Annotated in this window: 83 protein-coding genes, 1 tRNA gene and 6 pseudogenes (1 of these 90 running past the window's edge); 28 read left to right on the top strand and 62 right to left on the bottom strand. The window is 57.8% G+C overall.

The genetic code is table 11. The annotated features are described in order from the left end of the window. From ACYZUA_RS16750 to ACYZUA_RS16730, 5 genes and pseudogenes are all read right to left on the bottom strand, one after another. Positions 1-361: the 5' end (the start) of an ABC transporter substrate-binding protein gene (locus tag ACYZUA_RS16750; protein ID WP_461959745.1), read on the bottom strand. 458 nt of this gene lie to the left of the window's left edge; 361 of the gene's 819 nt are visible here — the first part of the coding sequence; the start codon lies at positions 359-361; its stop codon lies off the left edge, out of view. Between the two features lie 487 nt (positions 362-848). Then, positions 849-1,427 carry a plasmid pRiA4b ORF-3 family protein gene (locus ACYZUA_RS16745; protein ID WP_461959744.1) on the bottom strand — a complete coding sequence of 193 codons (579 nt, stop codon included), beginning with the start codon at positions 1,425-1,427 and terminating at the stop codon, positions 849-851. Positions 1,428-1,430: 3 nt separating this feature from the next. Beyond that, positions 1,431-2,345, bottom strand: a pseudogene (gene tnpC, locus ACYZUA_RS16740) (IS66 family transposase); the annotation flags it as partial. Between the two features lie 54 nt (positions 2,346-2,399). Continuing rightward, a pseudogene (locus tag ACYZUA_RS16735) lies at positions 2,400-2,459 on the bottom strand (hypothetical protein); the annotation flags it as partial. 33 nt (positions 2,460-2,492) lie between these two features. After that, positions 2,493-3,182: pseudogene (locus tag ACYZUA_RS16730) on the bottom strand (reverse transcriptase domain-containing protein); the annotation flags it as partial. A 322-nt stretch (positions 3,183-3,504) separates the two neighbouring features. Here ACYZUA_RS16730 and ACYZUA_RS16725 point away from each other — a divergent pair. Continuing rightward, positions 3,505-4,599, top strand: a pseudogene (locus tag ACYZUA_RS16725) (recombinase family protein); the annotation flags it as partial. Positions 4,600-4,981: 382 nt separating this feature from the next. Next, a complete protein-coding gene (locus ACYZUA_RS16720) occupies positions 4,982-5,872 on the top strand; it encodes a reverse transcriptase domain-containing protein (RefSeq protein ID WP_461964016.1) in 891 nt (296 codons plus the stop codon). Between the two features lie 217 nt (positions 5,873-6,089). Here the strand turns inward: ACYZUA_RS16720 and ACYZUA_RS16715 are convergent, their stop codons facing one another. Together ACYZUA_RS16715 and ACYZUA_RS16710 are read right to left on the bottom strand one after the other, a co-directional pair. Continuing rightward, on the bottom strand, positions 6,090-6,455 hold the full coding sequence (locus ACYZUA_RS16715; protein ID WP_461959743.1) for a histone-like nucleoid-structuring protein, MvaT/MvaU family: 366 nt from the start codon (positions 6,453-6,455) through the stop codon (positions 6,090-6,092). 56 nt (positions 6,456-6,511) lie between these two features. After that, positions 6,512-6,868, bottom strand: a complete 357-nt coding sequence (locus ACYZUA_RS16710; protein ID WP_461959742.1) for a hypothetical protein — start codon at positions 6,866-6,868, stop codon at positions 6,512-6,514. Between the two features lie 556 nt (positions 6,869-7,424). Here ACYZUA_RS16710 and ACYZUA_RS16705 point away from each other — a divergent pair. Next, on the top strand, positions 7,425-7,829 hold the full coding sequence (locus tag ACYZUA_RS16705; protein WP_461959741.1) for a hypothetical protein: 405 nt from the start codon (positions 7,425-7,427) through the stop codon (positions 7,827-7,829). A gap of 839 nt (positions 7,830-8,668) precedes the next feature. Here ACYZUA_RS16705 and ACYZUA_RS16700 read toward each other — a convergent pair. The 4 genes from ACYZUA_RS16700 to ACYZUA_RS16685 all read right to left on the bottom strand — a co-directional run bounded on the left by ACYZUA_RS16700 (position 8,669) and on the right by ACYZUA_RS16685 (position 11,276). Further along, positions 8,669-9,079, bottom strand: a complete 411-nt coding sequence (locus tag ACYZUA_RS16700) for an antitoxin Xre/MbcA/ParS toxin-binding domain-containing protein (RefSeq protein ID WP_461959740.1) — start codon at positions 9,077-9,079, stop codon at positions 8,669-8,671. Positions 9,080-9,106: 27 nt separating this feature from the next. Further along, positions 9,107-9,484: a hypothetical protein gene (locus tag ACYZUA_RS16695; RefSeq protein ID WP_461959739.1), complete on the bottom strand. Its 378-nt coding sequence runs from the start codon at positions 9,482-9,484 to the stop codon at positions 9,107-9,109. 19 nt (positions 9,485-9,503) lie between these two features. Next, positions 9,504-9,917, bottom strand: coding sequence for a DUF6957 family protein (locus ACYZUA_RS16690; protein ID WP_461959738.1), 414 nt, complete (start codon positions 9,915-9,917; stop codon positions 9,504-9,506). A 627-nt stretch (positions 9,918-10,544) separates the two neighbouring features. After that, positions 10,545-11,276 carry a metallophosphoesterase gene (locus ACYZUA_RS16685; RefSeq protein ID WP_461964014.1) on the bottom strand — a complete coding sequence of 244 codons (732 nt, stop codon included), beginning with the start codon at positions 11,274-11,276 and terminating at the stop codon, positions 10,545-10,547. A 244-nt stretch (positions 11,277-11,520) separates the two neighbouring features. On the opposite strand from ACYZUA_RS16685, the gene ACYZUA_RS16680 reads away from it, so the two are divergent. After that, positions 11,521-11,997: an XRE family transcriptional regulator gene (locus ACYZUA_RS16680; RefSeq protein WP_461959737.1), complete on the top strand. Its 477-nt coding sequence runs from the start codon at positions 11,521-11,523 to the stop codon at positions 11,995-11,997. Positions 11,998-12,162: 165 nt separating this feature from the next. Here ACYZUA_RS16680 and ACYZUA_RS16675 read toward each other — a convergent pair whose 3' ends face one another. Further along, entirely contained in the window at positions 12,163-12,681 is a 519-nt protein-coding gene (locus ACYZUA_RS16675; RefSeq protein ID WP_461959736.1) for a hypothetical protein, read from the bottom strand. A 319-nt stretch (positions 12,682-13,000) separates the two neighbouring features. Beyond that, positions 13,001-14,008 carry a DNA-binding protein gene (locus ACYZUA_RS16670; RefSeq protein WP_461959735.1) on the bottom strand — a complete coding sequence of 336 codons (1,008 nt, stop codon included), beginning with the start codon at positions 14,006-14,008 and terminating at the stop codon, positions 13,001-13,003. Between the two features lie 181 nt (positions 14,009-14,189). Here ACYZUA_RS16670 and ACYZUA_RS16665 point away from each other — a divergent pair, with 181 nt between their 5' ends. Together ACYZUA_RS16665 and ACYZUA_RS16660 are read left to right on the top strand one after the other, a co-directional pair. Then, entirely contained in the window at positions 14,190-15,140 is a 951-nt protein-coding gene (locus ACYZUA_RS16665; RefSeq protein WP_461959734.1) for a site-specific integrase, read from the top strand. A 255-nt stretch (positions 15,141-15,395) separates the two neighbouring features. Next, entirely contained in the window at positions 15,396-16,094 is a 699-nt protein-coding gene (locus tag ACYZUA_RS16660; protein ID WP_461959733.1) for a M15 family metallopeptidase, read from the top strand. A gap of 826 nt (positions 16,095-16,920) precedes the next feature. On the opposite strand, the gene ACYZUA_RS16655 is transcribed toward ACYZUA_RS16660, so the two are convergent. From ACYZUA_RS16655 to ACYZUA_RS16635, 5 genes are all read right to left on the bottom strand, one after another. Continuing rightward, positions 16,921-17,925, bottom strand: a complete 1,005-nt coding sequence (locus ACYZUA_RS16655; protein ID WP_461959732.1) for a hypothetical protein — start codon at positions 17,923-17,925, stop codon at positions 16,921-16,923. A gap of 2 nt (positions 17,926-17,927) precedes the next feature. After that, complete coding sequence (locus tag ACYZUA_RS16650; RefSeq protein ID WP_461959731.1) at positions 17,928-18,434, bottom strand: hypothetical protein; 507 nt, start codon at positions 18,432-18,434, stop codon at positions 17,928-17,930. A gap of 218 nt (positions 18,435-18,652) precedes the next feature. Continuing rightward, entirely contained in the window at positions 18,653-19,546 is an 894-nt protein-coding gene (locus ACYZUA_RS16645) for a TniB family NTP-binding protein (RefSeq protein ID WP_461959730.1), read from the bottom strand. Between the two features lie 183 nt (positions 19,547-19,729). After that, complete coding sequence (locus tag ACYZUA_RS16640) at positions 19,730-21,613, bottom strand: transposase (RefSeq protein WP_461959729.1); 1,884 nt, start codon at positions 21,611-21,613, stop codon at positions 19,730-19,732. Positions 21,614-22,515: 902 nt separating this feature from the next. After that, the gene (locus ACYZUA_RS16635) at positions 22,516-23,148 is read right to left on the bottom strand and encodes a dTMP kinase (protein WP_461959728.1); all 633 of its coding nucleotides are present in this window, start codon (positions 23,146-23,148) and stop codon (positions 22,516-22,518) included. A 393-nt stretch (positions 23,149-23,541) separates the two neighbouring features. Between ACYZUA_RS16635 and ACYZUA_RS16630 the strand changes: the two genes are divergently transcribed. Both ACYZUA_RS16630 and ACYZUA_RS16625 read left to right on the top strand, forming a co-directional pair. After that, positions 23,542-23,811, top strand: coding sequence for a DUF1652 domain-containing protein (locus tag ACYZUA_RS16630; protein ID WP_461959727.1), 270 nt, complete (start codon positions 23,542-23,544; stop codon positions 23,809-23,811). Between the two features lie 300 nt (positions 23,812-24,111). After that, positions 24,112-28,938, top strand: coding sequence for a M10 family metallopeptidase C-terminal domain-containing protein (locus ACYZUA_RS16625; RefSeq protein ID WP_461959726.1), 4,827 nt, complete (start codon positions 24,112-24,114; stop codon positions 28,936-28,938). A gap of 97 nt (positions 28,939-29,035) precedes the next feature. On the opposite strand, the gene ACYZUA_RS16620 is transcribed toward ACYZUA_RS16625, so the two are convergent. From ACYZUA_RS16620 to nspC, 4 genes are all read right to left on the bottom strand, one after another. Beyond that, entirely contained in the window at positions 29,036-30,400 is a 1,365-nt protein-coding gene (locus ACYZUA_RS16620) for an HlyD family type I secretion periplasmic adaptor subunit (RefSeq protein ID WP_461959725.1), read from the bottom strand. Beyond that, complete coding sequence (locus ACYZUA_RS16615; protein ID WP_461959724.1) at positions 30,393-32,114, bottom strand: type I secretion system permease/ATPase; 1,722 nt, start codon at positions 32,112-32,114, stop codon at positions 30,393-30,395. Before ACYZUA_RS16615 ends, ACYZUA_RS16620 begins: the two co-directional genes overlap by 8 nt. 318 nt (positions 32,115-32,432) lie before the next feature. Continuing rightward, positions 32,433-33,668, bottom strand: coding sequence for a saccharopine dehydrogenase family protein (locus tag ACYZUA_RS16610; RefSeq protein ID WP_461959723.1), 1,236 nt, complete (start codon positions 33,666-33,668; stop codon positions 32,433-32,435). A 28-nt stretch (positions 33,669-33,696) separates the two neighbouring features. After that, positions 33,697-34,794, bottom strand: coding sequence for a carboxynorspermidine decarboxylase (gene nspC / locus ACYZUA_RS16605; protein WP_223430983.1), 1,098 nt, complete (start codon positions 34,792-34,794; stop codon positions 33,697-33,699). Positions 34,795-35,097: 303 nt separating this feature from the next. Between nspC and ACYZUA_RS16600 the strand changes: the two genes are divergently transcribed. After that, on the top strand, positions 35,098-35,745 hold the full coding sequence (locus ACYZUA_RS16600; protein WP_461959722.1) for an MliC family protein: 648 nt from the start codon (positions 35,098-35,100) through the stop codon (positions 35,743-35,745). A gap of 271 nt (positions 35,746-36,016) precedes the next feature. On the opposite strand, the gene ACYZUA_RS16595 is transcribed toward ACYZUA_RS16600, so the two are convergent. The 6 genes from ACYZUA_RS16595 to ACYZUA_RS16570 all read right to left on the bottom strand — a co-directional run bounded on the left by ACYZUA_RS16595 (position 36,017) and on the right by ACYZUA_RS16570 (position 42,899). Next, entirely contained in the window at positions 36,017-37,201 is a 1,185-nt protein-coding gene (locus ACYZUA_RS16595; RefSeq protein ID WP_461959721.1) for a patatin-like phospholipase family protein, read from the bottom strand. 100 nt (positions 37,202-37,301) lie between these two features. Next, a complete protein-coding gene (locus ACYZUA_RS16590; protein WP_461959720.1) occupies positions 37,302-37,766 on the bottom strand; it encodes a MaoC family dehydratase in 465 nt (154 codons plus the stop codon). Positions 37,767-37,779: 13 nt separating this feature from the next. After that, entirely contained in the window at positions 37,780-38,511 is a 732-nt protein-coding gene (locus tag ACYZUA_RS16585; protein WP_461959719.1) for a hypothetical protein, read from the bottom strand. 66 nt (positions 38,512-38,577) lie between these two features. Continuing rightward, a complete protein-coding gene (locus tag ACYZUA_RS16580) occupies positions 38,578-39,678 on the bottom strand; it encodes an AI-2E family transporter (RefSeq protein WP_461959718.1) in 1,101 nt (366 codons plus the stop codon). Positions 39,679-39,982: 304 nt separating this feature from the next. Then, positions 39,983-40,618, bottom strand: coding sequence for a response regulator transcription factor (locus tag ACYZUA_RS16575; RefSeq protein ID WP_461959717.1), 636 nt, complete (start codon positions 40,616-40,618; stop codon positions 39,983-39,985). Positions 40,619-40,622: 4 nt separating this feature from the next. Further along, complete coding sequence (locus tag ACYZUA_RS16570) at positions 40,623-42,899, bottom strand: PAS domain-containing sensor histidine kinase (protein WP_461959716.1); 2,277 nt, start codon at positions 42,897-42,899, stop codon at positions 40,623-40,625. Between the two features lie 231 nt (positions 42,900-43,130). Between ACYZUA_RS16570 and ACYZUA_RS16565 the strand changes: the two genes are divergently transcribed. The 6 genes from ACYZUA_RS16565 (at position 43,131) to phaR (ending at position 50,884) form a co-directional block, all read left to right on the top strand. Next, entirely contained in the window at positions 43,131-44,753 is a 1,623-nt protein-coding gene (locus ACYZUA_RS16565) for an acyl-CoA synthetase (protein WP_461959715.1), read from the top strand. A 131-nt stretch (positions 44,754-44,884) separates the two neighbouring features. Next, on the top strand, positions 44,885-45,211 hold the full coding sequence (locus tag ACYZUA_RS16560; protein ID WP_008146418.1) for a DUF485 domain-containing protein: 327 nt from the start codon (positions 44,885-44,887) through the stop codon (positions 45,209-45,211). Beyond that, positions 45,211-46,881: a cation acetate symporter gene (locus ACYZUA_RS16555; protein WP_461959714.1), complete on the top strand. Its 1,671-nt coding sequence runs from the start codon at positions 45,211-45,213 to the stop codon at positions 46,879-46,881. The genes ACYZUA_RS16560 and ACYZUA_RS16555 overlap by 1 nt, the downstream gene beginning before the upstream one ends. A gap of 64 nt (positions 46,882-46,945) precedes the next feature. Further along, positions 46,946-48,718 (top strand): acyl-CoA dehydrogenase C-terminal domain-containing protein, encoded by a 1,773-nt coding sequence (locus tag ACYZUA_RS16550; RefSeq protein WP_461959713.1) that lies wholly within the window; start codon positions 46,946-46,948, stop codon positions 48,716-48,718. A 128-nt stretch (positions 48,719-48,846) separates the two neighbouring features. Beyond that, complete coding sequence (locus ACYZUA_RS16545; protein ID WP_461959712.1) at positions 48,847-50,115, top strand: OprD family porin; 1,269 nt, start codon at positions 48,847-48,849, stop codon at positions 50,113-50,115. 220 nt (positions 50,116-50,335) lie between these two features. After that, positions 50,336-50,884, top strand: a complete 549-nt coding sequence (gene phaR, locus ACYZUA_RS16540) for a polyhydroxyalkanoate synthesis repressor PhaR (RefSeq protein ID WP_461959711.1) — start codon at positions 50,336-50,338, stop codon at positions 50,882-50,884. A 35-nt stretch (positions 50,885-50,919) separates the two neighbouring features. Here phaR and phaP read toward each other — a convergent pair whose 3' ends face one another. Beyond that, positions 50,920-51,489: a TIGR01841 family phasin gene (phaP, locus tag ACYZUA_RS16535; RefSeq protein WP_461959710.1), complete on the bottom strand. Its 570-nt coding sequence runs from the start codon at positions 51,487-51,489 to the stop codon at positions 50,920-50,922. A 254-nt stretch (positions 51,490-51,743) separates the two neighbouring features. Here phaP and ACYZUA_RS16530 point away from each other — a divergent pair, with 254 nt between their 5' ends. Further along, positions 51,744-54,173: a DUF3141 domain-containing protein gene (locus tag ACYZUA_RS16530; RefSeq protein WP_461959709.1), complete on the top strand. Its 2,430-nt coding sequence runs from the start codon at positions 51,744-51,746 to the stop codon at positions 54,171-54,173. A 154-nt stretch (positions 54,174-54,327) separates the two neighbouring features. Here ACYZUA_RS16530 and ACYZUA_RS16525 read toward each other — a convergent pair whose 3' ends face one another. Continuing rightward, on the bottom strand, positions 54,328-55,365 hold the full coding sequence (locus tag ACYZUA_RS16525) for an AraC family transcriptional regulator (protein WP_461959708.1): 1,038 nt from the start codon (positions 55,363-55,365) through the stop codon (positions 54,328-54,330). A gap of 450 nt (positions 55,366-55,815) precedes the next feature. Between ACYZUA_RS16525 and phbB the strand changes: the two genes are divergently transcribed. From phbB to phaC, 3 genes are all read left to right on the top strand, one after another. After that, positions 55,816-56,562, top strand: a complete 747-nt coding sequence (phbB, locus tag ACYZUA_RS16520; protein WP_461959707.1) for an acetoacetyl-CoA reductase — start codon at positions 55,816-55,818, stop codon at positions 56,560-56,562. A 57-nt stretch (positions 56,563-56,619) separates the two neighbouring features. Beyond that, entirely contained in the window at positions 56,620-57,798 is a 1,179-nt protein-coding gene (locus tag ACYZUA_RS16515) for an acetyl-CoA C-acetyltransferase (protein WP_201181314.1), read from the top strand. 96 nt (positions 57,799-57,894) lie between these two features. After that, the gene (gene phaC / locus ACYZUA_RS16510; protein ID WP_461959706.1) at positions 57,895-59,598 is read left to right on the top strand and encodes a class I poly(R)-hydroxyalkanoic acid synthase; all 1,704 of its coding nucleotides are present in this window, start codon (positions 57,895-57,897) and stop codon (positions 59,596-59,598) included. A gap of 285 nt (positions 59,599-59,883) precedes the next feature. Here phaC and ACYZUA_RS16505 read toward each other — a convergent pair. The 7 genes from ACYZUA_RS16505 to fdnG form a co-directional block, all read right to left on the bottom strand. Further along, a tRNA-Sec gene (locus tag ACYZUA_RS16505) sits at positions 59,884-59,979 on the bottom strand. 6 nt (positions 59,980-59,985) lie between these two features. Then, positions 59,986-61,893 (bottom strand): selenocysteine-specific translation elongation factor, encoded by a 1,908-nt coding sequence (selB, locus tag ACYZUA_RS16500; RefSeq protein ID WP_461959705.1) that lies wholly within the window; start codon positions 61,891-61,893, stop codon positions 59,986-59,988. Further along, a complete protein-coding gene (selA, locus tag ACYZUA_RS16495; protein ID WP_461959704.1) occupies positions 61,890-63,314 on the bottom strand; it encodes an L-seryl-tRNA(Sec) selenium transferase in 1,425 nt (474 codons plus the stop codon). The genes selB and selA overlap by 4 nt, the downstream gene beginning before the upstream one ends. Positions 63,315-63,575: 261 nt before the next feature. Further along, complete coding sequence (fdhE, locus tag ACYZUA_RS16490) at positions 63,576-64,502, bottom strand: formate dehydrogenase accessory protein FdhE (protein WP_461959703.1); 927 nt, start codon at positions 64,500-64,502, stop codon at positions 63,576-63,578. A gap of 4 nt (positions 64,503-64,506) precedes the next feature. After that, complete coding sequence (locus ACYZUA_RS16485; protein WP_461959702.1) at positions 64,507-65,160, bottom strand: formate dehydrogenase subunit gamma; 654 nt, start codon at positions 65,158-65,160, stop codon at positions 64,507-64,509. Continuing rightward, positions 65,157-66,101 carry a formate dehydrogenase subunit beta gene (gene fdxH, locus ACYZUA_RS16480; RefSeq protein ID WP_461959701.1) on the bottom strand — a complete coding sequence of 315 codons (945 nt, stop codon included), beginning with the start codon at positions 66,099-66,101 and terminating at the stop codon, positions 65,157-65,159. The genes ACYZUA_RS16485 and fdxH overlap by 4 nt, the downstream gene beginning before the upstream one ends. After that, positions 66,102-69,167: a formate dehydrogenase-N subunit alpha gene (gene fdnG, locus ACYZUA_RS16475; RefSeq protein WP_461959700.1), complete on the bottom strand. Its 3,066-nt coding sequence runs from the start codon at positions 69,165-69,167 to the stop codon at positions 66,102-66,104. 388 nt (positions 69,168-69,555) lie between these two features. Here fdnG and ACYZUA_RS16470 point away from each other — a divergent pair, with 388 nt between their 5' ends. Together ACYZUA_RS16470 and ACYZUA_RS16465 are read left to right on the top strand one after the other, a co-directional pair. Continuing rightward, a complete protein-coding gene (locus tag ACYZUA_RS16470) occupies positions 69,556-70,710 on the top strand; it encodes a MalY/PatB family protein (protein ID WP_461959699.1) in 1,155 nt (384 codons plus the stop codon). Positions 70,711-70,824: 114 nt separating this feature from the next. Further along, on the top strand, positions 70,825-71,682 hold the full coding sequence (locus ACYZUA_RS16465) for an SDR family oxidoreductase (RefSeq protein WP_461959698.1): 858 nt from the start codon (positions 70,825-70,827) through the stop codon (positions 71,680-71,682). Positions 71,683-71,871: 189 nt separating this feature from the next. On the opposite strand, the gene ACYZUA_RS16460 is transcribed toward ACYZUA_RS16465, so the two are convergent. From ACYZUA_RS16460 to ACYZUA_RS16450, 3 genes are read right to left on the bottom strand one after another with little or no spacing between them, the layout of a single operon-like run. Next, the gene (locus ACYZUA_RS16460; protein WP_461959697.1) at positions 71,872-72,321 is read right to left on the bottom strand and encodes a DUF421 domain-containing protein; all 450 of its coding nucleotides are present in this window, start codon (positions 72,319-72,321) and stop codon (positions 71,872-71,874) included. Positions 72,322-72,328: 7 nt separating this feature from the next. Continuing rightward, a complete protein-coding gene (locus ACYZUA_RS16455) occupies positions 72,329-72,847 on the bottom strand; it encodes a hypothetical protein (protein WP_461959696.1) in 519 nt (172 codons plus the stop codon). Beyond that, positions 72,837-73,358, bottom strand: coding sequence for a CinA family protein (locus tag ACYZUA_RS16450; protein WP_461959695.1), 522 nt, complete (start codon positions 73,356-73,358; stop codon positions 72,837-72,839). The genes ACYZUA_RS16455 and ACYZUA_RS16450 overlap by 11 nt, the downstream gene beginning before the upstream one ends. A 195-nt stretch (positions 73,359-73,553) precedes the next feature. Between ACYZUA_RS16450 and ACYZUA_RS16445 the strand changes: the two are divergent. The 4 genes and pseudogenes from ACYZUA_RS16445 to ACYZUA_RS16430 all read left to right on the top strand — a co-directional run. Continuing rightward, positions 73,554-73,745, top strand: a pseudogene (locus ACYZUA_RS16445) (hypothetical protein); the annotation flags it as partial. A 46-nt stretch (positions 73,746-73,791) separates the two neighbouring features. Continuing rightward, the gene (locus ACYZUA_RS16440; protein ID WP_461959694.1) at positions 73,792-75,135 is read left to right on the top strand and encodes a cation:proton antiporter; all 1,344 of its coding nucleotides are present in this window, start codon (positions 73,792-73,794) and stop codon (positions 75,133-75,135) included. Between the two features lie 186 nt (positions 75,136-75,321). Next, the gene (locus ACYZUA_RS16435; RefSeq protein ID WP_461959693.1) at positions 75,322-75,618 is read left to right on the top strand and encodes a hypothetical protein; all 297 of its coding nucleotides are present in this window, start codon (positions 75,322-75,324) and stop codon (positions 75,616-75,618) included. A 255-nt stretch (positions 75,619-75,873) separates the two neighbouring features. After that, entirely contained in the window at positions 75,874-76,350 is a 477-nt protein-coding gene (locus tag ACYZUA_RS16430; protein ID WP_461959692.1) for a hemerythrin domain-containing protein, read from the top strand. Positions 76,351-77,094: 744 nt separating this feature from the next. On the opposite strand, the gene ACYZUA_RS16425 is transcribed toward ACYZUA_RS16430, so the two are convergent. The 4 genes from ACYZUA_RS16425 to ACYZUA_RS16410 all read right to left on the bottom strand — a co-directional run bounded on the left by ACYZUA_RS16425 (position 77,095) and on the right by ACYZUA_RS16410 (position 84,022). Then, positions 77,095-79,017: a hybrid sensor histidine kinase/response regulator gene (locus tag ACYZUA_RS16425; protein WP_461959691.1), complete on the bottom strand. Its 1,923-nt coding sequence runs from the start codon at positions 79,015-79,017 to the stop codon at positions 77,095-77,097. Between the two features lie 87 nt (positions 79,018-79,104). Further along, on the bottom strand, positions 79,105-80,013 hold the full coding sequence (locus ACYZUA_RS16420; RefSeq protein WP_461959690.1) for a zeta toxin family protein: 909 nt from the start codon (positions 80,011-80,013) through the stop codon (positions 79,105-79,107). 128 nt (positions 80,014-80,141) lie between these two features. Then, the gene (locus ACYZUA_RS16415; protein WP_461959689.1) at positions 80,142-82,421 is read right to left on the bottom strand and encodes an ATP-dependent DNA helicase; all 2,280 of its coding nucleotides are present in this window, start codon (positions 82,419-82,421) and stop codon (positions 80,142-80,144) included. Further along, entirely contained in the window at positions 82,418-84,022 is a 1,605-nt protein-coding gene (locus ACYZUA_RS16410) for a VRR-NUC domain-containing protein (RefSeq protein WP_461964012.1), read from the bottom strand. The genes ACYZUA_RS16415 and ACYZUA_RS16410 overlap by 4 nt, the downstream gene beginning before the upstream one ends. A gap of 270 nt (positions 84,023-84,292) precedes the next feature. On the opposite strand from ACYZUA_RS16410, the gene ACYZUA_RS16405 reads away from it, so the two are divergent. Beyond that, a complete protein-coding gene (locus tag ACYZUA_RS16405; protein ID WP_461959688.1) occupies positions 84,293-84,517 on the top strand; it encodes a YgdI/YgdR family lipoprotein in 225 nt (74 codons plus the stop codon). A gap of 119 nt (positions 84,518-84,636) precedes the next feature. On the opposite strand, the gene ACYZUA_RS16400 is transcribed toward ACYZUA_RS16405, so the two are convergent. From ACYZUA_RS16400 to ACYZUA_RS16335, 14 genes are all read right to left on the bottom strand, one after another. Continuing rightward, entirely contained in the window at positions 84,637-86,490 is a 1,854-nt protein-coding gene (locus tag ACYZUA_RS16400) for a polyurethane esterase (protein WP_461959687.1), read from the bottom strand. A gap of 96 nt (positions 86,491-86,586) precedes the next feature. Continuing rightward, positions 86,587-88,281 (bottom strand): polyurethane esterase, encoded by a 1,695-nt coding sequence (locus tag ACYZUA_RS16395; RefSeq protein WP_461959686.1) that lies wholly within the window; start codon positions 88,279-88,281, stop codon positions 86,587-86,589. Between the two features lie 24 nt (positions 88,282-88,305). Then, positions 88,306-91,353, bottom strand: a complete 3,048-nt coding sequence (locus tag ACYZUA_RS16390; RefSeq protein WP_461959685.1) for an autotransporter domain-containing protein — start codon at positions 91,351-91,353, stop codon at positions 88,306-88,308. Between the two features lie 180 nt (positions 91,354-91,533). Continuing rightward, entirely contained in the window at positions 91,534-94,491 is a 2,958-nt protein-coding gene (gene eprS, locus ACYZUA_RS16385) for an autotransporter serine peptidase EprS (protein ID WP_461964010.1), read from the bottom strand. A 229-nt stretch (positions 94,492-94,720) separates the two neighbouring features. Continuing rightward, a complete protein-coding gene (locus ACYZUA_RS16380) occupies positions 94,721-96,085 on the bottom strand; it encodes a TolC family outer membrane protein (protein ID WP_461959684.1) in 1,365 nt (454 codons plus the stop codon). 2 nt (positions 96,086-96,087) lie between these two features. Then, positions 96,088-97,422: an HlyD family type I secretion periplasmic adaptor subunit gene (locus tag ACYZUA_RS16375; RefSeq protein WP_461959683.1), complete on the bottom strand. Its 1,335-nt coding sequence runs from the start codon at positions 97,420-97,422 to the stop codon at positions 96,088-96,090. Further along, entirely contained in the window at positions 97,419-99,194 is a 1,776-nt protein-coding gene (locus ACYZUA_RS16370) for a type I secretion system permease/ATPase (protein ID WP_461959682.1), read from the bottom strand. Before ACYZUA_RS16370 ends, ACYZUA_RS16375 begins: the two co-directional genes overlap by 4 nt. A gap of 187 nt (positions 99,195-99,381) precedes the next feature. After that, positions 99,382-99,807, bottom strand: a complete 426-nt coding sequence (locus ACYZUA_RS16365) for an AprI/Inh family metalloprotease inhibitor (RefSeq protein WP_461959681.1) — start codon at positions 99,805-99,807, stop codon at positions 99,382-99,384. 67 nt (positions 99,808-99,874) lie between these two features. Beyond that, on the bottom strand, positions 99,875-101,332 hold the full coding sequence (locus ACYZUA_RS16360; protein ID WP_461959680.1) for a serralysin family metalloprotease: 1,458 nt from the start codon (positions 101,330-101,332) through the stop codon (positions 99,875-99,877). 387 nt (positions 101,333-101,719) lie between these two features. Then, on the bottom strand, positions 101,720-102,178 hold the full coding sequence (locus ACYZUA_RS16355) for an REP-associated tyrosine transposase (RefSeq protein WP_461959679.1): 459 nt from the start codon (positions 102,176-102,178) through the stop codon (positions 101,720-101,722). Between the two features lie 339 nt (positions 102,179-102,517). Further along, on the bottom strand, positions 102,518-103,603 hold the full coding sequence (locus tag ACYZUA_RS16350; protein ID WP_461959678.1) for a polyamine ABC transporter substrate-binding protein: 1,086 nt from the start codon (positions 103,601-103,603) through the stop codon (positions 102,518-102,520). A 47-nt stretch (positions 103,604-103,650) separates the two neighbouring features. Continuing rightward, positions 103,651-103,992 carry a cupin domain-containing protein gene (locus ACYZUA_RS16345; protein WP_056743722.1) on the bottom strand — a complete coding sequence of 114 codons (342 nt, stop codon included), beginning with the start codon at positions 103,990-103,992 and terminating at the stop codon, positions 103,651-103,653. A gap of 43 nt (positions 103,993-104,035) precedes the next feature. Next, positions 104,036-105,439: an NAD(P)/FAD-dependent oxidoreductase gene (locus tag ACYZUA_RS16340; RefSeq protein WP_461959677.1), complete on the bottom strand. Its 1,404-nt coding sequence runs from the start codon at positions 105,437-105,439 to the stop codon at positions 104,036-104,038. 50 nt (positions 105,440-105,489) lie between these two features. Further along, positions 105,490-106,305, bottom strand: a complete 816-nt coding sequence (locus tag ACYZUA_RS16335) for a helix-turn-helix transcriptional regulator (protein ID WP_461959676.1) — start codon at positions 106,303-106,305, stop codon at positions 105,490-105,492. A gap of 263 nt (positions 106,306-106,568) precedes the next feature. Here ACYZUA_RS16335 and ACYZUA_RS16330 point away from each other — a divergent pair, with 263 nt between their 5' ends. Then, entirely contained in the window at positions 106,569-106,841 is a 273-nt protein-coding gene (locus ACYZUA_RS16330; protein WP_008156356.1) for a DUF1652 domain-containing protein, read from the top strand. Between the two features lie 65 nt (positions 106,842-106,906). Here ACYZUA_RS16330 and ACYZUA_RS16325 read toward each other — a convergent pair whose 3' ends face one another. Continuing rightward, the gene (locus ACYZUA_RS16325) at positions 106,907-109,381 is read right to left on the bottom strand and encodes a UvrD-helicase domain-containing protein (protein WP_461959675.1); all 2,475 of its coding nucleotides are present in this window, start codon (positions 109,379-109,381) and stop codon (positions 106,907-106,909) included. Between the two features lie 280 nt (positions 109,382-109,661). Between ACYZUA_RS16325 and ACYZUA_RS16320 the strand changes: the two genes are divergently transcribed. Next, the gene (locus ACYZUA_RS16320) at positions 109,662-110,357 is read left to right on the top strand and encodes a pirin family protein (protein ID WP_461959674.1); all 696 of its coding nucleotides are present in this window, start codon (positions 109,662-109,664) and stop codon (positions 110,355-110,357) included. Between the two features lie 62 nt (positions 110,358-110,419). Here the strand turns inward: ACYZUA_RS16320 and pgm are convergent, their stop codons facing one another. From pgm to ACYZUA_RS16305, 3 genes and pseudogenes are all read right to left on the bottom strand, one after another. Next, entirely contained in the window at positions 110,420-112,066 is a 1,647-nt protein-coding gene (gene pgm / locus ACYZUA_RS16315; RefSeq protein ID WP_283180371.1) for a phosphoglucomutase (alpha-D-glucose-1,6-bisphosphate-dependent), read from the bottom strand. A 111-nt stretch (positions 112,067-112,177) separates the two neighbouring features. Then, a complete protein-coding gene (locus ACYZUA_RS16310; RefSeq protein WP_461959673.1) occupies positions 112,178-113,578 on the bottom strand; it encodes an aminotransferase-like domain-containing protein in 1,401 nt (466 codons plus the stop codon). A gap of 67 nt (positions 113,579-113,645) precedes the next feature. Next, positions 113,646-115,136, bottom strand: a pseudogene (locus tag ACYZUA_RS16305) (hypothetical protein). Positions 115,137-115,343 lie beyond the last annotated feature (207 nt).

The raw sequence follows: 115,343 nt of genomic DNA, 5'->3' as shown, positions 1-115,343 counted from the left end.
GGAAGGCAAAGTATGGAATCGACATGCCGATGGTTTTTGCTCGCTCAAGCGTATCGGAGGTGGAAGCCACAATGACATCTGCACGATCAGACATCAGCGCTGGAATACGATCGGGGAAAGGCGTTTCTACAATCTCGGCTTCTACGCCCAGCACCTTCGCCAAGTCATTGCAGTAATCTACGTCAAAGCCTGCAGGCTTGTTCGCTTCGTCCCTAAACCCCATTGGCGGAAAGTCCAGTGTTACGGCGCAGCGAAGCTTGCCCGAATCGATAATGCTATCCAGCTTGTCTGCCTGGACGGTGCCGGCATAGGTGCCGCCGATCATGGCTGTGAAAAGAACCGCATGAGCCAATTTTTTCATAAAAACCCCTAAATAATCTGTAGCGCCGGATAATTTGTTTCGTATACGAAAGTTTATTTAGCAAACGACGTGCCATTTCGTCAGCGGGATCACTTTCGTTGCCTAAATTGGCGCGACAGAGCGGGTTCAGGCCTGATTGGCGTTTGCTAAATAGGGTGGGCTCGTTTTCGATTGATGGCGAAGTGTTACAAATTGGAGCACTCCTCGTACCAGGCGCTCCGAACGAGGTCGGTTCAGTAACATTTTTATCGGCTAATGATATGTGGAGACCGTAGACCAAAAAGCGTGCCTTGATGTGAAGCATTAGTGCCGCGCGGCTGGGTTGAAAGAGTCGTTTACTCCCTGAGCTAGGCCACCAGCTATCGGTCGCGGTAGGGATGGCAGTCACCTGCCTCCCCCCGCACAATCCGCACGTACGGTATTACCGCATACGGCTCCTGCTTGCTGTGGTCGAGGCGTAACCGTCCGAGCTACACCGCCTTGCATCTCAGACCCTAATCTCCTTTAACAATTGGTTGACACGTTCCCATTCAAAAACTGCTGGATCGAAGGTACTGCCATGCCACTCCAGCATGTCTTCATGCTCTGGGTGGTTGGGGTCAGCCATCACTTCAAGAAAGTCGGCAAAACCCGGCCCACCGCCAATATCCTCCGGTGGGCAAGCATTGGCGCCGTCGATGCAATACGGCACTTGAGGACAGGTTCCAGCGGGCAATTTCTTCTCGACTTTGATCCGGTGATCCCAGCCGTCGCCAAAGTCGTAGAGGTAGCGGAACGTCTTTTTCCCGTTCAACGCTTTGATCAGAGTCTTGCGGGTTTCCGAGTTCACGGGTGGGCCCCACCCATCTGAGTCGGGAGTACCGTAATTTTCACCGGCAATTTCAAACTCATGCATATGTCCGCCCTCCCAGCCCATCGCGAACTGGATCACCGTGTGCAATTTGCCCAAGGTGATATTCTCGGGCACCGCCACACGGCGCCAGATGGCAGGTTCGATCCACTTCAATTCAATGTGCAGTAGCAACAAATCAGGTTCGGGTTTTGGCAAGCGAACAGTTTTGACCATGGATCAGGCGGCCTCGCAGAGTTCCGTAGGGGTGAGAGAAACGTTCCAGGGCAGCAGTTCGTCGACCCGATTGATCGGGTGTTCGGCGATGCGCTCCAGCACGTGTGTCAAATAGGCTTGCGGGTTCAGGTCGTTGAGTTTGGACGAACCCACCAGGCTGTAAATCGCAGCCGCTCGTTCTCCGCCGGCATCGGAACCGACAAACAGGTAATTTTTGCGACCCAACGCCAAGGCGCGCAGCGCCCGTTCGGCGGCGTTGTTGTCGATCTCGACTCGGCCGTCATCACAGTAGCGCGTCAACGCCTGCCACCGATTGAGGGCATAGAGGATCGCACCGCCTAATGCCGATTTTTTCGACAGTTGAGTCAGCGTCTGGTTAAGCTAAGTGTGTAGTTGTTCCAGCAGCGGACTTGCTCGGCTTTGCCGAACCGCTTTTCGCAGATTGGGCGGTTGTCCTCGAATCTCACTTTCGATGACATACAAAGCCGCAATCCGTTGCAGCGCCTCGGCGGCAAGTGGTGAAGCCAGGTCTTTGTAGACATCGTAAAACTTGCGGCGGGCGTGATCCCAGCACGCGGCTTCCTCAATAGTGCCCGTGGCATACAGCTGAGCAAAACCGGCGTAGCCGTCAGCCTGCAAGATACCGCTGAAGCTCTTGAGATGAGCGCGGGGATGTTGCCCCATGCGATCCGGCGATTAGGCAAACCATACCGCCGCCGGTGTCGTGTCACCGGCAGGTCGGTCGTCCCGCACGTAAGTCCACAGACGAGCCGTTTTGGTCTTGCCGTTGCCCGGCGCGAGCACGCCAATCGGCGTGTCGTCGGCATGGACTTTATGGCCGCTCATGACATGGCGCTCAAGGGCGTTGATCAGTGGTCGCAGCAACTGACTGCTCTGGCCGACCCAGTCGGCCAGGGTCGTCAGTGACGCACTGCCGCTGGTTGCTTGCGGCCAGACAAAGCGTCCTTGCTCCAATCGTTTGCAAAACAGGCACAAACCGTCGCCATGGTGAGTAGGCCATAGGAATTTCACCTTCAGCCTCTCGCAGAACCGTACGTGAGTCTCTCAACTCATACGGCTCCCGTTGCCCGGTCGAACCTCATTTCCATAAACATGCCAGTGCACGAATAACGATGGACAGGCCTTCTTCATCCGGTTGAGCCAATCAGCACTGCGGCGCTTGTGCCCCGCCAGTGGTTTGTACTTCTGACGGGCCCAGCGTTGCAGCTTCAAATCAAAGTGATTGAAGACCTTGTGCATCACCGTTTTGTAGAAAGCTCCATAGTAGTTCCACCACCCACGCAGGGTGGCGTTGTACTGCTTTGACAACTCCAGAAGGCTGGCTGGTGTTTGCCGCTGGATATTCCATCTGCGAGTTTGTTGACGCATCCGTTTCAGAGCCTCGTTACTGGCACCGGGCAGGAAGCTGGTAAACCGGCGTCCATGATTGCCCCATGCCTCCCGTGGCCGGAAGGTGAATCCCAGAAACGTAAACTGCGTCGTTGGGTAAGCTGCTTTACGGTTACTGTCCTTGTAATAAACGATCTTCGACTTGTCCGGGTGCAGGTTCAGCAGGCACGCCTCCAAGCGCGCTTTGATTGCCGCCATGACCTCGCATGCCTGCTTTTCGCTGCGACAATGAACCACCGCATCGTCGGCATAGCGTGCAAATGGACAGCCCGGAAACGTCCGTTGTATCCAGGCATCGAACGCATAGTGCATAAACAGATTCATCAGCAAAGGACTGATAGCGCCGGCAACAATAGAGCAAACTCTCGGATAAAATGGGGGCTGCGCATTGCCAGGGAGTGTTTTGCTCCGAGGTATGCGGGATGCCCCGACGTCGAGATTGTTCTCGTCATTGAGGTCATCGCCCCCACTGACGGGAGACTTCAGTCATGAGCCGAAAACCGCGGATCTGGCGTATTCGTTTGGCTTTTGAACCAAATCGATTCTCTTGTGAACAGCTCGAGAGGGTCTACGAGCAGCTAAAACCGACAGAAACGCGGACTTCCTTAGAGTTGTCGCAATCCCGGCCCAATGTGAAAAAACATCGTAACGCCACGCGAGGTGAGCAATGAGCCAGGCTTTGATGGTGGCGTTCTATGCCCGGGTATCCTCTGATCAACAGGCTAAACGCGGCACGATTGAAAGCCAGATTGCCGCGTTGGCAGAGCGGATCGTAGCTGATGGAGTTCACGTTGCTGAGGACATGCGCTTTGTCGACGCCGGCGTCAGCGGCGCGACGCTGATTCGCCCTCAACTGGAACGGCTCAGAGACCGCGCTGCACTTGGCCTGGTAGATCGTCTTTACGTCCTCTCCCCAGACCGGCTGTCGCGAAAATATGCTCACCAGGCATTGCTGATGGAAGAACTATCGGCGTGCGGCGTACAGGTCGTGTTCCTCAATCATGCCATTGGCGTCACGCCAGAGGAGTCGTTGCTGCTGCAGATGCAGGGCATGATCGCGGAATATGAGCGTGCCAAAATCATGGAGCGCAATCGTCGCGGAAAGCTTCATGGCGCCAGACGCGGCAGCATCAATGTACTGTCGACTGCGCCGTACGGTTATCGCTACATTCGTAAGCAGCTTGATGGCGCACCCGCACAGTACGTTATCGACTTGGCGCAAGCGGCAACGGTCAGAGCCATCTTTCAATGGATTGGGGTGGAGCGACTGAGCATTGGCGAAGTGGTGCGTCGTCTTACCGCAACAGGCACCGTAACCGCCTCAGGTAAACCGTATTGGGATCGCAGTACCGTGTGGGGGATATTACAAAATCCAGCCTACAGGGGACGAGCTGCTTTCGGAAAAACACAGGCGCGTGATCGTTTACCTCGGATACGCGCACAACGCCACAGTGCCGAGGTGCCCAGGAAGGGGTATTCAACCGTGCGTACGGATCCAAGTGAGTGGATCGAGATATCCGTACCGGCAATCGTCAGTGACGGGTTATTTCAGTCGGTTCAAGAGCAACTTGCTGAGAATCGCAGAGCGCGCCAGAGTCGTCATGGTGCTGTTTACCTGCTTCAGGGCTTGACCGTTTGCGGCCATTGTCACTACGCCTATTACGGTAAAAAGATCAGCAAGACCGCGGCCAAAGGCCAACGTCGGGACTATGCCTATTATCGTTGCATTGGAACCGATGCCTACCGCTTTGGTGGCGAGCGCGTCTGTGACAATCAGCAAATACGAACGGACCGTCTCGATGAACTGGTGTGGCAGCAGGTTGTTGAGCTGCTCGCTCACCCTGGAAGACTAAAGAATGAATATGAACGTCGGCTGGGAATCCTTGAAGAAAAAGAAAAAACAAACCCTGATACTGCCGCGCTGGAACGACAACGACTGCAATTCGAGAAAGGCAAGTCGCGGCTCATCGATAGTTATGCCGAAGGTATGATCGACAAAATGGACTTTGATCCAAAGATGCGAAATTTGAAGAGTCGTCTGGAACAGCTTGATCAGCAGATTCAGGGCTCACGGCGCCATCAGGTGGGTCAACGCGAGCTGTTTCTCGTAATTAATCGTCTCGAAGAGTTTGCCGCTGCTGTCCATGACCGATTGGGTACTGTCGATTTCGTCACGAAACGCGAGATTATCCGTGGCCTGGTCAAACGTGTCGAAATTCATAAGGACGAAATTTTGGTGGTGTTCCGGGTTGATCCGGATCCCGGGTTCAACGCCAGCGAGACGTCGACTGGCTCAGGCACCGGAGAGAAAAGTATGCAAGATTGTACGCGGCGTAATCTCGCCGCTGCTGGCGAATATCTATCTTCACTACGTGCTGGATCTGTGGACAAGGCAGTGGCGCCAGCGGCATGCCCGTGGCGATGTTATTGTTGTGCGCTATGCGGACGACAGCGTGGTGGGTTTCAGGGCGCAATGGCAGGCTCAGCAGTTTTTGGTGCAGTTGCAGGAGCGCTTGGCCAGGTTCGGTTTATCCCTCAATGCCTCGAAGACACGGCTGATTGAGTTTGGTCGTTTTGCTGCGAGAAATCGTAGGAAGCGAGGCTTAGGTAAACCGGAGACTTTTGACTTCCTGGGCTTCACACACTGTTGTAGTACCAACAGAAGCGGTGGGTTTCAAATTCTGCGACTGACGGTCAAGAAGCGAATGCGTGCGACGCTGCTGGCTATTCGGGATGAGCTGAAACGTCGACGCCACGAATCTGTTCAAGTCGTGGGTCAGTGGCTTACCCGGGTGGTCACGGGATACTTCAACTACCACTCGGTGCCGGGGAACCTGATACGTCTTGGTGGTTTTCGTCTGGCGGTATGCCGTCTATGGCGGCAAGCCCTAAAACGTCGCAGCCAGCGTAATCGGCTTCAATGGTCACGCTACGGACGCCTTGTCGACCTCTACATGCCTAGACCCAGAAATGCACATCCTTACCCTGAGGATCGCTTCGCGTCACGTACCCAAGGCAGGAGCCGTATGCGGTAGTTCCGCACGTACGGATCTGTGCGGGGGGTGGCAGGTAACTGCCATCCCTACCGCGACCGTCGAGGCAGGCATGATCGAGGATGGTCACTACAGTCTCCACGTCGCCAGTTGCAGGTAGCACTTTTGCCGCGAGCGAACGGAGTCCGCTGTGCAATGACCCCTGCTTGATACCAGACTGCTGGCCCTCCACGGGCACTTTGTTAGCATTAAAATAGGATTACGTGGTCAACCAGGACTCTACGGTGTCCGAACCAAATTTTGCTTTCCACTCTTTCAGCGTTTTGTGGTTGCCGCCTTTAGTTTCCACGACTTCGCCAGAATCCGGATTTTTGTATACCTTCACTTGACGAGGCTTACGGGTGCCCGCTTTGGATTCGATGGCCGGAGCGCGACGGCGAGCTTGAGGATCAAGCAAGCTGATCACGTTCGGCAGGCTGTAGCCGTACTCACCCAGCAAAACGCGCAGTTTGCTCTCAAATTCCATTTCCTTCTTCAGGCCGGAATCACTTTTCATCGACTCGAGCTCCGCCAACTGGGCGGCCAGTTGTTGTTCAAGTTTACGGTATTCAGCCAGACGAAACATTGGTAATTTCCTTCAATTTGGATAACACGTAGTGTCGGGACACATAATAGATCGTTTTACAGCCCCAAATCTCTTTGGAGTTGCTCCTCTTGAATCTCCTCAGTTGCATGCCCACCCTTCACCAGATACCACTGGAGCTGAGAGCGTAGGTGGTCTTTGAGTCGAGACCGCAGTTCAAGGTAACCAGGAACATCAATACAGGATTCAGGATCAAGCCCTCGTTGCCGCAGCACTGCACGCAGTACCTGAACACCTAGCGGGCCAATGTCGGAAGCATGTAATCGCACTAGAGGATCATATCCCGGATGCCTCTTGAAACTATCCACGGCCCGCTGAATTAATGCTTCAAACGTTAAGGCGTCACACGCTTGCTGTGCCGATAGCCACACTTCAGATTCGAGTTCACTGTTCATTCACATATCACTCCTCGCTTACTAGGAGCTCCCACCCAGATGTTGTCCGACACGGGTATTTTTTAGAAAAATTACTCGTTGTTTGAAATCAAACTGGAAAGCAGCGGCTCACGCCGCGAAGTGGCGATTTTGCTATGCCCACAGGGCAGTCACACATCAGCGTCAACAGGATAAATCGCAAGAAAAGGCCAGAAGCAGGAGCACTGCAAAAGCAAAAATCACATCGTTTTGCCAGAAGGGTCGGTGAAAGGTGGAGCGCCGAGATCGCTGCTTTTTTGTTGGTCTCAAATAATAAAGATCCGTCGCTGAAAAAAAATTTCAAGGGGCCTTCTGAAAAAATATTTTTGTTGACACTGCCCAGCAAGAAATAATGACGGCCCAATACGCTGGCTTTCAGAGGTGTGCGATGGGTGCATTCAAATCTAAACGTCCAGCAGCGTACAATTGCGTATCCTGTTGGAACGCATGGGTCGTCCAGGAAGGTGGTGGCTTAAATTGAATCCGCCCCTGCAGATACACGCTAGCGCAGAATGTAAATGTATTAAGGGAAATCTTGATGGCGGTCGATTTGAAAAGCCTGTGGCAGCGCGAGCGTGCGAGACGGGCGGCTTTGTGGGATCTGGAGGGATTGCGACCCGGTGATGAACGCGCAATACCCCACCTGAGCATTCTCGATGAGATTGATCGGCAAGATCTCGAACAATCTCATGGGGAAGCTCAGCTCATGACGATTGAGGAGTTGCGAGATTCTGTGCCAGAAACGCCGTTCGAAAGCTGCGATGGCCACCATTTCGTGATCGTTCTAGACCAACACATACCTGAAGTTTGGCGAACGAGATTCGAAGCAGCCAATGCGCTCTCCGAACGTTTTTCTGAAGGAAGTTATGCCCACGACTGGCGCCAATTTCTGAGGGGCTGGATTCGAGACATGGAGCATTTAGCGGCTCACCGTCTCTCCTAATTTCCCCTGGTTTGCGACGGCGACTATCCCCTCCTCGCCAGCGGCCCGTCGCACAAAAAAAAGTCCTGAAAGCCGACATGGTTTTGACGCGCAAGACTGCTTAACCCGAGCCACGAGGTGCGGGCTGAAGTAAATGACGCGCATGGAAAAGTTTGGATCGAAGGTGTGGCGGCACATCAGCAATGTGGCCCGGTTACATACCTAAATCTATGCCCAATTGATCCTCCTTCATTTCGTCAGTTGCCAGGTCATTGACCACGAGATGCCATTGCAGCTGCTGACCCAGATGATTTGTCAGACGGGATCCGATCTCGATGTAATCCTCTGAGATGCTGGCATATAAACCTCGACTGCTCACTACACCTTGCAAAACCTGAACGCACGGTAACCCGAGTTCGGATACGTGAACTCGAGTCGGCCAATCATATATAGGTACACGCTTGTAGCTGGTGAGCGCCTCTTCAACCAGCCGCACAAATTCAGTGACACCACATGTCTCATATACTGAACACCAAATGGCTAAATCACGTTCCCTATACATCACTCTCCCTTATTACGAGGTTTTGCGTGGCATGAGCCGGTGAAACCCGAATTGGACGAGGATCAGAAAGCGAGCCTGCATCGTTTATCATCGAGCACGAGCGGTGCGTCCAGGTCAATGTCCCCATCACGACTAGCAAGGTGATGCGTGCGACCAACTCCAGTGGCAAAGGCCGCACTGTTCGGGCTGATGAAAAATGCCGGTGCTCAATAAAGTCAGCATCTGGGCTACTGCGCGTATTCATTCAAGAAACTCCCCGTTTGGCGTCCTGTTTGTCAGCGCGTAAACAGGAAAGCATTCAAGTGAGTACGCCGTGTTCGAGCTTTCCGATTAGATCGATCACGGCGCTCGCGCCCTCCTCCGTAATGAGCATTTCCAAAGGTGGCTTTGAGTTAAAACAACGCAGCGGCGAGCGTAAGAAAGCCCTGGCTGCCTGAACGTCGCCTTCGAACAGTTCGCAGGAAGCCTGTAGAGCAACAATCAATCCATACAGACGTCTGCTCTCGCACAAAGAAAAAAAACCTACCTTCGCCGCGCTCGACATGAGTTCGGAAGAAATACCGATGTGCTTACCAAGCAGCTCTTCATCGATACACAACATCTCGGCTAGAAACTGAAATGAGGGAAAAGGCATACGGCGCCGAACGACATCGTGAAGTTCAATGCCTGGCGAAGGCAAATTCACAGTGACCCAAATGTCTGTTTTCATGAATTCAACAAGGAGCTTTCCGTGAGTTCATGCGCAATCGCCTGAGGGTGACCAGTTGACGTGATCGAGGCATCGTACGCTGATCCAACGCTCCCCTCCCAAAGTCCCGGCTTGCCCACAAACCTCGCAGGTCGACATTGACCGCTGCTCTGCAGAAGTAACCATTTCACGGCACGCCGCATCACCACCGGAATAGTAGAAGCGTAACCCCCCGAATTTTTCCTTGACCTGACGCACCTGAATCGACGGCAGCTCAGGGTGAGCATCCATGTAAATTTTTAGCGTGCGGCAAAGCTCATCGATTAAATCCAGCCAACCTGGCAGGCATCCGATTTCGCGAAGAGGCGCGCTACAGAAAAACGCTGGGTAACGATCACGCAGGACAGGCAGTAGATCTTCAATCATTGGATTTTGTGCTCGCTTACTAATACGCAGATAGTGCCTGGACAGCGGGAAAGCTCGCATGCTTGCGCGCGCCTTGGCCTGCCAGGATGAAGATCGTGTCGTCACTTTCAAAAAAGCAGCCATCAAAATCACGTTGATATCCGCTTACGATCCTATCGCCAGGCTGGTACTTGTTCTGGCTGTCGAATACCGCTGCATGGGCATACAAAAGTGTTGCCTCAAGCCCCTGCGCTTTGATTTCTCGCTCCTGAAACTCTGGGAGCATCACATCCAAAACCATCCAATGTCTGACGATGCAAAAAGGCCTTTCTCTGAAGGTATCGGCGGCCAGTACGATCAACTCATCGTCGCCAAGTTTTGAGCCTCCTAGAGGGCGTGCTGAGCCGAACAGTAAATCGCCCAGCAGGTCTGCATCCGTAACTCTTGTATTCATAATCTCGCTTCAACTCTTGCCGCGGGTACCAGCCCAAGAATCATTTTCCCGATCCCCGTTACCACCTGGATAACCCGAAGCTTTTTTGCGACGCGTATCCGCATTTGCAGATCGCTCAGTGATAAATCCGATTCATATAGAGGTTGTTGCCACCCGGCGCCCAGCTGACTACCAGGTACCGACTTCCTGCAACGGTTTGAAATATTGAATAGCCATTGACGAAGTCGACGCTTGTAATCCTGGACGTTCGTATGCTGGCGCCTTCGCGAAAACGCCCCGTTGTATCGCCATAAACTGTCCCCATCAGTATTGGAGGGCTATCGACAGCTGCGAGCAAATACGCGGAGATGGGCGTACCGAAATCCATTTCCATTGCCATGGCGACTGCTGGCGGAATCGATGGGCCACGCTCTACCTCGCTCATACCGCTGCAACTAAGAAGTGCATCTGGGTCACCAAGGGTCGTATTTGGTCTTTTCTATGCATCATTCGAAATCCGCATATCATGAAAAATCGGACACCGACCTGCGCGCTGACAGCATTGGAATGTAGACACGGTCGATATGTGCCAGAACCGTTTCACAGGTTTGAAGGCGCACTTAGTGGGCGCATGACGTCTGACCGCACTCACGAAAGGTTGATCATCAGGTTGGGATCAAAGCCAGTGTCTTCATATGGGTAGCCGCGAGGGTTGGAGACCACGCGACACCGGCCCAGTGTGATGTCGATGGCCCGGTGTGTATGTCCGAAAATCCAAAGATCCGCTTTATCCAGAAGCTCGTGCCAACGGTTTGAGTAAGCAGCACTCAAATGGCCCTCATGCTTGTCACCCATTACCTCGGCAATTGGTGCGTGATGCGTCACGACCACAGTTTTGCCATCGAATGGCTCATCGAGCTCCTTGAACAGCCAAGCGAACGACGCGTGGTTTCGACTGATGAGGTCGGACGGGCGCAGCCGGCGATAGTTTTCTCCAGTGCGAATGACACGAAAATCATTCATCCAATCCCATGCTGTTTGGGTCGCTGCAACCACGTTTCCGGTCGACGAAAAATCTGTCCAGCCGGTGGCGCAAAGGAACCGTGTTTGATTCCAAACAAACACCTCGTTTTCCAAGACGTGGACGTGTGGTAAGGCGGCTTCCTTCATTTTTTGGAGCGTGTAGTCGATGTGGCCACCATAGAATTCGTGGTTACCGCAGATGTAAATCACTGGGCAGGAAAAGGTCTCACCAGCCCAAGCAACGCCTCTAGCCTTCGTGTGGATATCGCCCGCGAGAATGACCACATCCGCGGCGACGGCTGGTGCCTCGAAGACAGCAAATTCGTTGTGCAGGTCTGAGTAAATTCGGAGCTTCATGGTGAACAGGCAACTTCGATTAAGGGATATATTGAAAGCCGTCATACCGCTCATACATGTCGGGCTAACCGATCAGAGGCGCAGGAAAATGATCAGCATGGATTCATGAATCTGGATCAGATACATCCCGGCGAACGCCGATTCACGCAAGGGCCATAGCTGAGCACAAATCCCAGTACAGGGACTATATTCCATGGAATGGGATTGATCAATATGGCTTTATCCTCAGCTTTGGGGATTTATAATGCCGTTGAGAGATCCGTTGGCAGCCGTCATCCGTCTCGTTCGGTCGGCCCGTGGCCTGGCGAAAGAGGATTTCCATGGCCAATTGGATGCCAAGCATGTTTATAACTTGGAGCATGCCAAGGCCAGCGTGACCCTCGACACCCTGGAAATTCTCGCTGAGCGGCTAGATATAGAGCCGCTGGCTCTCCTCGCCGTTGCGGCCAGTTATGAAAAGCAGCAGTCCCCCGAAGACTTTCTTAAGTACCTCAACGAGGAGATCAAGACACTCAAGGATCTGGGGGTTTTGGAAGGATTGCCGACGCAGTTCTTGGATGGCGCCCTGAAACCCCGGCTACCGGGTCAGCGGACTCCTCCTGAGAAGGTCGACGCGGTGCTCCGCTGCCGAGCGCACGGGCTGACTCAAAAACAAGCTGCGGACATTCTGGGCATGCCGACATCCACGGTGGGCCGGATCTGGAAGCGTATTGAAGAGTGAATGATCGCACCGGGTGACGCCGCGCCAGGTGCGATCAAAAAAAAGCAAAAAGCCTGTTGGGCCGCGGACGTTTTGCCTTGTTTCGCTATCCGCAGTGAGAGGCTGCGTCGGGCTGGCACGAGGTGTCACTCCCTGTCTTCCGGCGCAGCATCACTGAGAAACGAATTACGCGTTGCTGGATAACAACGCTCGTGCTCGTTTCTGGCGCGTCACAAAAGGAAAGGTGACCAGCAGAAATAACGACATGCCGAAGACGTCAGCCACGAAGTTTTCGTAAGCCAGGGTAAATGGGATTCCATTAGTGGCTGGATCGATAAACACTTCGTTGCCAATCGAGCCTGCGAGCACGTAGGCAACGCCGACAAGGGGGATCCAGCAGATCCCTTCGTTAAAGTCGCGCACAATCGATCGCCCCAACACGCGCACGAACGCTAACGGCCAGGAGTACCAAGGGATGCTAAGGATCTGCTTCATCACCGGGCGCAGCGGCGTCCTTTGTACTTTGCTGAACTCGAATGAGAGATAGCTCATCACGAAAGGAAAGGTGAAGCCGTACAGCGCATGGCAGAAGTTGTAATTCCACCCAATCAGATTGAACAACCGGCTTTGCACGATCAGGAACATCAGACTGATGCCGAAGCCGATGAGGGCGGGGATTAAGATGTAACCTTTCTTTAGCTGCATAAAAGCTCCTTGGTATGGATGAAAGCGACCCGTTATCTAGGCTACCGACCCACTCAAAGGCCACAAGTCAAAACAACCCCTAGAAATTCGCGGCGACTTTCGTTAAGCCCTTTACGCATCGAAACCCTCCCTGTTCATTTTGGGCATCAACTTCTTCGCACTTGATGCGACTCGCCCAATCCGCTTCAGTGGCCCAGAACAATCATTCGAAGAAACCATCTGGTTCAGGCGCTCATGCGCATGTTTCAGGCCAAGAGTACTTGCAACAGATCCGCTGCACACCGCGTTAAATTTGCTCAATCTAACTCTCCTTGGGGTGTTATTTAGTGGAGCTTTCATTGTTGATATCAGGATGCCCCGGGGCTTTTCGAAGCTGAGTGAGCTCCGCTGAATAGTGCAACGACAACCTCGTGGCTTCGGCCAGTTGCGAGCTCGCCTGCGCCAAACCCTCCTCTAGCCGCTTGGATTCGGCACGCAACATGCCTAGCTGTTCCTGAAGCGCTTCTTTCGCACCGTCAGCCTTGGCAACTGTTGTCTTCATGGCGGCAATCTCACCGGTCAATCGAACCGCCGCATCTTCATGCGTCGCCGCAGCTTTTGCCTGCTGTCGAGCCTCACTCAGCAAGCGCTCGTTATCTCTGTTGAGTCGAGTCAGTTCGTCCTGCTTGACCATCAACGTCTGCTGAAGTTGGCGCAGCTCAACCTGAACTTGCTGCACCTGTCCTTCGTGCCGTTGCTGTTCCTGATCTCGCTGCTCCTTGACTGCATTGCGGTAATGCTCAAGGGCATCTCGAGAGTGCAGGTGCTTTTCTTCCAGGGAGCGGATTTGCTCGTCCTTCTCCTGCACGCGAATTTCCAAGTCACTGCAATTTTGGCTCAGGCGGGCATTGCGGGTGAGCTCGGTTTGCAGGCTTGTCTGACAAATCTGCAACTCATCCGCTTGGAGCGCTAACGCTCCTTTTTGACTATCCACCTCACGCTGCAATGAGGTGACTTCGGCATTCAAGCCGTCGAGTTTTTGCTCCAGCTCGCTGCGCTGCTGGTCGAAGCGCGCCTGGGCGTACACAAGAGCTTCGCCTCCCTCCTCCGTCATTCGCTCTAACAGGCCGGCAACGAGCTCGGTCAATTCATCACTCAGCCGCTCTCTAGAAGCTCGCGGCCGGGGGTCAAAATCTTCTATTTCCTTCAAATAGCGGTGAATTGTTGTCTTTGAGCCGGTATTTCCCAACTCGATGCGCACGGCGTCGATGCTCGGATTCTCTCCCCGAGCAAGCAGCGATTCCCGGGCTTTTTGGACAATCGCCTTGTTAATTCCGCCGCGTGCCATTTTCCTCTCCTACGATTTCGTACTGTTTTACATACCACGTATATACATAGCACTTTACTACTATAAAAAGAACAATATCAGAGTGATTCTTTGATAAAATAATGGAGCGTTATCGCATCATAGAGTTGGTTTTGGCTTTTTCCGCCGCCGGAAAAGGTACGTTTCGCGCAGAAGGGTCGAGATGAACAAGGTTGATCGTTACCTGCAGGCTGGCACCCGGGAAAACACCCGGCGCAGCTACCGCGCCGCGGTGGAGCATTTCGAAGTGACCTGGGGTGGTTTTTTGCCGGCAACTGGCGATGGCATCGTGCGTTACCTCGCCGAGTACGCGGACAAGCACTCCATCAACACGCTGAAGCAACGCCTGGCGGCGCTGGCGCAGTGGCACGTCACCCAAGGATTCCCTGACCCCACGAAAACTCCCACCGTTAAGCAGATGATCAAGGGGATCCGGACACTACATCCGACCCAAGAGAAACAGGCCGCCCCTCTCCTTCTACTTCACCTTGAACAAGCGGTGAGTTGGCTTGAGCGAGAGGCGGCCCTGGCGGCTGAGCGCGATGACTACAAAAGCGTTATGAGGCATCGACGAGACATTGCTCTTGTGCTGATTGGGTTCTGGCGGGGTTTCCGGGGTGACGAGCTGGCTCGCCTGCAGGTCGAGCACACCAAGGCGGAGTCAGGGGTTGGAATTACCTTCTATCTGCCCCACACAAAGGGTGATCGACAGCACTTGGGGACGACATTCCACACCCCTGCGCTCAAGAAGCTCTGCCCTGTCCAGGCTTACATCAACTGGATCACTGTCGCTGGCATTGCGCGCGGCCCCGTATTCAGAAAAGTCGATCGGTGGGGCAATCTTGCTGAGGGCGGCATCAACTCAAATAGCCTGATACCTCTGCTTCGCCGAATCTTCGAACAGACAGGCGTCTCGGCTGACCTTTATAGCAGTCACTCCATGCGCCGCGGATTCGCGACCTGGGCATCGGCGAGTGGCTGGGACATTAAGAATTTGATGAGTTATGTGGGCTGGAAGGATGTGAAGTCGGCGCTGCGATATGTAGATGCCAGCTCATCGTTTGGGGAGCTAGCTGTTCAGGTTGCAGCACCAAAACCGGAACTGCTGAGGTAACCAGGATCGACCGGGGCGTAGAAAAAATTTAGTGGTCGCAGAAGACTAGTTTCATTCGATTAGCCCCGGTCAAGATTCATGATCGCGAGCTCAACTTGAGATGACATTTTTCTAGATCCGCGTCGGCAGTGCTAATTATCAACTGTTCGATAGTCTTGGACGGAGCAAGTCGCGGCCGCTACGCTCAGCCTTTGCTTAGGCCCGATTGACAGCGTGTTCGGCGCCTCACTCGCCACACCAATGAGCGTGCAAACTATGCTTAACGATTTGGAACTGACAGGTCGATCCAGGACACATATCGCGCAATATTACGAACCGCGTTTTGCCGCACAACCGGAGGCCGCGACTGCATTTCTGGACATGCGATCAGATGCGCTGCGAGCTGGTATTGATTTACTGCCGTATAGCAGCTTCCGAGACTTTCGGACACAGCTGCGCATCTGGAACTCTAAATTCAGCGGTGCCAAACCGCTGTTTGACATCAACGGAAAGGCGCGTGACTTTACTCGACTCTCTGCCTCGGAAGTCATCGGTTGCATACTCAATTGGTCTGCGCTCCCGGGAGGCAGTCGTCACCATTGGGGCACAGAAATTGATGTCGTCGACGGTGCCGTGATGCCTCCTGGTTATCAGCCGAAATTGCTCCCGGAAGAGGTAGCTCACGACGGATTGTTTTTGCCACTGCACCAGTGGCTGGATCACCACATGACTGAATACGGCTTTTTCGGGCCTTACCTACGTGATAGCGGGGGGATGTATCCGGAACCTTGGCATCTCAGCTACGCCCCGCTCTCAATCAAAGCGCTGGATCAGGTAACTGTTGAACTACTCATAGACGCCGTTCAAAACGCGGATATCCTTGAGAAAGACTTGGTGTTGGAGAAAATCCCGGAGATCTATCGGGATCACATCCTCAACGTTTCATTGCCTGAAGCGTCACGTCCAGGTAATTGAGTGAGACTTCCACCAAGGTTGCAAGGAACACAAGTCTGGCTTGGCTGACCATTAATGACCCAGAGGCAACTTGTGTAGTTGGGAGCGGTTACGCCCTTAACGACCTAAGACAACCCCATCACGCCATAAAGCAGAAGCAGTTGGTCATGAACAACCATTGGATAGCTGCTAACGCACTCACTGGCGCTGACGCCGTAAGGCCTGCTTGTCGAGGTGATGACTCACTTTCTGACTATATATGTCCTGCATACCTTGGGGGTCATTATACAGTACCACCCCTCGCGCCAATTTATCTCAATAGCCAGTGGGCACTGCCAAGGTAACTTCACAAAATTTCCCGGGACTCGATGAAAATGACGACCCGTTTACCGAGCAATGGTAGGCGTGGGCAGTAAATTTTAGGATGTCAATCAACTGTCGCGTAGATGCCCTGAATAAAGTTGCTCTTACCCCATGGACACCTACTGGCCAATCGTAGAAGATAGCCAAAAACCGATCTTGAAACATTTGGTAAAAAGTCTTGGTCGCTGAATCAGGGAGATTCACGACTACAGGAAGGCCCTGCCCCAAAACTCTGTAAAAATCATGATGGAAAGTGACGACGGGGCGTAAGCCATAGAGCGCAGAATCACCAACTCTGTGTATTAATATGGCTGACGAGGCAGATTTAGCGGATGGGTAGCCAGCCCACAATTCATAACCGAGTATTTGATTATTAGATGACAAAGTACAGCGTAACCAAGATGGCTGAGAATGCACGTACTCACCGGGTTGCTCAATGGCAACATGCAAGTCAAATTGTAAATGGTGAATTTTGAAAAGGCGATCAGTAGCCATATGATTTTTTCGACGACAAACTATAAAAACCGCTGGCAAACTCCACAAGTGGTTCAGAGTAAAATTTCGCAGCAATAGACTTTAACTCATCATGTAGACCAGGTGCCAAAGAGCTTATAAATACATTCGAGAGGGATCCGAGCTGTTGCATGCTGGATATTGGAATATGCGCCGGAAAAAGATCGTTGATTACGCCAAGTAATTGACTGGAAAGCTTACGATCATAAATGCCCAAGATTATTGCTGTAAGTACAGTTGCTAACCGCCTTTGAAAAACATTGGCCGTAAGCGCGCCATAATGCAGCAATTGCCGGAAGCTTTGCACAGCTGGGTATTTCATGCGCACAACGTACCGCTGTGACACCAGACCATATCTAGGATAAAGCAGCAATCGCATTAACAGCTTCACGGTATCGGATTGGTAGCTTCGAGATATATCATCCCACTCCAGAAAACGTGACTGTGCTAGTGAGGCTGCATCAATTAGGATGGGAGGACAATGGTTTGGGGCAAAAAGATTTGATCCGCGCTGATATGACAATCGGAACATATGCATGGCGCGATCCAGTGCCTTGGGATTAGGAGATGGAGCTTCACACAATGCATTTTTATGCAGATCGCAAACCGTGTAATACACAACACCCCATTTCGTTAAGCATCCTGGATACTTTTGAGCCTGGATTTGCTCACAAAAACATTGGTGACAATAAGCTCGCCGAAAATGAAAAGGCATGACCCACTTACTGCCCGACGAAAACATAGCGGCGAAAAATTCAACCCGAAAATCAAGCGATTCACAGCATTCGATAAAAAATCCGCTATCAAAAGAATAGTCTGGGTCGAAATTTTCTACTAGAGACCAACGAGTATACAACCCCGCAATCTCGTCATCTTGCATTGCTGATATTTCTTCGAATAACGAAAATCTGAAGACCCAAGTGGAAAAAGTCTCACCATCGAAAGGGGTATAAACACCGTCATATGCATGTTGCATAATCAATTCCTTAAGGGTGTGAGATTCGAAATCAGCGACTCTGGGCTCCATAGATATGTACGGGCGGCAGCCAGAATCTGATATGTGTTCCCAATGGTACCGCCTGAGGAACGATATAGAGTCTCGAGAATCAACTGCGCATTTATTGATTCCGGAAATGCGCCAAATAGATTTCCAACTTCAGACCTGAAATGCTGATAGTACTCTGCGGTGGATTCAAAGCTGCGACAGTCGATGGTCTGGGCAACGCGTTTGGCTTCAAACGGGCGGGACAAAGGTGCCGGATTTGTCAACGTTTCAAACAGAATGAAGTTTAGAGATTGAAGCTGCTCTATCAATCTAAAAAGATCATAGCGTCTCGCACCTGAGGCATTCCAGTATTCGTGGGCGTCTGATACAACGACCGTGGTAACATTTCTAAGCTTAAGTATTTCGTGAATATCCTTGCCAATTATATGGGGGTGCCTCCCGCTGGGGATTAAGCCTAACACATGAAAGAAATCATCCATAAACCTATTTCCCTTCTCCCACAAAAGTGGACGCACCATTAAAGCAAATGGCGATAGTGTTGCCATAAGTTGTGAACAGCATGTGGACAGTCCGGAACCTGATTGTCCAACAACTTTCAAAACGTGTCCGGGAAAAACTGGAGCCGCAAGTACTTTGCTGATTTTACGGCAAAGATTTTTTTTGGGAATTTGTAGGGTTGATTATCTTCGGAATCATACTATTTCCCTTTGTCTTTACCTACTGAAGTGGATGGCAGCGTCAACTGGTACCCAAACTTCTTAGTTATGTCCATGACATGCGGAAATTGCTTATTATGAATTCTCTCCGCTCCCGTTTCGATTGCATCCATGGCGAATGCCTTCATAATTTTCACGACGTTATCCATGATTCCATGAGAATATTTGAAAAGCAGGTCGCGTAACCGCTTTTGAGCGAGACCAGAAGGAAGCCGTAGCGGCAGGTGCGACTCATACGCATGAACGAAATCAGTGAAATCTTGGTCATTCTTCCAAGGAGTAAGCTCCCATTGGACAAATCGACGATTGAGCTGATCGTCGACTGCTAAAACTTGGGCTGCAGTGTGGTTGCCAAACACGATCAGGCACAGCATCAATGGGTCGCCAGCCATATTTTTCATCAAAGAAAGTGTGGCCCTCTTTTGACCATAGGCTTGAGACATTGCGTCGTGAATCTCGTCAATCAAGAGCCCCGTGACGTTTTCGGCTTTTATAACCCGAAATACTGCGGCAGTTTTTGGCGTCGATTTTCCGGTAGACTCAACGCCGAACGCGATACATACAGATTGATGGAGGCGATACCGATCTAGGTTTTCGGTCATAGTGACGAATTTTAGCTTGTAAGGAGATATGATATTTAAGTCGATTAGTCGCTGAACAATCGCAGATTTTCCGTAACCTCCTTTCCCGTAAACAATGATGCACGATGCCTGAAGTTGATCTTCAGTGTAAAGCATGTTTTCAATACATTTGAACAACGGCGCGAGGCGTGGTGTGTTAATCCAGAAGTCATGTCGACATATGGCTATTCGATTGGCATTCGGTAGACTCGCCAAATGGCGTTTAGCTTCAACGATGTGCTCGTACTGTTCCATGCGTTATCCTCAAAAAATAATAACAGGAATGATGCTCTCGAATAAATCTTGGAGATGCATTTATGGGTCTGATATCGTGAGCCATTAGAAAACGGCTCACGCAGCAGAATGTGAATGTACGGTGATTGTTTGTGGTCTAGCTGTGTTGATCCAAACTAGTTAGAACTGAACAAATCCAACGAATCAGAAGTCTAAGGGGTCGATGATGATTCGTGGCATCCAATCTTCTTGAATCGCATCCTCCTTGGGTAGCGGCAGCGTAAGCACCTCATCGAATGCGGCATCGGTGAACGCTGCATTAGCGTCACTTTCAATGCCAAAGTCATCATCTTGATCTTCAGGCAGCCCTCCCTCTTTTTTCAGCCTTTTGTAATCCGCTGTTTGCTGATTGGCCTCATCGATAATCCGAAGTTGTTGTTCTATGGCATGGCCTGCATATGGATCATCTATCATGCCATTCGCCACCACCCCTGGGAGCTTCTTGTGTTGCCGGAATGTCTTGTCAATCCTGTAGGCCTCATAAAGCGTTGGCAGCCCCGCTCGGGTATATGTGCAAGGCACCTTTATGAACACCCCATTAAGTAATACCCATATTTCAGAAAGATCCCACTGATCGTAGCGTATATCTACTTCACTATTGCGGAATTCATTTAGGACTTCCGAATCATAACGACGAGCAGAAAAATTTATTCCGTATGGGTGTACCGTTAACCGATACTCAGATGGTAAAAAATCGATCAAGAACCTTCTTTCATCTTCTTTTGGGACTATTGGTACGCCTTGCTTTGCATAATAGTCCCACGCTTGACTCGGTGTACATTTCAGTTCTCTGTGTTTTATTCCGTGGTATGCAATCACCTCGTGCATGACCCAATCATAGATTTGATAAATGTCCAGTGAGGCGTCTTTTTCGGTTGAAAGATATTTTCGCTCCCCCACATTTCTACCCGTAGCCCCAGGTACGAAACGGACGTGGCCCATAAAGGTACCAATGACACGTTCAATATGACCTCCATACCACTTTTTGTCTTTGGGGCGATGGATCCAGTCGATCCCCCAATGATCTTTACACTTCTGAAGCAGGGCCTTACTGATGAACTCTGCAGCATTGTCTGTACGTATACACTTCATCAATCCGAAATAAGCATACTCAAGTGGATCAATACCGAGCTTCCTGAGCCAATCATCCTTCCTGAGCACCGCAAAGACCAATGCGTTCTGAACGGTTTGGATATTCGGGTTACTCATACTGATGTAGAAACCCAGGATCACCCTAGTGGTCATGCAGATCAACATTGTAATCCAAGGGCGGCCAACGATTACGTCACGATGAATATGATGCACTGCCAATACATCAATTTCGGTATGATCCATCTGAACGTCGCTAAGTATATTCCCAACCTTAGATTTCTTACCTTTCCTCCTATGCTCTTGATCACCTTCGTCTTTACCTAGCTTACGATAGTCTCGTTCCTTTATAGGCTTGGATTTGATAAATTTGGTCACCACATAAAGTGTGGGCTCAGGAATGTTTATGCGTTTAGCAAACCTCCCTGCGTACCTGGCAACATCTATATATGAAGCGCCTGGGCCTCTCCATCTCCTGTCGTATGCGCGTTGCAATACCTCTTGGAGTAACGGAGATGCTCGAATGAGACCTCGGCGGGGCCCTCTCTTTTTTCGTACGAACTCACGCGCCCCATACGTAAATAGCTTGTCTTCGGGAGAATCCTTCGTCTCAATGCCCGACTCGACGAAACTTTTCTCACCCTCTACTCTTCTGTATATCTCGTAGAGTTTAAAAAACTGAGAACGACCAACCCTTAATCTTTTCATCACCTCTTCGCGCGACTTACTGCCAGCGTGATATTTTCGAAGAAAATTTTTTCTTTTCTCCGCGAGCTGCCGTTCTTGCTCACTAACGTCATCGTCCTCGATCGGTTTAATCGACTCTTCTTCGAACTCAACGCCACTAGCAATCCAAGGATCAGGGATCGGAGTGTATTTAGATTCGATCTTGGTTTTATCAGGTGATCTGCCTTCTAGTTTAGCGGGAAGCTCTTTCAAATTGCGCTCCTCTTCGTAAGACTGGTCATTGATTATCACGCAGAAAAAGTTATGCCAGATTACCTAAGTTCGCAAGTCGATAACCTACTGGCAATATGAAGGCTGCCTCTGGCTGCCGATTGAAAACCACTGGTGATATATACAACGAGTATATTATATATTGACAAATGCAAAATAATGAAATCAGACCAAAATTAATTCTTTTATATTAATCAACTACGGAATAGCCCGACAAATCATCATCTTATGATTAATTTTATGATTTTTACGAAAATTGATAGGAGGTTATTTCATGAATTAAATGCCTTATAAGTATGAGCATTAATTTTTAATAGACTAATTCCGAATTGTTCTAACAGACATTTTAATTTTCTCAAAAAAAATGAAGCTCGAACCAGCAACTAACTTTATCTCAAGACAATTGAGTACACAATTAGTTGGCAGAGCAGTCCCGGCCATTGCCAATTTGACGCGTGGACTGGTCGTTTACCGTCCTATACGTAGCGGATAGCCGTCGCATCGAAGCGTTCGACGCCTTTAGATCAGGTCACTTCCAGATGAATCGATTATGGTGGTGCAATGGCATTAATCGTGGATCGATTGGCAGCCAACCAGGCTGTCCAGAACATGACGGCATAGACAGTGACAATTTAACTGGACTTCAGAAAACGTGGAGTAATTTATGAGACTTCGGATTCTGAAATCCGATTAATTAGCGCTGAAGAAAATTTCCTTTTTAAACTCATAGAGTTAGCGGAGTCCAGTTATCTCTCAGTGCTCACAGCAATCACCACTACCCCTATCAAATCGCTTTCCTCTTGATATCTCCAGCAATCAATAATCATGTAAATGCAGCTTCGGCTTCGGCTTGGAGTTCGATGGCAGGCATCCAGATTAAAGCGTCAGCGAACTTCCCGTACGGGGCATTGAAGAACCTTATGGATCTCAGAAATCACCTGCATCGTTGCGTCTTCGATCGTTCCTTCATTACGGCATAAAACCCAGCCGTGATCTGCAATCGCTCGCTCGAACGCCTTGGTACAAGCGACATGTTCTTCCAGCTTATGGATCACAGTACTGCTCAGCCCACGCCGCCGTGCCGCTGCCCTCGCCCATGAAATTTCAGGGGCGGTGACAACCCCGACATGCAGGTCTGGCACTCGTACGTTTCGATCAATGTTCAACTTCAGAATCTCTGCAAACGGGACTATCCGGCGAAAAGCGGCATCAGACGGGTACCAGCGATCGATCAAGATGATGCTGCCTGGTGGCTGTTTAGTCAGCACGTGCTGGGAAATCCAGGTACGGCTATCAGCAAAGCGCTCACAAACCTCCAATTCCAGATCCCGGGTGGGATTTCTGACGAGTTTGTTAACGAGGATCATTGTTTCACCCCTATAGGGATCGCTTTTTTTCTCGCAAAGTCGGATCACCTTTTTGTTGTCTGCCCTCAGTGCTTTCGTAACGGCCTCCAACAGTGTGGTTTTGCCGGCTCCCTTGGGCCCATCTAGAGAAACAAACAGCGGACGATTCATTCTTCACATGACGATTGATATACGGTTTTTTTTGCCCTGTTCGTTCGCTGGAACCGCTTGCGCGACGACGCGAATCGAGTGGAAGGCCCTTATGAACAGACATTGATGAACACTCTAACCTCATTTCTGACTGACGGGGCTCAAATCCAGGGTTACAGCTGCTTGGGTGCCTCGAACTTCCTCGTCGGATTATCCATAACGGTCAAATGCGCTGCCTTTCAAGGTTGCCAGGGAGAAAAACGGTCTAATCCCTCGTGGGGTTCAGGAATACACTTAATAAGAGGCTCCTGGCCAAATGTGTTTAGGGGGCCTTCCAAGCATCTACTTTCCAGGAGCTTCCCCACCCGCGTCTGACAAAAGTCATTTGGCTGACTCCCGTCAAGGTATGTCGCCATGTTATCGACTCTGGAACTACGCCATCTCGTAGAGCAAAGCTTCCTCCCGAATCGCTGCGACTGTACGGTCGATCCAGCTGCGGCGCTGACCGTTCGTTTTTATCAGGGCACCTCCAATCAAGAAATCCTCACTGTCACCGGGATCTCGATTGCCCCGCTCAACAACGGTTTTGCCATCGAGACCCTGATCGCAGATCTGCGAAGCGACCTCGAACGTGTCAGCGCTGCCACTCCTTGCTACTCGGCAAATCCTTCTGGCAAAAGGTAGTGGCGAAAACGAAGGTAATAAAAAGCCCGGCATCAGGGTCGGGAACTGTCAGCACGGCCGCTATTTCCCTATATTTCGCCGCTCACGCCCTCCACTGCTGCATTGCTTCGCTAACTGAGCGAGCGTCAACAGAACATTACTTTTCCGAAATCCCTTACAACCGCTAATCAGTTAGTTCGGTTTTTTGACGCTTCCCCGATATGCGGTCACAACTTTTGCGCTCCGTTGGGTCATAACACGGTAGCTGTCGATGGAATATTGGCATTTATCGAGGTTTCCGCCTGATACGGAGATAAGCTCATGATTTTCAATGTACAAAATTTTGGCGCCAAAGGAGATGGCATTACTGACGACACGGCCGCGATACAAAGTGCGATTGATGCAGCGGCCGCTGCAGGCGGTGGGCAGGTGTATATGCCCACCGGAACTTATATCGTCTCGGGAGGTGAGGAACCCTCCGACGGTTGCCTGATGCTCAAGAGCAACGTCTACCTGTACGGCGACGGCATGGGCGAAACAACCGTCAAAGTGGCTGACGGTTCCGACACCAAGATCACGGGGGTCATCCGCTCGGCCTATGGCGAGGAAACCCACGACTTTGGCGTCAGCAACCTCACCATCGACGGCAACCGTGACAACACCACGGGCAAGATCGACGGTTGGTTCAACGGCTACATTCCCGGCGAAGCAGGCTACGACTCCAACGTCACCCTCGACAGCGTCGAGATCAAGGATTGCTCCGGGTACGGTTTCGACCCCCACGAGCAGACCGTCAACATGGTCATCAAGAACAGCGTGTCCCACGGCAATGGCCTGGATGGCTTCGTGGCTGACTTCCTCAGCGACAGCACCTTCGAAAACAACGTCGCCTACGACAATGACCGCCACGGTTTCAACGTCGTCACCAGTACTCACGACTTCACCCTCACCAACAACGTTGCCTACAACAATGGCGGCAATGGCATCGTGGTGCAGCGCGGCAGCGAGGACATCCCCTCCCCCAGCAACATCACCATCACCGGTGGCGAGGTGTATGGCAACGGCGCCGAAGGGGTGCTGATCAAAATGTCCAGCGAGGTGACCGTCAGCGGCGTCGAGATTCACGACAACGCCAGCGCCGGGATCCGCATCTACGGCAGCAACCACGTCGAGATCATTGACAACACGCTCAACAACAATTCCCTGGGCAGCCCCGTACCGGAAATCATCATCCAGTCCTACGACGATACCCTCGGCGTGTCCGGCAAGTACTTCAACGGCAGCGACAACACGATCCAGGGCAACATCATCATCGGCAGCAATCTGTCGACCTACGGTGTTGCAGAGCGCAATGAAGACGGCACCGATCGCAACGCCATTATTGGCAACACCATCAGTCACACCAGCAAAGGTGCCACGCTGGTCTATGGCGACGGCAGCTACGTCAGCGCCACGGTGCCGATGACCACCGTGCAAGGAACGGCTGGTAACGACACCCTGCTGGGCAGTGACGCCAGCGAAATTTTCTACGGCGGCGCCGGCAACGACACCATCAATGGCGGGGCCGGTGGCGACATTCTGGTGGGGGGGGCAGGCATCGACAAACTCACCGGCGGTACCGGCGCCGACACGTTCCGTTTCGTCGCTCAGTCCGACAGTTACCGCAACGCAACCACAAGTTTCGATGACACCATCACCGACTTCGACGTCACCCAGGACAAGATCGATCTCGCCGGCCTCGGTTTCACCGGCCTGGGCAATGGCCGTGGCGGCACCTTGCAAGTCAGCTCTAGCGCCAGCAATGACCGCACCTACATCAAGGACTACGATGCCGACGCCAGCGGCAATCGCTTCGAGTTGATTCTCTCGGGCAACCTCGCCAGCACCCTGACCGCCAACAATTTCATCTTCAATCGGGTGGTCACCGGCACCAGTGGCAGCGACTCGCTGCTGGGTAGCGATTCGGCCGACACCTTGCTTGGCCTCGCGGGTAACGACAGCCTCAGTGGCGGCGCGGGTGACGACAGGCTCGACGGCGGCGCCGGTATGGACACCCTCACCGGTGGCGCCGGGGCGGACACCTTCGTGTTCTCCAACCGTCTGGACAGTTACCGCAACTACAACACCGGCGGCGCCAACCTTGGCGACCTGATCACCGACTTCGATATCACTGCCGACAAGATCGACCTCTCGGCCATGGGTTTCACCGGCCTGGGCGATGGCAAGAACAACACTGTGTACGTGGCGCTCAACAGCGCCGGCACCAAGACTTACATCAAATCCCTGACCGCCGACGCCAATGGCAACCGCTTCGAAGTGGCGCTGGACGGCAACTACCTCAACACGCTGACCAGCGCCAATTTCGTCTTCGCCTCGACGTCACCGACCAATCAGGCGCCGGTGCTGGCCACGGCGATGCTGGATCAGAACGCGACCGAGAACACCCCGTTCAACTACGCGGTGCCGGCCACCAGCTTCACCGATCCGGATAATGACAGCCTCAGCTACACCGCGACCCTGGCCGATGGCAGCGCCCTGCCCGCGTGGCTGAGTTTCAATGTCACCAACCTGACCTTCACCGGCACACCGACCAGCACTGCGTCCGGCAATTACAACGTACTGGTCAAAGCTACAGACCCGGCCGGTGCATCGGTCAGCGACAGCTTCGCCCTGGTTGTGGCTGATGCGCCCGCCAACACCGTCACCGGCACCAACAATGCCGAAACCCTCAACGGCACGGCGGGCGCAGACCTGATCCTCGGCCTCGGTGGCAACGACACAATCAAAGCCGGCACCGGTGCGGACATCGTCGACGGCGGCGCCGGACGCGATTCACTGTACGGCGGCGACGGTGCCGACACCTTCCGCTACACCAACGCGCTCGACAGCTACCGCGACTACGACACCGGAGGTGTCACGGCCACCGACACGATTTATGACTTCACCGTGGGCGTCGACAAGATCGATGTTTCGGGCCTGGGCTTGATCGGCCTCGGCGACGGCAGCAATGGCACGTTGTACGTTACCCTCAACGCGGCCGGCGACAAGACCTACATCAAGTCCTCCGAGGCCGACGCCGATGGCAATCGCTTCGAAATCGCCCTCAGCGGCAACTACCTCAACACCCTGACCGCCAGCGACTTCGTGTTCGGCGAGCGCGTCCAGCAGGACATCCTCTACGTGCCCACCCTCGGCCAATCCAATGCGCGCTTGCTACGCATGACGGAGGACGACAATCAGTCCGGCACCTCGATGCTGGTCAACGACCTGGACCGCTACACCTCCTATGATGTGCGCAGCCAGTTCACCGATGCCGATGGTAACGGCATCGACATCGCGGTGGGCGGCAGCACGGTTACTGGCCTGTCGACGCTCAGCGCCGAAGAACTCAAGTTGTGCTGGTGGCTGACCGACACCAACCAACCCGGGCCTGCGCTGTTGCGCGCCGTGACGCTGCTGCGGGACCAGCTCACCGAACTGCAATCCATCAATAACGTCACCATGGGCATCATTTGGGGCCAGGGCGAGGAAGCCGCCCAGGAGATCGCCCGCGCCACGGACAAACCAGCGGCAGCAGCGGCCTACAAGGCTGCGACCCTGAAGGTGTTTGATTACCTGCATGCCCAGCTCGGCAACTTCAGCGTGTACATGATGGAAACCGGTCACTACGCACAGGACGCGGCGCGTACCCGTGGTTATTCGGAAGACAAGATTGCCTCCATCGTCGAGGGGGTTGGTTATGTCCGCGCCGCCCAGGAAGCCATCGCCGCCGAGCGCGCCGACGTCAAGCTGGCGGTCGACTACACCGACCTCCCCTTGCGTCACGAAGTCGATCCGCTGGCGTATCCCGACGATGTCTGGCACCTGCACGAGGAATCGGCGGAGATCGTCGGCCAGCGCCTCGCCGATTACATTGCCAATGATCTTGGCTTCCAGGGCAATCCCAACGACAACAACAGCGTGCAGGCCATTTTCGACAACGCTCAGAACATGATTTCCGGTACCGACCAGGCGGATACCCTGGTGGGCAGTTCGGGCAACGACACACTGGATGGCGGCCTGGGTGCCGACACCATGACCGGTGGCAATGGCAACGACGTCTATGTGGTCGATAACGCGTCCGACCGCGTGGTGGAAACCAACACCTCGACCTCGCAGATCGATACGGTGCTGGCCTCGGTCAGTTGGACCCTGGGCGCCAATCTCGAGAACCTGGTGCTCACCGGCGTGTCGGCCATCAATGGCACCGGCAATGAGCGGCACAACTTCATCACCGGCAATGCCGCCAATAACGTGCTCGATGGTGCCGCAGGGGCCGACAGCATGAGCGGCGGCGATGGCAATGACACCTACTATGTCGACAACGCCGGCGACGCAGTGATCGAAATCAACAGCAACGCGGCGCCTGGAGGAATCGACAGCGTGCACAGCAGACTGGCGGCTTATACCCTCGGTAACAACATCGAGCGTCTTTACATCGATAGCACTGGCGCCGCCAATGGCACGGGCAACGCGCTGGACAACACGCTGTTCGCCGGAGCCGGCAACAACGTGCTGGACGGGCGCGATGGCATTGACACGGTGTCCTATGAACGCGCCCTGTCCGGCGTTACCGTAAATCTTTCGACGTCAGCGCAACAAAACACCCTGGGGTCCGGGCTCGACACCTTGAAATTCTTCGAAAACCTGACGGGTAGCGCCTACGCCGACAGTCTGTCGGGCAACAGCGTCGCGAACGTTCTGAACGGTGGGGCGGGCAACGACACGCTGGTGGGCGGTTCGGGCGATGACCGGCTGATTGGTGGTGCAGGCACCGACAACCTCACCGGTGGCACCGGCGCGGATACCTACGCGTTTAGTGCGCTGTCGGACATGGGCGTCGGGGCTTTGCGCGATGTGATCAGCGGTTTCAAGAGCACCGAGGGTGATCATCTGGATTTCACCGGCCTGGATGCCAACCCGCTGACCACCACCGTCGACGCCTTCACGTTCATCGGCAGCAACGCCTTCGACCCCACCAACGCCACCGGCCAACTGCGCTTTGCCGATGGCATTCTCTACGGCAGTGTCAACGCCGACGCCACCCCCGAGTTCGAGTTCGAACTGGTGGGCGTCCAGGAGCTGCACGCCAGCGACTTTACAGCTTGACCTCTTGTGGGAGCGAGCCTGCTCGCGAAGACGGCGGTACATCCAGCATGGAGGCTGATTGACCGACCGCTATCGCGAGCAGGCTCGCTCCCACATGTCATTCCTCTTTGAAGGCCGCAAGCAAGCGCTCACGCAAAGGTTTCATCAGGTAGTTCATCAAGGTGCGTTCCCCCGTCACCACCGTGACATCGGCGAGCATGCCGGGGCGCACCAGCAGGCCGGCGGCCTGCAGCGAGGCGACGGTGTCGGCGGGAATTTCGACCTTGGCGGAAAAGTACGGCTGGTGCGTCTGTTCATTGATCAACTGGTCCGCCGACACCGTAGTTACCGTGCCGGTAATCGTCGGCGTATCCACCCGTTGCAGCGCGGTGAAATGCACATGCACCGGCAGACCCGGGCGCAACTTATTGGCCATCAGCGGCTCGAAACGCGCGGTGATCGCCATCGGCGCATCCAGCGGCACCACCTGCATCAGGGTTTGGCCGGCCTGCGCAACACCCCCGACCGTATGAATGTTCACGTCCATGACCTGCCCGGACACCGGCGCACGAATCGCACCGTTGTCGACTTCAAACTGCAAGGCACGAATCTGATCGTCATAACCTGCGGCCTCGGCAGAGACCTCGCTGAGCTGGGTTTCGGCATCGCGGCGAAATTCCTGCTGCGTCTGCAAGGCCTTGAGCCGGCTTTCATTGATCGCCTGGCGGGTCCTGCCGACATCGCCCACCCCGGAGGCAATCTGCCCGGCCAATTGGGCTGCATTGCGCTCGGCCTCGAAGAGTTTATTGCGCGGAATGTAGCCTTCACGGGCCAAACCACGCAGGCCTTCCAGCTCCTGCTGCTGGAAGCGCATCTGCGTGTCGTAGTTGCGCTTGACGCCTTCATAGCCGAGCAATTGCTGCTGCAATGCCGCGACTTCGTGTTCGTTGATTTGCAAGCGACTGCCCAGCTCTGCGCGGCGAGTCAGAAACAACTGGCTCTGCAAGGCCATGGCCGCCTTGACCCGCGGCTCGTGCGCATGTTCCAGCAATTCAGCGGGCCATTGGATCTCGGCTGAGCCCAGGCGCTCGGCAATCAACCGCGCCTCGACGCTGCGATCGTTGAGCAACTTGCCCAAGGTCACGTCCAGTTGCGACTGCGCCTGCACCGTATTGAGCTGCACCAACAACTGTCCCTGGGTGACGCGGTCGCCATCGCTGACCAGCAGCTTTTCCACCACCCCGCCGACCAACGACTGCACAGCCTTGCGTTCGCCCGCCACCACCACGGTGCCGCTGCCGACGACACCCTGGTCGAGCGGCGCCAGGCAGGCCCAAAGCAGAAAGCCGCCCAACGTCAGGACCAGAAAACCCACACCATAGCGCGCCGCACCGCCGGCGTCGGTACTGGCGCTGGGCAGCGCTGTGGTGTTGCGCACGCTCAGGCCTTGCTCGGTTTGTGCCTCACGGGTCAGATCAAACATCTTCGCCAGCCCCCCTGACCACGGCCGTTCTAGGCACCGGCATCAATGCCTTGAGCACCCGATCCCGTGGGCCGAATGCTTGTTGAGTGCCGTCCTTGAGCACCAGGATGTGATCGACCACCGCCAGCACATTAGGCCGGTGGGTAATCAGCACCACAGTGCTGCCAGCAGCCTTGAGCGCACTGATGGCCTGCACCAGTGCCAGTTCTCCGGCTTCATCGAGGTTGGAGTTGGGCTCATCGAGCACGATCAGTGACGGGTGCCCATAGAGTGCTCGAGCCAGGCCGAGGCGTTGCTTTTGTCCACCGGACAAGCCAAGCCCGCCGGGGCCCAGCGGCGTGTCGTAACCCTTGGGGAACCTCAGGATCATCTCGTGAATGCCGGCGTGACGCCCGGCGGTGATGATCTTGTCGGCGTCCTGCTCGCCGAAGCGCGCAATGTTATCGGCCACACTGCCGTCAAACAGTTCGATGTCCTGCGGCAGGTATCCAAGGTGCGGGCCCAGGGCGTCGTGGGACCATTGACTGATCTCGGCGTCGTCCAGGCGCACCGAACCGCCCATGGCCGGCCATACGCCGACCATCGCCCTGGCCAGCGTTGATTTACCACTGGCGCTGGGGCCGACGACGGCGAGCACATCCCCTTTGGTCAGGCTGAAATTGATGCCCCGCAGGATCGGTTGCGAGACGCCTGGCGGGCCGACATACAACTGCTCCAGGCGCACCGCGCCGGTGGGCGGCGGCAAAGGCATGCGCAGGCGCTCGCGCGGATGCTGGGCAAGCAGTCCGCTCAGGCGCTGATAGCTCTGGCGGCCGGCATTGAATTGCTTCCACGAGCCAATGGCGATTTCCACGGGCGCCAGGGCACGCCCCAGCAGCAGCGACATTGCAATCATCATGCCTGCCGACAATTGGCCTTCAAGCACCAGCAACGCCCCCAGACCCAGGGCCAGGGACTGTCCGGAGATGCGCACGAATCGGGTCATCGAAGTGATACGCGCGCCGCGGTCGCTGGCATGGGCCTGGGCGGCAATGATCCGTTGCTGCAGCAGGCTCCAACGCTGGCGCAACGGCCCGAGCATGCCCAGGGCCTGGATGACTTCGGCATTGTGCAACGTGCTGTTTACATAGATCGAGGACTGCACGCCCAGGCGATTGGCTTCGCCCAGACGCGCTCGAGTCGCCAATTCGCCCCACAGCGCCAGGCCGATCAGCACCAGGGCCAGAACCAGCGTCAGCACGCCGAACCAGGGATGAAAGATGAACGCCACCAGCAGGAAGATTGGCAACCACGGCGCATCGAGCAAGGCGATCAGGCCCTGGCCGGTGATCAACTGCCGCAGCGTCGCCAGGTCGGTGAGCACCTGCGCCGGGTTGGCGTTGTGCTCGCGCAGGCTGCGGGCGAAGGCGGCGTCGAAAATCCGCTCGCCCAAGGCATCGTCCAGCCCCGCGCTCATGCGAATCATCACCTCGCCGCGCGCCCACTCGATCAGGGCGCTGAACATGAACAGTCCCAGGGCGATCAAAGTGAGCATGAACAAGGTGGTTTCGTTGCGGCTGGTGAGGACCCGGTCGTACACCTGCATCATGTAGAGCGCCGGCACCAGCACCAGCAGGTTGATCACCCCACTGAACAGCGCCAGCGACCAGAACACTCGGCGATAGCTTAATAAAGCGGCATCAATGTCATGACGCGGATCGAGAAGCAAACCCATAGAGTGTCGCCCGCAAAAGAAATAGTCAGTTCAAGACGCAATCCATCGCGGGTTTTTTTAGCCCCAAGGCATTGGAGAAAACACTAAACGTAGCCGGATGCGCCGCTATCAGAGACGATCCTCGTCGCTTCAGGCGCCAGTTACTGACCACGCAACCACGGGTTAGTGCCGGTTCGACGGGCTGGGTTTGCATGTGGGTGACGGGCGGGAATGTTGCATTCCCCATTACGCACAAACCAAAACGCCGCTCAAAGAGCGGCGTTTTTGCGTATGGAGCGAGAAACTCGATTCACCCGAAGGTGGCGAGCCTCAAGCGTTTCAGCTCCACGGACGATCTCCATTCTCGTCCTTGATGCGGGTCGGCAGGCCCATCACATCCAGCGCCTTGAGGAACGGCTCAGCCGGCAACTCCTCGACGTTGGCCATGCGCTGCACATCCCACTCGCCACGGGCGACCAGCAAGGCTGCGGCCACGGGTGGCACGCCTGCGGTATAGGAAATGCCCTGGCTGTCAGTTTCCGCATAAGCGTCTTCATGATCAGCCACGTTGTAGATGAACACCTCGCGCGGCTGGCCATCCTTGGTGCCCTTGATCAGGTCGCCGATGCAGGTCTTGCCGGTATAGCCGGGCGCCAGCGAGCTCGGATCAGGCAGCACGGCCTTGACCACTTTCAGCGGCACGACTTCCAGGCCTTCGGCGGTCTTGACCGGTTGCTCGGAGAGCAGGCCAAGGTTCCTGAGCACGGTGAACACATTGATGTAGTGCTCGCCGAAGCTCATCCAGAAACGCACGTTGGGCACGTCGAGGTTCTTCGACAGCGAGTGCACTTCATCGTGGCCGGTCAGGTACAGGTTCTGCGCGCCTACGACCGGCAGGTCGTCGGTGCGTTTGACTTCGAACATCGTGTTGCTGGTCCACTGACTGTTCTGCCAGCTCCACACTTGTCCGGTGAATTCGCGGAAGTTGATTTCCGGGTCGAAATTGGTGGCGAAATACTTGCCATGGGAACCGGCGTTGACGTCGAGAATGTCGATCGAATCAATACGGTCGAAATACTGTTGTTGCGCCAGCGCTGCATAGGCGTTGACCACACCCGGGTCGAAGCCCACGCCGAGAATGGCGGTAATGTTCTTCTCTTTGCACTCTTCGAGGTGGTTCCACTCGTAGTTGCCATACCAGGGCGGCGTCTCGCAGACTTTGCCCGGTTCTTCGTGAATGGCGGTGTCCAGATAGGCCACGCCGGTATCGATGCAGGCGCGCAGCACCGACATGTTGAGGAAGGCGGAGCCGACGTTGATGACGATCTGCGATCCGGTTTCGCGGATCAGCGCCTTGGTCGCTTCGACATCCAGGGCGTTCAGCGAGAAGGCCTGGATTTCGGCGGGCACTTTGAGGCTGCCCTTGGCCTTGACGCTGTCGATGATGGCCTGGCACTTGGAGATGTTGCGCGACGCGATAGCAATACGACCGAGTTCATCGTTGTGCTGCGCGCACTTGTGGGCCACCACCTTGGCGACACCTCCTGCACCAATGATAAGCACGTTCTTCTTCAATTTTTCTCTCTCTCCTTCTCTTGCCAGCTTACGAAAGGCTGGACATGTAGTCGTTATAACCAAACTCACGAACCACCTCGACTGTACCGTCGAGTTGTTTCACTACGATGGACGGCATTTTCAGGCCGTTGAACCAGTTCTTCTTGACCATGGTGTAACCCGCTGCATCGATGAACGACAGCCGATCCCCGATAGCCAGCGGACGATCAAATTGATACTCACCGAAAATGTCTCCGGCCAGGCAGGATTTGCCGCACACCATATACGTGTGCTCGCCATCGCTAGGCGCCAGCTTGGCATTCAGGCGATAGATCAGCAGATCGAGCATATGCGCTTCGATGGAGCTGTCCACAACCGCCAGGTGCTTGCCGTTGTAGAGGGTGTCGAGCACGGTGACTTCCAGCGACGCGCTCTGCGTGATGGCTGCTTCGCCCGGCTCCAGGTAGACCTGCACACCGTATTTTTGCGAAAAGGCCTTGAGGCGCGCGCAGAACTCGTCGATTGCGTAGCCTTCACCCGTGAAATGGATACCGCCACCGAGGCTGACCCACTCGACCTTGTGCAGCAAGTCGCCGAAGCGTTCTTCGATGGTGCACAGCATCTGGTCGAACAGGCCGAAATCACCGTTTTCGCAGTTGTTGTGAAACATGAAGCCAGAGATCTGCTCGATGACCTGCTCGATCTTCACCGGGTCCCACTCGCCCAGACGGCTGAATGGCCGCGCAGGGTCGGCCAGCAGATAATCCGAGCTGCTCACCTGCGGATTGACCCGCAGACCGCGCACCTTGCCTGCTGAAGCTTCAGTGTAGCGTTGCAACTGACCGATGGAGTTGAAGATGATCTTGTCGCAGTTGTCGAGCATCTCCTCGATCTCGTCGTCGGCCCAGGCCACGCTGTAGGCATGGGTCTCGCCCGCGAACTTCTGTCGACCGAGCTTGAGCTCGTAGAGCGACGACGACGTGGTGCCGTCCATGTATTGCTGCATCAGGTCGAATACCGACCAGGTGGCGAAGCACTTGAGTGCCAGGAGCGCCTTGGCCCCGGATTGTTCGCGTACATAGGCGATCTTCTGCATGTTCGCCAGCAGCTTTTGTTTATCGATGAGGTAGTACGGCGTTTTGATCATTTCGAGGCGCCTCCGGCAAGGCCAGCCAAAAAAGGATGCGCATTGTGCCTTCACTCGCTACATATCGAAAGAGCAGGAAGCTCTCTGCACGCGAAACGTGACTCAATTTTAGTCCCAGACCCCGTCAATCGGACGCAGACTTCGCCAGCTACTACAAGGCAGGCGTTTCTGCGCCCGGCGGTGTGGCAAGTTTTGAGCACTGACTTACACTGCGATACACCCAATGCGAACGAATCAATGTCCAACAGATCGATAGGTTCCATGACAATCCGGGGATCACGTCATGATCTGGGTGAAGCCAACATGAAAACGGTCACGGCCCTTTTCACCTGTCTGCTCGCTGCCAGCGTTTGCGCGGCGACGAGCACCTGCGCAAATGCTGCGTCGTTCAAGACCAGCTTCGACTGCCCCACGGCAAGGACATCCGTCGAAAAGCTTATCTGTCGCGATTCGCAACTGGCGCAGATGGATATCGAACTGACGCGTCTTTATCGCCTTGCGCTCACGGATCAACGTTCAGTACCTCGGCCAGACAAAATCGTGATCGACCAGCAGTTCTGGATCGACGCCCGTAATCAGTGTGGGTCCACGCCTGAGCCCAAGGTGTGTACGATCCGAAGCTATGCCGAGCGCGCTTACCAGCTACGCCAAGGCTCGGCCATTGTGAGAACCAAGGATCCAGACAGGCTCACCGAAGGGCCATTGGCTTTTCGTTGTATGGGGTTTAACGCGCTGATTGCCGCCACCTACTTTAATACGCAGCCAGGTGTCGTGTTCCTGAAATGGGCGAACACCTCCATCACCCTGAGCCAGGTGCCGAGTGATTCGGGAACCCAATACACTGGCAAGGACTCCCTGGGGAACTACCGCTTCTGGCAAGACGGCGCCGGGGTGATTTTCCAGAAGCCGGGTTCAGGGGCGATGAGTTGTACGGCCGAGCCGGTCAGCTGATTTTTTGGCGCAAGTCCGGAAGTTCAAGCGCCGCTATTCCGATATTTCAGCCGCGACACTTTTGTAGCAGCTGCGTTGTGGCGAGGGGATTTATCCCCGTTGGGCTGCGAAGCAGTCGTAAAACCTGAACGCACGATCTATCTGATGCACCGCGTTGTCTGAATTCACGACTGCTTCGCAGCCGAACGGGGATAAATCCCCTCGCCACAACGCAGCTACAGATCGCGTTACGGCTTGACTGATCGGCATTAGGCAGAGCGCCGGCCCTCCCTCACGTACTCGGCGATTTATGCCACGGATACCCTTTCGCGCTGAGTTGAAAGGCGTAATCGAACAAGCGCTTCATGTACTCGCCATCAAATCTATGATTGCGAAAAGTATCAAAATCGGAGCCGATGTACGCCAGATTGAAGTCCGCGCCATCCTGCTGCGCAATTCGGTAAATGCGGTCCAGATCGCTGATCCCCTGAGTCTGGATCAATGCGCTGATGGCGCGACCGCCGATACTCAAGGTTCGACGTTTGGTTCCGGACCACTGCAACTCCAGTTTGCCGTTACGAATCACATAGAAATGCCGTTCATCACGCAAGCGCGCCCCGGTCACGCGGTTCAGCGCCATCACAGTGCCGGGTGGGTAAAGGAACACCTGAGTCAGGACGCCTCCGTCCACGTGCATTTCCTGAAACTGTTGGCCGTCAACCTCCACATCGATCATGACCGGTGAAACGGCGCCGGGAATACTCATCGACGCGATCATGATGTTGCGAAACAGGTCGAGCGCGCCCGGTGCCTGGCTGGAGGCAATAGCACCCATGTTCCAGGTGACCGGGCGTCCAGAATCAAGGTCGGTGGTGCCGATCATCAGCAGTCGTCCTTTGGCGTATTCCGACGCGATCGCCGCAAGAGCCTCGGCAGTGATGTGCTGTGCAATCAGCCGCGATAGTGGCTTGCTGTGCGCGATACCGTCGCTGGCAAGACGGGTCAGCACATTGCGCGCATGGAAAATGTCTTTTGGACCGACTGCATTGCAGATACCCAGAATGACACCGTCGTACTGGGGCCCCAGGTAGGCGAATGGGGCGACCAGGGCGCCAGCGCTAATGCCGGTGACCACTTTGAACACCGGCCGAGAGCCATGCAGTGTCCATCCTGCAATAATGCCCCCCGCGAATGTGCCGGCGTCGCCGCCCCCCGAAACGGCCAACATGCTTGCCAGCGGCAGAGTGTCATTGGGCATCCCTGCGCTGGCGAGCGCCGCGGCCTCTCGAACGTTGGCCTGACTCACATCCCGAATGAACGGCGTCAGATCCTGGTCCAGCCAGTAACGGGCATCTGGAATGCCAGGGATGAGCGCTTTTTCGGTTAACGTTGGCGGCACCGCATCTCGGCGTTGCAGGCACGCTTGACGCAACATGTTCAGCGTTGAGGCGCTAGGTCTGAGCAGGAATGTTTTCACAACGCCGCCTCCGGCCCCTGCAATCGACAAAGAACGCGCTCAATGTAACGGCAAGACGCCTTGCCGATCACGCACGCTCCACACACCCAAGACTACGCTCTCAATCAGGCGCCGGTCTTCTGAAGACCAGCAGTTTGCCGGTGGATCGCTGCACGACCTTGTCGTTTTGATTGAGTGTTTCCATGAACAGGGTCACCACACCCCGGTCTGGTTTGGTGCTGGATGGATCGATGGCCTGCACGGTGCATTGCAGACGCAACAGATCGTCCGGATAGGTCGGCGTCGGCCAGCTCAACTCGATGCCCAGGCCGATGATCCCGTCTGCCAATGGCACACTTTCCACCAGCAGCTTCATGGTCAGGGCTGCAGTGTTCCAGCCACTGGCTGCCAGACCTCGGAACAGGCTCAGTTCGGCGGCTTCAGGATCGAGGTGAAACGGTTGCGGGTCGAACTCCTGAGCAAAGGCCAGCATCGACGCTCGATGGACACGCAGGCTGTCGCTTTCGAACTGCTGACCCAGGCTCAGGTCATCGAGGTAGAGTTTTTCCCAGGAGTGGATGGTCATGATTCAACCCTCGTCAGGCGTAACTGATGTCGCTGAGGTCGATGGCCACCATCAAGGCATCCTTGTCTGGCTGCCCGTCTTCTCCGCGCCGATAGGCTCGCCGTTTGCCGGGCATACGCAGCCCGTCTGCTTCAACGTAGTCATGAACATACTGCGCGGCAGGCAAGCCGCCACTTACGTCCACGGTGTAGTCGTGTCGACGAAGCAGGAAGTCCTCGCCGAAGTAGAAATCCTGCACCGCGCAGTGGGTGGCGATGTTTTCGGGAAAGGTCACCCGTAACCGTCGCCAGCGCTGTGTTCCCTCTTGCCAGGGCTCGACTTCCTCGGTCAGGACACCCGGCAAGGTGAACAGGAAAGGCATGGTCAGGTAGGACCAGAGCGCGTAACCGTTGAAGTACGCTCGCTGAAGTGGATCCCAAGGGGTTGTTTCCCCGTGACCGCGAAAGGATTCCCGGGGCGCTGATCGCTCGGCAATCACTTTGCCCTCGGTGGTTTCGATGGCGATGCGGTCCGGGGTGTAGGCCGTCCGTTGATCAAGCCCACCAAATGGCGTCACCGAAGCGCGCTGTTCGTGCAGCCAAACGGTCATCTGGCGGGGGGCGCTGTCCTGCGTCAGCCCTTTCAGGCCCCATAGCGAGCCGCCGGTCACGAGCGTGGCGCGAACTTTACTGAAGTGGTTCCAGCGTTCCAGACCACCATGGGCGATCAGCACCTGGTCCAGCAGTTGATGACTCTGAGTCGTCATGGTGGCAGCCCTGCTCGTCAGGGCGAATGGCCTGAACTTCTTTCATGCTAGCGCAAGCCCGGGCAGTCATAACGTCGGCGGGACGTCCGGTCTGTTCTGCGGCTGATCCTCCACCCATTGCCAGAACAACTGATAGCCGACCGCAAGCACCACCGGACCGATGAACAGACCGAGGATGCCGCTGGTGACCATGCCACCCAAGGCACCGATCAGCACCACCGGCATCGGCACATCGACACCGCGCCCCAGCAGCAATGGCTTGAGTACGTTATCGACCAGGCCGGCAACGAACACATAGATGGCGAAGATGATGGTCCACGTGCTGGCCCCCTCGGTGGCGAACACAAAGGCAATCACGGGCAGCGTAATCAGGGTTGCCGGCAATTGCATGATGCCGAGCAGCAGCACCGCCAAGGCCAGCAGCCCGGCACCGGGGACGCCCATGAGCACAAATCCGATGCCCACCAGGAGCATCTGGATGAAGGCGATGCCGACCACCCCCAGCGCGACCGCACGGATCGTTGCGGTACACAGTTCGGCGATTTTCGGCCCCTTGCCCGGATCGCTTACGCGTGAAGCGATCTGTACCGCACTGCGGCTGCCGCTTTCGCCATAGGCCATGAAAATGCCGGCGATGATCAATGCAAAGATAAAGGTGAGGAAGCCCATGCCGACGCCGGCGAGTTTGCCCAGGAAGCTCACGCTGTAATGTTTAATCTGCGGCAGGTACTTCTCTGCCAGGTCGGGAAGATCGGTTGAGGCCTGCAGCCATAAAGCAGAGACCGATTTGCCCACTAACGGCCAGTCAGCGACTGAGTCAGCCGGGGGCGGAATATGGAAGTTGCCGTCCTTGACGGTGGTCATGGCATGCGCGACCGAATCGGCAATCGAGGTGACCAACAGATAGATCGGCACCATGAGCACAACGATAGCAATCAGCACAATCAGCGTCGCAATGTGGCCGTCTTTCTGACCCAGCGACCCCTTGAGCCGCTCTTGCAATGGATAAAGGGTGATCGCCAGGATCAGCGACCACAGCATGAGGTCGCGGAACGGGCTGAAGATCTCAAAGCAGAACAGCACCAGTACGGCAATCAGCCCGGCACGGATCAAAACATCGAGCAGACTGCGTGTGAACGCCTTTTCGGAACTGGATGTGGGCACCATGGCTGCCTCCTTGCAGATCGCTGCAGAGGGTTGAGATCGGTTAGCCCAGCATAGACGCTCAATGGAAAACGTGAGGATGGCGGTGTTGGATAAGTGTCTGGCTCAGGATCCACCCCTCACCCCAGCCCTCCCGAAACGTCGGACCGCCCCAGTGGGGAGAGGGGGAAAGGGAGCCGATCTGTGTTGTTCTTCAATCCTGAGTTCACCTCGACATTTCAGGTCGATGCAACTCTAAGAACAACTCGGTCAGTCCCCTCGCCCCCTGGGGAGAGGGTTAGGGTGAGGGGCGCCACCCTTGCGCACATCACCGCAGCTTCAGCGGATCGACCAGTTCAGCGGCGATGGCCATGCCCACCAGGTCCGGCAAGGTATTGGCCTGCATGCGTTTCATCACCCGCGAACGATACAAGTCGACAGTTTTTGCGCTCACGCCCAGTTGTTCAGCAATTTCACGGGTGGTGTAACCCTGGACCAGCGGCAGCAAGACATCGCGCTCCCGTGGGGTCAGTGTCAGCAACCGCGCCTGCAAGGCTTCGTGGCCCTGATTGCCCGAGCGGTTTGCCGCGCAGTTGCTGAGCGCCTGTTGCACGCTGTCCAGCAGCAATTGCTCGTTATAGGGCTTCTCGATGAAGTCATGGGCGCCCGCCTTGAAGGCGCGGACCACGATCGGCACATCCGCATGCCCGCTGACGAAAATGATTGGCAAGTTCAGCTCACGCGTGCGCATTTCTTCCTGCACGTTCAAACCGCCCATGCCGGGCATGCGAACATCGAGCAGCACACAGGCATCGAGCGTGGCATCACAAGCATTGAGAAACTCCACGCCACTGGTAAACGGCAAAGCCTTGAGCCCTACCGATTCCAATAACCAGACCGTTGAGTCGAGCATGCCTTGATCGTCATCGACCACATACACCACGTGCTCTGTCACAGCTGCCATTACGTTATTCCTGTTGTTGTTTTGTTGAGCCGGCCAGCGGCAAGCGGCAGCACATCAGCAGCCCGACTGGTTGGCGTAGGGCCTGCAGTTCGCCACCGAAACCTTCGATGATGCTGCGGCTCATGGACAAGCCAAGCCCGAGGCCATCGGCCTTGCTGGTATAAAACGGGGTAAATATCTGCTCCAGTTCGGGCTCGCTGACGCCCGGCCCTTGGTCTTGCACACTGATTTCCACGGTTGCACCACCGCCCTGCCCCGCAGCCATCACGATCAGCGAAGGTTGCCCCGGATGTTGTTCGCGGTTGGCATCGATGGCATTGCGCAACAGATTGAGCAGCACCTGCTCCAGCAGCACCCGGTCGGCATAAATCGGCGGCAGATTATCCGGCAGGCGATCCTCGATTGTCACTTGGCAATTGCTCGCTTCCCAGGCACACAAACGCACGGCCTCGCGGGCGACCTCGGTGAAATTCAAGGCCTGCATACGGCGTTGCCCCTTGCGCAGAAATGCGCGCAAACGTCTGATCACTTCCGAGGCATGCGTGGCGTGATGGGTGATGCGCTCCAGCCCTTGCGCCACTCGGACGGCGGCCTGGGGGTTGGAGTCCAGCGTCTGTAAATAGCGCTGGCTGGCATTGGCGTAATTGACCACCGCCGCCAGCGGCTGGTTGATTTCGTGAGCGATGCCCGAGGCCAATTCACCCAGGGTGACCAACCGCGCGGTGTGCGCCAGTTCGTCCTGATGGCGGCGCTGTTGCACCTCACGCAGTTCTCGCTCGGTCATGTCCCGCGCCACCAAGGAGTAATAGCGCTCGCCGCCGGCCGAACGGTGCGCCAACAGCACCAGCGATATCGGCACTGAAGTGCCGCCACCCGGTGGCTGCAATCGCGCATCGGTGCTCCAGACACCGTCGCGTTCGGCGCTGCTCCAGCCATCACGCTGCAGACGTGCCAGGTCAGCGCTGGCGAACAATTGCGCCAGAGCCGGCATCGGTTGTTGCTCGTCGATCCCGAGAATGCGCCGCGCCGCTGGATTGAGGTAAGTGACCTGCCCCTCGGGGTCGATAAACAACACCGGATCGGTGTTGGCTTCGACCACCTCCGCCAGGCGCCGCTTGTTCTCCTCGGCTTGCACCCGGGCGGTAATGTCCCGGGACACGCTGACCACTTCAACCACCGTCCCGGTGTAGGTTTCACGAATCGCCCGGCTCGCGGTTTCAAACCACAGGTAATGCCCGTCTCGATGACGAATGCGATACGTCATTGTGTGATAACCGTCCTGCTCCAAGGCATCCCGTGCGCGCTGCACCAGACTGGCCAGGTCCTGACCATGGAACAAACCCTGGGCCATTTGCCCGCGCAACTCTTCCGGCCAGTAGCCGAGCAATGTCCAGGACGCGGGCGAGGCATCCAGAAAGCGCCCGTCCGGAGTGTGTCGGGAAATCAGGTCGGTGGTGTTCTCAATGATCAACCTGTACAGCCTGCGTGCCGTGGCGGCTTCACGCTCGGCCAGCACTTGTGCCGTGGCATCGCGGCAACGGGCGAGCACGCGGTTGTCCTGCGGATCGGGGATAAACGTCCAGATCAGGATCTGCGCTTCGAATTGGGCTTCGACCCCGTCGATGGCGCGTTGCTGGTCGAGGCAGGCACGGACCAGCACCCGGTGATTGACCGGCAGAAAACCCAGCACATCGGCCAGCGGTTTTTCGGCGAGCAGTGCCAACAGCGCGGCATTGAATTCCAGCGGCCGGCCCTGGGCATCGAGCAACAGACTCGGTTGCGGATCGTGCCCCAACAGCGGCGAGCCGCGCAGCATGCCATTGACGCTGCTCAGCAAGGTCGTCAGCAAGTCCTGCACCCAACCCAGCCAATCAAGACTCACGCCCTCGCACACTTCCACCAGCAACAACCCCGGCTGCCCCGGTTGCAAGGCCAGATCAAACACCTGGCCATGGCTGATAGCGGCCCGACGCAATCGACCGGACAACCAGCAATCGAGTTGCCGCACTTGCGCCAGGTCCAGGCGCCCCGCCTCGACCAGCCGATCAAACAGCAACTGATCGCTGGCCAGGGACGGGTCACCCAGGCCCGGTGGAAAATGCTGGGCCGCGCCCTCGTGGCTGTAAATCCGCGCATTGGCTTGCCAACTCAGATAAACCGCCCGGCGCACCTCGGGACACTCCTGCAGCGCACGGCACAACGCATCAGCCCGGGCGGCCAGAGACACACCCTCGCGCTGCAGGCGCAACCAGCTGTGCAATCGAACGGGAGTCAGGGTCATCACAGGTCCGCTTCGTTTGGGGGAACCAAGGATATACCGGCCTTGGCAGTGTGACTGTATTGATTTAGACCTGGCAGAATCAAATATAGTACATATCCTATATGACGTAGGTTGTACTTCCATATCAATGGCTGAATGTTATATAAAGCAAGCCGGACATAAAAGGTGCCCTCAGCGGCGACGTTGCAAGGGCATCTATAGAGCTAACAATCAGCCACCGAGTACCCGTACATGTCGATCTATGAACAAGGGCTAGGCCCTGCGGCTGTCAATCATATTGCCTTGTCTCCGCTCAGCTTCATCGAGCGCACCGCCAGCGTTTATCCGGACTACCCCGCCGTCATCCACGGTTCTATTCGCCGCACCTGGGCGCAGACCTACACCCGCTGCCGCCGTCTGGCTTCGGCACTGGCCGGTCGCGGCATCGGCACGAACGACACGGTGGCGGTGATGCTGCCCAACATTCCGGAGATGCTTGAAGTGCACTTCGGCGTGCCGATGATTGGCGCGGTACTCAACCCGCTCAACGTGCGTCTGGATGCCGAAGCCATCGCCTTCATGCTGCAGCATGGCGAAGCCAAGGTGCTGATTACCGATCGCGAATTCCATGATGTGATTCACGCGGCGATCGGCATGCTCGATCACCCGCCGCTGGTCATCGACGTTAATGACCCGGAATACGGCGAAGGTCAGGCGGTCAGCGATCTGGACTATGAAGCGCTGCTGGCCGAAGGCGATCCGGCCTTCGCCTGGCAGTGGCCGGCAAACGAATGGCAAGCCATCTCGCTGAATTACACCTCAGGCACCACCGGCAACCCCAAAGGCGTGGTTTACCACCATCGCGGTGCTTATCTGAACTCGTTGGGCAACCAGATGACCTGGGCCATGGGCAACCACCCGGTCTACCTCTGGACCCTGCCGATGTTCCATTGCAACGGTTGGTGCTACCCGTGGATCATCACCGCCATGGCCGGTGTGCATGTGTTCCTGCGCCGGGTCGATCCACAGAAAATCCTCACGCTGATCCGCGAGCATCAGGTCACCCATCTGTGCGCTGCGCCGATCGTGCTCAATGCCTTGGTCAACATGCCGGAATCGGCTAAAGCGGCGATCGATCACCCGGTCAACGCGATGGTCGCCGGTGCCGCGCCGCCGGCCAAAGTGATCGGGGCCGTGGAAGAAATGGGCATCAAGGTCACCCACGTTTATGGCCTGACCGAAACCTATGGCCCGGTGACGCTCTGCGCCTGGCATGCCGAATGGGATGAGTTGCCGCTGGACGAACGGGCGCAAATCAAATCCCGTCAGGGCGTGCGCTACCCGACGCTCGAAGGCGTGATGGTCGGCGACTCGAAGACGCTGGAGCCGACCCCGCGAGATGGTCAGACCATCGGTGAGATCTTCATGCGCGGCAACACCGTGATGAAGGGCTACCTGAAGAACCCGACCGCCACGGCCGAAGCGTTCGAAGGCGGCTGGTTCCACACTGGCGACCTGGCGGTGTGTCATCCGAACGGTTATGTCGAGATCAAGGACCGACTCAAGGACATCATCATTTCCGGCGGCGAGAACATTTCCACCATCGAACTGGAAGGTGTGCTCTATCGCCATCCAGCCGTCATGGAAGCGGCCGTCGTCGCCCGTCCCGATGAGAAGTGGGGCGAAACGCCCTGCGCTTTTATCACATTGAAGGCTGATCACCAGGACGTTCGCGAGGCCGACATCATCAGTTTCTGCCGCGAACACCTGGCCGGCTTCAAAGTCCCGCGCACCGTGATTTTCACCCTGCTGCCGAAGACCTCAACCGGCAAGATCCAGAAGTACGTTCTGCGCGACAGGGCCAAGGCACTCTAACCCGAACCAACGTTGTACCCGCCAGACGGCAGGTGTTTTTACCTGCCGTCTCGGGCTCGTGCAGGCCGGATTCGGCTCTGCCCTGCCCCTAATACCAAAAGCACCGATAACAACAACAAGGTGGAGCCACCATGATCGACATCCATTCAACCGATACCCAACGCTGTGAACGCATTCGGTCCAATCCGAAATTCCTTCAATTGGTGAGCAGCCGTTCGCGTCTGGCCTGGTCACTCAGCGCTGCGGTGCTGGGCACTTACTACGCGTTCATGCTGGTGGTGGCGTTTGCCCCGCAGTGGCTGCATGCGCCGCTCGCCGAGCATCGGATGTTGACCCTGGGCATGCCGGTTGGCGCGGCGATCATCATTTTTTCCTGGCTACTGACCGGTTGGTACGTCTACAGCGCCAACACGCGTTTCGATGCACTGGGCGCCGCCATTCTCGAGGAGAGCAAGTAATGAACCTGCTCCGTAAATTTCTCCTCGCCGCTGCCGGGCTATTGCCGGCCTCCGTTGTGCTGGCTGCACCCGCGCTGGGTGCGGTGGAAAAACAACCGCTCAACCTGCATGCGATCGGCATGTTCTTCGTCTTCGTGCTGGGCACGCTGGCCATCACCTGGTGGGCGGCGCGGCAAACCAAATCCACGTCTGATTTCTATACCGCAGGCGGTGGCATCACCGGGTTCCAGAACGGTCTGGCGATTGCCGGCGACTACATGTCCGCCGCCACGCTGCTGGGGCTGTCCAGCCTGGTGTTCGCCAAGGGCTACGACGGCTTCATCTATACCATCGGCTTCTTCGTCGGCTGGCCGATCATCACCTTCCTGATGGCCGAGCGTCTGCGCAACCTGGGGCGCTACACCTTTGCCGATATCGTGTCCTATCGACTGGACCAGAACAAAGTGCGGATCTTCGCCGCGTTTGGTTCGTTGACGGTGGTGTGCTGCTACCTGATCGTGCAGATGGTCGGTGCCGGTCAGTTGATCAAGTTGCTGTTCGGCCTCGACTACCCGGTTGCGGTGGTGATTGTCGGCGCGCTGATGCTGGTGTATGTGATCTTCGGCGGCATGATCGCCACCACTTGGGTGCAAATCATCAAGGCTGTGTTGCTGCTTGCCGGCGGCACGACCCTGGCGTTGATGGCCATGTCGCAATTCGGCTTCAGCTACGAAACCCTGGCCAGCAAAGCCGTCGAAGCCCACGCCAGCGGCTGGAACATCATGGGCCCAGGCTCGATGCTCGCCGACCCGATCAACACCGCTTCGATGTCGCTGGGCCTGGTGTTCGGGATTGCCGGTCTGCCGCACATCCTGATGCGCTTCTTCACCGTGCCTAACGCCAAGGAAGCGCGTAAGTCGGTGTTCTACGCGACGGGTTTCATCGGTTTCTTCTTCCTTGTTGTCTGCACCCTGGGCTTTGCCGCGATGGTGATCATCGGCACCGACCCGCAGTACTACGTTAATGGTGAAGTCGGCGGCGCCTTGATTGGCGGCGGCAACATGGTTGCCATGCACCTGGCCAAAGCGGTCGGTGGCAACCTGTTCTTCGGTTTCCTCTCGGCCGTGGCCTTCGCCACCATTCTTGCAGTGGTTTCCGGGCTGGCCCTGGCCGGTGCGTCGGCGATATCCCATGACCTCTACGCCACGGTGTTCAAGAAGGGCAAAGCCAGCCAGAAACAGGAAATGCGCGTGACCCGCATGGCCACCGTGGGCCTTGGCATCATCGCGATTCTGCTGGGCATTCTGTTCGAGAAGATGAACGTCGCGTTCCTGGTAGGCCTGACCTTCGGCATCGCCGCGTCGACCAACTTCCCGGTGCTGATCATGGCCATGTACTGGAAAGGCCTGACCACCAAAGGCGCGATCATCGGTGGTTTTGCCGGCCTGATCTGTGCGCTGGTGCTGGTGATCCTCTCGCCAGCCGTCTGGGTCACCGTGCTCGGCCATGCTCACGCGATCTTCCCGTACGACCACCCGGCGCTGTTCTCCATGCCGCTGGCGTTCTTCGTGATCGTCGCGGTGTCGAAACTCGACCGCAGCGTGCGGGCCGACAAGGAGCGTGACGCTTACGCCGACCAGTTCGTTCGCGCCCAGACCGGCCTCGGTGCCGCCAGCGCTTCCGCTCATTGATAGAGAGGGCACGGCCTGCTCAAGCGGCGCCGTGCCCATCGCACAACCTTTTGAGGTTCACGTTATGCCCGAATTCAACGCCCCGCTGCGCGACATGCGCTTTGTGCTGCATGAAGTGTTCGACGCACCGGCCCTGTGGGCGCGCCTGCCGGCCCTGGCCGACAGTGTCGACGCCGCCACCGCTGATGCCATTCTTGAGGAGGCGGCCAAAGTCACCTCGCACCTGATTGCGCCATTGAATCGCAGCGGCGACGAGGAAGGCGCCCAGTGGGTCGATGGCCAGGTCAGCACGCCAATCGGTTTCAAACAGGCTTATGCCACCTACATCGAAGGCGGCTGGGTGGGCCTTTCCGGTAACGCCGATTTCGGCGGCATGGGCATGCCGAAGATGCTCGCCGTGCAGTTCGAAGAAATGCTCTACGGCGCCAACTCCAGCTTCGCGCTGTATTCGGCGTTGAGCTCCGGTGCCTGCCTGGCGCTGGATGCCCACGCCAGCGACACCCTGAAAAACCTCTACCTGCCGCCGATGTACGAAGGCCGCTGGGCCGGTTCCATGTGCCTGACCGAAGCCCACGCCGGCACCGATCTGGGAATTATCCGCACCCGCGCCGAACCCCGGGCCGATGGCAGCTTCAGCATCACCGGCAGCAAGATCTTCATCACCGGTGGCGATCAGGACCTGACCGAAAACATTGTCCATCTGGTGCTGGCCAAACTGCCGGACGCACCGGCGGGACCAAAAGGCATCTCGCTGTTCGTCGTGCCCAAAGTGCTGGTCAATGCCGACGGTTCCCTCGGCGATGCCAACGCCGTGAGTTGCGGTTCGATCGAACACAAGATGGGCATCAAGGCCTCGGCCACCTGCGTGATGAACTTCGACGGCGCCAGCGGTTGGCTGGTCGGAGAAGCCAACAAAGGTTTGGCAGCGATGTTCACCATGATGAACTACGAGCGCTTGTCCATCGGCATTCAAGGCATTGGCTGCGCCGAAGCGTCCTATCAGAGCGCCGTCGCCTATGCACGCGAACGTGTGCAGAGCCGCGCGCCGACCGGCGCCATTGCTCCGGACAAAGTGGCTGACCCGATCATCGTTCACCCCGACGTGCGCCGCATGTTGCTGAGCATGAAAGCCATGACCGAGGGTGGCCGCGCGTTTGCCAGTTATGTCGGTCAGCAACTCGATCTGGCGAAGTTTTCCGATGACGCCAAGGAGCGGGACAGCGCGCAAACCCTGGTCGCGCTGCTCACTCCGGTGGCCAAGGCGTTTTTCACCGACACCGGCCTGGAAAGCTGCATCAACGGCCAGCAAGTGTTCGGCGGCCATGGCTACATCCGCGAATGGGGCCAGGAACAATTAGTCCGTGACGTGCGCATCGCGCAGATCTACGAAGGCACCAACGGCATTCAAGCCCTGGACCTGCTCGGACGCAAAGTGCTCGCCGACAAAGGCTTCGCGCTGCGCCAGTTCACCGCTGAGATCCGTCATTTCGCTCATCAGACTGACGCGCCCTACTCCGCTCAACTGTTCGATGCCGTGCAGCGTCTGGAAGACCTGAGCGACTGGCTGCAGGATCAGGCCGCGACCAACCGCAACGAAGTCGGCGCTGCGTCGGTGGAGTATTTACACCTGTTCGGTTACGTCGCCTACGCCTGGCTTTGGGCGCGCATGGCACAGGTTGCCAAGCAAAAGCTGCACGAAGACGAAGGCTTTTATGGCGCGAAAATCGCCACCGCCGACTTCTATATCCATCGCCTGTTGCCGCGCATTTTGAGTCTGGAGCAGTCCATCCGTGCGGGCAGTGCTTCGTTGTTTGGCCTGAGCGCCGAACAGTTCTAACGATTGAACCGCACGCGGCGTCACGCTCCTCTCTTTTTGGCGTTCGCGTTTTTTATTGATAAGCCCTCGCCCACCTGGCGAGGGCCGCGGGACCTGTCTTTCCATAATAAAAACAAAGGGGCTTCACCATGGACCGCAACACCCGCATCCTCGCTACCCGACTGTTGCTGGCCGGCAGCGTCATCAGCCTCTCGGCCCCCGCCGCTGCTGACTTTGTCAAAGACAGCAAGGCCAGCCTTGAGCTGCGCAACTTCTATTTCAACCGTGACTATCGCCAGGACAACGCTGCCCAATCCAAACAAGAGGAATGGGCCCAGGGTTTCCTGCTGCGCTATGAATCGGGATTCACCGAAGGTTTGATCGGTGTCGGTTTCGATGCCATCGGACTGGTCGGCGTAAAGCTCGATTCCAGCCCTGATCGCGCAGGCTCCGGCCTGCTCAAACGTCACCGCGACACGAGCAAAGGTGCGCAGGACGAGTACGGTGAACTGGGCCTGACCGCCAAGGTGCGTGCCTCGAAAAGCACGCTGAAACTCGGCACTCTGTTGCCGAAACTGCCGACGGTACTGGCCAACGACTCACGGCTGTTGCCACAAACCTTCAAGGGCGGTCAGTTGACGTCGCTGGAACTCGAAGGCCTGACGGTGGATGCCGGGCGGCTGACGCAAGTCAATCAGCGCGACTCCTCAGATTACGAGGACATGGGCATCACCCGCACCGGTGCCAAGGGCATCACCACACGTCATCTCGATAGCGACAGCTTCGATTTCGCCAGCCTGAACTACAAATGGACCAGCAACCTCGCCACCGGCTACAGCTACGGCCATCTCGACAACTTCTACAGCCAGCACCTGGTCAACCTGACCTACGTATTGCCGGTGACGACGGGCCAGTCGCTGAAGACGGATCTGCGCTTCGCCCGCTCCACGGACGATGGCGGCAGCAATGTCGATAACAATGCCATCGGCGCGATGTTCACCTACAACCTTGGCGGGCATGCGTTGGGCCTGGGTTATCAAGGCATGAGCGGCGACACTGGCTACGCCTACGTCAATGGCACCGATGCGTTCCTGGTGAATTTCGTGCAGATCGGCGACTTCGCCAGCAAGGACGAAAAGTCCTGGCAGGCGCGCTACGACTACAATTTTGCGGCCATCGGTGTTCCGGGCCTGACCTTCATGACCCGCTACCTCACCGGCGACAATATCGATCTAGGCGGCAACCGCCCGGAAGGCAAGGAATGGGAGCGTGATACCGACATCGGCTATGTCGTGCAGAGCGGGCCGTTGAAGAATGTCGGGGTGAAATGGCGCAATGCGACGGTGCGCTCGACCAACTTCGGCAGCGACCTGGATGAAAACCGCCTGATCGTCAGCTACACCTTGCCGATCTGGTAAGTCAGTTCTGGCAGCACAAGGGGGGGGACTCGCTTGACGGCGGAGTCCTCTTTTTAATTCTGGGTTTTCGCAGTGATGGCGAGCCTCTTCGTCGGATCGCCGCCCGGAGCCGGCTCGCTCCCACAGTTGACCGGGTTGTTCAAATTGACACAGTTTAATGTGGGAGCGAGCCTGCTCGCGAAGGCGGCCTCAAAAGCGCCAAGGATGAGAGTAGGTTAAGATGCCTGCAAACCAGGCTCGCCACGAGACGCCCCGCATGACTGATACCACCCCCCGCCTGATCAAGAAGTACCCCAATCGCCGACTGTATGACACCCACACCAGCAGTCATTTGACGCTGGCGGACATACGCCAGTTGGTGGTCGACAAAATTGCCTTTCAGGTGGTCGATGCCAAGAGCGGCGAAGACCTGACGCGCAGCATCCTGCTGCAAGTGATTCTGGAAGCCGAAAGCGGCGGTGAGCCGATCTTCACCAGCGAAATGCTGATGGGGATTATCCAGTTCTACGGCCCTTATCAGGGTGTACTCGGCAGCTATCTGGACAAGAGCATTCAGACCGTGATCGACATCCAGTCCCAGACCGGCGCGCAATCGTCCGAGGCCTGGAGCGACTTCATGCATCAACAAGCCCCGGTGATGCAGGACCTGATGCGCCAATATGTCGACCAGTCCAAGGCGTTGTATCTCAATACCCAGAACCTGTTTGGCATGTTCGGCGGTAAACCCGGCACCGATAACGGGCCGAAAAAAAATGGCGATGGGGAATAAACCCATCGCCATTGGTGCCGCTGGCCTGACGTGACTTACTTGTTACCGCTGGTAGGCTTGGCGCTTGCTTCCGGGGCAGCCTTGGTGGCCGCAGCCGTCGCGGCGTCGAAACCACTCTGAGCCACATCGGCAGCCTGTTTTACGGCTTTCTGTGCGCTTTCGAACACAGTACCGGCATTCGCCAGGCCCGACTTGAACGCGGCCACAACAGGCTCGGAGCCGGCCGGTGCATTCTTGCTGATGGCTTCAACGAACTCTTGCACCTGTTGGGTGCCCGCTTCGACCTGGCTCGAGGTCAGTTTGGCGATGTCCGACTGAGTACCCACGATCAGCGCTTGAACCTGACGGTTGAACTCGGCCAGACGTTCGGTCTGCGCGCTCGGCTGAGTGAAAGAAGCCTGCAGCTCGGCGAAACCTTGTGGATCACGAACGGCCAGCAGCTTGCGAACACCTTCGAAGTGCTCTTCGGTGGAGTCGCGCAGTGCCTTGAACTGCAACTGGCTGAGCTGTTCAACGCTGGCGAAGACTTTGCCGCTGATTTGCTGCAAAAGATCGAGGTTGGCTTTCTGAGCGGTTTGCAGTTTTTCCGAATTGAAAAAAGACATGCTTGAATCTCCTGGTACTAGAAGGCCCTGATGGACCTGAGGACGCGATAGCGATCCGGCAGTCATCGCGTTAGCCTTGATATTGCAGTGCACAAAACCATTTGGCAACGCCTATTTTTGTGCGCTGCAAAATAACCTTTGCTAAAGCCCTCCTCATGCGCTGTAAACTCCTGCACATCGAACGGCCAGGCCAGCCCTCTTTAATTAAAGGGTTCAGATGGGCCGATTCCCATGCACAGCGTCAGGAGATCACGATGGTTCAGGAATCAAGTGTTGCACTGCAAGATGAAAAGCTCTCCGAACCCGCCGGCTTGTTCGAACACCTGAATCATCTGCAACGCCTCAATACCCGTAACGTCCTCGACGCCGTGCAAAAGCGCCAGGCAAAAACCTTCGCGCCTTTAAGCCTTGGGCAACTCCGCCAGCCAACGCCTGCTGACTGGCAGGAATACTTCACGGACCTCGGCCAACGCAGCGTGTTGTTCTGGGACACCTTGCGTCAGCGCGGCGACAACACCCTGGCCCACGAACGCGCCGGGTATCCGCTGCTGCTCAAGTTCAATCATCAAACGTTGGTCGCCGGTGAAGACCTGCCTCGCCCGGTCAACTATTCGTTGTTGCAAATCCTCGGCGGCCCGGGTCAACCGATCGATAGCAAAAAACAGCCGGTGATCATCATTGATCCCCGCGGCGGTCACGGCTCGGGGATCGGCGGTTTCAAACAGGATTCGGTCATCGGCGAGAGCTTGAGAGCTGGCCACCCCACCTACTTCGTTTCCTTTAGTCACTCGCCACGCCCTGGGCAAACCCTTGCCGATATCACAGAAGCCCAAGCGAAGTTCATCGAAGTCGTCAGCGCCCGGCATCCGGGCAGCGCCAGACCCGTGCTGATCGGCAACTGCCAGGCGGGCTGGGCGTTAATGGGCCTGGCGGCCACTCGGCCGGAATTGCCGGGGCTGATCATCGTCAATGGTGCGCCGTTGTCGTACTGGGCCGGCGTCAATGGCCGCAATCCGATGCGCTACACCGGCGGTTTGCTGGGCGGTGGCTGGATGGCGCGCCTCGGTAGTGACCTCGGTAATGACCGTTTCGACGGCACCTGGCTGGTGAGCAATTTCGAAAACCTGGACCCGGCGAATACCTGGTGGGGCAAGTACTACCATCTGTTCAGCGAAGTCGACAGCGAGGCCGCACGCTTTCTGGATTTCGAACGCTGGTGGGGCAGCCCGACCCTGCTCAATGGCGAAGAGATCGAGATGATTGTCGACGACCTGTTCATCGGCAATCGACTGTCCGGTGGCCTCGGGCGCAAGAGCAGCGGGCTCGATCTCAAGCGGATTGAAGTACCGGTGGTGGTGTTCTGCTCGTATGGCGACAACATCACCTCCCCGCAGCAGGCACTGGACTGGATCACCGACGTCTATCCCAGCGATCTCGCGTTGCAAAATGCCGGACGCACCATCGTTTACCTGCGACACGCGAGCATCGGTCACCTGGGCATCTTCGTGTCCGGTGAAGTGGCGCGGCGCGAGCACCGTGAATTGCTCGGTGCGGTCGATGCGATCAATGCGCTCTCGGCCGGTCTGTATGAAATGCTGATCGAAGACCTGCCGGAGAATTCGGCGACGCCGTATGCCGTGCGTTTCGAACGCCGGCGTATCGCCGACATCCATGGCCAGGTGCAGCCGCCCCGTGATGACGATCGCGAATTTGCGCTGGTCCAGCGCGCGTCCGACATCAACAACAATGTGTATGACGAATTCGTTCGCCCGTGGTTGCGCCAGTTGATCAACGAACCGAGCGCCGAAATGCTGCGCCGGGCGCACCCTTTCCATCAGCAGCAAGTGGCCTGGAGCAGTTTGAACCCGGCGTTGTGGTGGCTGGCAGGCAGTGCCGCTCAAGTGAGCAAGGATCGTCACCCCGCCAGCGAGAACAACCCGTTGCTGGTCTGGCAGGAACTGTTTTCCAATCAGGTGCAGGACGCCTTGAACGGCTATCGCGACCTGCGCGATGCGGCTCAGGAAATGTGTTTCTACGGCGTGTATGGCGTACTCAACAGCCTCACCGGCAATGCACCCGGGCGAAATCTGCAGGAATATGCGCAGCAACACGACAAGGTTTTGATCGAGCGCCTGCAGGATGCCCTGCCCCTTGGCGGCCTGATGGAAGCCTTGATACGGATCCTGTTCCTGCTGGGCCGCGACAGCGACGAGCCGGGCAAGGAAAGTGTCGAAAAATTGATCCTGCAACTGCAGGTGCTACTCCAGGACTACAGTGCCGAGCCGCTTGATCTGCGCGAAACCCTGCGGCTGCAAAAACTGCTGGTCGCCACCTACCCGCAAGAAAGCCTGTACAGCCTGACCGTGATGCTTGCCGAGGTCGAAGAGCGCCAGCAAGTGTTGGCGGCCGTCGCCAATTTGCTGCCGGAACTGCTGACCAGCGGTGCAGACAACCTCTTCTGGTGTGAACTGCACACACTCCTCGACGTGCCGCTGCCAGGTTTCAGCCTGACGCAACCACCCGGCGAAGCCGATGCCATCGAAGAGAAAGTCCCGGTGGTCATCCCTGAGCCCATCAAGCAGAAAATACCCGCAGTAACCCCAGACCCCGTCGCCAAGGTTGCGAGTCCAGTGAGCAAACCTGCCAAGGGCAAGAAAGGCGTGAAAAAACCTCCTGCACCCTGATGAGCAACCTGTGTGGCGAGGGGATTTATCCCCGTTGGGCTGCGAAGCGGCCCCGAAATCGGAAACCGCGGTGTATCAGGTACGCCGCACACAATGGTTTTACGACTGCTTCGCAGCCGAACGGGGATAAATCCCCTCGCCACACAGGACCGCGTCAGACCGGCGCGGCCTCCTTGATTTCAAACGATTCATCGGCCCGATACTGACCGGGTGTCATGCCAAACCAGCGGCTACAGGCTTTGTTGAAACTGCTGTGATCATGAAAACCAAGGAGAAACGCGACATGCTTCATGTTGAAGTGAGAATGGCGCAGGTAGAAATCGGCCAGTTGCCGGCGCACATCGTTTTGCACGTCCTTGAACTGCGTCCCTTCCTTTTCCAGCGCGCGCTGCAGCGTCCGCTTGCTGATGTTCAATTGCGCCGCGATCGACTCCATGTCGCACTGCCCCTGGCCCTGACTCAAGCGCTCGGTAATCAGCGCGCGAATCCTGCCGACAATGCAAAAACCAAACAGCAGATCCAGTTGAGCCTCGGCAAAACTGTCATGCAACACCGCCAACGCTTCATTGGCCATGTTCAACGGACGCAGCAGTTCCTGACCGTCAAACAAAATGCTGTCGTAAGGCGCGTCGAAATGCAGGTCGCAGCCAAACAGCCGTCGATGCTCGGAGGTGTCTTCAGGTTCGGGATAGGTGAATCCCACACTCAACGGTTGCGGTGCGTTGCCGCCCGCCAGCTTACGGCAGAACCCCAGCAATGAAGCCAGCGCCGCATCGGTGTATTGGCGAGGTTTGACCGAGCCTTTTTGTTGATGATCGAGGCCGGAAAGTCGGTAATTCTGTTGTTCCGATGTAAAGAAAAGGCTGAATCCGGTGCCGATCAACGGACTGAAACGGACCAGTCGTTCAAGGGCTTTTTTCAGATTCAGGCTGGACATCATGGTGTAGCCGACGATTTGAAAACTGCCGGGATGGAAACTTCCATAAGCCTTCAAGCCGATGTCTGGATCTCCCGAGGCCTGAGCGGCCAGATTCCATAGTCGATAGATAGCCCTTCGCTCGCAAAACGCTCCTGGTTTGCTCGCGAGCTGCATGTCTAGTTCAGCCTCCTGACACAGACTGGCGACATCCAGTCCTTGAGCCAAGAGCGTATTTACCAGCACGCTGGCATAGCCTGAACTCATTCTATACATGGCGTCCTCAATGACCTGTGGAACCGAACATCCTGTCCGGAGCCATGACTGATCTGCGATGAATCAAAGACTAAACGGATCGTACCGTTACCAATATTGATCCCAGTATAGGTACTCCTCACTTTTAGCCACTATTTCAGGCCAGTCGTCGCTTTGTAGCTGCCTTGTGGCGAGGGGATTTATCCCCGTTCGGCGGCGAAGCCGTCGTAATCCATTGGACGCAGTGTGGCTGGAAAAACAGGGGCCGCTTCGCAGCCCAACGGGGATAAATCCCCTCGCCACAAGGCAGCTGCTACAGATGAGCGGCGAGGCGACGATAGAAAGTTCCGTTTCGCTTCGGGCATGGCACCGTTGGACACCAGACCGTCACCTCTCAACACTTCCGCACGCCCCGCCAATACCGAACAATCCCCCATCTTGCAGCGCAAAATACAAAAAGGAAGAGAGCATATGAAGTCGCTTAGTCGTATTGCGTTGGTCACGGGTGGTATGGGTGGGATTGGCACTGCGATAAGCCAACGCCTGTACAAGGAAGGATTCAAGGTCATCGTGGGCTGCAGCTCAGATTCCGCCCGCAAGAAAGAATGGATGGCGAGCCAACTGGAGGCGGGTTATCAATTCGAATGCATCTATGGCGACATCACCGATTGGGAGTCAACGCGCAAAGCGTTCGAGATGGCACGTGAGCAATTCGGCCCGATCGATGTCTTGGTCAACAACGCCGGGATTACGCGTGATGCGTCCTTTCGCAAACTGACGCCAGAAGACTGGAACGCGGTCATCGGCACCAACCTGAGCGGCCTGTTCAACACCACCAAACAGGTGATTGAAGGGATGCTGGCCAAGGGTTGGGGACGCGTCATCAATATCTCCTCGATCAACGGTCAGCGCGGCCAGTTCGGCCAGACCAACTACAGCGCGGCCAAGGCCGGCATCCATGGTTTCACCATGGCCCTGGCCCGGGAAGTGTCCGGCAAGGGCGTGACCGTCAACACCGTTTCCCCAGGCTACATCCAGACCAGCATGACCGCGGCCATCCGCCCGGACATTCTCGACACCATGATCGCGGCCACACCGGTCGGGCGCCTCGGTCAACCTGAAGAAATCGCCTCCATCGTGGCCTGGCTGGCTTCCGATGAATCGGCCTATAGCACCGGGGCCGACTTCTCGGTCAACGGCGGCATGAACATGCAGTAGACCTGTCAGGGCATGGATGCCCTGCTTTCGCTCGACAAAACCTTAATGAGGTCACGCATGAACGAAGTCGTAATCGTTGCCGCAACTCGTACCGCCATTGGCAGTTTTCAAGGTGCCTTGTCCGCGATTCCAGCCACCGAACTGGGCGCGGCGGTCATTCGCCGTTTGCTGGAAGAGACCGGTCTGGACGGCTCGCAGATCGATGAAGTGATCCTCGGCCAGGTACTCACCGCGGGCTCGGGGCAAAACCCGGCACGCCAGACGGCGATCAAGGCCGGTCTGCCCCATACCACCCCTGCCCTGACCCTGAACAAGGTCTGCGGCTCAGGCCTCAAGGCGGTCCAGCTGGCGGTCCAGGCCATCCGTTGTGGCGACGCCGAACTCATCATTGCCGGCGGTCAGGAAAACATGAGCCTGGCACCGTATGTGTTGCCCAAGGCCCGCACCGGTTTGCGTCTGGGTCATGCGCAACTGCAAGACAGCGTGATTCAGGACGGTTTGTGGGATGCCTTCAACGACTACCACATGGGCATCACCGCCGAGAACCTGGCGCAGAAGTACGAGCTCAGTCGCGAAGACCAGGACGCTTTCGCCGCAGCCTCGCAACAGAAAGCCGCTGCGGCCATCGAAGCGGGTTACTTCAAGCGTGAAATCACCCCGATCCTGATTCCTCAGCGCAAAGGTGAGCCGCTGGTCTTCGACACCGATGAACAGCCGCGTCCGGACAGCACGCTGCAGGCATTGGGCAACCTCAAACCCGCATTCCAGAAAAACGGCAGCGTGACCGCCGGTAACTCCTCGACCCTCAACGACGGCGCCGCCGTGCTGTTGCTGGCCAGCGCCGCCAAGGCCCAGGCCCTCGGCTTGCCGGTTCTGGCACGCATCAAGGCCTACGCCAGCGCTGGCGTGGACCCGTCGATCATGGGCATCGGCCCGGTACCGGCCACCCGTTTGGCATTGACCAAAGCCGGCTGGAGCCTGGACGACCTCGACTTGATCGAAGCCAATGAAGCGTTCGCCGCGCAATCATTGGCGGTCGGCAAGGAACTGGGTTGGGACACCAGCAAGGTCAACGTCAACGGCGGCGCGATTGCCCTGGGCCATCCGATCGGCGCATCGGGCGCGCGGATTCTGGTGTCGCTGTTGCACGAACTGATTCGTCGCGACGGCAAAAAAGGCCTGGCCACGTTGTGTATCGGTGGCGGCCAGGGTGTCAGCCTGGTCATCGAGCGCTAGAAACACAGGAGTGTTTTTTTAAGTTGCTGACGCGGCGCCGAAGTCCGGCGCCGCGGTTTTTTTCTGCCCGGTTTACTGATGTGGGCAAGGAGTTCCATGGACAATAACGCGCATACCTTCAACACCTTCTGGTCAGGCCAGGTTCCGTTCATTGCCTCCTTTGCAGTGCAACAATTACGACTCTGGGTCAGCACCAATCCGTGGTTTACCGGCCAGGATTACAACGAGTGGTTTGACCTGCCGCGCGGCACCCTGGACAGCCTCCAATCGGATTACCAACAGCAATGGGGCGAACTCGGCCAGCAACTGCTGACCGGACAACCATTCAGTTTCGACGATCGACGTTTTTCCAGCGGCAACTGGAGCCAGCCACTGTTCGGCTCGCTAGCAGCGTTTTATCTGCTCAACGCAGGGTTTCTGCTGAAGCTGCTGGACACGTTGGCGATTCCGGACAAAAAGCCGCGTCAGCGCCTGCTCTATCTGGTGGAACAAGCCATCGCCGCCGGGGCGCCGAGTAACTTTCTGGCCAGTAATCCCGACGCGCTGCAACGGGTCGTCGATACCCAGGGCAGCAGCCTCCTCACCGGCCTGTTGCACCTGGCCAGCGACCTGCAAGAAGGCAAGATGCGCCAGTGCGACGCCGGTGCATTCAAAGTGGGGGTTGATCTCGCCAACACTCCGGGCGAAGTGGTGTTCGAGAACGAACTCTTCCAACTGATTCAGTATTACCCGCAAAGCGAAACCCAGTACCGGCGCCCGGTGTTTGTCGTGCCGCCGTCAATCAACAAGTACTACATTCTCGACTTGCGCCCGGAAAACTCGATGGTTGGCCATCTGTTGAAACAAGGGCACCCGGTGTTTTTGATGTCGTGGCGCAACTTCGACCAGGAACACGCTGGCACCACCTGGGATGACCTGATCGAAACCGGCATCATCAAAGGCCTGCAAGTGACCCGCGAAATCAGCGGCGAGCAGCGGCCCAATTGCGTCGGCTTCTGCATCGGCGGCACGTTGTTGAGTTCGGCGCTGGCCGTCCTGGCGGCGCGCGGCGACCGCGAGATTGGCAGCGTGAGCCTGTTGACTACCTTCCTCGACTACCTCGATACCGGCCCCATCGACATCTTCGTCGACGAACAATTGGTGGCCTACCGCGAGCGCACCATCGGCGGCCTGGAGGGCCCCATCGGCCTGTTCAAGGGCGAGGACATGGGCAATACCTTCTCGCTGCTGCGCCCCAACGACTTGTGGTGGAACTACAACGTCGACAAATACCTCAAGGGCCAGAAACCGATCCCCCTCGACCTGCTGTTCTGGAACAACGACAGCACTAACCTCCCGGGCCCGATGTACTGCTGGTATTTGCGCCACACCTATCTGCAGAACGACCTGAAATCCGGTGAGCTGGACTGTTGCGGGGTCAAGCTGGACCTGCGCGCCATCGATGCTCCGGCATACATCCTCGCCACCCATGACGATCACATTGTGCCGTGGAGAAGCGCTTACGCCAGCACCGGGTTGCTCTCCGGACCCAAGCGTTTTGTACTGGGCGCCTCAGGGCATATCGCCGGAGTGATCAACCCGCCGGCCAAGGAAAAACGCCACTACTGGACCAACAACCGGGTCACCAAAAACCCGGAAACCTGGTTCAAGAACGCCCAGCAACATTCCGGAAGCTGGTGGAATGACTGGTTCGTCTGGCTGGCTGAACAGTCCGGCGAACGCCAGCCCTCGGTACTGCATACCGGCAACGCGCAATACCCGGCGATCGAGTCGGCGCCGGGGCGTTACGTGATGCAGTGATCGACCACTCAGCACGGGCGAAAAACTCGGGCTCTGTGGTAGGCCCTGTAGCAGCTGTCGAGCCTGCGACTGTGGCGAGGGGATTTAGCGAAACGTCGCACCGCCCCGTTGGGCTGCGAAGCGGCCCCTGTTTTTCCAGCCACACCGCGTCCAATGGATTACGACGGCTTCGCCGCCGAACGGGGCGGTGCGACGTTTCGCTAAATCCCCTCGCCACAGAGGATCTGTGACTACTCGGATGGGACGAGTCGATCCAGTGTTCGGTTCAGCCAGCATGATTGAAAATGGCGGAAGGCAGCCGGAGTCGAACCTGCCCGGGAACGGATGCCGTCCCCAACCGGGTTTGAAGCCCGGCCGCGCCACCGGGCGCGATTGCCTTCCTTGAAATCAGTGATCGGTACGTTGGGCCAAGGCATTGTCGAGGCGGATATGGCGCTTGTCGCCAAACCGTCGCGTCAGGCCGATCCGGTCGAAGTATTCGAGGATCTGGATGCTGCGCTTGCGACCCAGGCCCACCGCGTCACGAAACGCCGTGACCTGAATCACCGGGTTTTGCGCGGCCAGTTGCACAAGCATAGCCGCCAATCGTCGGATCATCGTGTCGGTGTAGAACAGGTCACGGACGACTTGATGCACCAATCCCAACCTCGCCATTTTGCACAGCAGCAAGCGCACGGCCGCCTCGTCATGGCCAAGGTTGCGCACCCACGGCGGATCAAAACCAGCCTCTTCGAACAACGGTTGCAAGTGTTGCCACAGGGCTTCGTCGTCTTCGCTCAAACGCACCTGATGATCGGGCAAATGCAGCCATGGCCCGCTGGCGGCAATCGCACCGCTGGCGAGTAACTCGTCGAGCAGACTGATGAACGTCGGTCGGTCCAGCGCTGTGCCGGAGAACCGCCGCAGGCGATCCCGGTCGGGGCCCATTTGATCCGGTTCCAGTTGATGAAAACGTGCGAGGTGTTCCAACAACGCTGCTTTCAGCGCTTCCCAGCGGGCCGCACTAAACAGCAATGGACCTTGGCGGGTGTCGATCAGGCGCACGTCATCGGGCAAAACCCAGGTGTTACGGGGGCGGTTGAACTGACGCTCCAGACGCTGCGGATCGAGCCCGGTGTCGCTGTTGGCCAATAACGCCGGCAGGCTGTCTTCCAACTCTTTGCCTGTGGCGAGGGCGTGTAGCTGCGCCAGCCGCTCGGGGCTTCGGCGTTGTCGGGTCGGTGCAAACGGGTCGAGCACCCGCGCGCCGCCGAGGGTGCGCTGGGCGCTCTGGTCACGCAGGATCAACGGATCGCCCTTCACCGCCTGCACCGGCGTATTCAGCAGCAGTTGCGCGAACATCCGTTCACCCGGCGCCAGGCGGGCGCCTTCCAGCAATGCCACCCGCCCGGTCACGTCCTGAGTCCCGACGTGAACGTGTACTGACTGAAAATGCTCGAAGGCCTTGGGTTCGCTGGCTAACAATTGCAGGTCGACGTCCACTCGCTGGGTTGGCGCGTACAGCCACTCGGCCAGCAACCAGTGACCGCGATGAATCTGCTCCAGGGCCAATCGTTCGGCACTCAGGTTCAACGCCACTCGCTGTCCGGCCATTGCGACTTCGGCGGCCCGATTCTGCGCATGCAGGCCGCGCACACGCACAAGTTTGCCCTGTGGGCCGAGCATCAGCTTATCGCCCACCGCCACCACGCCAGACAACGCAGTGCCGGTCACCACGATACCGACGCCGGCCACACTGAAAGCACGGTCGATCGCCAGGCGAAAACCGCCGCTGGTGCTGCGTTGAACAACTTCACGCTGTGCCTCGAGCAAGGCTTGCCGCAGCGTCTCGACGCCCTCACCGGTCACACTCGACAGCGCAATCAGCGACGCGTTGGCATAAGGCCCCGGCGCCAGTAATGTCTGGACCTGTTCGCGAACGGCTTGCACTCTGGACGGATCGACGCGGTCGCATTTGCTGATCGCCACCAGCGCCCGAGGGATTCCCAACAGTTCAACGATGGCCAGGTGTTCGCGGGTCTGCGGCATGACGCCGTCGTCGGCCGCGACCACCAGCAACACCAGATCGATGCCCTGAGCCCCCGCCAGCATGTTGTGGGTGAAGCGCTCATGACCGGGCACATCGATAAAACCGGTCAGGGGCGCTTGCGGTTCCAGCGCCGCATAAAGGTAGCCGAGGTCGATGGTCATGCCGCGTTCACGTTCTTCCCGGCGACGGTCGCCGACCTGGCCGGTCAGGGCCTGGAGCAAGGCTGTCTTGCCGTGGTCGATGTGCCCAGCCGTGCCGACGATCACTCCATGGCTCCTGCGATTTGATCGAGTTGCGCCAGCCACGCCGGTTCATCGTCCAGTTGCCGCAGATCCAGCCACAACGCATCGTCATCAATGCGCCCGAGTACCGGAATCGGCAACGCACGCAGGGCTGACTCCAGATCGTGCAGCCGCCGTCCGCGAAGACGTTTGGACGCGTGCGGTCGCAGGCATAACGCGCCGCTCGGCAAGCGCGCCACCGGTTGGCTGCCGCTGCCGATCATGCCCAGCGCCGGTACCGCGCTGACGCTCCAGCCGTCGCCCAAGACGTTGGCCAGCGAGGGTTGCAGGCGCTCAGCCTGGGCGAGGATGTCTGCCTGGGGTCGGGTCAGCAGGCGCAAACTTGGCAACCGTTCGGCCAGTCGATCAGGAGCGCGGTACAGGCCCAACACCGCTTCGAGGGCGGCCAGGGTCAGTTTGTCGACTCGCAAGGCGCGCTTGAGTGGATTGTTCTTGATCGTTGCGATCAGGTCTTTGCGGCCGACAATCAACCCGGCCTGGGGGCCACCCAGTAACTTGTCGCCGCTGAAGGTGACGATGTCTGCGCCATCAATCAGCGCTTGGCGCACGGTCGGCTCGGCGGGCAAGCCCCAGCGCGTCAGGTCCAGCAGGCTGCCGCTGCCAAGGTCTTCAAGCAACGGCAAGCCGTGTTGATGTGCGAGTTGCGCCAACTCGGCGGTCGACACCCGCGCGGTAAAGCCTTCAATGCTGTAATTGCTCGCATGCACGCGCATCACCAAACCGCTGCGTGGGCCAATCGCGGCTTCATAATCCCTTGCATGCGTGCGATTGGTGGTACCGACTTCGTGGAGCCTGACCCCGGCTCTGGCCATGATGTCGGGAATACGGAACGCACCGCCGATTTCGATCAGTTCGCCCCGGGAAATGATGCCTTCCTTGCGCGCGCCCAGACTGTTGAGCGTCAGCAACACCGCAGCGGCGTTGTTGTTGACCACCGTCACCGCCTCTGCGCCGGTCAGCTCGCGGATCAGGCCTTCGATCAGGTCATCACGGTCGCCGCGCTTGCCGCTGTGCAGGTCGAATTCCAGATTGAGCGGGTAGCGTGCCGCGAGTTGCACCGCTTCGATGGCTTCCTCCGGCAGCAACGCTCGCCCCAGATTGGTGTGCAGCACCGTGCCGGTGAGATTGAACACCCGGCGCACGTTGCTGCGATGCTGAGTGGCCAAGCGTTCACCCGCCCTGCCCGCTAACGCTTCAGGCGCAATTTCAATGGCATCGAGTTGCCCTGAAAGCACCGGTTCACGCAAGTCATCGAGCAGTTGGCGCAAATTCGCCAGCAACGCGTCACGCCCATAACGCTCGGCCAGCGGTTGGCAGGCGGGATGGCGCAGCAAACTGTCGATGGAAGGCAGCCGCAGAGCTTGGCTGGCGGATCTGGAAGACATCAGGCGCTCCCGCAAACGTTGACCGTCGCGCCTGAGTGTAGCCGCTGAGTTTGATGGGAGCTCAAAGGGGTAATGCCAATCACCGTAGCAGCTGGCGAAGCCTGCGTTCGGCTGCGAAGCAGTCGTGAAATCAGACGATGCGGTTTTCATAAAGACCGCAAACTCAGGTTTTACGACTGCTGCGCAGCCGAACGCAGGCTTCGCCAGCTGCTACTGATCGCGTATTGGCTTAACTGATCGGCATTAGCTCAAAGGGAGAGCTCAGTCACCTCCGGGTGCCAGCAGAAGATTAGGCGCCAGACGCTGGTAGCCTTCCTGCTCCAGGCGCATGTCCAGCAGCAGGCTGGTCAGGTCTGTCGAGAGCGCTTCGGCTTCGGCGTCGTTTTCCAGGTAAAGCAGTTTCAGGTAGCTGCGGCAGCCGGGGCAGACCTCCGCGCGTATCGGTGCCTGATTGGCGGCGTGTCGGTCGTCATCGAGGCTGACGTATTTAAGGCCTTTGCTCTGTTCGCAATACACACATTTGACCCGCACCACATGCCATTCGCAGGCGCACAGCGAGCACACCAGATACCGCAAGCCGTTGTACTTGCCGCGATGGCGAATCACACCGGCCATGGCCGGCGACCCGCAGGCCGGGCATTGACTGAGACTGTCGCCGGGCTTCAGCGCAAGGTCCGGCGTGCTCAACAACCAATGACTCCAGGCCACCTGCAACGCTGCGCCGAGGAACGGCACCAGCTCCGCCGGCAGCATTGAATACTGGCCACTGACCAAGGCAATCGCCCAGGCTTTGAGCAGCCCAGGGTTAGCACTGCGCAAAGTCGCCACGGCGTTTTCTACCGCCGTTTGTGGCGGTGGCTGATAGCGTTGCAACAAGGCTTCGAGATACGGCAGCCAAACGTTTTCGCGCACCAGACTGTCGGCGGCGAACGGTGGCAAGCCATGCTCCACGCAGACCCGAAGACGTTCGGGATCGGGTATGGCGGCCACAGGCGGATCGTCCATCAATTTCTGCTGCGCGTGGCACAGCCCCGCGATCAAGCGCAGATAGTCCGCCATGGGATTCCCGTCGGCCAGGCGTTCCAGGCGCAGCGCGCGCAAGGTGAACAGGTTGTTCGGTGGCAGATACAGAAGCGGCGGTGAACTCGCCGCCGCTTCTATCTGCCCAGGCTCGAGGATCGTGGCCAAGGGGTCATCCTTTTTTGCTGATCGGTGGCTCAGGCGTCTCATCACGGGTCACTTCCCGGTACCAGAGCTCATGGTGTTTTCTCGCCCAGGCGCGGCTGACCCTGCCACGCACCATGGCGTGGACCGAGCCGCGAATCCAGATACCCGCATAGATGTGGACGATAATGCTCAGCACCAGAATGAAACCCGCCAGCGCATGCAACAGCATCGCCCAGCGAATACTGGTGATGCCAAAGTAGGCGCTGAACCAGGCGCGCCAGATCACCAGCCCGCTGAACAGCAATACCAGCATGCAGATCAGCAACACCCAAAACAGCAGCTTCTGCGCCGGGTTGTACTTGCCGATCGGCGGCACGCCCTCCTCTTCGTTGCGCATGACAGTCCCGACGCGTCTAAGCCACAACCGGTCGTTGGCACTGAAGTAATTCGCCCGCCAGAAACTGAACACCAGGCCGAGGAACAGCACAAACATCGCCACGCCCATGTACGGATGCAGAATGCGCGTCCACGAACCGCCGCCAAACAAATTGCTGAGCCAGAACAGCGCCGGATGGAACAACGCCAGCCCCGACAGCCCCGCCATCAGAAACAAAATCGCCACCAGCCAATGGTTAGTGCGCTGGTTTGATGTGTAACGAATGATCGGTTTGTCATTCATGGCCTGTCCTCCCCGCCGGGTTTCGTCGGATCAAAGGTGTGCACCGATGGATCGAATTCATGCACCGCTGGGTCAACGATGACTGGATGTTCGTCTTCCTCGACCAACTGCGGACCAACGCGCACGTAATGGAAGAACCCAGCCAACACCGCCAGGCCCATGGCCAGCAACCCCAAGGGTTTACTCACGCCTTTCCATAAGTCCACTAGCGGACTGATGGTCGGTTGGTCCGGCAACCCGGCATACAACCTGGGCGTGTCGGCATGGTGCAGCACATACATGACGTGGGTACCGCCGACGCCTTCGGGATCATACAAACCGGCGTGTTCGAAGCCACGGCTCTTGAGGTCGACGATCCTTTCGGCGGCATGGTCTTTCATATCGTCCTTGGTGCCGAACACAATGGCGCCCGTCGGGCAGGTTTTCACGCAGGCCGGCTCCAGCCCCACCGCCACACGGTCCGAGCACAACGTGCATTTGTAGGCCTTGTGATCCTTTTGCGAGATTCGCGGGATATTGAACGGGCATCCGGTGATGCAATACCCGCAGCCGATGCAATGATCCTGGTCGAAATCGACGATGCCATTGGCATGCTTGATGATCGCCCCCGGACTCGGGCACGCCGCCAGGCAACCGGGTTCTGCGCAGTGCATGCAGCCGTCCTTGCGAATCAGCCACTCCAGATTGCCGGCGTCGGTTTCATGCTCGGTGAAGCGCATCAAGGTCCAGGTTTCCGCGGTCAGGTCCTGTGGGTTGTCGTAGGTGCCGAGGGTGTGGCCGACCTCATCGCGCAGCTCGTTCCATTCCGAGCAGGCGACTTGGCAAGCCTTGCAGCCAATGCACTTGGTGGTGTCGATCAGCTTGGCCACTTCCTCCTGATTGCGGACCGAGGACGGGACGGTCGTGGTGGCCGAACGGGCGATGATGTCTTGGCTGGCCATTTAGACTTTCTCCACGTTGACCAGGAATGACTTGGATTCCGGGGTCTGAGTGTTGCCATCGCCGAGGAACGGCACCAGGGTGTTGGTCAGGTATCCGTGACGCGTGAGCCCGGTAAAACCCCAGTGCAGCGGGATACCGATCTGGTGCACCACCTGATTGTTGACCTGCAGCGGTCGAATCCGCTTGGTCACCACCGCCACTGCTTCTATATGCCCGCGCTTGGAGCTGACACGGACCCGATCGCCGGCCACGATGCCTTTCTCCTTGGCCAGCACTTCACCGATCTCGACAAATTGCTCGGGTTGGGAAATCGCGTTGAGCTTGCAATGCTTGCTCCAGAAGTGGAAATGCTCGGTCAGCCGGTAGCTGGTCGCGGCATACGGATAGTCCTTGGCCACGCCTAAGGAATCCCACACCGAATCGAAGATCCGCGCCGCCGGGTTGCTGGTGGCTTTCTTGTTTTCCGGGTGCAGCGGGTTGATGCCGATCGGCGTTTCGAACGGCTCGTAATGTTCAGGGAAAGGCCCTTCGTTCATCTTGTCGACGGCAAAGAACCGCGCCACGCCTTCGGGGTTCATGATGAACGGATTCATCCCGGCTTCCGGTGGCGAGTCGGCCTTGAAGTCCGGCACATCGGTGCCGCTCCAGGCTTTGCCGTTCCACCACACCAGGCGTTTTTTCTCGTCCCACGGTTTGCCTTGCGGGTCGCACGAAGCGCGGTTGTAAAGAATCCGTCGGTTCGCCGGCCAGGACCAGGCCCAGCCCTGGTGTTGCTTCATGCCATACGGATCACTGTTGTCGCGCCGGGCCATCTGGTTGCCCGCCTCAGTCCAGCTGCCACAGAAAATCCAGCAACCGGAAGCCGTACTGCCGTCGTCCTTGAGCAGGCCAAAACCGGCCAGTTGCGCGTTGCCCTTGATCGCCGCGCCGTTAGCGTCGGTGAAGTCCGTGGTGGCATAGCCGTTGATTTCCTTGGCCAGTTCTTCCGGCGAAGGCTCCTCGGCAATTTTGTACGGCCAGGACAGTTTGAGGATCGGCTCGGCATAAGCGCCGCCGTTGGCCTGATAACGCTGACGCAGACGGATAAACAGCTCGCTCATGATCCGCACATCGGTGCGCGCTTCACCCGGACCGTCGGCGCCTTTCCAGTGCCATTGCAGCCAGCGGCTGCTATTGACCAGCGAGCCGTCTTCTTCGGCGAAACAGGTGGTAGGCAGGCGAATCACTTCGGTCTGGATGCCAGCGGTTTCGACATCGTTATACGGCCCGACATTGCGCCAGAACTCCGAGGTTTCGGTGGACAGCGGGTCCATCACCACCAGCCACTTCAGCTTGGCCAGCGCCGCCATCACCCGGTTTTTGTCAGGCAACGCGGCGATGGGGTTGAAGCCCTGGCACAGGTAGCCGTTGACCTTGCCCTGGCCCATCAGGTCGAACACTTTGAGGATGTCGTAGTTAGGAATGTCCAGTTTCGGCAGATAGTCGTAAGCCCAGTTGTTCTCCAGCGTGGCGTTGTCGCGGTACCAGGCTTTCATCAGGCTGACGTGGAATTTGCTGTAGTTCTGCCAGTAGGACAGCTGCCCCGGACGCAACGGCATTTGCGTGCGTTTGGTGATGTAGGCGGTGTAATCCTGCTCCGCATCCTGCGGCAAAGTCAGGTACCCCGGCAGCGAATTGGACAGCAAACCGAGGTCGGTCAGCCCTTGGATGTTGGAGTGCCCGCGCAAGGCATTGACGCCCCCGCCCGGCATGCCGACGTTGCCCAGCAGCAATTGCACCATGGCCGCGCTGCGAATGATCTGCGAACCGATCGAGTGCTGCGTCCAGCCCAGCGCGTAGAGAATCGTCATGGTTTTGCCCGGTTGCGAGCAGGTGGCGATTTCTTCCCAGATTTTTTGCATGGCATCCACCGGCATGCCGCAAATCTGGCTCGCCAGTTCGATGTTGTAGCGGCTGTAATGCTGCTTCATCAATTGATAGACGCAGCGCGGGTCGTGCAGGGTCGGGTCGACCTTGACGAAGCCGTCATCACCGAGTTCATAACCCCAGCCGGACTTGTCCGTGTAGCTGCGTTTGGCCACGTCGTAGCCGCTGAAGATCCCGTCCTCGAAGCCATAACCGGCTTTGACGATGAACGACACGTCGGTGTAATTGCGCACGTACTCGTGGTGGATCTTGTCTTCGGTCAGCAGGTAGTTGATCAGCCCGCCCATGAAGGCGATGTCGGTGCCGGTGCGAATCGGCGCGTAATAGTCGGCCACCGAGGCGGTCCGGGTGAACCTCGGATCGACCACGATCAAGCGAGCCTTGTTGTGCGCCTTGGCTTCGGTCACCCATTTGAAGCCGCACGGGTGCGCTTCTGCTGCGTTGCCGCCCATTACCAGGATCAGATTCGCGTTGGCGATATCGGTCCAGTGGTTGGTCATGGCTCCACGGCCGTACGTCGGGGCAAGACTTGCCACCGTCGGGCCGTGTCAGACACGCGCCTGGTTATCGAACCCCAGCATGCCGAGACTGCGAACCACCTTGTGGGTGATGTAACCCGCTTCATTGGAGGCCGCCGAGGCCGCGAGGAAGCCGGTGGTCAGCCAGCGGTTGACCGTTTTGCCCGCTTCATTCTTCTCGATGAAGTTGGCGTCGCGGTCGGCCTTCATCAGATCGGCGACGCGATCGAGCGCTTCATCCCAGGAGATGCGCGTCCACTCGGTGGTGCCGGGTTTGCGCACCTGTGGATATTGCAGACGGCCGGGGCTGTGAATGAAGTCCAGCAGGCCCGCGCCTTTGGGGCACAGGGTGCCGCGATTGACCGGATGATCGGCATCGCCTTCGATGTGGATGATGTTTTGCGCGACATTCTTGGCGGCATCGCCCTGGCTGTACATGATCAAGCCGCAGCCTACCGAGCAATACGGGCAGGTGTTGCGGGTTTCATGGGTGTGGGCAAGCTTGAAGTGGCGCACCTGCTCGGCGAAGGCAGTCGCAGGGGCCATGCCCAGCGCGCCGAGGCTCGAGCCCGCAAGGCCGATACCAGCGACCTTGAAGAACTGACGACGGTTGAGGTCCATCGTGCACTCCTGTCAGGTGGAGACCCGGTAGTTTTGCCGGGTTTTTCTGGACAATCACGGTTGCGGCAGTCTGGCTGCCGACTCTTAAAACTGTAGACAATGTTAGAACTGACTGTGTGAAAACCGACCATCGGGCAATACAGTGGCATCAACCATCACGCATAACCTGTGGGAGCGAGCCTGTGTGGCGAGGGGATTTATCCCCGTTCGGCTGCGAAGCAGTCGTAAAACCATCGTGTGCGGTGTACTTGGCACACCGCGGTTTTCGATTTCGGGGCCGCTTCGCAGCCCAACGGGGATAAATCCCCTCGCCACACAAGCTCGCTCCCACAGGGGCTTGGCGTTTATCATGACCGTCGGATTTACCTTGCCCTTTATGAGACTGAGCATGACTTTCGATTTTGATCAGGTGTTCGACCGCCACAACACCGGCAGTACCAAATGGAGCCGTTACCCGGCCGACGTGTTGCCGATGTGGGTGGCCGACATGGACTTCTCCGCGCCGCCGGTGATCATCCAGGCCCTGCAAAAACGTCTGGAACACCCGATGCTCGGCTACAGCGTGGCCCAGGATGACTTGCGCAATGCCATCGTCGCCGACCTATGGAACAAGTACGCTTGGCGCGTATCGCCTGAGGAACTGATTTTCCTGCCGGGCGTGGAGTCGGGGTTCAACATGGCGCTGAATGCCCTGGTCCAGCCGCAGCAGAACGTTGTGGTTCAGGTCCCGAACTACCCGCCGCTGCGTCATGCGCCGGGGCACTGGGGTTTGAACAAGGTTGAACTCGAATTCGACGCGTTGGCGGACGGCACTTACGCCACGCCACTCGATGCCCTGAATCGGGCGCTGACCGGTGGCGGTGCGCTGCTGCTGAGCAACCCGCACAACCCGGTGGGCAAAGTCTTCCCGCGAGAAGAACTGCAAGCGGTCGCCGACATCTGCGTGGAGCAGGACGCTTGGATCATCTCTGACGAGATTCATGCCGAGTTGTGTTTCGACGGGCGCGTACACATTCCGACAGCGTCCCTGAGCCCGGAAATCGCCAAGCGCACCATCACGCTGATGTCGGCGAGCAAGGCCTACAACATTGCCGGTCTGAAGACGTCTTTCATGATCATTCAGGACTCGGCGTTGCGTGCGCGGGTCAACCACGCCCGCTGCGGCATGGTCGACAGCGTCAACCCGTTGGGCATGGAAGCGACGCGCGTCGCCTACAGCGAAGGCGGCCCTTGGCTGGCCGGCTTGAAAGCTTATCTGCAAAACAATCGGGATTATCTGGTGGACGCGGTCAACACGCGCCTGCCGGGTGTGACCATGAATATTCCGCAAGGCACGTATCTGGCGTGGCTCGACTGCTCGGCGCTGGGACTGGATAACCCTCAGCAGTTTTTCCTTGAACAGGCCAAGGTCGGGTTGAGCGCGGGTCTGGATTTCGGCGATGACAGCAAACAGTTCGTGCGCCTGAACTTCGGCTGCCCACGGGCATTGCTGGAAGAAGGCATTGCGCGGATGGAACGCAGCTTGCTCAATCGCAACGCCTGATGATCTTCGTTCCCACGTTCCACGTGGGAACGATCACTGAAATCCAACCGAACTCAAGGCAAAACACCAGGGTCAACCCTTTGACTCCTCTGCCTTGCGAACGGAGATTTCCCAATGATTACCTACCCAAAACCACCCTTTCCGAAACAGGCCCAGCCTGTCCCCGGTTCCCAAAAGAAAATGGATCCGTACCCCGACTGTGGCGAACAAAGCTACAAGGGATCAGGCCGACTGGACGGCAAGATCGCCCTGATCACCGGCGCCGACAGTGGCATCGGTCGCGCCGTAGCGATCGCCTTCGCCCGTGAAGGCGCGGACGTCGTCGTCGCCTATCTCAATGAACATGAAGACGCGCAGGAAACTGCACGCTGGGTCGAGCAGGCCGGCCGGCAGTGCCTGTTGCTGTCCGGTGACCTGGCGCAGAAAGCCCACTGCCAGGCCCTGGTGGACAAGACGGTCGAACGCTTCGGCCGAATCGATGTGCTGGTCAACAACGCCGCGTTCCAGATGAGCCACGAAAACATCGAGGACATCCCGGACGAAGAATGGGTGATGACCTTCGACGTCAACATCACCGCCATTTTCAGGCTCTGTCAGGCCGCGTTGAAGCACATGAAACCCGGCAGTTCGATCATCAACACCAGCTCGGTCAATTCCGACATGCCCAAACCGACCCTCCTGCCTTACGCCACGACCAAAGGCGCGATTGCCAACTTCACTGCGGGCCTCGCGCAGATGCTGGGGCCGAAGAACATTCGGGTGAACTGCGTGGCACCAGGGCCGATCTGGACGCCGCTGATTGTCTCGACCATGCCCGATGAAGAAGTGCAGAACTTTGGTGGGCAAACGCCGCTCGGCCGGCCGGGTCAACCGGTGGAAGTGGCGCCGATTTATGTGTTGCTGGCGTCGGATGAGGCCAGTTACATCACGGGGCAGCGCTACGGGATCACCGGTGGCAAGCCGATGCTTTGAACACATTCTTCAATCAGCAAGAAACCCCGTGGCGAGGGGATTTATCCCCGTTGGGCTGCGAAGCGGCCCCCTGCATTCTTTCAGGTGTTCCTGGCAAGCAGGTTTAGCGACGGCTTCGCCGCCGAACGGGGATAAATCCCCTCGCCACAAGTTTGCGCCTGCCTCAAGATTTCATTAAGTGCACAGGCTTCACGACGATTCTTGAGCAATCACCGAGATCTTGCCGTTGCGCTCCAGGATCGCGAACTTGATCTGCTCAAGGGTTTCGATGCCCTGACTCGAGCGTGCCGCCTCCATGATGTCGGCCTCGATCAATCGCGCGTGGCGCAGGCGTTTGTGCAGAACCTTGCCGTTCTCGACGATGATCGTCGGCCCGCCATCGATCAACTGCGACACCCATCGCGAGCGTTGTTTGAGCAGCGATAGGCCGACGTCGATGACAATCAGCGTGACGATCACCAGCATCGAATTGGTCAGGGAAAAGTCATCGCCCAGCAACGCCTGTTGCGTCGCTTCACCGATGATCATCAACAGCACAAAATCGAATGTCGTCAATTCGGACAGAGAGCGTCGCCCCGCGATTTTGAACAGCACCATCAGCGCCAGATACATCGCAGCCGCGCGCAATACCGAGTCCATAGGTCACCTAAGGGAAAATGAATTGATCGAGGTTCACGGGCAGGGCGCCGGGCGATGCAACGCGGCTGCGAAACAGTCCCAGCCCATCGCCGCGCAACGTCAGATAAAGGTTTGCCTGGCCCTGAGCGTCGGTTTGCACCCACAGCCTCATGCCCGACCCGGCACTGATGGCGCGCTGGGGTTGCGGTTGCAGGGTTTCAATGTTGAAACCGTCCAGCAGCGCCCCGGTCAGTTCCAGCTCAACCGTGGCATTGGGCGCACCGCTCACGCTGATCTGCATCGGGTTAGAGGATCCGTGGCGGTGGAACACTTCGTATTGCACCCGGACCTTGCCATCGTCGCCTTGAACGTCCCGGGTGCTCAGTGGCCCGCGTGAAAACAGGCCGAGTAGCGCCAGCAACACCAACAGCATCAGGGCGAACCATCCCCAACGCTCGAATCGCCAGACCTTGACCTGATGCGCCATGTCTTCGCGCACGGGATAGTCGCGGCTGTGGTAATCGGTATGGTCGGCTTCATCGTTCATCGCGTGCGCCCTGCCCTTGCTCGCCGTCCAATGCCCGTTGATGGAAATGCGGCAGCAACTTCAACGCGTGCTCCGCGGCCAATAACTGAACCTCACTGCGGGTGCCGGAAAACCGCAGTTGTCGGCTGAAGACACATGGCCCCTGCCCGGTCTGATAGGCCCAGGCGAAACAAATGGTGCCGGCAGGGATGCCATCGACGTCTTCCGGCCCGAGGATGCCGGTGGTCGCCACGGCGACATTGGCTGTGCTGTCGCGCAGCGCACCCAACGCCATCTCCCGAGCGACTTCACAACTGGTGAGGTTGAACCTTTCAATCGTCTCAGGGCTGACGTTGAGCAAGCGTTGCTTCGCTTCGGGGGAATAGACCACGTACCCGCTTTCGATCAGCTCCCCACTGTGCGGAACCTCAGCCAGCAGCGTGACGATTTTTCCGGCCGTGCAAGACTCTGCGGTGGTCAACAGCAAGTCGTTTTCACGCAAATACTCGACCACGGATTGGCTGACGCTCATGGCAAATCATCCAGAAAGGAGAGCTGCTCGGTTGACCTTCAGCGTCTCCAAACATTCCCTCTTTCGGACCACGCCCGGCTCTGGGATAAAAAATTGAACCCCTGTCAAAACTCGCCCCTCAATACGTTCAGGGCCCCTCTGTACGGGCCACTCCAGATCCGGAGGTCATAATGTCCGCACCTATCGTCAATCTATTCCACCTATTCCACGTTTCTGCTGTTCGTCGGCTTGCCGATCTTTATGCATGAGCGCAAGGAACAAGGCCCGCTGAACGCCGCTTGCGTCTGGGGCGTCGGATTGCTGGTACTGGTCACCCTCCTGGTCTCAATGATCCTGCTATGGTTCAACGTATTGACACCTGAATACCTGCGCGCGACCGTCGGTTGATCGCCAAAGGCTCTACATCGCGGCACGCACCCGGCGAGTACCGAACATGAGTTTCATTTTGTGGGTGGCGGTGCTGGGTGCCGTGCTGCTGACGCTGGCACTGACATCGTCGTACCTGCGATGGATGCCGGTGACTACGTCGGCGGTGTGCCTGGTGCTGGGTGTAGCCATCGGGCCCGCGGGGTTCGGGCTGTTGAAACTGGACACCGAAGATGCGTCCACCTGGATGGAGCATCTGACGGAAGTCGCGGTGCTGTTTTCGTTGTTTGTCTGTGGTTTGAAGTTGCGCTTGCCGCTCAGGGACAAAAACTGGCGCATCGCCTACGGCCTGGCCGGCCCGGTCATGGTGCTGACCATTGCCGGCGTCAGTCTGTTGCTGCATTACGGTTTTGGATTGTCCTGGGGCGCGTCCGTGTTGATCGGCTCGATTCTGGCGCCCACCGACCCGGTACTCGCCGCCCTGGTGCAAGTCAACGACGCCCGGGATGACGACAGCGTGCGCTTCGGGCTGTCGGGTGAAGCCGGGCTCAATGACGGGATCGCTTTCCCGTTTGTCATCCTCGGCCTGCTGCTGGTGCAACACGACGGCAACCCCGGCTGGCTGAGCGACTGGGTGCTGCGCAGTCTGTTGTGGGCAGTCCCGGCCGGTTTACTCACCGGCTACTGGATGGGACGCGGCATTGGCCGTCTGACCTTGTCAATGCGCATCAAAAATGACGACAGCACCCTTTCGCCGAATGATTACCTCGCCCTCGCCTTGATTGCCCTGGCCTATGTAGGGGCCGAGTCGATTCACGGTTATGGCTTTCTGTCGGTGTTCGCTGCCGGCCTGGGTTTGCGCCACGTAGAAGTCAAATCCACAGGCGATGACGCGCTTCCCGCCGAGCATCTGGTTCAGCCAGTCGTGGGACATCAAAATGTCGACCCGCAACAGGCGGTTCATGGTGACACCGCAAGCCTTGAAGATGCTCAGGTCGCCGCGGGCATCATGATGGGCGATATGCTCGCCTTCGGCAGCCTGGTGGAGCGGGCCATGGAAGTCTTTCTGGTGACGCTGCTCGGCGTGGTGCTGATGGCTCACTGGGACTGGCGCGCGTTGCTGATCGCTGGCGTGTTGTTTTGCCTGATACGACCACTGAGCGTCGTCGTCATGCCTTGGGGCAGCTTGCTCAACGGTCACCAGCGAATGTTGATTGGCTGGTTCGGCATACGCGGTATCGGCAGTTTGTATTACCTGTTTTATGCCGTGAACCATGGGTTGGGCGATTCGATAGCAACGTTATGTATCGACCTGACGTTATCTGTGGTCGCGCTCAGCATCCTTATCCACGGGGTCAGCACTCAACCGATCCTGGCGCGATATGAACAGCATAAAAAACAGGATATTTGATTTGAGGTCTGTGCTCTCAGGGTCGGAAATATCGAATTTTCACATTCATAAATATGAATTCTTTTGCGATCCGATAAGTCACAACTCTAATCCCACCCGGCCTTTGCATGGCGGGACTTGCCAGGTTCGGTTCCCCAGCGGCATCGATACCTATCAAAAGGAACCTCGAAAAATCAGGTGCTGGTCATGATTCACTATTCCACCTCCGAAGAAATCAAAGCCTGCCGGGCCTTAGCCCTGGAACGTAATCATCAGATGTTTGAAGAGGCCCAGGCGCTGAACCGTAGCGCCTTTGGGTTACTCGAGGATAGCGACATGGATGTGGAGCTGTTTGATCGCTATCAGGCGATGCGCAGGAAGGCCGACTTGAAGTTCGAGGAAGCGATCGGGCACTTGCGGCTGCTCAACAAAACTTTCCCACCTGTCTCGATTTCCACACAAAACACTCATCGTTCGCTCCAGCAACCCGAATCCATATCCTGAACTTGAAAAGCCCGGCGCAATCACCGGGCTTTTTACTACTCAAGGCATCAATGCACCACTGCGAACTGCATGAGTGAATTTCCGGACTCATGCAGGCTGCATGACCTCAGTTTGCTATCAGCCACTCCAACTCATTGTTTTATAAAAACGTTATCGCAACGAGAAACCGGCACGACAAATGCTCAAGGACTATGAGCGACCTTCGGCCCTGAGACCGTTCGCGCTCACCCCCTGACTCGTTGGAGAGACTCGACCATGAACGCCATAGACTTGTTGAAAGCCGACCATGAACGTGTAAAAGGCATCCTGACCCAGCTAAGCGAATCCACCGAGCGTGGTGTTAAAAAACGCGGCGAGTTGCTGGCCAAGCTGGAAATGGAAATCGCCATCCATACTCGTCTCGAAGAGGAAGTCTTGTACCCGGCGTACAAGAAAGCCGGGGGCAAGGAACAGGACGTCATGTATTACGAAGCCAAGGAAGAACATCGCACCGTTGATTCGCTGGTGCTGCCAGACCTGAAAGTCACCGATCCGTCCACTCCGGAATTCGCCGGTCGCGTGAAAGTGGTCAAGGAACTGTTGGAACATCACATCGAGGAAGAGGAAACCGAGATGTTCCCTCAGGCTAAAAAGCTGTTGGGCAAAGCCACACTTGAAGAGCTGGGCGCGCAAATGGAAAGTTTGAAAGCTCGGTACAAGAAAGAAATGAGTTCAGCCAATCTGGCGGCTTGATGCTGGAGGAACAGCAAAGCTGGGGTACATATCCGTTTCTGCGGTGATGGCGGCTTAGGGTTCCGCCCTTACGGCGGGTCACTTTGGAAAAGCCCCAAAGTAACCAAAGGGCTCCTGCCCCTGTCGTTCGGTGCCTCGCTGTGGCTCGGCATGCCCTCGCTCCGGTCCTGCTCCGTGGGCCCGCCGCCATCGGCCATCCATGGCCGGGGGCGGCTAACCCGGCATCCATGCCGGGTTGCCCACTGCGCAGAACCTCCACTCGGCCTCTCGAGGGCGCGGTGCGTCAAGATCAAGAGCTGCAGGCGAGCTAACGCTCGGCCTGTTGAGTGGTGAGAAGCTTGCGTACACCCCCGTCCCGCCCCGTCCCGCCCCGGTAGGAGCTGTCGAGTGAAACGAGGCTGCGATCTTTTGATCTTGCCGTGGCTGTGGCTGTGGCTGTGGCTTTTGATCTTGATCTGCTTGCCCCTTTCCCAGAGGCCGAACGCAGGTATTGTGTAGGGGGCACCGCGGCAAGGATGCCGCGGTAGCCGCCCCCGGCCATGGATGGCCGATGGCGGCGGGCCCCCGGAGCAATGCCGGAGTGAGGGCATGCCGAGCCTAAGCGAGGCACCGAATGGCGGGGCAAGAGCCCTTGGTTACTTGGGGCTTTTCCAAGTGACTCGCTGTAAAAGCGAAACCGATAGCCGCCGTTACCGCGAAAACGGATATGTACCCCCAACTTTAAGTGAACAGTCTCGGGCTTTGTCATTTCATGGTCGTGGCGATGATTTCCACCAGATTGAGTTGGGTAAAGGGTTTGGACAAACGCGGAAGTCTGGTTGCAAAACCTTCCAGCCGCTCGGCGTAACCGGTGGCAAGGATGATCGGCAGACTCGGTTTGATGATCTGGATAGCCTGCGCCAGTTGCGCGCCATTCATCTGTGGCATGGCCATGTCAGTGATGACCAGGTCAATCGCCTGTTCGCTGCCGAACATGGCCAGCGCCTGTGCGCCGGACAATGCACTGATCACTCGATGCCCCAGGTCTTCGAGCAGCAGGCAGGTACTGGTCAATACCAGACTGTCGTCATCCACCACCAACACACACAGTCGGGGCACCGGCGGTGCGGTTTGCTCCTCGGCAACAGGTTTGGCGACTGAATCAGCTGTGGCGACGGGTATCCACAGTTCGGCGGTTGTGCCTTTGTCCTTCAGGCTTTTGAGGACGAATCGGCCGCCCAATTGCTCGATAAAACCATGAACCATTGACAGCCCCAGGCCAGTACCTTTGCCAACGCCCTTTGTGGTGAAAAAAGGGTCCGTTGCCGATGCCAGCGTCGCGTCATCCATGCCCTCACCGGTGTCGGTGACAATCAGGCAGACATAACCACCGGGCGCCAGGGAAAGCTGCGCCTTGTCCAGAACAGCATCTGACTGGGCGCTGATCACGATTTTTCCGCCATGGGGCATCGCATCTCGAGCGTTGGTCACCAGGTTCAGTACTGCCAGTTCGAGCTGATTGACGTCGGCCATGACCGGTTCAAGATCTGGCGAAAAGCGCGTTTCGAGCACCACGGAAGGCCCAAGGGAGCTGCGCAACAGCCCGATAATCCCTTGCACCAGCTTCGGAATCTCGACAGGTTCGGACTTGAGCTCCTGGCGTCTGGCAAACGCGAGCATGCGCTGAGTCAGGGTTACGCCACGCAAGGCACCTTGAGTGGCGTTGTCCACCAATCGGGTAATTCTCGAATCGTCCCCGACGCGTTTGCGGACGATTTCGAGATTGCCGAGGATGACGGTCAGCAAATTGTTGAAGTCGTGGGCAATGCCACCACTGAGTTGACCGATGACCTGCATCTTCTGCGCCTGAAACAGCGCTTCGCGGGTTTGCTCAAGCGCCTGCTGGGCTTGGGTGACTTCGGTGATATCACGGGTGATCTTGGCAAAGCCGAGTAACGTGCCGGTGTCGCCCCGAATCGGGTCCACCACGACATGTGCCAGGAACCGCGTACCGTCCTTGCGCACGCGCCAGCCTTGGTTTTCGAACCGCCCCTCACGGATTGCAATGTCCAGGGTCCGTTGTGGTTCGCCGGCCTCGCGGTCTTCCGGGGTGTAAAACATCGAAAAATGCTGGCCGATGACTTCTTCGGGCAAGTAGCCCTTGATGCGCTGAGCCCCGAGGTTCCAGTTGGTCACGCGGCCATCCGGCGTGAGCATGTAGATGGCGTAATCAGTGACACTTTGAACCAGCAGACGGAATTGCTGCTCGCTTTGCTTGAGGACTTCTTCGGCCATTTTGCGGTCGGTCAGGTCCCGGGTGATCTTGGCAAACCCCAGCAACGTGCCCGACGGGTCGAGAATCGGATCAATGACCACGTGGCACCAGAAATGCGTGCCGTCCTTGCGAACCCGCCAGCCTTCCCCCTCGAAACGCCCCTCCCTGATCGCCGTGTCCAGCGCTCGCTGGGGCAAACCGGAACGGCGATCCACTTCGGTATAGAACCGCGAAAAGTGCTGACCGAGAATCTCGGCCTCTTCATACCCCTTGAAACGCCTGGCGCCGGCGTTCCAGCTGGTGATGATGCCTTCGGGATCAATCATATAGATCGCGTAGTCAATCACAGCATCGATCAACAGGCGAAAACGACTGTCGTCGATGGCGTTGGCTTTGGTCCGATCCTCGTTCATTGATCCCTCTTGGTATGACCGTTTTTTTGGAGTATGCGACAAACCACGCATTTGGAAAGTCGGAAAAACGGCACTCGTCGCCCAGCGTTATCGATTCACGTATTGGACAATGTACGCGTACAGATCGTTGTAGACGAAATTCGGAACATGCGAAGCATGAGTCGTCGTTTTGAGCAGTGCCAGATGACACTCTTTGACGACTTCGTCGCGATCACTCACCGCGAAGACACGGTTGTCGATGATGTTTGAATAGACGCTGTACGCAAAATCCACTTTGGTTGTGGTTGTGCTGACGGAACCGTCGGCAGCTTTGGAGTAGGTACTCTGGGCAATCAAGGTTCGTTCGTTCAATCCACCGAACCCGCGCTCGTACACATTGATTTGCGAGCCGCTGACCGCCTTTGCAGCCGTCTCGAAGGCCAGGATGATCGCAGGCGCATAACTCATGCTGGCATCCAGCATCGATACCGTGAGAAACCGTTCCATTTCCTGGTCTTCAAGGCTTTTGAACGCTCGTTTAATGCTCGACACATGAGCAAACTCTTGAGTGCAGCCAACGATGTGAGTCTCGAATTGATAGCCGGCGGCGGTCGCCGAAGTCGCAAAAGCAACGAAATCGACACTGTCGAACGCACATTCCATGATGATGTTGAATTTACCGGTGAAGGCCTGCGTAAAGATCTTCGTACTGACTTCACGAACAAATGCCTCGGTATGCTCATAAGCATGCAAGACCCCGAGTCTGATCATCTCTGCATATTGGGGGTGTTTTTTGCGGTAGTCAGGCAGGTACAGCCGAACATAGTTGTCGTAGCGTTTTGAAGGCAGCAGGTTCTTGTCCAGCAGATAGGTTTTGCCTGACCCTTGCAGCCCGGCAACGACCAGAATTTTGGGTGTTGCCTCGGCCGTGATGCCGCTGAACAGCGTCACTTTTATTTCATTGAATGCTGCGGTGACCTGCTCAGGGGTGTACGTGTATTTCGATGCTACTGACATACCTTGATTTCCTTATCAAAGATTCAGCTTGGAAGTGATGACTGGCTCTTTGAATAAAGACGGCATTCGCTGATTGTTCAAATGGGCCTTTTTCTCAAGATATGTCGATGTTTATAAAGTAAAAAATCCTACACGACAGCGTGCAAAATCCTCGGGGCAATCGACCACCAGCGCGGCAGTAGCTGCTTGACCTTGCTGTCGCCAAACCGGTCATCGATCAACATCACCACCCCTTGATCCTGCTGGGTGCGGATCACCCTCCCCGCCGCCTGCACCACTTTTTGCACACCGGGAAACAGGTAAGTGTAGTCATAACCGGCACCGAAAATTGCCGCCATGCGCTGTTTCAACTGCTCGTTGATCGGGTTGAGTTGCGCCAGTCCAAGGGTGGCGATAAACGCTCCGATCAGTCGCGCGCCCGGCAAGTCGATGCCTTCGCCAAAAGCCCCGCCCAACACCGCGAAACCCACGCCCTGACTTTCGGTGGTGAACTGTTCGAGAAAGTCCTGTCGCTGCCCTTCCCCCATGCCGCGGGACTGCGACCACAGATTGATGTGTGGATGTTTCTCGGCCAGTAACTGCGCCACTTGCTGCAAATAATCGAAGCTGCTGAAAAACGCCAGGTAGTTGCCGGGACGTTGGCTGAACTGCCGGGCGATCAGCTCGACGATCGGCGCAAGGGATGACTGGCGATGAACGAACCGCGTAGAGATCTGGCTGACGATGTGTACTTGCAGCTGATCGGCATGAAATGGCGATTCAACGTCTATCCACACCGTGTTCGCCGGCGTACCGAGCAGGTCGGCATAGTAGTGGCGAGGGCTCAGGGTCGCGGAAAACAGCACGCTGCTGCGTGCGGCCGTCAGGCGTGGGCGGATGAAGCCGGCGGGCACCACGTTGCGCAGGCACAGCTGCGACAGGTTGCGTTGGCGATCGAGGTCGCGCTTGCTGATGTCGAACAGGAACTGTTCATCGAAGAGCTCGGCCACCCGGCAAAATTGCAGGATGTCGAAATAGAAGTTCTGTAATGCCCCGTCCAGGCCTTGCGGATGATCGTTCAGGTAATCGCCGATGCTCGCGCTGCACGAGGACAACGCCTGAAGCAGTTTTTCCGGAGCCTTGTCATAGGCCTGATAGGCGCCGAGTTGCTGGTTATGCAGGGCATTCCACTCACGATTGACCCGCTGCAAGGATTTTTTCAACGCCTCGGGCGCGGTTTTTCGTACGCCGTTGAGGGTCGATTGCTCGAGGCTGGCGCTGTACATCTGCCGGCCGCGCTCCACCAGGTTGTGCGCTTCGTCCACCAGCACCGCAACTTTCCAGTTATTGGCCTGGGCCAGCCCGAACAGCAGCGCGCTGAAATCGAAATAGTAGTTGTAGTCGGCGACCACCACGTCTGCCCAGCGGGCCATTTCCTGGCTCAGGTAGTAGGGACAGACGTCGTGTTGCAGGGCAACCTCGCGCAAAGCGCTCTGGTTCAGCAGGGACAATTTGCTGGCCGCCTGGCGAGCGGCGGGCAAGCGATCATAAAACCCTTGGGCCAGCGGGCAGGATTCGCCGTGACAGGCTTTGTCCGGATGCTCGCAGGCCTTGTCCCGGGCGATCATTTCGAGGACCCGCAAGGGTGGCGCGTCGGCGCTATCGAGGATCACTTGCGCGGCGTCCAGCGCCAGTTTGCGCCCCGGGGTTTTCGCCGTGAGGAAGAACACCTTGTCCAGTTGCTGCGGCGCCAGGGCTTTGAGCATCGGGAACAGCGTGCCGACGGTCTTGCCGATCCCCGTGGGCGCTTGGGCCATCAAGCAACGACCGGTGCTGACGGCTTTGAACACCGATTCCGCCAGATGACGTTGCCCGGGTCGAAAGTCGGTATGGGGAAACGCCAGTTGTTGCGCCGCCTGATTACGCCCTTCGCGATGGGCCATTTCCTGTTCGGCCCAGTGCAGGAACAAGGCGCAATGTTGTTCGAAGAACAGCCCCAGCTCCGCGGCGCTGAAGGCCTCGACCAGGCAGGTTTCCTTTTCACTGACGATGTCGAAGTACACCAGGGCCAGATTGATCTGCGCCAGCTCCAGTTTCTGGCACATCAACCAGCCGTAAATCTTCGCCTGCGCCCAGTGCAACTGACGGTGGTTGGCTGGTTGCTTGCTCAAGTCGCCGCGATAGGTTTTGACTTCTTCCAGGCAGTTTTGTACGGGGTCATAGCCGTCGGCCCGACCCTTTACTTTTAACGTTTGATACTGGCCCTCAAGCGCGACTTCGCTCTGGTAGCCTTCGCTGCGCCGGGACGCCACCGTACGGTGCCCGACAATCCCTTCCAGCGCCGTCGGCGAAGGCGTAAAACGCAGGTCTAGATCACCGACCTTGGCGGTGAATTCACACAACGCCCGCACCGCGATGCTGTAACTCACGCGCCCTGCTCCGCCCATTGCACGTAGCAGACGGCAATCGGCATCTGGTGCTCATGGCAAAACTCGAGCCAGCGCAATTGGTTGTCTTGCAGGCGATCACCGGGGCCTTTGACTTCGATCATCCGGTAGGTTTTGTCCAGCGGCCAAAACTGGATCAGGTCCGGCATGCCGGCGCGATTGGCCTTGATGTCCAACAGCAGTCGATTGAACCAGTGCTTCAAGTGTTCGGCCGGCAGGCAATCGAGTGCCTGATCGAGCAATTCTTCGCTCAGCACACCCCAGAACACGAAGGGCGACTGCACGCCCCACTTGCTGGCATAGCGTTCAAGAATGGTCTGGCGGTAACGCCCGTCATCGAGTTCCGCCAGGCAGCTGTGGAACAGTTCCGCGCGGCGCGCGTGAAAGTCCTCATTGAGCAGATCCACCGGCCCACGCTGGAACGGGTGGAAAAACGCCCCCGGCAACGGCGCGAAAATCGCCGGCCAGCACAGCAGACCGAACAGCGAGTTGATCAGGCTGTTTTCGACGTAATGCACCGGTGCCGACTCTTGCGCCAAATGCGCCTGCACGTAAGACTCCACCGACAACGCCGGATCGGTTCTGGGCAGTTGCAGGTCCAGGCGCAGCATTTCCCGTGGGGACGAGCGCTTTATCACCGGACCGCCCAACTTGCGCCGCAACCGGGGCAGCACTCGCAGCAATTGTTGCTGCTCGGCGGCACTTTCCGGCGATTGCTCCACCGCGGTGGCCAGGTCCATGGCCAGTTGGTATTCACCGCAGCGCTCCAATACGCGAATCAACCGCAGGCGCGCGCCGGGATAGGCACACTCGCGGTAGATCGTCAGTGCGGTAGCGAAATCCGCCAGTCGCTCGCAGTGTTGACCGATCTGGAACAACAGTTTGCCGCGACGTCGTTGCAGCCAGGGATTGCTCAGCGCCAACCCTTTGATCTGCTCGACGATGCCTTTTACGGCTTCACCGGCCTCAAAATGCTGCTGACATTCATGAAGGAAGAGGCAGGCGTCCACGTCGTCACGGCTGCGCAGGCCTCGGGAATCGGCGCAGAACTCGACCTTTTCATAGGTAAAGATGCCCAGGTCAGCCAGCACGAACTCGGACCAGTCCTGGTAAAGATTGCCGAAAAACATTAAGCGCAGCCGGTCGCACAGGCCCATGATGGTCAGGCTGAACAATCGGTCATCCAGCGACGGGCACCACTGGCCAAAGCTGTGAGCCTGGGGAAACTGTTCGCTCAGTGCGGGCAGCCAATCGGTCTTTTTTCCCTTGGGTCGATCGAGGGTGGCGCCAAAGCACTGGATAATTTCTGCCTTGAGCAATACCTCGAACAGCGCTTCGATCGACAGCGGCGATTGCTCGTCGATCCAGCCCAGCGCCAGCAGTGGGCCGGCGGCAATGGCGATGTCGCCGATCTCGAGGTAATGCAGCTTGCTCGCCCGGAAGTGAATCCCCTTGCGCATCACCATCCTGACCAGCAACGCCCGGGACTCACGGGGCAACCGCTTGAACTCGCGGATGAAGTGTTGTTCTTCGACACTCAACACATCGGCATAGCGATGCTCAAGCCAATCAAGCACTTGCATGAAGTTGTTCAAGTAATAGAACGGATCGTCGAGAGGGTTTGCAGTCACAGGAAAAAGGCCATGGCGAGCGAGTACTGGTTATGCGTACAGATACCAGCTACGCCCTGCCCGGTGCAAACGGAAAAGGATAAGCGGCGGCGTTAATCTGTAATTTTTCGAGTGTCTATGAACTTTCTGCCAATCCATCGCACCAACCGCGTTAGAGGTACAGTGACGATTGATTTCGTTCGTGGCAGTCGCGCTGTTTTTTTTGAAGGATGAGAGGTGGTTATGAATATCAAGACTCTGGGCTTGCCCCTGGCGGTAGCGGCCTTTCTGGCCCTGGCCGGTTGTGCGACGCCAACGGTTGTGACGCTGCAGAACGGCACCCAGTATTTGACCAAGGACATGCCGAAAACCGAGACCCAGGATGGCTTCTTCGAGTTCGAAGATATTTCCGGGGCGAAAGTGAAGGTCAAGGCTGATGAAGTGACCACGATTCGACAGGAAGACTGAATACCGCGTCATCGTTCATCGCGAGCAAGCTCGCTCCCACATTGGATCTGTGGCGTTCACAAATCCCCTGTGGGAGCGAGCTTGCTCGCGATGGGGCCATTACAGCCACCGGATCAAGCTCAGGCGATAACAATTCCTGAGCTGGACAAACTATCCAGCCCAACCCCGACCAACGTCACCGAATCCCCCCCAAACGTCAGCACCGTATCGTGCCCCACCGCCGTGGCATGCGCCCGATAGTCATCGTTCGGCGTCACCCCCTGAACCCCGAGAAACACCAGTTTGTCGCTGGCCTGGTAGCCAACCACCCGGTCCTGACCAAACGCGCCGCTAAACAGAAACGTATCGATTCCGCCCCCCGACTCCAACACGTCATTGCCCGCCCCGCCGACAAACACGTCGTTGCCCTGGCTGCCGAGCAAATGATCGTTGCCGTCCAGTCCAAACAACCAATCGCCACCCGCGTGAGCCGTGAGCGTATCGGCCCCGGCACCGCCCTTCACTGTTGACGCGTACTGAGTCAGGTTGTTGCCCGCCTTAAGGCCATCGGCCGTGACGCTGTGGATCACGTCATCCTTGAACAGCCCCCACAGAACCCCCGGCTCCTTGGTCACAAGGCTGCCGATGTCGCGGGTCACGCTGATGCCGCCATTGCCGTCGCGGATGTACAGGTTGCCGGCGCCGTCATTGGCGAAGTCGAAGTTTTTCACCGACTGCTGCACATCCAGCACGTTGTTGCCCTTGCCGCCCAACAGGATGTTGTAACCACCACCGTCGCGGAAGGTGTCGTTGCCGTCGCGGCCTTCCAGATAGTCGTTGCCCCGGCCACCCTGAATCAGGTCATTGCCGTCACTGCCGATGATGAAGGTGCTGCCCTTGTGGGTTTCAGCGTTGCGATTCAGATCCTGAACCCAAGTGTTGGCGCGAGCCGGGTCCGACAGGTTGGCAACTACGATCGTCGAGTCTTTGCTGGTGAGGTCGTAGAACTTCGACTCGATCACCCGGTTCATGCCGTCGCCATAGGCGGTCGGCAAGTGCGAGATCCAGGTCGGGATGTTGAGGATGGAAAACGGCAGCACATTCCACGCTGTCGAAGCGTAGTGGTCATTGAAGCTGACGATGTTATCGGTCGCCGAGACCTTGGCCGCATCGTGCACGCCCAACGACGACAGGTTGAACGATGAGCCGTCGAGCGCGCGGTACACCGGATCGTTTTCGTAACCGACGTTCAGCACTTTATCGGTGCTGCTTTGGGTCGGCGAGGCGTATGCGATGTAGTTGGAATCCTGGTAGAACCCGGCCCACTTGTCGTTGCTCAAGTCCGCCAGGCTATTGACCGCCAACCCGCCCAGGCTGTGACCGCTGACCAGCACGTCCTTGCCCGACAGGCCATTGGCCCGGGCAAATGCCGCCACGTCGCCAAGCAGATTACCGAAGGCTTCGCCGACGTAGTTTTTCGCATAATCCTTGGGCCCTAGCGCCGCCAGCAGATCATTGATCACATCGCCGATGGAGTCGCTGATCTGGCTTTCTCGTGGGCCACTAGTGCCACGAAAGGCGATGCCGATTTCGCTGAGATGGCCCTGCGCGTCGTACTTGCCGAGGATCTCGACTTGAGCACTGGTGTAACCAGCCTTCTCGCCGAAAAACGTTCCGCGTGCATCGACCTTGCCGTCATAGCCCAATTGCGCGGCGGTAATCGGCGTCCAGCCGGCTTTCTGAACGGCGTCCAGCGCGGCTTTTTCCGAATCGGGGTTCCATGGAATCCCAGGAATGACGCCCTGGGAGTCGGTGCCACCGATCAGTGCGGTCACCAATGTCGCCGGCAAGCCAAGGCCGAAGCCGTTGTGCTGATAGCCGGTGGCAAAGCCGTTATCGAGGTTGTGATAGGAATACAGCGTGATCGCCATCGCGTCGGTAAATAACGCTTTGGAATCGGCTGTACCGAAGTTTTTGTAGTCGTACACACCCATTGGTATTGCCTCTCTTTTTGTTGGAATTGTCAGAGATAGCTCACAACCAGGACGCCTCACTCACGAGGTGCCCCGGAGCATTTAGTGCATGCAGCCTCAGGCGAACGTAATGCCTGAAGCCGACAGGTTATCCAGTCCCACCCCCACCAGGGTCACGGCAAAGTCGCCAATCTTCAGCACTGTGTCGTGGCCCGACTGCGAAGCGTGTTGCGTGTAGTCATACCCCTGCCCCGCGCCCTGAACGCCGAGAAACACCAGTTTGTCGTTGCCCTGGTAGCCATTGATCGCGTCGAAGCCGAAGGCGCCGCTGAACAGGAAGGTGTTGTTGCCACCCGCAGCCTGCATCACGTCGTTGCCCGCGCCACCGACAAAGGTCACCTGGCTTTTGTCGCTGCGCAGCAGGTCATCGCCGGCATTGCCGAACAACCAGTCGCCGTCGACGCTGGCCGCCAGTGTGTTGCCGTAGGCGTCACCGTTGAGCGAGTGGTTGTAGTGGGTCAATTCATTGCCGTTGAGCAAGCCATTGGCGGTGACGCTGTAGGTCACTTCCTTGCTCCCCCACCATGAACCCGACTCTTTACTGACCAGCGCGCCGATGTCGCGGGTCATGCTGATGCCGCCGTAGGCATCACGCACGTACAGCGTGCCGTCGCCGTCGCCGTCGTTGGCAACGCTGAAGTTCTGCAACGGCTTCTGCAATTCGAAGGTGTTGCTGCCCTTGCCGCCCAGCAGAATGTTGTAGCCACCGTCATCGCGGAACCGGTCGTTGCCGTCGCGGCCTTCGATGAAGTCATTGCCGGCACCGCCCTTGAGCAGGTCGTTGCTGTCGGTGCCGATGATGAATGTGCTACCGGTGTGAGGTTCGTCGCTGCGACCGAGGTCCTCGACCCAGGTCTTGCCCCGGGACGCTTCCGCCAGGTTGGACACGATCAGCGTCGAGTCCTTGTCGGTGAGGTCGTAGAAACGCGAGTCGATCACCCGGTTCAACCCGTCGGCGTAACCCAGCGAGCCGTGGGCCGAGCAGTTCAGCGGGTTGAGGATGCTGAACGGCACCAGGTTCTGCGCGGTGGAGGCGTACTGGTCATTGAAGTTGACGATGTTGTTGGTCGCCGAATCCTGATGTCCGTCGTGCTTGCCCAGGGAGCTACTGCTGAAGGTGGTGCCGTCGAGTACCCGAAACACTGGATCGTTCTCGTAACCGATGTTCAACACGTTGTTGCCGGTTGCGCTCTGGGTCGGCGAGGCAAAGGCAACGTAGTTGGCCTCCTTGAAGAAACCGCCCCAGTTGTCGCCGCTCAGTTCAGCGAGGCTATTGACGCCCAGACCGCCCAGACTATGACCGCTGACCAGCACATCCCTGGCGCTCAGGCCATGGCCGAGCGCAAATGCTGCGACGTCCTTGAGCAAATTGTCGAAGGCGTTTTTCGCGTAGTTCGTCGCGTAATCCACCGGGCCGACAGCGGCCAGCAGGTTGTTTTTCATGTCGCCGAAGGTGTCGCTGTAACCCAGGCCGCCGGTGCCACGAAAGGCAATGCCGATACCGATCAGCTTGCCCGCCGCGTCGTACTTGCCGAGCACTTCGGCTTCGGCGCTGGTGAAGCCGTCCTTCTCGCCATAGAAGGTGCCTTGTGCGCCGACCTTGCCTTGATAACCCAGCTGCGTAGCGCCAATCGGCGCCCAACCGGTCGCCGGCAGCGGTTGACCGGTTGGCGTGTACGCGTACAACGTCAGGGCGATGGCGTCGCTGTACAACGCCTTGCCGTCAGCATTTTTGTAATCAAACAGTCCCATAGGTTTGCTTCCTTTTGCGTCAAATCAGAACTGCCAGTCGAGCGTCAGACCCACACCGTGGTCTTTCTCGCGGGAGCCGAGCAGTCCGTTGTAATCCAGGCTCAAACGAACGTCCTGCGCCACCGCCAAACCGGCCCGCGCACCGATGACGGCAGCGTTACGGTCCAGGGAAACGCTCTGCACGCTGAACGCGGTGTTGCCGTTGGCGAAGGCCAGATGATCTTCGGAACGGGTGTTGCTCAGGTTGTGCTGCCAGCCCAGCGTGCCGGACAGCTCCAGCTGCTGTTGGTCCGACAGGGCAATCGCTTTGCTCGCCCGCAAGCCGAGGGTCGAGAGCACGGCGTCGCGGTTGTTTTCGCCACCCTTGAGCGCTGCGGCATCACCTTTCTCGGTGAATCTGTCGCTGTTCAGGTGCACGTAAGCCAGGTTGGCGAACGGTTCCAGTGCCAGCGGTTGCAGGTCCAGGCGATACGCTGCTTCGGTAAACAGTTGTGCGGTTGTCGCATCGCGTTTGGATTTCTGTTTGCCGCTGACGTCGCCAAATTGCAGATCACGCTTCACGTCGATGCGATGCCAGCTGTAGGCGCCGCCGACGCTCAGACGCAGGGCATCGATTTCATGGCCCAGATAGGCGCCCAAGTGGTAGCTGTCGACGGAGGCTGACGAATGTGTGCCATCGCCCATGCTCAACGAACTGTCGCTGTAACCGGTCACGAAACCCAGCCGCGTATCTTCAGTGATCAGACCGTCGACACCGGCCAGCAAGCCGCCGATGGAGCTGTTGGAACTGGCGTTGTCATGCCCGCCATCGCTCTTGCCCCAGGCGCCGAGGACTTTGACCCAGGCGTTGCTGCGGTCATCGGTCGGTGCCGCAGCATTGAACAGATCACGTTCACGCAGGCGTTCGCCGACGGCATCGCGCAGGTAACGGCTGTCGTTGATCAGCAGCGTGCCGATCGCCGGGTGAATCTCACCGGACAGTTGCTGGAAGGCTTGTTGCGCGACGGCAGCGGTCGGCGAAAGCAGCAAGGTTTCATAGAGCGCATTGCCCGCGCCCAATTGCTCGGCGGCCGCGGCGACGGCGCGTTGATTCGGGGTTTGGCCGACGCTGGCGAAAGACGCTGCGTTGCGCTCTACCGCCAGTTGGATGCCATTGGCCGAGTAGCCGAGTGTGCCTCCGATGAACAGATAATCCGGGAGCACGGCGCCGAAACGCCCTTCGATCCCGCCGGCCGCTTGCAGAATGTTGTACTGGTTGCCGAGCAAGGATTTCACTTCGCTGGTGGTCAGCAAGGTCGGACTGTTTTCCAGGGACAGGCTGACGGTAGCGCCGTCGATCACGGCTTTGCCGCCCGCCACGATCTGATCGCTGCTGGTCGGCGATAACTCCACGGCGTAGGTCGAGCCAGGCTCGAAGGTGACGTCGCCCGCCACTTGCAAGGTGCCGATGGAATTGCCAGGCGCTACGGTGCCGCCGCTTTTCGCGGTCAATGCGCCGATGCGGCCATTACCGCCGAGGATCCCGCTGTCGTTGACGGTGACCGCCGAGAGCAGCGAGCCATTGATTGCCAAGCGTCCCTGATTAACCAGCGTCGGGCCGGCGTAGGTGTTGGCACCGGTCAGCACCAGCGTGCCAATGCCCTGCTTGGTCAGGCCACCATGGCCGGAAATGTCGTTGCGCCACGTGTCGAGGCCGCAGTGCACGTCATTGCACACGCGTTGAGTCGGTTTGCCCGCGTCGATGATCGCGCCGATGCCTGGCAGATCCGCGACAAACTGGCTCGAACCGTAGGCACCCTGGATGCGGAATTCTTCGGGAATGTCTTGCTCGGTGACGAACATCGCCGGGCCATCGATGCCTTTGCGCAGGTTGATCATGCCCCAGCCGTACAGCGAATCGACACCTGGCGCACCGAGGTCGGTGGCCGTGGTGCGCAACACGCTGGCGACCTGGGCGCCGGTCATGTACGGGAAGCGTTCCATCAGCACGGCCATGGAACCGGCGACATGCGGCGCCGCCATCGACGTGCCGTTGTAGTTTTTGTAGCCGGTGGTCAGGTTGTCGGCGTTGGTACCGCTGATGATCGAGCTGTAGATCTTGCTGCCCGGTGCGGACACACAAAAGCTTGCGGTGTAGCCGCAGCGCGATGAGAAGGTGCTGATGTTGTAGAGGTCCGGGCTGTTGAGATCCGGGTTTTTCTGCAACGCCGCCACGGTGACCCAGTTCGGCGCGATGTCCGGGACGAAATAGCCCAGGCCAGCGATGGCGTCCGGGTTGTTGAGGTTGTAGTCGTTGCCGGCCGCGAAGATCGTCACGATACCGCTGCGAGCAGCCGCGATGGCGCCATCGTAGGCTCCGCCCGGTTTGGTCCCGAGCAGCGGACGGATCTCGTTGAACTGCAATTGCGCGTCCTGCACGGTGAAATGCGGGTAGGCGGGGTTGCGTCCGCCGAGGTCGAAGCGATCGGTGATGCCGATGCCCCAACTGTTGTTGATGATCCGCGCGCCGCTCGCGATCAAGGCATCCCAACCGGCCTTGTAGACCGCGCCGTCGTTGCCGCGAATGATGCCGTCCTCCGGGCCCGGATCACCGTTGTCCGCACTGATGATCTGCGCGCCGAACGCCACGCCATGCATCGGGCCGCCATCGCGGCTGCCGGCAGCGATCCCGCCAACGTGGGTGCCATGGGCACCCAGCTCGCCGTCGGAACCGACCGAGGGCGAACCGTCGTAGCGAAAGGCGTCTCCCGCTTTGACCGGGATGTACGGGTCGGTGTATTCGCGGATGCCGCTGGTAACCAGAGTGATTACTTTGTTCGGGCCGGAGAATTCCGGATGCGCGGCGTAGACCGGTTGGTCGAAGATCCCCAGCTTCACGCCTTTGCCGGTGTAACCGGCGGCGTAGGCCTCTTGTGCGTTGACCGCTCCCAGCCCCCAATCGGCATTGAATTCAGCGCTGCGCCAACTGTTGGGATCGCCCGCTCTACCGTTTTCCATGTAAGGCGCCGCTTGCGCGGTACCGAAGGTGGCCAATGCGCAAAGCAAGGCAAGGTTGTTGTACTTGTTATTCATCCAGCTACCGTCCTTAGTTGTGTTGCCAAAATCCCTGTGCCTTGAAAGCACCTATTTCTATTTGTGAAGCACGCCCCTTGTAGGAGCCGAGCTTGCTCGCGATGGCGGCTTAACATTCAACAAATATGTCGACTGACGCTCCGCCATCGCGAGCAAGCTCGGCTCCTACAGGGGTTTGCATTAAAACTGCCAATTGAGGCTGAGCCCTACGCCATGGCTTTTCTCGCGGCTGGCCAGTTGGCCGGTGTAATCGAGGTTCAAGCGGATGTCCCGGCTCAGGGCCAGGCTGGCATGGGCGCCCACTAGCGCGGCATCGCGCACCATTGGCGAACTTTCCACCGAGAACGGCGTGCTGCCGCTGGCAAACGCCAGGTGCTCTTCAGAATCGGTATGGCTCAGGTTGTGCTGCCAGCCGAGGCTGCCGCTCAGGTCCAGTTTCTGCTGGCCGGACAGGTTCACGGTTTTCAATGCGCGCACGCCCAACGTGCTGAGCACCGCGTCACGCGTGTCGCCACTGCTTTTCAGTGCGGCAGCATCACCTTTCTCGGTGAAACCTTCGGTGTCGAGGTGCACGTAAGCCAGATTCGCGAAAGGTTCGAGCGCCAGCGGTTGCAGGTTCAGGCGATACGCCGCTTCACCGAACACTTGGGTGGTTCCGGCATCGACCTTGGCTTTCTGTTTGGCGCTGACGTCGCCGTATTGCAGGTCACGTTTGACGTCGGCGCGATGCCAGCTGTAGGCACCGCCGGCACTCAGACGCCAGGCACCTGACTCGCGGCCGGCATAAGCACCCAGGTGATAGCTGTCGACCTTGGCCGATGAGTGAGTGCCGGAGCCCATGCTCACTGAACTGTCGCTATAGCCGGTGACCAGACCGATCCGGGTTTGTTCATCGAGCGCCCCGTCGACACCGGCGAGCAAGCCGCCAATTGAAGTGGTGTAATCGGCGGTGTCATGGCGCTCGTCGGTCTTGCCCCAGGCGCCCAGCGCTTTGATCCAGCCATTGCTTTGCGTGCCTTGGGCGTCAACCAGTCGCTCACCGACAGCATCACGCAGGTAGCGGCTGTCGTTGATCAGCACCGAGCCCAGCGCCGGATAGATTTCCCCCGACAACTGCTGAAACGCCTGTTGGGCGGATGTCGCGGTGGGCGACAGCAGCAAGCTTTCGTAAACCGGACTGCCCGCCCCAAGGCCTTCAACGGCGGAGGCTACAGAGCGCTGGTTCGGCGTTTGGCCGACGCTGGCGAAGGTCGTGTCGTTACGCTCGACACTCAGTTGAATACCGGTGGCGGCGTAATCGAGGCTGCCACCAATGAACAGATAGTTGGGCAGCACCGCGCCGAACTGGCCTCGAATGCCGCCGGCTGCTTGCAGGATGTTGTACTGATGACCGAGCAGGCTTTGCACTTGTCGAGTGCTGAGCAAGGTCGGGCTGTTTTCCAGGGAAAGGCTGACGGTCGCGCCGCTGACCGTGGCCGTGCCGCCCGCGACGATCCGGTCACTCTCGGTCGGCGATAGCTCCACCGCGTAAGTCGAGCCAGGCGCAAACGTGACGTCGCCGCTGACCTGCAAGGTGCCAATCGAATTGCCGGGCGCAACCGTAGCGCCGCGGTTGGCGGTCAGTGCGCCGACGCGGCCCGATCCGCCCAGCGTGCCGCTGTCATTGACGGTCACTTGCGATGCCAGCGAACCGTTGACCGACAGCAGACCGCCATTCACCGAAGTCGGCCCGCGATAAGTGCTGTTGCCGGTCAGCATCAGGCGTCCGGCACCGGACTTGATCAGGCTGCCTTCGTAGACCCGCGTGGAGGCTGCAAGATCCCGGGCCGTGCCCACCGCATAGTCGGTCTGATCCTGCTGGCTGGCACCGACCGGTACACCGTTCTCCCAACCTTTGGTCTTCAGTGTCTGTTGCCAGGCACTGTGTTCCGCCGCGTCTTCGCTCTGACGCTGAATCAGCGCCTTGTCGGTGATGTCGTTGCTCCAGACATCGCTCTGCCCTGCCCCCAGATTGGCGTCGAAACGTCCGAGTAATTGCCCCGGCCCGTGCATCGCCCGTTCGAGGTTGGCGACGCCCCAGCCGACGCGGGTACTCGGCGCTTCGGTGATCGAGCCGTCGAGTTGGGTGGCGGTGGTCAGCAAGGTTTCCAGCGCCTGCTGGTTGCTCATGTACGGATAGCGTTCCATCACCAGCGCCAAGGCACCGGTGGCATGCGGCGCGGACATGGAGGTGCCGGACTTGATCGCATAGCCTGCGCCTGGAATGGTGCTGTCGATCTTCGCGCCGGGGGTGGTGATGCACCAATACTTGGCGATCCCGCATTGGTTGTATTTCTGCTGGTTGCCTTGATCCAACCCCGACACCGCCAGCCAGTGGCCTTCCAGGTCCGGCTCAAAATACGGCAAGGCAGAACGCACGCTGGCGTTGGGGTAACCGCTGTTGCCGGCGCTGAACACGTTGATCACGCCGCGCCTGGAAACGTCCGCCGCCTCATCGAGCCAGGTGCCTTTGTTCCAGTGCTGGGCGTAGGCGGCATGCAGATCGTCGAGGGTCCGATAGCTGACATCCGGCGGTTGGCTGCCCCAGCTGTTGTTGATCGCTCGCACACCGGCGTCCGCCAACGCGTTATAGACCGCTTTGAAGTAGCGTGGATCAGGATTGGGCCCGAACAGGAAGCTGTCGTTCTTGTTGGTGTTGCCGACGTAAACCTGCGCGTTGTACGCCACGCCGTGCATGCCGGTGCCATCGCGGGAAGCACCGATGGTACCGGCGACGTGCGTGCCGTGGGAGTCGTTGTTGGCATTGAGTGTGCCGTCGACATTGAACTGGGCGCCGTCAACGTAACGGCCGCTGGCGGTCACCGCGTGGTAACGGTCGGTGGCGAATTCGGGATGGGCAGCATCGAAGCCTGAATCGAGCTCGCCGATTTTCACGCCTTTGCCAGTGATGCCGGCGGCGTAGGCTTGATCGGCTTGCATACGGGCGAGTCCCCAGTCGCGCTTGAACTCCGCCGAGCGCCAACTGGCGGCATCGCCGGGTGTGCCGGTTTCCAGGTAAGCGGCTTGCACCGAGCCGGGCATTGCTGACACCAGGAGTAATAGCGTGCCGACCGACATCGGCTTGATCTGTACGTCCATGTTCATGACTTCTCGCTTTTTTGGCGTTTTTAGAATTCTGGTCGCCCATAACGGGCAGCAACGCATCTGTATCCGCTGGCGAAATGTGGTGAGGGGATTTATCCCCGTTGGGCTGCGAAGCAGCCCCAGCAGTTCGTTCGCAACACGCATTTACAGGATTGACGACTGCTGCGCAGCCGAACGGGGATAAATCCCCTCGCCACATTTCGCCAGCTGCTACAGGTTCAACTCATTGAGTTCTTGGGCCTTGGCCGAACGCCTCGTCAACCTTGGCCAGATCCTGCTCATTCAACGTCCCGGCGTAGTAATGCAACTTGGTCCAGGCCATCAAGTAGTCGTAGCGTGCCTGTGCCAGATCGCGGCGGGTGGTAAATAGTTGTTGTTCTGCATTCAATGCGTCGAGGTTGACCCGCTCACCGCCCAAGATGCTTTGCTTGGTCGAAACCACCAGCGCCTCGGCAGACTTCAGGGCTTTCTGATAAGCCCGCAATTTGTTCACGCCCGACAGGCAGGCGCTGAACTGGCGACGCAGCTGGATCAGGGTTTCCCGGGTCTTGCCGTCCAGTTCGTATTCGGCCTGCTCCATGGTGCGGCTGGCCTGACGGGTCGATGCGGACACACCGCCGCCGGCATATAGCGGCACGCTGACTTCAATCCCGATGGTGTTGGTGTCGTAACGCTGGTTGTAGGTGTTGCCGCTTTCCGACTCGTTCTGGCGCACCGAGGCGTAGGCGCTGACTTTGGGTAGGTGTCCGGCGCGGTTGCGTTCGACTTCATAACGCGCGACTTCCACGGCATGGCGCTGCGAAGCCAGATCCGGGTTGTTGGCCACAGCCATCTCGTGCCAGGTGTCGTAATTGGCCGGCTGCAGGGTGAACGTCTGGAAACGCTGATCCAGCGGCGCCAAATCCCCGATGTTGATCGCCGGCACGCCAATCAGCGCGCCCAGCTCTCGCAACGACGCGTCCTGCTCATCACGGGCTTCGATTTCCTCGGCCGTGGCCAGTTCATAGCGGGACTCGGCCTCAAGGATGTCGGTACGCGTGCCCTCGCCCTGTCGGAACATGTGTTCGTTCTGCTGGAACTGTTGCTCGAAAGCCTTTTTCTTGGCCTGCGCGATGTCGATCTGATCCTGAGCGAACAGCGCCTTGGTGTAGTTCTCCAGAACCCGAACCAGCAATTCCTGGCTCTTGCCGCGAAAGGCTTCGTCGGCAAACAGCGATTGCGCCACGCCTTTGCGGTACGACGCGTAAGCCTCGTAGTCGAGCAGCGGTTGTTGCAGGGTCAGGGTCGAGCCGTAACTGCTGTAGTTGCGGTCATCGCTCTGGCTACGACCGCGATCGTTCAGGTAGGTCACCTTTGAGGTGTTGCGCCCCTTGTTGTAGTTGTAACCGATTCTGGGCAACAGCCCGGCGCGGCCAATGACGCGGTTTTCAAGGCCAGCATCGCGTTCCTTGATCGCGCCAAGGAACACCGGATCATTGCGCAATGCTTGTTCGTAAACGTCGAACGGCCCCATGGCCAGCACACTGTTGCAGGTCAGCAACGCCAGGGTCGCTGCGAGCATGGAAAGCTTATTCATACAGCGGAACATCCTTATTCCTCAGTCAACGCGGAACCTGCCCGGTCGAGCAGCGGTTTGAACAAATAGTTGAGGAGTGAACGTTCACCCGTGCGCACGAACATTTCCGCCGGCATGCCAGGCTTGATCACCAGGCCGTTGAGTTTTTCCATGGCCTGATCGCTGACGCTGCTGCGCAGCACGTAATACGGCGCACCGGTTTTCTCGTCGATCATCTGATCGGCGGAGATCAGGCTGACTTCGCCGGGCACGCGCGGCGTGCGGCTCTGGTTGAACGCCGTGAACAAGATGTCTACCGGCAAGTGTGTGCCGACCTTGTCGACCAGGTTGACCGGCAGGTGCCCTTCCACCTCCAGACTCGTCCCCTGAGGCACGATCTCCAGCAGCGTTTCGCCTTGACGCACCACCGCGCCCACGGTGTGAACCCCGAGGTTGACCGCAATGCCATCGGCGGTGGCGATGATCTCGCTGTGTTGCAGATCGAACCCGGCGGAAGTCAGCTGCTCTTCCAGCGTCACGCTTTTCAATTGCGCGTCGGCCAACTGAGTACGGACTTCTTTCTGGTATTCCTCGATGTGCTGTTGCAGTTTCAGCCGCGATTCGAGGATGCCCTGCTCCACACGGCCGCTGTCGCCGGTGTTTTCCGCCAGTTGTTGCTGAACTTGCGACAGCTGACGCTGGTACTCCATCAACCGATTGCGCGGGATGTAGCCATTATCCGCCAGGGGCTGAAGGTTGCTCAGCTGTTGTTGCAGAGAGCTGGCCTGAGCAGTCAAGTCCGTGCGGGCGCGACGCATGCCCGCCAGTTGCGCGCTGGCGCCTTCGATGCTGGCGCGCAAGGCAGCCTGCTCGCGGGAAAACGCTTCACGGCGGCTGCTGAACAACTGCCGTTGACCTTCCAGCACCAAGGCCAGACGCGGGTCAGGATTGTTGCTCAGTTCAGCGGGGAAACTCACCTGCTTGAGGTTGTCCCGTTCACTCTGCCACCGCGCCAGACTGGCCCAGGCCATGCGGTATTGCGCTTGCAGCGATTGCACGTCCGCGGCGACTTGCGTCTGGTCGAGCTGGAACAAGGGCTGGCCCTGCTTCACCACTTGGCCCTCGCGCACCAGAATCTGGCTGACCACCCCACTGCTCATCGATTGCACAGCTTTGCGCTTGCCCGACACCACAACCGTGCCTTGCACGGGAATGCCTTGGTCAAGGGGCGCGAGACTGGCCCAGGTGAAGAAACTGCCAGCGCCGACGATCGCCAGAACCCAGCCCATGCGGGCGAAGAAACGCGCGTCGCGCTCAGGACGTTCTGCGATGTAGTCGTGTTCCATGCTGGCTTCGCTGATGTTGCTCATACACCCGAATTCCTTGTCGAGGGCTGATACTGACGGCTCATGCTGAGCCCGCCCGGTGCTTGCGCGGCTTTTTCCCGTTGCTGTTCGTGGGCGCCGGAAAGTGCTTTCAGCACCTCCTGGCTTGGACCGAAGGCTTGCAGGCGTCCTTCGTTGAGCACCAGCAACTTGTCGGCCTGGGCCAGTGCCGAGGAGCGATGGGTCACCAGAATCACGCTGGTGCCCTGGGCTTTCATTTGCGCAATGGCGCTGGCCAATGCTGCTTCGCCCACGGTGTCGAGGTTGGAATTGGGTTCATCCAGCACCACCAGGCGTGGGTTGCCATACACTGCGCGCGCCAGGGCCACGCGCTGCTTCTGGCCCCCGGACAAGCCGCTGCCGTCCTCGCCGAGCACGGTGTCGTAGCCTTGTGGCATGCGCAGAATCAGTTCGTGAACACCAGCCTGTTGCGCGGCTTCAACGACTTTTTGCGGGTCTGCCTCGCTGAACCGGGCGATGTTTTCGGCGATGCTGCCGCTGAACAATTCGATATCTTGCGGCAGGTAACCGATGTAGGGACCGAGATCGTCGCGGTTCCAGCGATGAATGTCCGCGCCGTCGAGCCGCACCGTGCCGCCCAGCGTCGGCCAGACGCCCACGAGCACCCGGGCCAATGTCGATTTGCCGGAACCGGACGCCCCGAGCACGCCCAGCACTTCCCCGGCACCGAGGCTGAAATTGACCAAATGCAGCGTGGCGGCCCGTTGCCCCGGCGGCGCGGCGCTGACCTGTTCGAAGCTGATCTGGCCCTTCGGCGCCGGCAGCGCCATGGCTTCGTCGCTCGGTGGAAAGGCTTGCAGCAACGAATCAAGACGACGGTAAGCGAGCTTGGCGCCGCTCCACTGTTTCCATACCGCGATCAACTGATCGATGGGGCTCAGGACGCGGCCCATCAGAATGGAGCCGGCGATCATCATTCCGGCCGTCATATCACCCTTGATCACCAGCAAGGCGCCAAGGCCCAGCACCAGCGATTGCAGGCACAGGCGCAAGGTTTTGCTCAGCGAGCTGATGACGGCACCGGTGTCGCTGGCCTGGTTCTGCAGACCGAGAAAACGTGAATGGACCTGGAACCAGCGTGTACGTAACGCCCCGAGCATGCCCATGGCCTGAATGGTTTCGGCGTTGTGCAGGTGACTGGTGGCCAGTTGGCTGGATTTCTGGGAAAAACCTGCGGCTTCGCCCAAGGGCTTTTTGGTCATTGTCTCGTTGAGGCAAGCAAGGCCAATCAGCACCAACGCGCCCACCGTCGCAAACACGCCGAGCCAGACATTGAACAGGTAGATCACAAACAGATAAACCGGAAACCACGGCGCATCGAAGAAGGCAAACAGCGCAGGCCCGGTGACGAATTGGCGAATTTGCGTCAGGTCCCCCAAGGCTTGCCCGGCGTTGCCCTCGCCCTTGAACAGGTTGCGCTCGAATGCGGCCTGATAGACCCGTAGGTTGAAGCGGCGCTCCAGTTGGCTGCCGATGCGAATGACGATGAAGCTGCGCACGATCTCAAGCAGACCGATGAAGGCAAAGAACCCGACCACCATCAACGACAGCATTGTCAGGGTGGTTTCATTTTGCGAAGACAGCACGCGATCATAGACCTGGAGCATGTAAATCGACGGGACCAGCATCAGCACGTTAATTAACGCGGTAAAACAACCGACGCTGATCAGGATGCTCTTGTAGTCGCCCAGCGCTTTGAATAAGGGTGCGGTGGCCGGGCTCTTTGCCATCTTCATGGATTATTCCTGAGGTGTTATTCCTCGCCTTGTCTGGCGAAGTTTCCATTAACTGTCCGCGCAGGGGCGGATAGAGGCTTTGCAGTAGCGCTTACAAACTAATAACAACTTTTCGTGAGCGGCAGAGCGCCTCGACTAGTTGTGTTGTGCTTATGTCGGCAATGACGAGCGTTATAGTCGAATCGTGTTATTGCACCTGGCGCACAAGTGTTATGACCAGATCGGACTTCAATGTGGCTTTATACGATCCGTCGCGTTGGCGGCTGAGAAATAGAACCTTCGAACCTTCTTTGCCAGTGATCGCCAGCCCATCCGGCTCAGGGAACCAACCAATCGCCGATTCGCCGCCCAACCAGGCGCTGAGACAATCGGCGCCCTCACCCAGCGTCTGTTTCGGTTGAAAGTCGATGACGCAGACGTTGGACGGTTTGTCCTGCAACGCCAGGGACTCTGGCGAGTCATCTTTGGCGATCAGGGTCGCCTGCCATTTGCCGGCCAGTTCCGAGGGGTCTGCTAATTTCAGGCTGCTGGCCATGGCCAAATCTCCAAAAAACATCATGAACGTCGCCAATAGCCACGCGGTTGTTCTGTAGGTGAAGCCGTTATGGATCATAAGGCGCTTTACTCCGATCAAGGGGCAGAGAGCAGCGCGTCTGCGCCGCCCTCCTTTTCAGCTCACATTACGCAGCGATGTCGGAGTAAGCCGCCTGGCCCACGGTGCTGACCAGGAAATCAGCCACGCCATGCCCGGAGAAGTCCACCGACAACAGGCTGTTGCCACCCGAAGAGGTCAACACCGCCTCGCCTGCCTCACCGGTGAACGAGTTCACAAAATGCAGACCTGCACCGTTGGTGATGCCGGTCAGGTCGATCTTGTCCAGGCCGCTGACAAAATCGAGGATCTGGTCGATTGCACCGGGTTTGGAATCGCTGCTGGCCGCGAACACGAAAGTGTCCGAACCGGCGCCCCCCCACAGTTTGTCCGCGCCGCCCGCGCCGAAGAGGATGTCGTTGCCGGCACCACCCTTCAGTTCGTTGGACACGCTGTTGCCGATCAGCAGGTCGCTGCCCGAACCACCAATAGCGTTCTCGATGGTGACGCCCTTGGCGATGGAAACGTTCCCCACCATGCCGCCAACGTCGGAGAACGAGGCCTCATTGAGGTTGATTTTCTGGTTTTGGGTAAAACCGGAGAAGTCAAGTGTGTCCTTGCCGCCCGCATCCCATACCGAAAACACGACTTTGTCCGACGACGAAGTCGCGCTAAGGAAGTCGCGCCCGGCGTTGGAATTGAAGCCGTAAGTGCTATCACCGGTTCGGGTGCTGGTGTTGGCACCGTAGAGCTTTTGGATGGCCGCGATATCGTCCATCAGCGGACCGGACGAATAGGCTTCGACGCCGCCCTTGCTGAAGTCCTGGCTGGTATTGCTTTCACTCCAGTAGCTCATGACGCTGTAACCGCGGGTGTCTTGCCCGTAGGAAGCGTCGTTATAGGTCGGCGCGCCCTCGCCGGCGTTGTAGTCGCCAGGATGGGCAAGGCCCAGGGAATGACCGATTTCGTGGGTCAGGGTTTGCCGGCCGTAATTGTTCAGGTCCGGTGTCTTGTTAACGTTATAGCCACTGCCCGTCAGATACCACGAAGTACCGTCATAACCAGCGCCGGTGCCCGGCAGATAAGCGAATGCCGCTGCGCCATCCTGGCCACCGCTGTAGTTGCCGAAGGTCATATGAGCGTCGCCGCCCGTGGCCTTGTCGGTGAACGTAATTTTGGCCACATCGGCCCAGGATTGCATGGCCAGCACGGCCTGGGCTTTCTGCTGAGCACTGAACTGGCTGAACCCGGTGATCCCGTGCTTGTTCATGGTGCTCGACGACGCCGAGGTCAGGAACGTGTAGGTGAGTTCGATTTTGCCGCTGCCGTCCTTGTCCTGGTACGCAGCGCCATCGCGCAGTAATTGGGTAGCCGCCTGGTCGACGGAGAAGGAGGGTTTGCCATTGACCATGAGGTTACCGCCCCGATCATACTGATGGCTGAAGCTATTGATCTGGTTGAACGCAGAACTGGATGCAGCCAATGCTTGCAGTGGCTGGAACGCCTGTTCGGCAGTATCAATAGCGTTGTCTTTTACTTTCGACATAAACACACTTCCTTGTTTAGCTATGGAACAGTTTTTTGTCAGATAGCAACGATCTCTGGCGAGATCGTCCTATCACTCGCCCAATGAAGGCGAAAGAAAACTGACACAATTTGAAATCAACCGTCTACATTTTTTTTGACGTCAAATTGAGTTGTTCCTGCAAGTACCCGGAAACAATGCCTGCGCTGTCGAAATATTGTTTGTTAGATGGCGGTTTGCGCAAATTGTCTGACGATTAGTTATTTAATTATTAAATAGGGGTAAGTTTCTTTTTGTCGATGGGGTCTCACTTTGCGTGAGTTATTAATATGAGTGCCAGCGCATTGATATCAGTTGGATCTTCATAGGATTAGAGATTTTGACGACTGCTGCGCAGTCGTCAGATACTCACAACCAACACGCATCCCACAGCGAATAGTCATGAACGCGCGTCACCAGTCCCGCTCGGATCGGATTGGCCACGACATACCGGGCAAGCGCCTTCACATCCTCCTCCCGCCGAACCGCACGATCGTGGTAACCCTTCTGCCACAACCGCCCTCGCCGCCCTAGCGCTTGATTAACCGCCAAACTGCTCCGGGATTTTATTCGGCACATCAGCTCAGCCAGCGTCTTTTCGTGGAGCTGCACCAGGCAATGCATATGGTCTGGCATCACAACCCACGTCAAAAAGTCCGCCCAGCCCTCCTCCTGTGCCTGACGCAACTCCTGAACAACCAACCTCCCCAATCGCCAATCAGCAAAAAACGGCTGTCGCTGATCAACGACAACCGTTAGCAAATAAATGCGCCCTGATTCAGAGAAACGACCAACGCGTAGCTGACCCGCATTTGTACAAACAGGCATTCCATTGCCTCCTGATCCATCGAAAGGAGGCCTGGAATCTACAGCGTTACCAGCCTGCCCGACTGGCCGCAATGACTACAAAATACGAAGCCTCAACTCCCAAATGCCGATCAGTTAAGCCAAAACGCGATCCGAAGCAGCTGCCTTGTGGCGAGGGGATTTATCCCCGTTCGGCTGCGAAGCAGTCGTAAAACCTGAACACACTGTCCATCTGATGCACCGCGTTGTCTGAATTCACGACTGCTTTGCAGCCGAACGGGGATAAATCCCCTCGCCACAAGGCAGCTGCTACACGGAAGTGCGTCGCAGCTGAAATTGCTTAACTGATTGGCATTACCCTCAACTCCCGGTACGAATCTTGTTCCACACCCGCGTACGGACCCGGTCGATGTTCAGCGGCATCGCCTCCAGTGCAAACAATTTCCCCATCATGTCCGGGCTCGGGTAGACCTTGGTGTCATTCTTGATCGCCGGGTCGATCAGGCTGTCGGCCTGTTCGTTACCGTTGGCGTAGTGCACGTAGTTGCTGATGCTGGCCATGACGTCCGGGCGCAGCAGGTAGTTCATGAAGGCGTAGCCGGCCTTTTCGTCCGGGGCGTCTACCGGCATGGCGACCATGTCGAACCAGATCGCGGCGCCTTCCTTGGGAATCGAATAGCCGATGTCGACGCCGTTCTTGGCTTCTTTCGCGCGGTTTTCGGCTTGCAGAATGTCACCGGAGAAGCCGACGGCCACGCAGATGTCGCCATTGGCCAGGTCGCTGGTGTACTTGGATGAGTGGAAATAGCTGACATACGGGCGGACTTTCATCAGCAGCGCTTCAGCCTTTTTGTAGTCTTCCGGGTTCTTGCTGTGATGTGGCAGGCCCAGGTAATTCAGGGCCGCCGGCAACAGTTCGGGGCCGTTATCGAGGATGGCCACGCCGCACTTCTGCAGCTTTTGCATGTTTTCGGGTTTGAAAATCAGGTCCCAGGAGTCCACTGGCGCGTTATCGCCCAACACGGCCTTGATCTTGGCGATGTTGTAACCGATGCCGGTGCTGCCCCAGAGGTACGGGAAGCCATGTTCGTTGCCCGGGTCATTGGTTTGCAAGGCCTTGAGCAACGCCGGGTTGAGGTTTTTCCAGTTCGGCAGTTGGCTCTTGTCGAGTTTCTTCAGCGCCACGCCTTGAATCTGCCGCGCCATGAAGTGGTTGGACGGAAACACCACGTCGTAACCGGATTTGCCGGTCATCAACTTACCGTCGAGGGTTTCATTGCTGTCGAAGACGTCGTAACTGAACGCGATACCGGTTTCCTTCTGGAAGTTTTTAGTGGTGTCCGGGGCGATGTATTCCGACCAGTTGTAGATCTTGACGGTCTCGGCCGCGTGGCCAAGGGTCGCGAAGAGCGCAAGTGGAGCCAGAGTCAGTGTCTTTCGGATCATGAGTCGATTCCTGATGGGTTTATTGTTGTTGGCAGGCAATCAGAGGATCAAAAAATCAAAACGTAGGTCTTGCGCACGGTTTCCTGGATATCCCAGATGCCGAGGCTGTTGGCTGGCAACATCAGTGCATCGCCGGCTTCTATGTGCAGGGTTTCACCGTCATCCGGGGTAAACGTGCAGCGCCCCTGGATGAAGTGACAGAACTCCTGGGCGACGATCTGCCGCCGCCAGCGGCCGGGCGTGCATTCCCAGACGCCGGTTTCGACGCCATCGTCGCGTTCAACGCTGGTGGTCGAGGCCACCGCCACAGGCATGCCCAGTGGGACGGCGACCGGATTCGACTCTTCCAGCTTCAGGGTTGCGGTGTTCTTGAATTGCGTGATGCTCATGGGAGTACCTGTCGATTGAGCCTATAAATGAAGAGCGCGCGGTTTACTGCATGAAACCTTCCATGAAGCCGGCAATACCGGTGGCCAGTTTGCGACGCCAAGGTGCGGTGGCCGGATTGGCCAGTGTCTGGTCTTCGTGGACGAAGCTGCGGATGATCGCGTTGTAGCCGAGCCAGCGGCAGGGCTCCGGCTCCCAGGCCCTGAGCGCGTCGAGCCCGCCATGGATGACCCACGGCTGACGAACCAGCTCGGTGTCGCGCTGCAGAATCAGGTCGGCCAGAGTCCGGCCGCCCAGGTTGCTGGCACCGACGCCCTCCCCGCCATAGCCACCCGACAAGGCGATGCCACTGGCCTGATCGCACAGCATGTGCGGCTTGAAACGCCGGGACATCCCCAGGTTGCCGCCCCAGGCATGGGTAATCCGCACGTTCTTGAGCTGCGGGAAGAGTTCGCCAAACAGATAACGCCGTAGCTCCACTTCGCTGGTGGTCAAGTCGAAGTCATGGCGCAACTTGGCAGCGAACTGATAACCGCCCCGCGCGCCGAACACCAACCGGTTGTCAGCCGTGCGTTGACCGTAAGTGACCTGGCGGCTGTTTTCGCTGAAGGCCTGGCCGCGACTCAGGCCGATTTCATCCCACGTGGCTGCGGATAGCGGCTCGGTGGCCACGATCAAGCTTTGCACCGGCAGCTGATAACGCCCCAACGGTGGCAAGGTGACCGAGTAACCTTCGACCGCCGGCACGATCCAACGGCTGCGAACCGAGGCTATTTCCGTACGCAGGCCTCCCGATTGCCATTGGGTGACCGGGCTGTTCTCGTAAATCCTGACGCCCATTTTCTCCACCGTCCGAGCCAGACCTCGCACCAACTTTGCCGGGTGAATGGTCGCGACGTGCGGTGCATAGATACCGCCATAAGGTTTGGCGAGTCTGATCTGTTGCCCCAACTGCTCGGGACTGAGCCAGCGGTAATCGCTTTCGGTCAATCCCTGGCGGTAGAGCGTGTCGAGATAATGCCGAAGGCTGGCTTCCTGTTCCGGATAACGGGCAGCGCAATACAGCGCCCCGCCTTTGCGGTAATCGCAGTCAATGTGTTCGCGTTCAAGGACAATCCCGACTTCATCCGGAATGCCGTGCAGCAAATCGAAAGAAGCCCGGCGCTGTTCGGGCGGCAAGTCGGCGAGCAAGCGGTCTTCGCCCAGCACATTGCCCATCAGCCAGCCACCGTTACGCCCCGAGGCGCCAAAACCGGCGGTTTGCGCTTCAACGATGGCAATGCTCAGGTCGGGCGCCAGGCGTTTGAGGTAGTACGCGGTCCAGAGCCCGGTGTACCCCGCGCCAATGATGGCGACGTCGACGTCCAGATCCTGTTCCAGCGCCGGACGCGCCAATAATGGCTCGTCGAGTTGATCCATCCACAAACTGATAGTGCGCCACGCCGACATGCAAGTCTCCGCCACTCAAACTTCGATGGCGTCGATCCTAGTGCGTGGGCTTAGAGGCTGTCTTGCGCGCGTGCACGCAAAGAAATTTGTTTTACGTAGGCCTTGGGCGACTGGCCGGTGTGCTGACGGAAGCAGCTATAAAACGCCGACAGCGAATTGAACCCGGCGGCAAACGCCAGTTCGTCGATACGCAGTGGCGGCGTGGCGTTATCCAGTGCCGCGAGCAAATGCTGCAGGCGCGCCTGGTTGACGTATCGATAGAAGCTCTGGCCAAGCACCTGATTCAGCAGATAGGAAATCTGATTGCGGCTATACCCGCACTCCTTCGCCACCCGTTGCAGGTCGAGTTCAGGATCGAGGTAAGGTTGTTGGCGCTGAAAATATTGCTGCAAGTCTTCAGCCATGAAACTCAGCTGGCGTGCAGACAGCCCGAGTCGACTGGCCGCTGGACGTTGGCTGCTGGTGACCTTGCTAGAGGGCTGCTCATGCACCAGCGAGGCGTACTCGTTGACCCGCCAAATCAGTCCGTCACGTACGGTAATCGCCTCGCTGGCCCGGAACGAAACCAGGCCTTCACCGCCGCGAAGGGTGATGCGGTACTGAATGAACGCCGTGTTGCCGTCCAGGCGAATGCGGTCTGAGTGTTCGAGGGCCTCATCGGGATCGCGGGGCATGCTGCTACGCACGTACTCACGCAATTCGGACAGCCCCATCACACGGTTCTGGAAAAAATCGCTGTACTGAATCTCAGGGTGATAGAGCGCCATCACCCCGTCCAGGTCCCGGTGTTTCCAGCGCAAGTGATATCGCATCACCGTGTCGCCCGTGGCCTGGGTTTGCAGCGGACCATCATCATCGGCGTGCATAAAGGACTCGGCGAAAAAAAGCCGAGCTTGCCGAAATTCCGTCTCAGCTTCAATGACCAACCAGTGGCGGCCGACTGTCGAACACCGAGCGTTCCCATGACCTGCATCAAAAAAATTGAACCAATCGCTAAACGGCCTGAAAAATCCACATTGTTTTCACATTTGGCTGCTACTTTTAAAGGCAGTCACCGGTTGAGCCATTGAAGGCTCTTCCCACCTAACATGAGCTAAAGGAAGCGCTCGATGAATGAGGCGGGCAACATATGAATAAAGGGTTCAGTAAAGTCACCTTTCCAAACGCCTGCCAGCTGATGCGCTGGCATTTTCATCCCATGGGTTTCGAGGCGAGCATGGATGCGCCGGGCAGCATGATTGCCCGTCTATTTGACCGTGCCAGTGGCGAGACCATGATCGCCATCGCCGGCATTCCTTGCGCGACGGTAATGAATGCGGCGGATGTAGAGCGAATTATCGAAGCGGTGGAAGATGAGCTTGAGGCTTTCATTCCGCCAGCCGCTCTCAGGAGCTATGCCTGAGGCTGAACTTTCAACAACAAGCCCACGTTAAGTGGGCTTTTTTGTGGGCGACGATCTTTTACAGGTCACGCCGATGTCTTGCCCTGTCGGTGATCTGCAAAGAACGCCTTGCCCTTGCCGATCCGATCGGACGCTTTAGGCAGGTTGGCTGCCTGGGCGTCTTGCCCATCGACATACCAGTAGCAATGACTCACCGCCCGAGTGATGCCGACGTAAGCCAAACGCAGGATCTCGTCTTTCTGTGCGCTGTCGTACGCTTCGCTGTCGCCAGCCTTGCCCAGACCGGCCATACGGTAGACCTGGTTCTTGTACGGTGAACTGGTCAGGTGCTGACAATCACCCAGCAGGAACACAGCGTCAGCCTGAAGTCCCTTGGCGCTGTGATAGGTCAGTTGTTTGAGCCGTCGTGCTTCGTACGGCAAGCTGGAATCCACATTAACTACAGACTGAATATGTTCTTCTATCAATGACTTATCGCTACTTTTTCGATAAAGCATCAAGATTGAATCACCCTTTCTGTAGTGTTCCATCAGGCGCTTGGCCATGCCTTGATCGTCGCGATCGAGAACGTTCACCGGCAGCAATGCCTTCGGCTCGCCACTGGCCTTGGCCTTCTTGCCCGCGATCGCCGGCGCCGCACGAACGATGTGTTCGGCCGCATCGATGATGTGCTGATGGCTGCGATAGTTGTCGCTCAGCATCACCTTGGTCGTGCTCGGCGAAGGGAATTCCTTGTTGAATTCCATGAAGTATGTCGGCGAACTGCCCCGCCAGCCATAAATCGACTGCCAGTCATCGCCGACACAGAGCAAGGACGAACGTTGTGCGCCGCGCCCCACGTGCATGGCCGGGCCGCGACTGCGGATTTCCGTGAGGCTCGCGCGAATCCAGGAAACGATCTGCGGCGATACGTCCTGAAATTCGTCGATCATTAAGTGCGACATCGGCCTGAGCAACTCATCGCTCAGCAGCTTCAGGTTTTCCGGCGAATGTTCGCTGAACAAGGCGAACATCCGGTTGTAAGTCATCACCGGGGGTTTCTGATCGAGCAGGTGATCTTCCAGCGCTCGCCAGTACAGGCTCAAGGCCTCGAAGAAAAACCGGTCAGGGTCGTCCTTGGCAAAGCTCATTTGGCCCACGGCAGTGGGTACATCCAGGCCGAGGTTCTCGATAAATCCGGCGGCAGCGACGAAACAGTCCAGTAACGGCGCGGAGCCGAGCTCGCCCTTGACCTTGTAATCGAAGCCCGGCCCGGCACTGGCATCGCCTCCCAGAGACGCCAACACACGCTTTGATGACTCGTAACTATCAAGCCAAATCAAAGGCTTACGACAGAAAGCTTGAAACAGGGTGCGCTTGACCGCCCATTCCGCGCGCACGCTCAATTTGGCATTGGGCCGGCTGACCTGCGGATTTTCCCGGGGATCGAATCCCAACACCACCCAAGCGTCCAGGCTCGGAATACAGCCATGACAATGAAATGTTGAGCCGTTGATATCGAACGTCTGGCGCTTCGGCTCGATGCCTTTGATTGGCCAAGCACCCGCGCGAAACCACAAATCTTCGATAGCGTCGCAGAGTTCTTCATCACGCTTGGCGGCCAGTTCGGTCACGGCCATGCGCTTTTGTACGTCCGGGTGATCGCGCTCCAGTTCCTTGAGTTGCAATGCGTGACGGGATAATGGCTTGATCAATTCGCGAAAGCGCTCATTGCGCGTGTGCAGGCTGTGATAGCAAGCGTTGAGTTGCTGGCGCTGGGCGTCGTTGATGCGCAGGTCGAAAGGATTGCTGTCGACCTCCTCATCGCCGCTTTGCACACGGTGACTGAGGTTTTCGAAGGCTTGCAGCCGCTCGAAGCCCGGCAGGCTGCGAACCATCGGCAGGATTCGCGAATGGAAGGTGCGCACCAGATCACGCGCCTCTTTGAAACCGAGCGACCGGCCCCAGAGTGCAAACAGCTCGATCAGTTTATTGATGAAGTCTTTGCGCGATTCACGGGTAAAGGTCACCACCGTCATCGAACTCAGCTCGAATCCCAGATAATGGGTCAGCAGCAAAATACGCAACACCAACGTGGTCGACTTGCCCGCACCCGCGCCGGCAATCACCGAGGTCGAGGGTGTGTCACTGAAGATCATTTTCCACTGTGCGGCGCTGGGTTGGGCGTGCGGTGGCAGCAGTCGAGCAACATCCGTCTTCATGCGTTTCTTCAACTCAGCGCTCAACGGCAGACGCCAATCGTCGAACAAATTGTCGTCAACGTTGGGCGGCCGGTGTTCGGTGGAGCGCGAGTCGCGGATCAACAATACCTGCCGACCTTCCTCCAACCCTTCAAGTTTGCCTTCCTTATAGCCGTAATCCACCCCGGCACTGTGCCCACTGCGAAAGCCGTCGGCCTGGCCGTGCAGCCAGGATGCACGGTGTTGTGCGCGCAGACGTGTCAGGCCATGACCAAAGAACCGGGCTGCCAGTCGCTTGAGCAACGGCATCTCGGCAAGGGGACGAAGTTCAGGAGGAAGGTCGGGGGTGTGTTGCGGCACGCGGGCTGACTCCAGGGTGTGAGGCTGTTGAGGGCTATGGTGTCTGCATTTGCCGTTCAGTTCTAGTGAAATGCTTACAGGTCATTGGCTTATGCGATGAAGTGAAGGTTGGGTGAGAATCTTTCGAGGTGATTTGATATCAAATTATTCGATTGTATTGAGGCATTTTTTACGCTTTTTATCGATTGGTGCCTGATAGATGATGCTCGCCATCAACCACCGGTTCGCGTTTCGTGGCTCAGGCGCTCCGCCCCATGACGAACCTTTTCAGGAGACGATCATGCTTGAACTCAGACCCTTCAACTCCCTGGGTGGCGCCCACCATGGCTGGTTGGATGCTCATCACCACTTTTCGTTCGCCGAATACCATGACCCAAAACGCATGAACTGGGGCAACCTGCGGGTGTGGAACGACGACGTGATTGCCTCTGGCACCGGTTTTCCGAAACACCCCCACCGGGACATGGAAATCATCACTTACGTCCGTGAAGGCGCAATCACGCACGAAGACAACCTGGGCAACAAGGGTCGTACCGAAGCGGGCGACGTTCAGGTCATGAGCGCCGGCACCGGGATCGCCCACAGTGAATACAACCTGGAAGCGACCGAGACCAGGATCTTCCAGATCTGGATCATCCCGAACGAATCCGGTTTGGCACCGTCCTGGGGCGCCAAACCCTTCCCCAAAGGCCAGCGCGAAGGTTTCGTGACACTGGCAAGCGGCAAGGCCGGCGACGATCAAAGCCTGCGGATTCGAGCCGACGCCCGATTAGTGGCCGCGAACCTCAAGGCCGGTGAGTCCGCCGAGTATCGTCTGGACAATGGCCGTCGCGCCTATCTGGTACCGGCTACCGGTGTCATTGAAGTCAATGGCTTGCGTGCACAAGCTCGAGACGGTATTGCAGTTGCCGATGAGCAAGCGTTGCGGGTGACCGCCATCGAAGACAGTGAAATCGTCCTGGTGGACCTGGCTTAATCGTCAAACGCAGGACAAAAAAAGGGGCGACCGTCATGGCCGCCCCTTTTTACATTCATGGATTACTTCGCAGAGATCGCGCCGTCCACCAGTGTTTGCGCTTCAGCCACCAATTGCTTGAGGTGTTCGTCACTGACGAAGCTTTCAGCGTAGATCTTGTAGATGTCTTCAGTGCCCGACGGACGCGCCGCGAACCAGCCGTTCTCGGTCATGACTTTCAGGCCACCGATCGCCTGGTCGTTACCCGGCGCATGGCTGAGGATGCTCTGGATCGCTTCGCCCGCCAGTTGGGTCGAGGTGACCTGGTCCGGCGACAATTTGCTCAGCAGGGCCTTCTGCTCAGGATTGGCCTTGGCATCGACGCGCACCGAGAACGGTTCGCCCAGTTCATCGGTCAAGGCGCGATAGGCCTGACTTGGGTCGCGGCCGGTACGGGCGGTCATTTCTGCGGCCAGCAACGCCGGGATCAAGCCGTCCTTGTCGGTGCACCAGACGCTGCCATCCTTGCGCAGGAACGAAGCACCGGCGCTTTCTTCGCCGCCGAAGCCCAAAGAGCCATCGAACAGGCCGTCAGCAAACCACTTGAAGCCGACCGGCACTTCGTACAGGCGACGACCCAGACGTTTTGCAACGCGATCGATCAAGCCGCTGCTGACCACGGTTTTACCCACGGCCGCATCGGCGCGCCATTGCGGACGGTTCTGGAACAGGTAGTCGATCGATACGGCGAGGTAGTTGTTCGGCGCGAGCAAACCACCGGACGGGGTGACAATGCCATGGCGATCGTGGTCCGGGTCGCACGCGAATGCTACGTCGAAGCGCTCTTTCAGGCCGATAAGGCCCTGCATGGCGTGAGTGGACGATGGGTCCATGCGGATCTGACCATCCCAGTCGACGGTCATGAAGCGGAAGGTCGGATCGACCTGTTTGTTGACCACTTCCAGGTCCAGTCGGTAATGCTCGGCAATCGCAGACCAGTAGCGCACCCCGGCGCCGCCCAGCGGATCGACACCCAGACGCAGCTTGGCATCACGGATGGCGTCGAAGTCGATCACGTTGATCAGGTCGGCGACGTAAGTATTGAGGTAATCGTGACGATGGGTCGTGCTGGCCTTCAGCGCCTGCTCGTAGCTGATGCGTTTGACCCCGGCGAGCTTGTTGCTCAGCAGTTCGTTGGCCTTGGCTTCGATCCACTTGGTGATGTGGGTATCGGCCGGGCCACCGTTGGTAGGGTTGTATTTGTAGCCACCGCTTTGCGGCGGATTGTGCGACGGCGTGATGACGATACCGTCCGCCAAGCCCGACGTACGCCCGCGGTTGTAGCAAAGAATGGCGTGGGAAATGGCCGGTGTCGGGGTGTATTCGTCACCTTCGGCGATCATTACCGTCACGCCGTTGGCGGCCAACACTTCAAGGGCGCTGGCGCCGGCCGGGGTGGACAACGCGTGGGTGTCGATGCCGACGAACAGCGGGCCGTCGATGCCTTGGGCTTCGCGGTACAGGCAGATCGCCTGGCTGATCGCGAGGACGTGCCATTCGTTGAAACTCAAGTCGAACGAGCTGCCTCGGTGCCCGGACGTGCCAAAAGCTACGCGCTGGGTCGAAATGGCAGCATCGGGCTGGCCGGTGTAATAGGCCGTCACCAGTCGCGGGATGTCGACCAACAGTTCTACCGGTGCCGGTTTGCCCGCAAAAGGACTGAGTGTCATGCAAAACCTCTGAAGTCGAGTGGTTCAGGAATAGGAACGCAGTTTACTGGCAGTTCGACCACAACGCGATGGGATCGATCCGAGAGTGCTAATGATGTTTTGTGGCCCTGCTCAATCGATCGACTCCAGACGCAAGGCATCCCCTAACAGGCCCAACGCCGCGACAAGGTCGTGGTCACCGCCGAAGGTGTGACTCAGGCGCAAGTGTTGCGCATGCAAGCCCTGGAGACTGAACAGCTCTCCCGGTGCGATAACCACTTGATGCTTGAGCAGGCGCTGGAACACCCGACGTACATCGACCTGGCGTAGCGAACGAACCCAGATCGTTGCACCGCCCTGGGGCTCAACGAAGTGCAAGGCATCGCCCAGACGTTCCTGCAACAGCTGCGACATCTGCACCTTGCGGTCCTTGAGCATCCGCCGTAATACCTGAAGATGCTGGTCGACACGTCCGTTGCCGTACAAGCGCGCGATGGCTTTCTGGCGAATCGGTGACAAGCGAAACGAACGCAGTAGAAAGTGCCGTTGCAGCTCGGCACTGAAATGCCGCGACAGCAGATAACCATAGGGCGCTTCGGGCCCGATGATTTTCTCGAAGGTGGAAAACACGATCAGCCGATCGGGGTCCAGCAAGTCGCGAAACCGCTGTCCGTCCGGTTCGAATCCGAGTTCGCCGTAGCAGTCGTTTTCCAACACCCAACTGCCATGTCGCTCCAGCAACTGCGCGACGACCTGTCGGTTGTCGTCGGGTGCCAGACTGCCTCGCGGCATGTTCAGCCCGGATGAAACCATCACCAGCCGCACCGGCTCGGTCTCCAGCAACTCCTTGAGCCATTCGACGTCCAGTCCACCGCAGGATTGCACCGCCAGCTCGATCACTCGCACCTGCGCAGCCTGGAGCAACCGCAGAATCGCCCAGTCGCACGGCGACTCGACCAACACCGTGGCGTCCTTGAGATTCAACACAGCGATCAGTATTTCCAGCACGCCACGCAGGTCGGCACCAATATAGACATCGTCGGCGTGCCAGCAGCGCAGCGGCGAGGTGGTGTAGCGCGCTGCCAGGGCAATGCGCAACTCCAGCTCGCCGCACGGTTGCGATGTCGGTTGCGGCGGACGCGGATACTGGCGCAGCAGTTCTCGTTCCAGCAGTAACAACGGACTGTCGAGGGGTTGCAACAACGCCGGTTCATCGGCGCTCAAGACCAGCATTCCGGGACGTCTGGCGTTGACATAAACGGTTTCGAGCAGGTCGTTGCCACTGCTGAGCGTACTGATGGAGGACACCGGTAACGCGTAATAGCCGGACTTGGCCACCGAATAAACGCGCCCTTCTTTCTCCAGCAGCGAATAAGCGTACTGAATGGTCGAAATCGACACGCTCAGACGCTCCGCCAACTGTCGCAACGAAGGCAGACGGACTCGCGTGTCACTGACCGGTTCGTTGATCAGGTTAGTCAGATATCGGTACACCGCCTGATACGCGAAGTCAGTTTCTCGTGGCCCTTTCATGGGCGAGTGCCGAATGCCGTGTGAACGTCATCTTGCATCGTCAGGAAATCTGCCAAGCCACGCACTTTCAGCGCCCCGCTGACCATTCATCCGCCACCGCCGTGTCGTCGTCATAGTCGGCTGCTTCGATTTGCGAACCCGCGCCGCCGAGTTCCGGGGCACCTGCCCTCCCCTCATCCGCAGACACCGGGCCCATGCGGTAAAGCTTGCCGATCAGGCTGACAGGCAACCCGCTGACGTCGGTCATCCATTGCAGAACCTGCTCCGGCACCGGATTGCCCTGCATTGCGCGGTGCAAATCAGGCATCGCCACGAGCATGCCGGGGTGGCACTGGCGCAGAAAACGCTCAAGCGCCGCGCCATTTTCGACGAAAGGTGAAAAGAGCAGGCACACCAGTTGAGCCTCGCTCAGGCCAAGGTTTCTTTGAGCCTCGGCCGCTGCCAGCACGCGCTGCTCGGCCAACGTTGCGGGATTGCCGAACGCCTCTACCGCTTGCTCGCACAACCGCTCCGCCATTTGTTTGCGCCGCATCATCACCAAGGCCCGTTGCAGGTATTCGGCGATACCTGTCTCGTAGTCGCGATCGTGCATGAAGCACGATTGCAAACCGCGCATGTGTGCAGAGATAGAAAGGCTGACGTACTCGTTGTCGCTGAGCTGAGCCGCCAGTTCGTCAGGTTGAAAACCGAGAAACTCGGTGAGCAGCGGCCAACGCTCTTCCAGATTGCTGACCAGCATGTCGTGAATGTCGATGTACGTGGTGCGCCGACAGGCCTCAAATCGTTCGGCCGGACGCCACGCAACCTGGTCATGCTCAGCATAAAAAGCGCGGTAGCAGTCGCTGCCCAGTTCATCGAGCAACGCGAAAAGCCGCTCGTAGCCGGTTTCGTGGTGGTTCGAGGTCTTGAGCCCGGCCTTGGCGGCAGCACGCTTCAACCCGTCTAGAAACTGCTTCTGCTGACGTGGTGAGTCACTGCTGATCAATGCATCGACACCGTTATCCCATCGAGCTATTTGCCCATAGAACTCGCCGGTGGCCAGTTACCCGTCGTCCCACAGATCAAGCGGCCCGCTCCAGGCGCGACGATGGCCAACCATCAAGAGATTGAGCCGATTCGACTCACGACCGCCTTCGGAAATCGGCGTCAGATGGTTGAACGGCAGGACTTCCCGATTATCAACCATCAACACTTCGACCCGAGGATCGTCGTAGAGGAACAAGGCGCTGTAGCTGCGATGAATGTTTTCCAGGGCCGCAGGGTTGGTGTCATTCAAGCGCAAGGAGGCCACTCGCAACTGGAATGTCGCGGGCGCGCGGCCGGCGATACTCAGTTGCGCAGCGCGCAGCAGCGCCAGGGTGTAACAACTGTCGCGGGAGCCGGACTGGATCGCCAGCACCTTGTAATCGCCAATACGTTCCATACCTCCGGCGGCCACCACCAGTCGCTGAATCATCAGCTGCAATGCCGTGCGTTCGGCTCGCGAGAAGAAACTCAGCAATCGCTGCAGCACTTGCTGATAGACATAGTTCATCGCTTGGTCATGGATATTGGTCATCTTCGTTTACCTGATGCTTGTAAGTTCGAGATCGCGCCAACAACGACACGCATTGCGCAATGAGTTGCTTGCCACGATTGAAGTACTGAGACGTTATTGACAAATGCTAGCACTTAAGCTTTTAGTAATTATTTGAAATAACTAGAAGCCTCCCCTGCTCCCGCCAGAGACAGGTGGTCGCGACCCCCCGTAGAACCGGCCTCTAGC

It is taken from the genome of Pseudomonas sp. LS2P72, assembly GCF_054897865.1.
The sequence above is the reverse complement of the archived record's forward strand: the minus strand, read 5'-3'. Positions and strand labels throughout refer to the sequence as shown.

Bases quoted from the DNA above. Each gene is read 5' to 3' on its own strand.
- ACYZUA_RS16745 (WP_461959744.1), bottom strand. From the start codon at position 1,427: ATGGTCAAAACTGTTCGCTTGCCAAAACCCGAACCTGATTTGTTGCTA.
- ACYZUA_RS16720 (WP_461964016.1), top strand. From the start codon at position 4,982: ATGACCGATTGGGTACTGTCGATTTCGTCACGAAACGCGAGATTATCC.
- ACYZUA_RS16715 (WP_461959743.1), bottom strand. From the start codon at position 6,455: ATGTTTCGTCTGGCTGAATACCGTAAACTTGAACAACAACTGGCCGCC.
- ACYZUA_RS16710 (WP_461959742.1), bottom strand. From the start codon at position 6,868: ATGAACAGTGAACTCGAATCTGAAGTGTGGCTATCGGCACAGCAAGCG.
- ACYZUA_RS16705 (WP_461959741.1), top strand. From the start codon at position 7,425: ATGGCGGTCGATTTGAAAAGCCTGTGGCAGCGCGAGCGTGCGAGACGG.
- ACYZUA_RS16700 (WP_461959740.1), bottom strand. From the start codon at position 9,079: ATGAAAACAGACATTTGGGTCACTGTGAATTTGCCTTCGCCAGGCATT.
- ACYZUA_RS16695 (WP_461959739.1), bottom strand. From the start codon at position 9,484: ATGATTGAAGATCTACTGCCTGTCCTGCGTGATCGTTACCCAGCGTTT.
- ACYZUA_RS16690 (WP_461959738.1), bottom strand. From the start codon at position 9,917: ATGAATACAAGAGTTACGGATGCAGACCTGCTGGGCGATTTACTGTTC.
- ACYZUA_RS16685 (WP_461964014.1), bottom strand. From the start codon at position 11,276: ATGAAGCTCCGAATTTACTCAGACCTGCACAACGAATTTGCTGTCTTC.
- ACYZUA_RS16680 (WP_461959737.1), top strand. From the start codon at position 11,521: ATGCCGTTGAGAGATCCGTTGGCAGCCGTCATCCGTCTCGTTCGGTCG.
- ACYZUA_RS16675 (WP_461959736.1), bottom strand. From the start codon at position 12,681: ATGCAGCTAAAGAAAGGTTACATCTTAATCCCCGCCCTCATCGGCTTC.
- ACYZUA_RS16670 (WP_461959735.1), bottom strand. From the start codon at position 14,008: ATGGCACGCGGCGGAATTAACAAGGCGATTGTCCAAAAAGCCCGGGAA.
- ACYZUA_RS16665 (WP_461959734.1), top strand. From the start codon at position 14,190: ATGAACAAGGTTGATCGTTACCTGCAGGCTGGCACCCGGGAAAACACC.
- ACYZUA_RS16660 (WP_461959733.1), top strand. From the start codon at position 15,396: ATGCTTAACGATTTGGAACTGACAGGTCGATCCAGGACACATATCGCG.
- ACYZUA_RS16655 (WP_461959732.1), bottom strand. From the start codon at position 17,925: ATGCAACATGCATATGACGGTGTTTATACCCCTTTCGATGGTGAGACT.
- ACYZUA_RS16650 (WP_461959731.1), bottom strand. From the start codon at position 18,434: ATGGATGATTTCTTTCATGTGTTAGGCTTAATCCCCAGCGGGAGGCAC.
- ACYZUA_RS16645 (WP_461959730.1), bottom strand. From the start codon at position 19,546: ATGGAACAGTACGAGCACATCGTTGAAGCTAAACGCCATTTGGCGAGT.
- ACYZUA_RS16635 (WP_461959728.1), bottom strand. From the start codon at position 23,148: ATGAATCGTCCGCTGTTTGTTTCTCTAGATGGGCCCAAGGGAGCCGGC.
- ACYZUA_RS16630 (WP_461959727.1), top strand. From the start codon at position 23,542: ATGTTATCGACTCTGGAACTACGCCATCTCGTAGAGCAAAGCTTCCTC.
- ACYZUA_RS16625 (WP_461959726.1), top strand. From the start codon at position 24,112: ATGATTTTCAATGTACAAAATTTTGGCGCCAAAGGAGATGGCATTACT.
- ACYZUA_RS16620 (WP_461959725.1), bottom strand. From the start codon at position 30,400: ATGTTTGATCTGACCCGTGAGGCACAAACCGAGCAAGGCCTGAGCGTG.
- ACYZUA_RS16615 (WP_461959724.1), bottom strand. From the start codon at position 32,114: ATGGGTTTGCTTCTCGATCCGCGTCATGACATTGATGCCGCTTTATTA.
- nspC (WP_223430983.1), bottom strand. From the start codon at position 34,794: ATGATCAAAACGCCGTACTACCTCATCGATAAACAAAAGCTGCTGGCG.
- ACYZUA_RS16600 (WP_461959722.1), top strand. From the start codon at position 35,098: ATGAAAACGGTCACGGCCCTTTTCACCTGTCTGCTCGCTGCCAGCGTT.
- ACYZUA_RS16590 (WP_461959720.1), bottom strand. From the start codon at position 37,766: ATGACCATCCACTCCTGGGAAAAACTCTACCTCGATGACCTGAGCCTG.
- ACYZUA_RS16585 (WP_461959719.1), bottom strand. From the start codon at position 38,511: ATGACGACTCAGAGTCATCAACTGCTGGACCAGGTGCTGATCGCCCAT.
- ACYZUA_RS16580 (WP_461959718.1), bottom strand. From the start codon at position 39,678: ATGGTGCCCACATCCAGTTCCGAAAAGGCGTTCACACGCAGTCTGCTC.
- ACYZUA_RS16575 (WP_461959717.1), bottom strand. From the start codon at position 40,618: ATGGCAGCTGTGACAGAGCACGTGGTGTATGTGGTCGATGACGATCAA.
- ACYZUA_RS16570 (WP_461959716.1), bottom strand. From the start codon at position 42,899: ATGACCCTGACTCCCGTTCGATTGCACAGCTGGTTGCGCCTGCAGCGC.
- ACYZUA_RS16565 (WP_461959715.1), top strand. From the start codon at position 43,131: ATGTCGATCTATGAACAAGGGCTAGGCCCTGCGGCTGTCAATCATATT.
- ACYZUA_RS16560 (WP_008146418.1), top strand. From the start codon at position 44,885: ATGATCGACATCCATTCAACCGATACCCAACGCTGTGAACGCATTCGG.
- ACYZUA_RS16555 (WP_461959714.1), top strand. From the start codon at position 45,211: ATGAACCTGCTCCGTAAATTTCTCCTCGCCGCTGCCGGGCTATTGCCG.
- ACYZUA_RS16550 (WP_461959713.1), top strand. From the start codon at position 46,946: ATGCCCGAATTCAACGCCCCGCTGCGCGACATGCGCTTTGTGCTGCAT.
- ACYZUA_RS16545 (WP_461959712.1), top strand. From the start codon at position 48,847: ATGGACCGCAACACCCGCATCCTCGCTACCCGACTGTTGCTGGCCGGC.
- phaR (WP_461959711.1), top strand. From the start codon at position 50,336: ATGCCTGCAAACCAGGCTCGCCACGAGACGCCCCGCATGACTGATACC.
- phaP (WP_461959710.1), bottom strand. From the start codon at position 51,489: ATGTCTTTTTTCAATTCGGAAAAACTGCAAACCGCTCAGAAAGCCAAC.
- ACYZUA_RS16530 (WP_461959709.1), top strand. From the start codon at position 51,744: ATGGTTCAGGAATCAAGTGTTGCACTGCAAGATGAAAAGCTCTCCGAA.
- ACYZUA_RS16525 (WP_461959708.1), bottom strand. From the start codon at position 55,365: ATGTATAGAATGAGTTCAGGCTATGCCAGCGTGCTGGTAAATACGCTC.
- phbB (WP_461959707.1), top strand. From the start codon at position 55,816: ATGAAGTCGCTTAGTCGTATTGCGTTGGTCACGGGTGGTATGGGTGGG.
- ACYZUA_RS16515 (WP_201181314.1), top strand. From the start codon at position 56,620: ATGAACGAAGTCGTAATCGTTGCCGCAACTCGTACCGCCATTGGCAGT.
- phaC (WP_461959706.1), top strand. From the start codon at position 57,895: ATGGACAATAACGCGCATACCTTCAACACCTTCTGGTCAGGCCAGGTT.
- selA (WP_461959704.1), bottom strand. From the start codon at position 63,314: ATGTCTTCCAGATCCGCCAGCCAAGCTCTGCGGCTGCCTTCCATCGAC.
- ACYZUA_RS16485 (WP_461959702.1), bottom strand. From the start codon at position 65,160: ATGAATGACAAACCGATCATTCGTTACACATCAAACCAGCGCACTAAC.
- fdxH (WP_461959701.1), bottom strand. From the start codon at position 66,101: ATGGCCAGCCAAGACATCATCGCCCGTTCGGCCACCACGACCGTCCCG.
- ACYZUA_RS16470 (WP_461959699.1), top strand. From the start codon at position 69,556: ATGACTTTCGATTTTGATCAGGTGTTCGACCGCCACAACACCGGCAGT.
- ACYZUA_RS16465 (WP_461959698.1), top strand. From the start codon at position 70,825: ATGATTACCTACCCAAAACCACCCTTTCCGAAACAGGCCCAGCCTGTC.
- ACYZUA_RS16460 (WP_461959697.1), bottom strand. From the start codon at position 72,321: ATGGACTCGGTATTGCGCGCGGCTGCGATGTATCTGGCGCTGATGGTG.
- ACYZUA_RS16455 (WP_461959696.1), bottom strand. From the start codon at position 72,847: ATGAACGATGAAGCCGACCATACCGATTACCACAGCCGCGACTATCCC.
- ACYZUA_RS16450 (WP_461959695.1), bottom strand. From the start codon at position 73,358: ATGAGCGTCAGCCAATCCGTGGTCGAGTATTTGCGTGAAAACGACTTG.
- ACYZUA_RS16440 (WP_461959694.1), top strand. From the start codon at position 73,792: ATGAGTTTCATTTTGTGGGTGGCGGTGCTGGGTGCCGTGCTGCTGACG.
- ACYZUA_RS16435 (WP_461959693.1), top strand. From the start codon at position 75,322: ATGATTCACTATTCCACCTCCGAAGAAATCAAAGCCTGCCGGGCCTTA.
- ACYZUA_RS16430 (WP_461959692.1), top strand. From the start codon at position 75,874: ATGAACGCCATAGACTTGTTGAAAGCCGACCATGAACGTGTAAAAGGC.
- ACYZUA_RS16425 (WP_461959691.1), bottom strand. From the start codon at position 79,017: ATGAACGAGGATCGGACCAAAGCCAACGCCATCGACGACAGTCGTTTT.
- ACYZUA_RS16420 (WP_461959690.1), bottom strand. From the start codon at position 80,013: ATGTCAGTAGCATCGAAATACACGTACACCCCTGAGCAGGTCACCGCA.
- ACYZUA_RS16410 (WP_461964012.1), bottom strand. From the start codon at position 84,022: ATGCAAGTGCTTGATTGGCTTGAGCATCGCTATGCCGATGTGTTGAGT.
- ACYZUA_RS16405 (WP_461959688.1), top strand. From the start codon at position 84,293: ATGAATATCAAGACTCTGGGCTTGCCCCTGGCGGTAGCGGCCTTTCTG.
- ACYZUA_RS16400 (WP_461959687.1), bottom strand. From the start codon at position 86,490: ATGGGTGTGTACGACTACAAAAACTTCGGTACAGCCGATTCCAAAGCG.
- ACYZUA_RS16395 (WP_461959686.1), bottom strand. From the start codon at position 88,281: ATGGGACTGTTTGATTACAAAAATGCTGACGGCAAGGCGTTGTACAGC.
- ACYZUA_RS16390 (WP_461959685.1), bottom strand. From the start codon at position 91,353: ATGAATAACAAGTACAACAACCTTGCCTTGCTTTGCGCATTGGCCACC.
- eprS (WP_461964010.1), bottom strand. From the start codon at position 94,491: ATGGACGTACAGATCAAGCCGATGTCGGTCGGCACGCTATTACTCCTG.
- ACYZUA_RS16380 (WP_461959684.1), bottom strand. From the start codon at position 96,085: ATGTTCCGCTGTATGAATAAGCTTTCCATGCTCGCAGCGACCCTGGCG.
- ACYZUA_RS16375 (WP_461959683.1), bottom strand. From the start codon at position 97,422: ATGAGCAACATCAGCGAAGCCAGCATGGAACACGACTACATCGCAGAA.
- ACYZUA_RS16370 (WP_461959682.1), bottom strand. From the start codon at position 99,194: ATGAAGATGGCAAAGAGCCCGGCCACCGCACCCTTATTCAAAGCGCTG.
- ACYZUA_RS16365 (WP_461959681.1), bottom strand. From the start codon at position 99,807: ATGATCCATAACGGCTTCACCTACAGAACAACCGCGTGGCTATTGGCG.
- ACYZUA_RS16360 (WP_461959680.1), bottom strand. From the start codon at position 101,332: ATGTCGAAAGTAAAAGACAACGCTATTGATACTGCCGAACAGGCGTTC.
- ACYZUA_RS16355 (WP_461959679.1), bottom strand. From the start codon at position 102,178: ATGCCTGTTTGTACAAATGCGGGTCAGCTACGCGTTGGTCGTTTCTCT.
- ACYZUA_RS16350 (WP_461959678.1), bottom strand. From the start codon at position 103,603: ATGATCCGAAAGACACTGACTCTGGCTCCACTTGCGCTCTTCGCGACC.
- ACYZUA_RS16345 (WP_056743722.1), bottom strand. From the start codon at position 103,992: ATGAGCATCACGCAATTCAAGAACACCGCAACCCTGAAGCTGGAAGAG.
- ACYZUA_RS16340 (WP_461959677.1), bottom strand. From the start codon at position 105,439: ATGTCGGCGTGGCGCACTATCAGTTTGTGGATGGATCAACTCGACGAG.
- ACYZUA_RS16335 (WP_461959676.1), bottom strand. From the start codon at position 106,305: ATGCACGCCGATGATGATGGTCCGCTGCAAACCCAGGCCACGGGCGAC.
- ACYZUA_RS16330 (WP_008156356.1), top strand. From the start codon at position 106,569: ATGAATAAAGGGTTCAGTAAAGTCACCTTTCCAAACGCCTGCCAGCTG.
- ACYZUA_RS16320 (WP_461959674.1), top strand. From the start codon at position 109,662: ATGCTTGAACTCAGACCCTTCAACTCCCTGGGTGGCGCCCACCATGGC.
- pgm (WP_283180371.1), bottom strand. From the start codon at position 112,066: ATGACACTCAGTCCTTTTGCGGGCAAACCGGCACCGGTAGAACTGTTG.
- ACYZUA_RS16310 (WP_461959673.1), bottom strand. From the start codon at position 113,578: ATGAAAGGGCCACGAGAAACTGACTTCGCGTATCAGGCGGTGTACCGA.